Here is a 115,343-nt window from a genome sequence, read left to right on the forward strand (position 1 = left end):
CGGCGTAGTCGCTGTTGAGCGAGCGCGCGGTCTGCGCGGCCGGGGCGTAGAGCTCGCGGACGTAGTCGCGGACCTGGCGGGTGGCGAGCACCTTGGGGCCGAGCGACTTCAGCGTGTGGCGGACCATCTCGAGCCAGCGCGGCGGCACACCCTCGTCGTTGAGCTCGTAGAAGCGCGGCACGACGTCGGTCTCGAGCAGGTCGTAGAGCGCGTTGGCCTCGAGGTCGTCACGACGGTCGGCGTCGTCGATGCCGTCGGCCGACGGGATCGCCCAGCCGTTGTTGCCGTCGTACCACTCGTCCCACCAGCCGTCGAGGATCGACAGGTTGAGGCCACCGTTGAGCGCGGCCTTCATGCCGGACGTGCCGCACGCCTCGTAGGGGCGCAGCGGGTTGTTCAGCCACACGTCGCAGCCGGGGTAGAGCGGCTGCGCCATGGCGATGTCGTAGTTGGGCAGGAACGCGATGCGGTGCCGGACCTCGGGGTCGTCGGCGAAGCGCACCATCTCCTGGATCAGCCGCTTGCCGGTCTCGTCGGCCGGGTGCGCCTTGCCCGCGATGACCAGCTGCACCGGGCGCTCGGGGTCGAGCAGCAGCGCCTTGAGGCGGGCCGGGTCGCGGAGCATCAGCGTGAGCCGCTTGTACGTCGGCACGCGACGCGCGAAGCCGATGGTCAGGACGTCGGGGTCGAGGGCGGTGTCGACCCAGGTGGTCTCGGCAGGGGCGAAGCCGCGCTTGGCCGCCGACTTCTTCATCCGGTCGCGGGCGTCCTCGATGAAGCGGGTGCGCAGCGTGCGCTTGAGGTCCCAGATCTCCTTGTCGCTGAACTGGTCGACCATCGGCCACAGCGCGTCGGTGTCGTCGCCGTCGATGTCGGCGCCGCGGCTCGCGGCGAGCTCGATGACCTCGCGGGCGATCCAGGTCGGGCCGTGCACGCCGTTGGTGATCGACGTGATGGGCACCTCGGCCTCGTCGAAGGCCGGCCAGAGGCCGTTGAACATCCCGCGCGACACGTGGCCGTGCAGCTGCGAGACGCCGTTGGCGCGCTGGGCGAGGCGGAAGCCCATCACGGCCATGTTGAAGACCCCGGCGTCGCCGCCGTCGTAGTCCTCGGCGCCGAGGGCGAGGATCCGGTCCACGGGCACGCCCGGGGTCGGGCTGTTGCCACCGAAGTACTGCGAGACCAGCTCGCGCGGGAAGCGGTCGATGCCCGCCGGGACCGGCGTGTGGGTGGTGAAGACGGTGCCGGCGCGCGAGACCTCGAGCGCGGTGTCGAAGTCGAGGTGCGGACCACCCTCGTCGACGGTGAGCTCGCGGATCCGCTCGATGCCGAGGAAGCCGGCGTGTCCCTCGTTGGCGTGGAAGACCTCGGGGGCCGGGGCGCCCGTGATGCGCGACCACACCCGCAGCGCGCGGACGCCGCCCACGCCGAGGAGCAGCTCCTGGCGCAGCCGGTGCTCGGAGTTGCCGCCGTAGAGGCGGTCGGTGACGTCGCGGTAGTGGGCGCTGTTCTCCTCGATGTCGGTGTCGAGCAGCAGCAGCGGCACCCGGCCGACGTGGGCGACGAGGATCCGGGCGACCAGGTCAGGACCGTCGGGGAGCGCGATCGACACGGTCGCGCGGGTGCCGTCGGCCTCACGGAGCACCGTCAGCGGCAGCTCGTCGGGGTCGAGCACCGGGTAGGACTCCAGCTGCCAGCCGTCGCGGTCGAGCGCCTGCTTGAAGTAGCCGTGGCGGTAGAACAGGCCGATGCCGACGAGCGGGATGCCGAGGTCGGAGGACGCCTTGAGGTGGTCGCCGGCGAGGATGCCGAGACCACCGGAGTACTGCGGGAGCACCGAGGTGATGCCGTACTCGGACGAGAAGTACGCGACGGCGCGGGGCGCGTCCGCGCCGGCCTTGCGGGCGTACCAGCGGTCCTCGCTGAGGTAACGCTGGAGGTCGTCGTGGGCCGCGTCGAGACGGGCCCGGAAGTCGCCATCGTCGACGAGCTGGTCGAGCCGCTCCCGACCGACCGCGCCGAGGAACCGCACGGGGTCGCGCTTGACCTCGCGCCACAGGTCGGCGTCGATGGCCTCGAAGACGTCCTGGGTCGGTGGGTGCCACGACCAGCGCAGGTTGCCCGCAAGCACGGACAGGGCGCCGAGGGGCTCGGGCAGGACAGGACGGACGGTGAATCGTCGGAACGCGCGCACGATCGAGCACGCTAGGGCATTTCTTGGAACGATCCAAGCGCTCGCCACCGACTGGTCAGTAACCTGCGACGCCCTTCGGCAGTTGTCGCGGGCATGACCCCTCGCCGCCGAATCGGCCGCACCTCGCTCGCGGTCGCAGCGCTCCTCGCGATCTCCACCCTCACCACGGTCGCCTCGCCGGCCACCGCCGAGCCGGAGAGCCCCGGGCTCGCCCCGGACGCGATCCGCACCTTCGGCGACGCCGTCGCCGGTCTCCCCGACCGCGACGTCCGCGCCTCCGTCGCACCGCTGGCAGGTCAGCTGGCCGCAGCGAAGACCCTCGGCGCCGACGTGCGCTGGAACGCGTTCGGCACGCCTGCGTCGATCCTTCCCGACGACGGGAGCCTGGGCAGCGCGACCGGTGACGCGGCCACCAGCGCCCGGTCCTGGCTGGGCGACCACGCGGCCACGTTCGGCCTCACGCGCGCAGCGGTGGACGCACTCGAGCTGGTGAACGTGCAGCGCATGGCCCGCACGGACGGCGTCGCCGTGCTGCTCCGCCAGCGCTTCGGCGGACTCCCGGCCGCCGCCGGCGGGCTCGTCACCGTCGGGATCGCCCGCGGCGAGGTCGCCTTCGTCTCGTCCTCCCTCACGCGCACCCCCGCGGACGCGTCGCCTGCTGCGGCCACCCTCACTCCCGTCCAGGCGTGGGCCAGGGCCGCGACCGACGCCGGTGAGGCGGTCGGCGCCCTCGCGGAGGTGCTGAGCTCCCGCTCCGGCGGCTGGACCCGCCTCGAGGTCCCGGGCTTCGCGCAGGAGCAGCAGGTGCGCCTGCGGGCGCTCGCCCTCACTGACGGGTCCGTGCGGCCGGTCTTCGAGGCCAACGTCGTGCAGGTCGCCGGCGCCGAGGCCAAGGCGTACACCTCCTTCGTGGACGCGGTGAGCGGCGAGATCCTCGTGCGGCGCAACCAGCAGGACCACGCCGAGGTCCAGAAGCTGTTCACGGGCTCGTTCCCGCCGGGGTCGACCACCTGCGGCATCAAGCACCCGTTCGAGCTCGACGACGACGCGACGCGCCAGGTCCTCGCGGTCGCCGTCGGACTGCCCACCGACGACCTCGTCGTCAAGCTCTGGCGCGGTGACGAGCTGCTCGCGTCGGGCGACCTGGCCACCAACCCCGAGCTGCTGACGTACGCCGCAGAGGCCATCCCCGCCGGTACGTACTCCGTGCAGGTCTGCCCCTTCGACGCCTCCACCCTGCTGGGTCAGTACTCCGTGACCGTCCGCACGAGCGACACCGCTCCCCCGGCGCCCGGCGGCCTGCCCGTGGCGCAGTGGCGCTGGTTCCTCGCCAATCCCGAGCTCAACGGTCCCGAGGCCGTCTCCGACAACTCGTCGGTCGGCTGCTGGACCCTGGGCGGCGAGGACTGCACGGTCCCGCCCGGCGCGCTCGCGAACCCGTCGTCGGTCGGGGCGTGGGACACCGTGGGCGGGAAGCCCACCCTCACCTCGATCGGCAACAACGCGAACACGCACGAGGCGTGGCTGAGCCCGCTGACCCCGGGCGGGCTGTTCCAGGCGCCGTACTCGCCGACCCGCGACTACACTCAGGACTTCACCGACGCCTGGAACGACTCCGGGTGCGACCCGACCGAGCTCGTGCCCGGCGGCAACGACGTCGTGGCGTCGGTCACCAACCTGTTCGCGGCACACAACCGCATGCACGACTACAGCTACTACCTCGGTTTCACCGAGGCGAACTACAACATGCAGGTCGACAACTTCGACCGCGGCGGCGTCGGGGGTGACCCCGAGGTCGGCAACGCCCAGGCCGGCGCCATCGGCGGCCTGCAGAGCGGGCTGGGACGCGACAACGCCAACCAGATCACCCTGCAGGACGGCACCCCCGGCATCACCAACCAGTACCTCTTCCAGCCCATCGCGGGCGCCTTCTACGCGCCCTGCACCGACGGCGGCCTCGACATGGGGATCGTCGGCCACGAGTACACGCACGCCATCACCAACCGCATGGTCGGCGGCCCCGACGAGGGCCTGACGTCCGAGCAGGGCGGCGCGATGGGCGAGTCGTGGGGCGACCTGGTCGCCGGTGAGTACCAGTTCAGCCACGGCTACGACAACGGCGGCAACATCTGGGCCGTCGGTGCCTACGCCACCGGCAACCTCACCACCGCCATCCGTGACTACGCCATCAACCGCAACCCGCTGAACTTCTCCAACTACGGGTTCGACAGCACCGGCCCCGAGGTGCACTCGGACGGCGAGATCTGGAACGGGACGATGTGGGAGGTGCGCCAGGCGCTGGTCGAGAAGTACGACGCCCAGTTCCCGTACGCCGACCGGGCCCTGCAGGTCGCCTGTGCGCAGGCGACCCCGTCGAGCACGCCACGACCCGTCGACCAGTGCCCCGGCAATCGCCGCTGGGTCCAGCTGATGTTCGACTCCTACCTCCTGCAGCAGGGAGCGACGTCGATGGTCGACGCCCGCAACGCCCTGATCGCAGCGGACGAGATGCGCTTCGGTGGCGCCAACCGCGCCGAGATCTGGAACGCGTTCGCGCGGCGCGGCCTCGGCGCCACCGCGTCGACCCCCGACGCCGATGCCCACGAGGTCGTGCCCAGCTTCGCCTCACCGGTCACGCCGAACCAGCAGGTCACCTTTGCCGCTCCGGCGGGGACCAAGATCTACGTCGGCGACTACGAGGCCCGGGTGACGCCGGTGGCCGACACGGTCGCGCAGAGCGAGCTGCCGGCGACGGCCGACTTCACCGCCGGCCGCTACCGGATGGTCGCGGTCTCGCCCGACCGGGGCGCCGTCCGCTTCGACATGGACGTGCCCGCGGGTGGGGGCAGCCGGACGGTGACCGTTCCTGACAACGGCACCAACCTCGCCGGGGCCGCCGCTGGAGGCAGCGTGCTCGGGTCGAGCCCCGGCTCGCGCAACTCGGACTTCCTCATCGACGGCACGGAGGAGACCAACTGGGCCGGCGTCGTCGCGGACCCGACGAGCGTGGACGAGGCCCCGCCGACGGTGTCGGTCGACCTCGCCGGCGGCACCCACACCGTGCGGCGGGTGGCGGTGAGCGCGATGCTCACGCCTGCGCCTGCCTCGGACGACCCGGTCCCGCTGCTCGCCGACGCCGACGAGGACCCGGACTCCGGGTCGCGCTTCACCGCGCTGCGGCAGTTCGCCCTCGAGGCGTGCACCGCCGACTGCGGCGCGCCGGGTGCCACGTGGACGCGGTTCTACACCTCGCCCGACGACGCCTTCCCGGCCCAGCGACCGCGCCCGGTGGCCCCCGACCTGACCCTGCGGTCGTTCGACGTGCCCGACACCGACGCCGCGGCAGTGCGCCTGGTCGCGCTGGAGAACCAGTGCAGCGGCTTCGCCGGGTACGCCGGTGAGCAGGACGAGGACCCGCTGAACGACACGGACTGCAAGGCCGCGTCCGACCGCGACAGCATCGTGCACGCCAGCGAGCTGCAGGTGTTCGCCACCGAGCTCCCCGCCGGCAGCCAGCCGACGCCGAGCACGGGCGTCGGCACCGGGCAGGGCACGGGGTCGACGTCGGGCACCACCGGCACCGGCACCGGCACCGGCACCGGGCCCGGCACCGGCACGACCACGGGGGCCGCGGCCACCCGCATCCGGATGATCGTCAAGCGGGCCTTCCAGACCGCGAAGAAGCCGGCTCCGGTGCTGTTCCTGACGATCCGCTCCGGGGTCGAGAAGGAGGCGGGGAAGTTCGTCGTCCGCATCAACACGAAGAAGTACCGGGTGGTCCGGACCGCCGATGGGACGGCTCGCATCAAGGTGAAGAAGTCCCGCCTCCGCCCGGGTCGCAACACCGTGCGCGTCCGGTTCGTGCCCACGGACGCGACGGCGTTCACCTCCTCGAAGACGCGGCTGCGTCGGATCACCGTCGCGAAGAGCGGCTGACCACGACACAGCACACGAGACAACCGTCCGACCGACCGCGGCCGGGGCCGTCCCAAGGGGTGGCACCGGCCGCGGTCGGCTTGCGTCGGGGCACCGGGTTCGCAAGTGTGGGGGCATGGTCGGACGCATACCCGTGATGGATGTTTCACCCGTCGTCGACCTCGGTCGACTGTCGGCGAAGGCCACCGTCGGAGAGCCGATGCCAGTGCGCGCCGCGGTCTTCCGCGAGGGCCACGACCAGCTGGCGGCCGAGGTGGTGGCGATCGACCCGAAGGGCGTACGACGTGAGCCCGTCCGCATGGTCGCCGACGGTGAGCAGCCCAACCGCTACGTCGCCCACGTCACGCCCGACGTCGAGGGTGAGTGGACCTTCGAGATCCACTCCTGGTCCGACCCGATCGGGACCTGGCAGCACGACGCCGGCATCAAGATCCCGGCCGGCGTCGACGTCGAGCTGATGTTCACCGAGGCCCGGCTGCTGCTGGAGCGCGTCGCGGCGGGTGAGAAGCCCCTCGACCAGCAGTCCGCGGCCCTCGTCAAGGGCGCCATCGCTGCCGCGTCCGACACCGAGCGCCCGGCCGGAGCGCGCCTCGCCGCGCTCCAGGACCCCGAGCTGGGCGCCGTCCTGCTCGCCCACCCGCTGCGCGAGCTGACCTCGATCAGCGGTCCCTACCGCTTCCGCGCCGACCGCACGCGTGCGCTCTTCGGCAGCTGGTACGAGTTCTTCCCACGCTCCGAGGGCGCGACCCGCGACGAGAAGACCGGCAAGGTCACCTCCGGCACGTTCGTCACCGCCACCGAGCGGCTGGACCGGGTGGCGGAGATGGGCTTCGACGTCCTCTACCTGCCGCCGATCCACCCCATCGGCGAGCTGAACCGCAAGGGCCCCAACAACACGCTGACCCCCGGCCCCGACGACCCCGGCTCGCCGTGGGCGATCGGCAGCAAGGACGGCGGGCACGACGCGATCCACCCCGAGCTCGGCACGTTCGAGGACTTCGACGCGTTCGTCGCGCGCGCCCACGAGCTGGGCCTCGAGGTCGCCCTCGACCTCGCGCTCCAGTGCGCACCCGACCACCCCTGGGTGACCACGCACCCGCAGTTCTTCACCACGCGCGCCGACGGCACCATCGCGTACGCCGAGAACCCGCCGAAGAAGTACCAGGACATCTACCCGATGAACTTCGACAACGACCCCGCGGGTGTGTGCCGCGAGGTGCTGCGGGTCGTGAAGCTCTGGATGTCCCACGGCGTGCGGATCTTCCGTGTCGACAACCCCCACACCAAGCCCCTCGCCTTCTGGGAGTGGCTGCTGGCGGAGGTGCGGCGCACGGACCCCGACGTGCTCTTCCTCTCGGAGGCCTTCACCAAGCCCGCGATGATGCACGGGCTCGGTGCGGTGGGCTACCACCAGAGCTACACCTACTTCACCTGGCGCACCGGCAAGCGCGAGATCGAGGACTACCTCGTCGAGGTGTCGCGCGAGTCCGACCACCTGATGCGGCCGAACTTCTTCGTCAACACCCCCGACATCCTCCACGCCTACCTGCAGTACGGCGGTCCGGCGGCGTTCAAGGTGCGCGCCGCCCTCGCGGCCACGGGATCGCCCAGCTGGGGGGTGTACGCCGGCTACGAGCTGTTCGAGCACGTCGCGGTCAAGCCCGGCTCGGAGGAGTACCTGGACTCGGAGAAGTACCAGGTCCGGATCCGCGACTGGAAGAAGCACGACGCCGAGGGCACCACGCTCGCGCCGTACATCACGCGGCTCAACGAGATCCGCCGTCAGCACCCGGCGCTCCAGCTGCTGCGCAACGTGACGATCCACCACTCCGACGACGACCAGGTGCTGGTCTTCAGCAAGAAGCACGAGGGGGATGTCGTCATCACGGTGATCAACCTCGACCCGCACGGCACCCGCGAGACGATGATCCACCTCGACATGCCCGCGCTGGGCCTCAGCTGGCACGACTCGTTCGTCGCCCACGACGAGATCACCGGCGAGGACTGGAGCTGGCACCAGCACAACTACGTCCGTCTCGACCCCGGCCACGAGCCTGCCCACGTCATCAGTGTCAGGAGCCCCCGTTGACCGAGCACCCCACGTCCGCCCATCACCCCTCGTCGGCACAGATGCCAACCGATGCCGGAGCAGCGACCGCGGTGCTGAACGCCGAGCCCGACTGGTTCCGCACGGCGGTGTTCTACGAGGTCCTGGTCCGGTCGTTCCGCGACTCCAACGGCGACGGGACCGGCGACTTCAAGGGCCTCATCGAGAAGCTCGACTACCTCGAGTGGCTCGGTGTCGACTGCCTGTGGGTCCCGCCGTTCTTCACCTCGCCGCTGCGCGACGGTGGCTACGACGTCGCCGACTACAACAACATCCTCCCCGAGTGCGGCAGCGTCGAGGACTTCCACGAGTTCATCGACGCCTGCCACCAGCGCGGCATCCGGGTGATCATCGACTTCGTCATGAACCACACGAGTGACGCCCACGAGTGGTTCCAGCAGAGCCGCAGCGACCCCGAGGGTCCCTACGGCGACTTCTACGTCTGGTCCGACACCGACGAGCTCTACCAGGACGCCCGGGTGATCTTCGTCGACACCGAGCCGTCCAACTGGACGTGGGACCCGGTGCGCCAGCAGTACTTCTGGCACCGGTTCTTCCACCACCAGCCGGACCTCAACTTCGACAACCCCAAGGTCCACGACGCGATGCTCGAGTCGATGGCCTTCTGGCTCGACATGGGCCTCGACGGCTTCCGCCTCGACGCCGTGCCGTACCTCTACGAGCGGCCCGGCACCAACGGCGAGAACCTGCCCGAGACCCACGAGTTCCTCAAGAAGTGCCGCCGCTTCGTCGACGAGAACTACCCCGGTCGGGTGCTGCTCTGCGAGGCCAACCAGTGGCCGGCCGACGTGGTCGAGTACTTCGGGCCGGAGCAGACGGAGGACGGTCGCTGGATCGGCACGGAGTGCCACATGGCGTTCCACTTCCCCGTGATGCCACGCATCTTCATGGCCGTGCGGCGCGAGTCGCGCTTCCCGATCTCGGAGATCCTCGAGCAGACGCCGTCGATCCCCGACGGGTGCCAGTGGGGCATCTTCCTGCGCAACCACGACGAGCTCACCCTCGAGATGGTCACCGACGAGGACCGCGACTACATGTGGTCGGAGTACGCCCACGACCCTCGGATGAAGGCCAACATCGGCATCCGCCGCCGCCTCGCCCCGCTGCTCGACAACGACGTCAACCGGATGGAGCTCTTCACCGCGCTCCTGCTCTCGCTGCCCGGCTCCCCCGTCCTCTACTACGGCGACGAGATCGGGATGGGTGACAACATCTGGCTCGGCGACCGCGACGGGGTGCGTACGCCGATGCAGTGGACGCCCGACCGCAACGCGGGGTTCTCCTCCGCCACCCCCGGCAAGCTCCACCTGCCGGCGGTCCAGGACCCGATCTACGGCTACCAGTCGGTCAACGTCGAGGCGCAGCTGGAGAACAGCTCGTCGCTGCTGCACTGGACACGCCGCCTCGTGCACGCACGCCGCCGGCACCCCGCCTTCGGCCTCGGCGACTTCGTCGACCTGGGCGGGTCCAACCCGAGCGTGCTGTCGTACATCCGCGAGCACTCGCCTGAGGGGTCGGAGGCGGACGGGCGCGACGTGATCCTCTGCGTCAACAACCTGTCGCGCTTCCCGCAGCCGGTCGAGCTCGACCTGCGCCACTGGGAGGGCATGGTGCCCGTCGAGCTGCTGGGCGGCGTGCCGTTCCCGGCCATCGGCGAGCTGCCCTACCTGCTGACCCTCGGGGGCTACGGCTTCCTCTGGTTGCGGCTCACTGATCCCAACCAGGGGGTGGAGGGATGACCATCCCCCACGACCAGCTCCGTGGCCTGATCGACCACGCGCGGTGGTTCGGCGGCAAGGGTCGCGAGTGGACGCTGGCCGGCGTGCGACGCGTGGGCGAGCTGCCCGACGCGCCCGACGGCCTCCACGTGACGATCGACCTGGCCGAGATCGCCTACGACGACGGGACGACGGACTACTACCAGCTGCCGCTCGCCCTCTACGCCGAGCCCCAGGACCGCCTCTCGCACGCGCTCGTCGGCGAGTGGGACGACGAGGACCACGGCTACGCCTACGTCTACGACGCGCTCCACGACCGCGAGTCGATGGCCTTGTGGCTGGCGGCGTTCGCCGCGCACGGCGTCGACCCCGCGCGTCACCACGACGTGCGCGGGGAGCTGATGTTCCACCGGCTCCCGGGTCACGACCTCGACATCGAGGCCCACTCCACGCTCTTCTCCGGCGAGCAGTCCAACTCCTCGGTCGCCTTCGGCGAGGACGCGCTGATGAAGGTGTTCCGCAAGGTGACGCCGGGCGTGAACCCCGACATCGCGATCCACCAGGTGCTCACCGAGGCCGGCTCCACCCACGTCGCCGCTCTCTACGGCTGGCTCGACCTCGTCGACGACGACGCCGACGGGACGAACTCGACCATCCAGCTGGCGATGCTCCAGCAGTTCCTCCGCACCGCGAGCGACGGCTGGGACCTGGCCCTCGCCAGCGTGCGCAACCTGTTCGCCGAGGCCGACCTGCACGCCGACGAGGTCGGCGGCGACTTCGCCGGCGAGGCCGCCCGGCTGGGCACCGCGCTCGCCGAGGTGCACGCCGACCTGGCCGAGCACTTCCCGGTCGAGCAGCGCGGCGCCGACGCGGCGTCCGCCCTGGCCGACGCGATGGCGGGCCGGCTCGACGCCGCGCTCGACGTCGTACCCGACCTGGCGCCGTACGCCGACTCCCTGCGCGCGACCTTCGGACGACTGCGCGAGCTCGACGGGATCGACGTCCAGCAGGTGCACGGCGACCTGCACCTCGGCCAGACCCTGCGCACGGTCAAGGGCTGGAAGATCGTCGACTTCGAGGGCGAGCCCGCCAAGCCGCTCGCCGAGCGCCTGCTGCCCGACTCGGTGTGGCGCGACGTGGCCGGGATGATCCGCTCGTTCGACTACGCGCCCCGCGTGGTGGCGATGACCGCCGGAGGCGTGGACATCGGCGGGGAGGCCGAGCAGCGCGCCTACCGGGCCTCGGAGTGGGCCGCACGCAACCGTGCCGCCTTCCTCGAGGCCTACACCGCCGCGCTGGGTACTGCACTGGACGGCGCGGCCGGCACCCTGCTGGATGCCTACCTCGCCGACAAGGTGGTCTACGAGGCGGTCTACGAAGCACGCAACCGCCCCGGATGGCTGTCCATCCCCCTGGCTGCACTCGAGGAGAGCTCATGACCGACCCGACCAGCACCGACACGTACGCACCCGGCGAGCTCGACCTGCACCTGATCGGCGAGGGCCGGCACGAGGAGCTCTGGACCGTCCTCGGCGCCCAGGTCACCGACGCCGGCACGTCCTTCCGCGTCTGGGCGCCCAACGCGCTCGAGGTCCAGGTCGCCGGCGAGTGGGCCGGCTGGGACGGCTCGCAGCACCCGATGACCCGTCTCGACGGATCGGGCGTCTGGCACGTCCACGTCGACGGCGCCGGCGTCGGTGCGCAGTACAAGTACCGCCTGCGCGGAGCCGACGGCCAGTGGGCCGACCGCGCCGACCCGATGGCCCAGTACGCCGAGAAGGCGCCGAGCTCCGCCTCGCGGGTCTGGAGGTCCGAGCACCAGTGGGGCGACGACGCCTGGCTCGAGAAGCGGCGCACGAGCCAGCCGGTCGACGAGGCGATGTCGACCTACGAGGTCCACCTGGCCTCGTGGAAGAAGCACTACTCCGGCGAGCTCTACTCCTGGGACGAGATCGCCGACGCACTCGTGCCCTACGTCTCCGACCTCGGCTTCACCCACGTGGAGCTCATGCCGGTCATGCAGCACCCGTTCGGCGGCTCGTGGGGCTACCACGTCACCTCCTACTTCGCCGCGGACGCGCGGTTCGGCGACCCCGACGGCCTCAAGCGGCTGATCGACCGGCTCCACCAGGCCGGGGTCGGCGTGATCCTGGACTGGGTGCCCGGCCACTTCGCCACCGACGAGTGGGCACTGGCCAACTTCGACGGCACCCCGCTCTACGAGGACCCCAACCCGCAGCGCGGGTGGCACAAGGAGTGGGGCTCCCACATCTTCAACTTCGGCCGCAACGAGGTGCGCAACTTCCTCTACGCCAACGCGGTCTTCTGGCTCGAGGAGTTCCACGCCGACGGGCTGCGGGTCGACGGCGTCGCCTCGATGCTCTACCTCGACTACGCCCGCGAGCACGGCGAGTGGTCGCCGAACAAGGACGGCGGCCGGGAGAACCTCGAGGCCGTGCAGTTCCTGCAGGAGATGAACGCCACCGTCTACAAGCGCGTCCCCGGGATCGTCACGATCGCCGAGGAGTCGACCGCGTGGCCGGGCGTCACCGGGCCGACCAGCGAGGGCGGGCTGGGCTTCGGCTTCAAGTGGAACATGGGCTGGATGCACGACTCGCTCAACTACGTCGCCAAGGACCCGCTCTACCGCAGCCACCACCACGGCCAGATGACGTTCTCGCTCGTCTACGCGTTCGCGGAGAACTACGTCCTGCCCATCAGCCACGACGAGGTCGTGCACGGCAAGGGCTCGCTGCTGCGCAAGATGCCGGGCGACCGGTGGCAGCAGCTGGCCAACCTGCGCGCCTACCTGGCCTTCATGTGGGCCCACCCCGGCAAGCAGCTGCTCTTCATGGGCTGCGAGTTCGGCCAGGAGTCCGAGTGGGCCGAGAGCCGCGAGCTCGACTGGTGGCTGCTCGAGCACCCGGAGCACTCCGGCGTGCACGCGATGGTCCGCGACATGAACGCGGTCTACCGGGGCTCCGGCGCCCTGTGGGGCCGTGACAACGACCCGTCGGGCTTCCAGTGGGTCGACGCCAACGATGCCGGCCGCAACACGTTCTCGTTCGTGCGCCGCGCGCCGGGGCAGCCTGACGTGGTGTGCGTCGCGAACTTCGCCGGCACCCCCCACGAGGGCTACCGGCTCGGCCTGCCGTCGGATGGCACGTGGTCGGAGATGCTCAACACCGACGCGGCGTCGTACTCCGGGTCGGGCGTGGGCAACCTCGGGTCGGTCACCGCCACCAAGGGCGACCACCACGGCCAGCCGGCGTACGCCGACATCGTGGTGCCGCCCCTGGCGACGGTGTGGTTCCGCAAGGAGTCGTGACCGGGCCCTGAGCGTCAGGTCAGGTGGATCATCTCCAGCATCCCCATCAGTGAGTGCGGCATGCCGCCCATCTGGGGGTCGGGGAAGAAGCACATGACGACGTACTGGCCTGCGGGCAGGTCGTAGTCCACCGTCATGCTCTTCCCGGGGCTGATCGACCCGGTCTCCATCCCGGCCGGCAGGCCCCACGGGGGGTTCCCCTCGTCACCGCTCTGCAAGAACTCGAGCACCTGGTCGGTGGTCGTGCCCTCGGCGACCTGCTGGAGGACCACGAAGTGCGGGACACCGGTGGTGGCCTTGTTCTTGAACAGGAAGCTGCCCTTCGCCGGGAGCGTCGAGGAGCCTCCCCACGACGGGCCCGTCTTCGCGAGGATCCGGCCGTCGGTGCTGGGCGCCGACGACGATCGCTTGGCCCCACGGACCATGAACGGCTCACCCATCACGACGCCCCGCTGCCCGATGGAGAACGGGGTGTACGAGCCGGCCCGCGGGAGCACGACCGTGCCTGATCCGCCACCGGCGAACCCCCCGAGGATCTGGGTGTTGGCCAGGGCGCGCTTGAGCGCCTTGATGTCGTTCTTCGCACCGAACTTGTTGACGTCGGCGGCGAAGTCCTCGCCGTCGTAGCCGCGCTTGAACATCGCCAGCTCGACGATGCCGTTGCCCTTGACGCTGAGCATCACGCGGCCCGGTCGCAGGCCGTCAGCACCCTTCAGGTTGATGCCCCTCTTGGTGAGCGTGGCGGAGATGTGGGGCATCGCTGCCCGTGAGGTGGCCGCAGGCGATGCGTTCGCTGTGGTCGGAGCCAGCAGCAGGGGTGTCCCTGCCAGCGCAGTGGCACACACGGCAGCGAGCACCGCGCGCCGTTTCTTGTGTACGTGCATGAGTGAACCAACCCTTCTCGGTGAGCCATGTCGGCCTCCGTCGGCACAGCACTCCAGTTCTGGCACGTTCTCGTCGCGACGTCATCCGCAAAACTGTCGATGTCCAGACCACCGCACAAAGCGGGTGGACTCTGCCACGAGGAGGAGCACACACTCGATCGGATGTGGGGACAGTCGGTCCGACGGGGGCCGGGACGGATCTGGGTCGGGACCGCGGCGGTCGCGCTGGCCACCGCCACCTTCGTGGCGTACGACGTCGGCGGTGCACCCGACCCCCCGCGGGCAGCGGCGTTCGCCGAGCCGGTGCGCAACGCCACCGTCGTGATCGAGGAAGGTGGCGCGCGCACGGGATTCTCCACGCCGACCGTCACGATGTCAGGCGGCGGCGCGGTGACGGTGGTCAACCTCGACTCGATGGACCACACCGTGACCTCGGTGGCCAAGGGTGCGGACGGCCTGCCGCTCTTCGACGTACGCGTCGCTGCCGGCACGACGGCGACGGTCCCCGGCGTCGACTCGCTCGCGGCCGGCGAGTTCGCCTTCTACTGCAAGTTCCACCCGGGCATGCGCGGGGTGCTGACCGTCACCGGGGCCGGCGGCGGCGTCGAGCCCGAGCGGCCCACCTTCGACCAGCCGCTGGTGGTGCCGCCGACCGAGCGCGGCGCCGACATCCGCCTGGTGATGAAGCGCGCCCGGGTCCGGACGTTGCCGGAGGGACGGCGTACGTCCATGTGGACCTTCGACGGCACCTACCCCGGGCCCACCATCCGGCGGCGCGGCGGTCAGGGCACCCGCGTGACCGTGGTCAACCACCTGCCGAAGGGCGCCGGCTCGACCTCGACCCACCTCCACGGCGACCACCACGCGGCCAAGGACGACGGCCAGCCGACCACGCAGCTGGTCCGCCGCGGCGACAGTCGCACCTACGACTACCCCCTGACGGTCGACGGCCGCGCGACTCCGGGCTCCTTCTTCTGGTACCACGACCACCGGATGGACCGCACGGCCCGCAACAACTGGCGTGGCCTCCAGGGCATGTTCATCGTCACCGACCCACCCATGCCCGGCGTGCGCCTGCCTTCAGGCTCGCGCGACGTGCCGCTGATGATCTCCGAGCGTTCGTTCACGTCGGGCAACCAGCTCACCGACCCCTTCGCCGACGGACCGGAGATGGTGCACGGCGCCGGGCACGACGAGATGTCGTGGTCCGGCGACCTCGCACCGCCGAACGACGCCACCGTCGGTGACACCGTGCTCGTCAACGGCCGGGCAGCGCCGTACCTCGACGTCTCCGCCACGCGCTACCGGCTCCGGCTGCTGAACTCCTCACCGTTCTCCAGCTACAATCTCACCCTCTCCGACGGCCGCCCCATCCTGCAGATCGGCACCGGCAGCGGCCTGCTGCCCCGCGCGGTCGTCCGCTCGTCGATCCTGCTCGGCCCGGCGCAGCGCGCGGACGTGATCGTCGACTTCAGCGGCGCCACCGGCAAGCGGATCGTGCTCGAGTCGGTGCCCGCTGCGATCGGCAGCACCGGCGACGACGCCCGCCAGACCGCGGTGATGGAGCTCCGCGTCGGCGCCCGGGCGAGCGACCCGTCACGCCTCCCCTCGCGCCTCCCCTCCCCCGGGCTCGTCTCGCCCGTGCCCACCGAGGTCGCGAAGACCTGGACCTTCGGCCTCGACGACGGGGGCGACCACGGCAGCGCGTGGACCATCAACGGCGACCCCTTCGACCCGACCCGCGTCGACCACCGGGCCAGGCTCGGCGCCGTCGAGCGGTGGCGCTTCCGCAACACCAGCGACGTCACCCACTACGTCCACATCCACGCCGAGCAGTGGCGCACCCTCCTGCGCGACGGCAAGGCGCCACCGCCGTGGGAGCGTGGCCTCGAGGACACCTGGCGGCTCGAACCGGGCGAGGTGGTCGAGGTGGCCGCCCGCTTCACCGACTACACCGGCCCCTTCATGATCCACTGCCACATGCTCGACCACGAGGACCACGGGATGATGTCGCGCTTCGACGTCGTCCCCTGACCTGCCCCTCGTTAGGGTGGTCGGGTGCCCAGCCCGATCTCCGTGACCTCCGGCGACGGGGTCGCCCGACTCCAGTGGGAGGGCGAGGTCAGCACCGACGAGCTCCGGCGCGAGGTCGCGGAGGCGCTGACCGGGCACACGCGGGTGGAGGCCTGGGTCGGGAGCACCGACACCGCGGGCCAGCGCGCCGCGACGTGGACCGGCATGCACCGCGAGGGCGTACGACGCGGGCTGGGGCCGGACGGCGAGCCCGAGGACCGGATCGTCTACGCGCGCCTGGTGACGGACGCTCCCGTCAACGAGCCCGGCGGCTTCCGGTCGCTCCTCAACTCCTTCCTCCCCCGCAAGCGGGCGATCTCGCAGATGCTGGTGCGCGACCCCGAGGGGCGCGTGCTGCTGTGCCAGCTGACCTACAAGCGCGACTGGGACCTGCCCGGCGGGGTGGTCGAGGTCGGCGAGTCGCCGCGCCTCGCCGTACGCCGTGAGGTCGAGGAGGAGCTGGGCCTCGAGGTCGAGCCGCGTGGGCTCCTCCTCACCGACTGGCTGCCGCCGTGGGGCGGCTGGGACGACGCGGTGTGCCTGGTCTTCGACGGCGGCACGCTCCCCGCAGGCGTCCTCGACGAGGTGGTGAAGCAGGAACGCGAGATCCGCGACGTGCGCTTCTGCACCCTCGAAGAGGTGGACGAGCTCGCGGCCGACTTCACCGCCCGCCGCGTGCGAGCCGCGGTGGCGGGCCTGCAGCCATATACGGAGTCCGGCCGCTGAGGCAGGATGCCTCCATGGCGTGGGTCTACGAATTCTCAGAAGGCAACAAGGACCAGAAGGACCTCCTCGGCGGCAAGGGTGCGAACCTCGCCGAGATGACGACACTGGGCCTCCCGGTGCCGCCGGGGTTCACCATCTCGACCGAGACCTGCCGGGCCTACCTCGCCCTCCAGGAGTCGGGCGAGGGCGGCCTGCCGGACGGCCTCGACGAGGAGGTCACCGAGCACCTGGAGGCCCTCGAGGCCGCGATGGACAAGCGGCTCGGCGACGCGACCGACCCGCTGCTGGTCTCCGTGCGCTCCGGTGCGAAGTTCTCGATGCCCGGGATGATGGAGACGGTGCTCAACGTCGGCCTCAACGACACCTCCGTCGGCGGGCTGGCGGCCCGCAGCGAGGACGAGCGGTTCGCTCTGGACTCCTACCGCCGGCTGCTCCAGATGTTCGGCGGCACCGTCCTGCACGTCGACTCCGAGCTGTTCTCGGAGGCGCTCGACGAGGCCAAGAAGGCCAAGGGCACGGAGTCCGACCTCGACCTCGACGCCGACGACCTGCGCGCGGTCGTGGAGACCTTCAAGCAGATCATCAAGGACCAGACCGGGCGCGACTTCCCGCAGGACCCGCGCGAGCAGATGGACCTCGCGATCCGCGCGGTCTTCGACTCGTGGAACACCGACCGCGCCCGTCTCTACCGCCGCCAGGAGCGGATCCCCGAGGACCTCGGCACCGCCGTCAACGTGCAGGCGATGGTCTTCGGCAACTTCGGCATGGACTCCGGTTCGGGCGTCGCGTTCACCCGCGACCCCGCCAGCGGCGCCCAGGGCGAGTACGGCGACTACCTCCAGAACGCGCAGGGCGAGGACGTCGTCGCAGGCATCCGCAACACCGTCAGCCTCGCCGACATGGCCGACATCGACCAGAAGTCGCACGACGACCTGATGGCCATCATGACCCGCCTCGAGCGGCACTACCGCGACATGTGCGACATCGAGTTCACGGTGGAGCGCGGCAAGCTGTGGATGCTCCAGACCCGCGTCGGCAAGCGGACCCCCGAGGCGGCGTTCCGGATCGCGGTCCACATGGTCGACGAGGGCCTGATCCAGATGGACGAGGCGGTGCTGCGGGTCACCGGCGACCAGCTCGCCCAGCTGATGTTCCCCCGCTTCGACGAGAAGGCCGAGCGCACCCTCCTCGCCAAGGGCATGAACGCCTCACCCGGCGCGGCCGTCGGCAAGGTCGTCTTCGACTCCGACACCGCCGTCGAGTGGGCCGAGCGCGGGGAGGACGTGATCCTGGTCCGCAAGGAGACCAACCCCGACGACCTGCGCGGCATGGTCGCGGCCCGCGGCATCCTCACCAGCCGCGGCGGCAAGACGTCGCACGCCGCCGTCGTGGCTCGCGGCATGGGCCGCACGTGCGTGTGCGGCGCCGAGTCGCTCGACGTCGACACCAAGGCGAAGCAGTTCCACGTGCGCGACGGCGAGACGGTCAGCGAGGGTGACGTCATCTCGATCGACGGCACCACGGGCGAGGTGTTCGCCGGAGCCGTCCCGGTGGCCGACTCCGTCGTCGTACGCCACTTCGAGGGCGAGAAGCTGGACGACGACCTGGCCCACGCCGTGTCCCGCATCATGGCCCACGCCGACGGCGCCCGCCGACTGCGCGTGCGCACCAACGCCGACACCCCCGAGGACGCGGCGCGTGCCCGCCGCTTCGGCGCCCAGGGCATCGGGCTGTGCCGCACCGAGCACATGTTCCTCGGCGAGCGACGCGAGCTGGTCGAGAAGCTCATCGTCGCCGAGGACGAGGCCGGCACCGAGGCGGCCCTCGACGCGCTGCTCCCGCTGCAGCGCCAGGACTTCACCGAGATCCTCGAGGCGATGGACGGGCTCCCGGTCACGATCCGGCTGCTCGACCCGCCCCTGCACGAGTTCCTGCCCGACCTCACCGAGCTCAGCGTGAAGGTGGCCGTCGCCGAGGAGCGCGGCGAGGTCGACGAGCACGACGCCACCCTGCTCACCCACGTGCGCCGGCTGCACGAGTCGAACCCGATGCTGGGCCTGCGCGGCGTCCGGCTGGGGATCCAGATCCCCGGCCTGTTCCGGATGCAGGCCCGCGCGATCGCCGAGGCCGCCGCCGACCGCACCGACGCGCACGGCACGCCGCGCGCGGAGATCATGGTCCCGCTGGTCGCGAGCGTGCGCGAGCTGGAGATCGTCCGGGCAGTGCTCGAGAAGGAGATCGCGGAAGTGCAGGAGTCCCGCGGGGTCACCCTCGACATCTCCATCGGCACCATGATCGAGCTGCCCCGCGCCGCGTTCCTCGCCGACCGGATCGCGATGGCCGCTGACTTCTTCTCCTTCGGCACCAACGACCTCACGCAGATGGGCTGGGGCTTCTCGCGCGACGACGTCGAGGCGGCGTTCTTCTCCCGCTACTTCGAGCACGCCATCTTCGACGTGTCCCCCTTCGAGACCCTCGACCAGCTCGGGTCGGCGGGATGGTCGAGATGGGGACGACGAAGGGCCGCGAGACCAAGCCGGACCTCAAGGTCGGCGTGTGCGGAGAGCACGGCGGCGACCCGCGGTCGGTGCACTTCTTCGACCGGATCGGCCTCGACTACGTCTCGTGCTCCCCGTTCCGCGTGCCGGTCGCCCGGCTCGAGGCCGGACGCTCAGTCCTGGAGCACCGCGGCGAACACCACTGATCAGAAGAGCGCCGACGCCAGGTTGCGACGACCCGCCAGCACCCGCGGGTCGTCGTTGCCGACGGCGGCGAACAGTCCGAGCAGGTGGTCGCGCGCCTTCGTACGGTCGGCATCGGTGGTGCGGGCGACCAGGTTCACCAGCCGGGTGAAGGCGTCCTCGACGTGGCCGCCGAGCATGTCGAGGTCGGCGACCATCGTCTGCGCGTCGACGTCGTCGGGCTGCTCGGCCGCCGCGGCGCGCGCCGCGGCCAGGTCGACACCCTGGGTGCGCTGCATGACCTTGGCCATCGCGAGCCCGCCCGCGGCCTCGACGTCGGCCGGGTTGGCGTCCAGCAGCTTCTGGTACTCCCGCACGGCACCGTCGATGTCACCGGCGACCAGCGCGTCCTGGGCCGGGGCGTAGCGCGGGTCGATGGTCTCCTCCTCGCCCTCGGCCGCCGGCGCGGCGCTCGAGCGCGGCTGGTGCCGCCCGGCGATGCCCTGGGCGGTGAGCTGCTGGCCGACCTGGTTCAGCGCGGTGCGCAGCTCGTCGATCGGCAGCGGGTCCTGCAGGAGCGGCATCGGCCGGCCGTCGACCACCGCGACGACCAGCGGGATCGACGGGATCTGCATGGCCTGGGCGATCTGCGGGGCCGCGTCGATGTCGACGAGGCCGAGCAGGAAGCGCCCCTCGTGCTCGTCGACCACGGTCACCAGGTCGTCGGCGAGCTGGCCGCTTTCGGGCATCCGGGTGCGCGAGTAGAAGGCGAGCAGCACCGGAGCCGTCATCGACTGCTCGAGCAGGCCCTGGAAGCTCTGCTCGTCCACCTGCACGCTGTACGACGACCCGGCGGGCGCCGGCGTGCTGCTCGGCGCGGCGCCACCGGGACGGGCCGGTGCGCCCGCCCGGGGGGCGGGCTGTCCCAGCCCGGAGAGGTCGATGGCACCGGGACGGCTGAAGGGCTGCTGCGTCATGGGGTCAATCCTAGGGAGAGTGCCCACGCGCGTACGCCGGGGTGGGTAGCCTCGGCCGCATGGCATCGCGGGGCAGCGCGCTCTACGTGCGCCACCGGCGGAATCTCGGCCTGTTGGCGCGCTTCGGCGTGGTCGGAGGCTCCGGTGTCATCGTCAACCTGATCACGCTGGTTGTCCTGCGCCGGTTCGGACCGCACTTCGACGACGCGGTCGTCGGGCTCGGCAGCTCCGGCTTCAACCTGCGCTGGTACCACGTCTTCTCCACGATCGCGTTCCTCGTGGCGAACCTGTCCAACTTCCAGCTCAACCGCTCGTGGACCTTCCGCAGCAGCCGCGTGTCGGGCTGGTGGCACGAGTACTGGCCGTTCCTGGCGGTCGGCTTCGGCGGCCAGGTGGTGGGCCTGGCGATGCTCACCCTGCTCATGCACCCGCACTCGCCCGTCAGCCTGCCGACCGACGTGTTCGACGACTCCAGCGGGCTGCGCAACCGCCTCTACTGGTCCCAGCTGATCGTCATCGCGCTGGTCATGCCGGTGTCGTTCGTCTTCAACAAGCTGTGGACCTTCGCGGCCGTCCGGACCGGTCGACTCGACCTGGCGGACCCCCTGTTCGAGGAAGACCTCCGAGTGGGACCTCACCCCTAGGCGTGGTAGAACACCTGATCGGGGCAGGCCACGTCGACGGGAGGCGAAGCCATGACATCGGGGTCCTACGACTTCGCCGGTTACCAGGTGCTGGTGGTGGGCGGCACCCGCGGTGAGGGACACACCATCGCGACCGCCTTCGCCGAGGCCGGCGCCTCCGTGACCGTCACCGGCACGATGATGCTCCGCGAGCTCTACGACACCGACCTCTCGCCCTTCGACTACGAGTCGGTCAACCTCGCCCGCCAGGACTCGATCGACCACCTCGCGGCGATGGTCGACCACCTCGACGTGCTGGTCCTCGCCGCCTCGGCCAACCTCCCCTACGCCCTGCCGCCCGACGAGCACGCGTTCATCGCCCAGGCGGCCCGCTCCGGCCTGCTGGGGCCGACGTTCCTCACCACGCGGCTGCGCCTCAAGCTCAGCCAGAGCCCCGCCCTCGGTGGCGGCTGCGTGGTCAACACCGGCGCCGTACGCACGTGGCTGGAGCTGTCGAGCACGGCCGACGAGGCGCAGGCGCAGGTCATCGAGTCCACCGCTCGCGCCGGCGAGCAGTGGGCCGGTCTCGGCGTCCGGGTCAACTCGGTGCTTCAGACGACCCGCCCGGTGCTTCCGCGGCAGTACGCCCCACGCGCCGGCAGCCGGGTGGCCGGCACCACGCTCGTGCGCGAGCAGGGCACGCGGGCCGGGGAGTCGGTGGCCGCCTCGGCCCTGTTCCTCGCGAGCAGTGCGGCCTCGCGGATCACCGGGCAGACGCTCCGCCTGGGCTGACACCCACGCGGAGTACTAGCCCAAGTGGGTGGTTCTGGAGTCGGCGCGTCGAAGTTGCCGCCCGACGAGCTGCGACCCGGTTACGGTTCGTCCACAAAAGCAACACATTCGACACATCTCGAGGCGTGGGGCCTCAGTCGGTTGCTTGTGACGGTGAAGGACGTGCTGGTGACTGCTCAAGGAATCACAGCGCAATCGCGGCGGCAAGCATCAGCGTGGCGGGGCCGGGCCTCCGACCATCGACGTGAGCAGGTGAGAGCCCGCGGCCCGATGCCGGTCCCGCCCACTCCGACGGGTCCCCTCGACGCGGGCATGGCCCCCGCGTCGAGCCTGGCGAAGGCCCTCCCCTCCATCGATGCGCAGTGGGCTTCGCTCGTCGACGTCCTCGATGCCGTGGACGCCCCGGCCTACGCCCTGCTGTCGACCGAGTCCGGCTTCCCGCTCAAGGCCCACGGCTACGGCGTGCGCGACCTGGTGACGGCGGTCCGTGCAGCCGCCGGGACCTTCGAGGCGCGACGCGCCGAGATCGTGGTCGCCGACGACGTGGCGACCCTCGAGCTCGACTCGGGCACGACCCAGACCGTCATCGCAGCCATCTCGTCGAGGCGCGGCCAGCACCTGCTCTCGGTGACCGCGGAAGGGGTCAGCATGCCGGTGCTGCGTGCCTGGACCCACCACACGGCCACGAAGTTCGGCGCCCTGCTCGATCGGCCCTAGGAGCGCGGAGGGCAAAACTTCGAGAAACATCCTCAGATTGGTAACAGATTCCCCTCTTGACGGTTACGTTTTACACACGTCGGACACAGACCCCTCGTGAGAGGTTCGGCAATTCCCCACCCTGGACCCCGCTCACGAGCCGTAACCCCACAGCATCAGGCGGCTCGTGGGCGGGGGGTCCGAGCTTCGTCTCAGGTCCCGGCAACGATCTCGTCGGCCGCGGCGTAGGGGTCGACGTCCCCCCGGGCGACACGCTCGGCCAGGGCATGGAGGTCGGAGCCGCCGGCCCGCTCCCAGCGCTCGCGCACCGCGGCGAGGGCGATCGCCTCGACCTCGCTCCGCGCCCGGTCCGTACGTCGTCGCGCGAGCTCGCCCGACTCGGCGAGCCACGCGGCATGGCGGTCGACCTCGGCGAGCAGACCGTCGATCCCCTCCCCCGTGCTGGCCACCGTCTGCACGACCGGCGGTCGCCAGGCGCCCTCGGGGCGCTCGGCCATCGACAGCATCGTGCGCAGCTCGCGGCGGGTGCGGTCGGCGCCCTCGCGGTCGGCCTTGTTGACGGCGTACACGTCACCGATCTCGAGGATCCCGGCCTTGGCGGCCTGGATGCCGTCGCCCATGCCCGGCGCGAGCAGCACCAGCGTGGTGTCGGCGAGGCCGGCCACCTCCACCTCGCTCTGCCCGACGCCGACGGTCTCCACGACCACGACGTCGCAGCCTGCGGCGTCGAGCACCCGCACCGCCTGCGGCGTCGACCGCGCCAGGCCGCCGAGATGACCACGCGCGCCCATCGAGCGGATGTAGACCTCGGGGTCGAGCGCGTGGTCGCCCATCCGCACCCGGTCACCGAGCAGCGCGCCGCCGGAGAACGGTGAGGACGGGTCGATCGCCAGCACGCCGACGCGCCGGCCGTCGGCACGCAGGGCAGCGACCAACGCATTGGTCGACGTCGACTTGCCGACGCCGGGGGCACCGGTGATGCCCAGCACGTGGGCGCGCCCGGTGTGGGCGCGCAGTGCTGCCATCACCTCGCGCAGGACCGGCGAGTCGGTCTCGACGAGGGTGATCAGGCGGGCGACCGCTGCGGCCTCGCCGTCGCGAGCGCGCGCGACGAGGTCGGGGACCGACGACGCGCCCCTCCGGGTCACGCCAGCCTCAGGACGCGGGCACGCGGACGATCAGGGCGTCGCCCTGCCCACCGCCACCGCAGAGCGCGGCCGCGCCGACGCCGCCGCCGCGGCGCTGGAGCTCGAGGGCCAGGTGGAGCACGATGCGAGCGCCGGACATCCCGACCGGGTGGCCGAGGGCGATCGCGCCGCCGTTGACGTTGACCTTGTCCTGGTCGACGCCGAGCTGGCGCGCCGACTCGATGCCGACGGCCGCGAAGGCCTCGTTGAGCTCGAAGAGGTCGATGTCGGACACCGCGATGCCCTCCTTCTCAGCCGCCTTCGCGATCGCGTTGGCCGGCTGGAGCTGCAGCGAGGAGTCGGGCCCGGCGACCTGTCCCGAGGCGCCGATCTCGGCGAGCCAGGTCAGGCCGAGCTCCTCGGCCTTGGCCTTGCTCATCACGACCACGGCGCACGCGCCGTCGGAGATCTGCGAGGCGGAGCCGGCGGTGATGCTGCCGCCCTTGGCCACCGGGCGCAGGCCGGAGAGCGACTCGACGGTGGTGTCGCCGCGGATGCCCTCGTCCTCGGCGACGGTGATGTCGCCCTTCCGGCTCGGGATCGTGACCGGGACTACCTCGTCGTCGAAGACGCCGTTCTTCCAGGCGACGGCCGCGCGCTGGTGGGACTGGGCGGCGAAGGCGTCCTGCTCCTCGCGGGTCAGGTTGGCGCCCGCCGCGTTGCAGCCGTCGGTGAGGCTGATCATCGCCTGGTCGGTGAACTGGTCGTAGAGCGCGTCGTAGGCCATCGAGTCGACGAGCGTCGTGTCGCCGTACTTGAAGCCGTCACGGCTCTTCGGCAGCAGGTGCGGCGCCTGGGTCATCGACTCCATGCCGCCGGCGACAATGATCTCGTGCTCGCCGGCGCGGATCAGCTGGTCGGCCATCGCGATCGCGTTGATGCCCGACAGGCACACCTTGTTGATGGTGATCGACGGGACGCTCATCGGGATGCCGCCCTTGACCGCGGCCTGGCGGGCGGTGATCTGCCCGGCGCCGGCCTGGATGACCTGGCCCATGATCACGTAGTCGACCTGCTCGCCGGTGACGCCGGCCTTCTCGAGGGCGCCCTTGATGGCGACTCCACCGAGGTCGGCGGCCGACTGGTCCTTGAGGCCACCCAGCAGGCGGCCGATCGGGGTGCGGGCTCCGGCGACGATCACTGATCCAGTCATGGGGCCGACGATACCCACCGGCGTACGTCCCGCGGCAGGGTCTGTGACGCCCCCGCCGTGAGGCACACGTCACACCCCCTCGCGCCCCCGGCCCCCGGAGTGCACGATGTGGCCCATGAGCGCCGCGACCGACCTCCCCGACGACGTCCGCCACCTGTTCACCGCCATCGACCACGTCGGGATCGCGGTGCCGGACCTCGACGAGGCGATGGCCTTCTACCGCGACGCCTACGGCATGCAGGTCCTCCACGAGGAGGTCAACGAGGAACAGGGCGTCCGCGAGGCGATGGTCGGAGTGGGCGACTCGGGCTCGTGCATCCAGCTCCTCGCCCCGCTCACGCCCGAGTCGACCATCGCGAAGTTCCTCGACCGCAACGGCCAGGGCATCCAGCAGCTCGCGTTCCGCGTCGACGACGTCGAGCACGTCGCCGAGGTGCTGCGCGAGCGCGGCCTGCGCCTGCTGTACGACGCCCCGCGCCGCGGCACCTCGGCCAGCCGGGTCAACTTCATCCACCCCAAGGACGCCGGTGGCGTGCTGGTCGAGCTGGTCGAGCCGGCCCCCGCGGGCCGGCCTGCCGACCACTGAGCGACGTACCTCACACCACTCCCCACACGAGGTTACTCACCGGTACGTTGAGCCCGATCGCGACACCGATGCCTCATCGCCACTGCCCCACAGCCAGCAGGAGACACCCGTGCACCACATCCTCGAAGCCATTCAGTCCGACAGCGCCACCGCGGAGGACTTCGCCTCCCTGGAGCTCCCGGAGTCCTACCGCGCCGCCTTCGTGAAGAAGGAGGAGGTGGACATGTTCGAGGGCCTCACCGCCAAGGAGAAGGACCCGCGCAAGTCACTCCACGTCGAGGACGTGCCGCTGCCCGAGCTCGGTCCCGGCGAGGCGTTCGTGGCCGTGATGGCCTCCGCCATCAACTACAACACCGTGTGGACCTCGATCTTCGAGCCCGTCTCCACCTTCGGCTTCCTCGAGCGCTACGGCCGCAACAGCGAGCTCACCAAGCGCCACGACCTGCCCTACCACGTGGTCGGCTCCGACCTGGCCGGCGTCGTGCTCAAGACCGGCCCCGGCGTCACCAAGTGGAAGCCTGGCGACCGCGTCGTGGCGCACTGCCTCTCGGTCGAGCTCGAGGGCCCCGACGGCCACAACGACACGATGCTCGACACCGAGCAGCGGATCTGGGGCTTCGAGACCAACTTCGGCGGCCTCGCCGACGTCGCGATGGTCAAGGCCAACCAGCTGATGCCCAAGCCCGAGCACCTCACCTGGGAGGAGGCCGCCTCCCCCGGCCTCGTCAACTGCACGGCCTACCGCCAGCTGGTCAGCAAGAACGGCGGCGACATGAAGCAGGGCGACAACGTCCTCATCTGGGGCGCGTCCGGCGGCCTCGGCGGCTTCGCGACGCAGTACGCCCTCAACGGCGGCGCCACCCCGGTCTGCGTGGTCTCCAACGAGGAGAAGGCCGCCATCGCCCGCAGCATGGGCGCCGAGCTGATCATCAACCGCTCGGAGGAGGGCTACAAGTTCTGGAACGACGAGAACACCCAGCAGGACCCGAAGGAGTGGAAGCGCTTCGGTGCGCGCATCCGTGAGCTCACCGGCGGCGAGGACATCGACATCGTCTTCGAGCACCCGGGCCGCGAGACCTTCGGCGCATCGGTCTTCGTCACCCGCAAGGGCGGGACGATCACCACGTGCGCCTCGACCTCGGGCTACATGCACGAGTACGACAACCGCTACCTGTGGATGAACCTCAAGCGGATCATCTCGAGCCACTTCGCCAACTACCGCGAGTCGTGGGAGGCCAACCGCCTCATCGCGAAGGGGAAGATCCACCCGACACTGTCGCGGACCTACACGCTCGAGGAGGTCGGCCAGGCCTCGCTCGACGTCCACCAGAACGCCCACCAGGGCAAGGTCGGCGTGCTCTGCCTGTCCCCCGAGGAGGGCCTCGGCGTGCGCGACCACGAGATGCGCGCCCAGCACGAGACCGCGATCAACCGCTTCCGCGGCGTCTGACCCCACCCCTCCGGCGGTGAGCCGGAGATTCCTCACACCCCGGCCGGGCAATTGTCCCGCGAGCCGGGGTGTGATGTTTCCGGGGCATCGGCAAGACTGGGGCCGTTCCGCCGAAAGCGCCGTACAACGTGAGAGTGGGTGTCGCTGCATGAGCTCCGACCAGGGCCTGTCCATCTTCGACGACGAGCCGGAGTCCGGCGACGACGCGGGTGAGGAGACCCAGGTCATGCCGGTGACGCCGAAGGAGCAATCCGCGGCGAAGGCGCCTGCCACCGCGCCGACGCAGGCCGAGAAGAAGGCCGAGCCGACGTCGAAGGTCGAGCCCACGAACGAGCCGACACCCGAGCCGGCCGCCACGGAGCCCGTGCGGCCCCCTGCCCCGGCGAAGCCGTCCGTCGACGACCAGCCCACCCTGCGGGCGCCCGTGGTCCCGCCCGCAGCCGCACCTCGTCCGGCAGCCCAGGCCCCCGCGACCCGCCCGCCCGTGGTGCCGGCCGCAGCCCCGCTCCCGGTCGTCCGCCGCGGCGGCTACGACAAGACCGCCGTCGACCAGCGCGTCGGCCAGCTCCAGACCGAGAAGTCCGGTCTCGCCACCAGCCTCGCCAGCAGCGAGGAGCGGGTGATCGAGCTCGAGCGCGAGCTCGACCGGCTCCGCACGGAGCTCGAGGAGAACACGAACCCGACCTACGCCGGCCTCGGTGGCCGCGCCACGTCGATGCTCAAGCTGGCCGAGGAAGAGGCCGGCGACGTGCGCGACGCCGCCCGCCGCGACGCCGACGACATCCGGGCCCAGGCCGAGCGCGACGCGAAGAGCATCCGCGCCGACGCCGCTCGCGAGGCAGACGACATGCGCCTGGTGCAGCTCAAGGAGCTCGACGAGATGCGGGCGCGGATCACGGCCGACGCCGAGACCGAGCGCAGCCTCGCCAAGGCCGAGGCCGAGGACCTCGTGGCGGCCGCCCGCCGCGAGTCCGACCAGCTGCGGCTGGCCGCCCAGCAGGAGACCAACGAGGTGCGGGTGACCGCCACCCGGGAGGCCGAGCAGGCACGCGCGGCGGCGGACCGCGAGGTCCAGGAGGCACGCCGCACGCTCGCGGTGGAGAAGGAGCGCCTCACGCGCGAGGCCGCCGAGCACCACAGCAACGCGACCGCGGAGACCCAGCGGCTCGTCGCCGAGGCCGAGCAGCGGGCGACGGCGGCCGAGCAGCGGGCCCGCGAGGCCACCGCGCAGGCCAACACCCACCGCCAGCAGGCGCAGAGCGAGGCCGAGGGCCTGCTCTCGCGCGCCCGGCGCGAGGCCGAGCAGGTCGTCGCCTCCGCCCGCACCCAGGCCGACTCGATCGGCGCGACCCGTGCCGCGGAGGCCGAGCGCGAGCTCGCCAACATCCAGGCCGAGGTCGACCGCATCACCAAGCGCCGCGACGCGATCACCGCCCAGCTCGGTGCCCTGCGTGACGTGGTCGCCGGCTTCGCCGAGGACAAGCCCTGAGCTGGCGCGACCGGCTCCGGGAGGCCACCGCCTCCCGCGACACCGCGTCCGACACGAGCAGCGAATCCGTACGAGAAGCCGTCCGCAACGCCGACCTCACCGACCCCGTCGAGGCCCCCGAGGTGCTCGAGGCGGTGGTCGAGCAGGTCAGCGACGACGCCGACCGGGCCGAGGCGGCGGCAGAGTCCGCCGAGGAGTCGGCCAGGACGGCGGCCGAGATCGCCGACAAGATCGACGACTCGACCGACCTGGTGGTCGACGAGTCGACGCCCGCCCCCTACGTCCCGGCGGAGCCGGAGACCTCTCCCCCGCTCCTGCTGCGGCACTCACCCTTCAAGATCGGGTTCTTCGGTGCGCTCGGCGCCGTGATCGCCATCTTCCTCACCGAGCAGGTGCTCAGCATCTCCTCGGTGCTGATCCTGCTCGTGATGTCGATGTTCCTCGCGATCGGGCTCAACCCGGTCGTGGAGTTCTTCATGCGACGCGGTGTCCGCCGCGGGCTGTCGGTGCTGCTCGTGCTCGTCGCGGTCATCGGGGTGCTGACGCTCTTCGTCGTCGCCATCGTGCCCGTCATCAGCGACCAGATCGCTCAGATCACCCGCAACGCACCCGGGTGGCTCGACGACCTGCAGGCCAACGGGCAGGTCCAGAAGCTCGACGACCAGTTCGACGTCATCGCCAAGGCGCAGGAGTACATCCAGAACGGCGACTTCGGCCAGAAGGTCTTCGGCGGCGCCCTCGGCGTCGGCCTGCGCGTGCTCTCGGCCGTGACCAACAGCCTCATCGTCATCGTCCTGATGATCTACTTCCTCGCCTCGCTGCCCAGCATCAAGCACGCGGGGTACTCCCTCGCACCGGCCTCCAAGCGCCCGCGCGTGAGCGAGCTCGGTGACCGGATCATCCGGGCGACGGGCGCCTACGTCGCCGGCGCCTTCCTCGTCGCCCTCTGCGCGGGACTGAGCACGTTGGTCTTCTCGTTCGTCATCGGTCTGGGCGACTACGCCTTCGCCCTGGCCTTCGTCGTCGGGCTCTTCTCGCTGATCCCGATCGTCGGTGCCGTGGTCTCCGGGGTGATCATGACGCTGCTGGCGCTGACGATCTCGCCGACCGTCGCGCTCGTGGCCCTCGTCTACTACCTCGCCTACCAGCAGTTCGAGTCCTACGTGATCTACCCGCGGATCATGAAGAAGTCGGTCGACCTGCCGGGCTCGGTGACCGTGGTGGCCGCTCTCGTCGGCGGATCGCTGATGGGTGTCATCGGCGCCCTGCTCGCGGTGCCCGTCGCGGCCGCTCTCCTGCTGCTGCACCGCGACGTCTTCCTCAAGCGGCAGGACGCTCGCTGACGGGCTCCGGGTCGGGCAGCGGCTCCGCGAGCAGCGGCGCCCGCCCCTCTCCCAGCTTGACCACCACGACGCCCGCGAGCACCAGCACGCCACCGGCCAGCTGGATGCCGCGTGGCAGCTCGTCGAGCAGCAGCCACGCCCACAGCACCGCGGCCAGGACCTCGCCGAGGGCGACGAACGAGGCCAGCCGGCTGCCGAGCCTGCGGCCGGCCGCGATGCCGGTGACGTAGGAGAAGGCGGCGGTCACCAGGCCCAGCGCGACGACCGGGATCCACCAGGCGACGGTGCGTCCGTCGTAGACCGCGTCGGCGGTCGACGCGTGGAACGGCAGCACTCCCGACGCACCGGCCACGAGCAGGACGAGGCCGCCCACGAGCAGTCCGCCGGCAGCCAGGGTGATGCCGGGCAGCCCGTTGTCCTCGTCGGCGGAGATGATGAAGTACGTCGCCGCGCCGACCATCGCACCCAGCGCCCACAGCACGCCGACCGTGCTCAGCTCCGCCCCGGAGACCACGTCGAGCACGAGGACGAGCCCGGCGGCGGCGATGGCAGCACCGAGCAGCGTGACGCCCGACGGGCGGTGCCCGTGGCGCAGCCACAGCCAGACGACGACGGCGACGGGCGCGGTGTACTCCAGCAGCAGGGCGACGCTCACCTGCATGTAGGAGACGGCGTAGAAGTAGCAGAGCTGCGCTCCGGCGACGGCCGCGATGCCGTAGACCGCGATCAGCCCGGCGTTGGTCCGGACGAGGTGCCACCGACCGCGCAGGGCCAGTGCTCCGGGCACCACCAGCACGGCGGCCGCGATCGCGATGCGCAGCGCGACCGTCGCGCCCGCGCTCCATCCGGTGTCGAGCAGCCCGCGCGCGAGCACCCCGGAGAGGCCGAACGACGCGGCAGAGGCGACGGCAAGCAGGAGCCCCGTCGTCGTCCGGGAGGTTGCCGTGTCATGTGTCAAAGCCGTCACGGTCATGACACTAGGAGGGGCTCAGGTAATGTGTCAACATGCTTTTCACGGATGACACGGACGCCGCCCTCCAGGCCGCGGTCGCCCTCGTCAACTCCTCCGACGAGCCCGGCGACCCCCTCGGCTCGGTCGACGACCTGTCCGCCTTCCTCGCCTCCTGGCCCTACACCGGCCGGCTCGACGCGACCGAGGCCGAGCTCGACGCCGTACGCCGTCTCCGTCCCGCACTCAGGGCCCTCCTCCTCGCCGAACGCGACGAGGCCGCGGAGATCGTCAACGGGATGCTCGCGAAGGCGAGTGCCCTCCCCCAGCTCCAGCGCCACGACCACTGGGACTGGCACGTCCACGCCGTCGCCCCCGACCGTCCGCTGGAGGAGCGTGTGGTCGTCGAGACGGCGATGGCGATGATCGACGTGATCCGGGCCGACGAGATGTCGCGGCTCGACCGCTGCGCCGCCGACGACTGCGACGACGTCGTGCTCGACCTCTCCCGCAACCGCTCGCGCCGCTACTGCTCGACGACGTGCGGCAACCGGGAGGCCGTCGCGGCCTACCGCGCCCGCCAGAGGGCCTAGGCGCCGGCCGCGGCCCCAGGTGGGGAGGGCAGGAAGCGCCGCAGCACCTCGAGGAAGATCGCAGGCTGCTCGGAGTGCACCCAGTGCCCGGCGCCCTTCACCAGCACCCGTCGGTTGCGCGGGAACCTGCGGTCCATCTCGGGCGAGTGCGCGTCGTCGATGTAGTCGGAGTCGGCACCGCCCACCCACAGCACAGGGCCGTCGTACGTCGCCTCGCCCAGCTGGTCGGCCGGCCAGCCCGTCAGGCCGTCCATCGACGCGCCGAGCAGGTCGAGGTTGACCTGCCAGTGCCAGCCGTCGTCGGTGCGGCGGAGGTTCTGCAGGAGGAAGCTGCGCACGACCGGGTTCGGCACCGGCTCGCGCAGCGCCTCGTCGGCCTGGTCGCGGCGCTCGAGCGACGTCAGGTCGAGCCCGCGCATGGTCTCGATGTAGCCGACGAACTCGCGCCCGCTCGGGTACGCGACCGGCGCGACGTCGACGACGACGAGCCGCTCGACGAGCTCGGGGTGCCGCAGCGCGAGGCACATGGCGATCTTGCCGCCCATCGAGTGCCCGACGAGCGCGACGGGCTCCTGCGCCGACCACTGGCGCAGCTCGGCCGCGACGAGGTCCGCCAGCTCGACGTAGTCGAAGGTCTCGGTCCAAGACGACCGGCCGTGGTTGGGCATGTCGAGCAGCAGCACCCGGTGGTCGGCGCTGAGCGCCTTGGCGGCCTGCGTCCAGTTCTTGCCCTGCCCGAAGAGGCCGTGGCAGAAGACGATGCGCGACCCGGACGTGCCGAGCTCGGTGCGGTGCAGGCTCACCGGGTCATCCTCCCGCACCGGTGACGGCGATCCGACGTCAGGTTGCGACGACCTTCCCGTCGTCCGTGGTGTGGACCATCCCGTCGCTGGCGGCCAGGGCGAGCGCGCGGTCGAACCTGTTCTCCTCCCACCAGCGTCCACCGACCACGTCGCGCAGTTCGTCGGGCGTGATCGGTCCGTGCGCCTCGAGCGCGCGGACGATCTGGCCGATCTCGTGGAAGACCTGCCGGTCGCGTGGACCCTCCGTGGACGGCTTGGGCGGCGGCATCGGGGTCATGGTCGTCTCCTCTCGTGTCGTGACGGAAGTCAGGCGTGCGCGGGTTGGTCCTCGGCGGTCAGCGGCTGGGCGATGTCCTCGAGCGACTGCCCCTCCGCCTTGATCCCGAGGACGATCTCGGCGATGCCGCCGGCGATCATGAGGGCGGCGCCGATGAAGTAGCCGATCGCGATACCGGTGATGTCCTTGGCCTCGCTGGCATTCTCGATGAGGCGACCGAAGAGCAACGGGCCGGTGATGCCGCCGACCGCGGTGCCGATGGCGTAGAAGAACGCGATGCACAGCGCCCGCGTCTCCATCGGGAAGATCTCCGAGGCGGTGAGGTACGCCGCGCTCGCGCCGGCCGAGGCGAAGAAGAAGATGACCGCTCCGAAGATCGTCAGCGTCACGGCCGTCAGGCTGTCGAGCATCGTGCCGGCGATCGCGAGCAGCACGCCGGACAGGATGTAGGTGCCGGCGATCATCTTGACCCGGCCCACCGTGTCGAACAGCCCGCTGAGCAGCAACGCCCCCGCGAAGTTGCTGGCAGCGAAGATCGCCAGGAACCACCCGGTCTGCGTCACGTCGAGGAACGTGGTGAGGGTGTCGCCGTAGGTGAAGAAGAACGCGTTGTAGAGGAACGCCTGGCCCACGAAGAGCGCGAAGCAGAGTGCCGCGCGGCGCGGGTACAGCGTGAAGACGGTCTTGGCGATCAGCGGGAGGCTGATCGTCTTGCGCTGGCGGATCGTGATCGTCTGGTCGACACCGTGGAGGCTCTTGCCCGTCTCCTCCTCGACGGTGTGCTCGATGTCCTTGACGATGCGCTCGGCCTCGTCCTCACGCTCGTGGATGAAGAGCCAGCGCGGGCTCTCCGGCACGTGGCGGCGGACGATGAGGATGCCCACCGCGAGGATCGCTCCCAGGCCGAAGGCGATCCGCCAGCCCCAGGCCGGGTCGACGAGCTGGGGGTCGAGCAGCGGGATGGTCAGCAGCGAGCCGAGCGCAGCACCGACCCAGAAGGAGCCGTTGATCGCGACGTCGACACGACCGCGGTACTTCGCCGGGATGAGCTCGTCGATCGCGGAGTTGATGGCGGCGTACTCCCCGCCGATGCCGGTGCCGGTGAGGAAGCGGCAGGCGAAGTACCACGCGGGGTTCATCGAGAAGGCCGTGAGCACGGTGGCGACGGTGTACACGGCGAGGGTGATGAGGAAGAGCTTCTTCCGGCCGAACCGGTCGGTCAGCTGGCCGAAGAACAGCGCGCCGATGCACGCACCGGCGACGTACATCGCACCGGCCAGGCCGACGTCGGCGCTGGAGAGCCCCAACCCGGTGCCCTCGGGCTTCAGCGCCGCGGACATCGACCCGACGATGGTGACCTCGAGGCCATCCAGGATCCAGACGGTGCCGAGGCCGATGACGACCATCCAGTGCCATCGGGCCCACGGCAGTCGGTCCATCCGGGCGGGGATGTCAGTGGTGATCGTGCCTGTTTCGACTCCGGCCATGTCTCGCGACGCTAGACCCGCCGCTCAGAGCCCTCCACACCCCTGTGGGCGAAGGTCCCTCGCAGGGGTGAGGGCTCAGAAGTCGAAGCCGTCGAACAGGCCGCCGATGCCGTCGCCGATGCCGCCGAACATGTCGCCCAGGCCCTCGCCGATCGCCCCGATGCCTTCTCCGATGCCGTCGAACCCGCCACCGAAGAGCATGCCCATGAACACCCAGTCCATCGGTCCGAAGCCGCCGAAGTAGCCCTGGGCGTAGGGCTGGTAGGCCCGGCCGCCCTGCCAGTAGGGCACGCGCTTCGAACCGACCATCACCTTGCGGATGTCGGGCTCGGCGCCCGCACGGACCCGCTCGACGTCGAGCGCACAGGCCGGCACGTCACGCGACGCACCGCCCGGCGGGGTCCACGGCACGTCGGCGACGGACATGCCGTGGCGGGGGTCGAAGAAGCAGGGCGGGCGGCGCTGCGGCAGGGGCTCGCCGGCCACGCGGGCGCGGACGCACGCCATCGCGTAGCGACCGTCCTCGAGGATCTCCGTCACGTGTCGTACGTCGTCGGGGCGGGTGAGCGCCGCGGCTGCCGTCTTCGCCGACTCGTAGGCGTCGAGCGCCCGCTGGTAGTCGGCGTTGGCGCCGGGGTCGAGCTCCTGGCCGGCGAGGTCGATGTCGAGGTCCTGGAGCTCGACGCCGAGGGCGGTGACGTCCTCCTCGGCGAGCCGCTTGACCGGCTCGACCTCGGCCTCGGCGCGGGCCAGCTCACGCCTCTTGCCCGTCTTGCCGGCGACCACCGCGACCGCGGTGAGCCCGCCGAGGACGACCAGCACGAGCACGAGTTCCATGGCCACAGCGTACGCAGCGGCGGCAAGGCACCGCCGTCCCGGACGCGGCGACGCGGGCGCTGCCCGCACACACGAACAGGCCGCGCATCGACCCCCGACGATGCACGGCCTGTTCGGAGAAGCGGCCGGTGGTCGCGGGACCCTCCCCTGTGCGGTCCCGCCACCTCGCGGCGTGGGACAAGACTCCCCCGGACGGGTGTTGCCCGGCATCCGTAGTCCTACCTAACTCATTCTCCGACTCATCGGCGCATCAGCGATAGGTTCGTCCCGTGCTCTCTCCGTGCCTGGGTCGTGACGACGTCCAGCGCGCGCTGAGGGAGGCGCTCGACGAGTCGCGGTGGGTGACGGTCGTCGGCCCTCCCGGCAGCGGCAAGACGTTGATCGTGCGCCACGTCGCGGCCGGGTCGCAGACGTCGTGGGTCGACGCGCGCAACCTGCGTACGCTCGACGACCTCCTCGTCGCGGCGCTCGAGAGCCTCGACTCGGAGACCGCCCCCGGCGACTCGCTCACCGGTGCCCTGGGCCGCGCCGTCGACGGCCGCGACTGCCTGCTGGTCCTCGACGGGCTCGACCTCGACGCGACCGAGGCCGGCCCCATGCTCCAGAGCATGCTGGACGGCACGACCGACGCTCGCGTCGTGGTGACCGCGCTGACCACGGCCGACCAGCCCGACGAGTCGATCGTGCGGGTCGGCCCGCTCCCCGTGCCCTCGCACCACTCGCCGCTCGAGGGCCCCGCCGTCGAGCTGTTCCTGCGCCGCATCCGGTCCGCGGGCGGCCAGCCGGTCGACCTCGCCCAGCAGGACCGGGAAGTACGTCGCCTGCTGCGGGCCACCGGTGGACTGCCGCTCCTCATCGAGCAGGTCGCCGTGCAGTCGGCCCTCGTGGGGCTGGGCAACGCGATGTCCACCGTCAGCCTCGACCAGGCCGTCGACTCCGCCCACGACCTGCTCGACGACGGCAGCGCCACCGCCCTGCGCCGGATCGGACTGCTCGGCTTCCCCATCGGGCTCGGCGTGCTCGCCCGCGTGCTCGACCAGCCCGCGCATCGCGCCGCCGAGGTCGCGGGCAACCTCGTGCGCCGCAGCCTCGTCGAGGTCGACGCCGACGGCCGCTTCGACATGCTCTCCCCCATCCGCGGGCGCGCCCGCGCCCTTGCGCGGCCCGAGGACGTCGCGGCCGTCGAGGCCGGCCTGCTCGCGTGGGCCGACGACCACGCGCCCGAGCACGACAACTACGGGGCCGCCGACGCCGACTGGCTCACGGACCTGCCGGCGATGCGGCACGCCGTGCTCACCGCGTGCGCGAAGCCGGAGACGCGCGACGAGGGCTACTCGGTCGCCAACCGGATCTTCTCCTCGCTCTACACCTCGATGCGCGCGCGTGAGGCCGTCGAGATCCTCGAGGCAGCCGTGGCGAGCGGCGACGGTCCGCCGGCGATCGGCGCGCAGATCGCTCGGCGCGCCGGGATCGCCGCCTCCGAGATGCGCGGCACCTACGAGGGACTCTGGTTGCTGGACCGCGCCGACGAGCACGCGTCGTCGGCTCCGAGGCCGGAGGAGCAGCTGGCGAAGACCGCCTCCATCCGGGCCGAGATGCACCTCGACGCCGGTGAGATGGAGCTCGCCGAGCGCGAGGCGCGGCGTGCGCTCGACCTCGACCCCGAGGGCTCGATCCGGCGACAGGCCACCCGCACCCTCGCCGACGTCTTCACCTCCCAGGGCCGGTTCGCCGAGGCCGCTCAGGCGGCCGGCGACGCCCTCCCGGCGCGGATGAGCCGCGACGAGCGCTGGATCGACCTCTCCGCCCGCACCCTCCTGGCCCGCATCGCGCTGGAGCAGGGCCGCATCGCGGAGGCGGTGGCGGGCACCCGTGCGGTGGTGATCGAGGCCCGCGAGCTCGCCGAGGACCGGGTCGGCCTGCTGGCCGAGACCCTCCTGCGCGGTCTCGACCCCACGTGGCAGGCGACCGAGGTCGACCGGCAGAGCCTGCCGTGGGCCGTACGGCTCCCGGTCCTCGCTCAGGACGGACGCGACCTGCTCAACCGCGGCGAGCTGCGCCAGGCCGCGGGCCTGGCCGCCGACGTGGTGGCGCTGGCCGACTCCGCCCGCCTTGGGCGAGACAGCGTCGAGGCCCGACTGCTCCTCGGTCGGGCGCTGGTCGGCCTCGGTGACCTCGACCAGGCCACGACGACGTACCTCACCGCTCTCGAGCACTGCCGCACGATGCGGCTCCCGCTGCGCGCCGCCGACGTCCTCGACGGCCTGGCCGGCGTCGCCCGTGAGCGCGAGCTCCCCGAGGCGCGGGGACTCGCCGCCGCTGCGTTCGCGCTGCGCACGCCGCGGATGGCGGTGCGGTGGGGCTACTCGGCCGACTACGACGTCGTGCCGGCGGGCAGGACGCCCGCGGGGTGGATCGACGGCGACGACCTGTCCGCCGAGTCGGTCACCCTGATCACCGCCGTGTTCAACCGACCCGCTTCGGCACCTCCGTCGGTGCTCGACCAGCTGACGGCCGCCGAGCGCCAGGTCGCCGAACGGGTCGCCCACGGCCTGACCAGCCGGGCGATCGCCGAGGAGCTCTTCGTCTCCCCGCGCACGGTCGACGCCCACCTGACCCACATCTACCGCAAGCTCGACATCAACACGAGGGCGCGGCTCGCCGGCCTGGTGACCGAGCAGTCCCACCTGCGCGCCAACGCCTGAGTCCGTACGTCGCCGGGTCCGGCGGGAGCCCGCTGTCGGTGGGTCGCGGCAGGATGCTCGGCATGAGCCGGACGATCCAGGTGACCTTCGACGCCCACGACCCCGAGACGCTGTCCCGCTTCTGGGCGGCCGCACTGGGCTACGTCAACCCACCCCCGCCGGGACGGGAGGTCGCGCCCGGGCAGGACGTCTTCGCCGCGTGGCACGACTTCCTCCGCGAGGTCGGGGTGCCCGAGTCGCAGTGGAACTCCTCGTCCGCCGCGCAGGACCCCGACGGCGACGGGCCGCGGCTCTTCTTCCAGCGGGTGCCCGAGGACAAGGCCGCGAAGAACCGGGTGCACCTCGACCTCCGCGCCGCTCCCGGGCTGGAGGGCGACGAGCGGATGGCGGCCCTCGAGGTCGAGTGCGAGCGGCTGGTCGGGCTCGGGGCCACCCGGGTCGAGCGGCACGAGCCCGCCCCGCCGATGTCGGGCGGTCACATCGTCATGACCGACCCCGAGGGCAACGAGTTCTGCTTGGACTGATGGGTCAGCGGGCGCTGTAGTCGCGGAAGCCGCGCCCGGCCTTGCGACCGAGGTAGCCGGCCGTGACGAGGTGCTCCAGCAGCGGCGCCGGGGAGAAGCCCGGCTCGCGGAACTCGAGGTAGAGCTCCTTCTGGATCGCCAGCGACACGTCGTTGCCGACGACGTCGAGCAGCTCGAACGGACCCATCGGCAGCGCACAGCCGAGCTTCATCGCGAGGTCGATGTCGTCAGCGGTGGCGTAGTGCGCCTCGAGCATCTTCACCGCGTCGTTGAGGTAGGGGAACAGCAGCGCGTTCACGATGAAGCCGGAGCGGTCGCCGCAGCGCACGGCGACCTTGCCCACCTTGTCGCACAGGGCCAGCACGGTCTCGGTGACCTTCTCGTCGGTCGCCACCGTGGAGACCACCTCGACCAGCTTCATGATCGCGGCCGGGTTGAAGAAGTGCATGCCGATGACGTCCTGCGGCCGCTTGGTCACCTTGGCCATCGCGATGATCGGCAGCGACGAGGTGGTGGTCGCGAGGATCGCACCCGGCTTGCAGATCTCGTCGAGGTTCTCGAAGAGGGTCGTCTTGATCGCCAGGTCCTCGGCGATGGCCTCCACGACCAGGTCGACGTCGCGGAGGTCGTCGAGCGAGGTGGTGCCGCGCACGCGACCGAGCACCTCGGTCTTCTGCTCCTCCGTGGCGCGCCCGCGCTGGATCTGCTTGTCGAAGTTCTTGGTGATGGTCGCGACGACTCCGTCGACCTTGTCCTGGCCGCGGCCGGTGAACAGCACGTCGTAGCCCGCCTTGGCGAACACCTCGACGATGCCCGCGGCCATCGTGCCGGTGCCGACGACTCCGACGGAGCGGATGTCGTGGTGCAGGCGCGGCTTGTCGTCCTCGCTCGGCGTCTGGGCGTCGTCGACGACGACGGGGCTGTCGGGGGCCTCGTAGGTGTAGAAGCCGCGGCCCGACTTGCGACCGAGCAGGCCGGCGGTGACGTACTGCTTGAGGATCGGCGCGGGCGCGTGCAGCCGGTCGCGTCCCTGCTTGTACATCGTGTCGAGGATCTCGTAGGCGGTGTCGAGCCCGATCAGGTCGAGCAGCGCGAGCGGACCCATCGGGTAGCCGCAGCCGAAGCGCATGGCGGCGTCGATGTCCTCGCGCGAGGCGTACTTCCCCTCGTACATCGCCACGGCGTGGTTGAGGTAGCCGAAGAGCAGGGTGTTGGCGATGAAGCCGGCCTTGTCGCCGCAGACGACCGGGTTCTTGCCGAGGTCGCGCAGCACGCCCTGCACCTGCTCGAGCACGGCCGGCTCGGTGACGACGGTGCGGATGATCTCCACGAGGTTCTGCACGGGCGCCGGGTTGAAGAAGTGGACGCCGATGACGCGGCCGGGCTTGGAGTTGGCCGTCGAGATCTCGGTGACGCTCAGCGAGGAGGTGTTGGTCGCGAGGATCGCGTCGTCACGGACGATGCCGTCGAGCGAGGCAAAGATCGACTTCTTGATCGCCAGCGACTCGACCACGGCCTCGACGACGAGGTCCGCAGCGGACAACGCCGTCATGTCGGTCGTGAGGGTGATCCGGCCGAGCAGCTCGGACTGCTGGTCCTCGGTCATCTTCTCGCGCTTCACCGCGCGGCCCGTGGAGTGCTCGAGGTGCTGGCGACCGCGCTCGACACCGCCGTCGTTGACCTCGACCCCGATCACGCTGTAGCCGTTGCGCGCGAAGACCTCGGCGATGCCGGCGCCCATCGTGCCGAGGCCGATCACGCCGACGGTGGAGAACTCGCGAGTAGCCGTGTCAGTCATGGACGCATGCTCCCACGACCACCTGCGGCCCGGGGTGTGGGAACCGTCACTCCGCCGCGTGGTCGGAAGGGGGTGCGGGAGGGCGTACGACGACCACCTCGTCGCCCGGCCGGACCGTCCCGGGGCGCACCACCTTGGCGCACAGCCCGCGGAGCCGGCGCGGCTTGCCCTCGGGGCCGTTCACGAAGGTCATCGCGTCCTTGCCGAAGCGCGCGATGAACTTCCCGCAGCCGTTGTGCGGCACCTCCGTGACGACGATGACCGCGCCGTCCGGGCCGCCGATGTGCAGCTCGCTCCACGCGGGGAGGTTGTCGTGGGACAGGTCGAGGTCGACGTACATCTGGTCGCCGGCGAGCTCGTCGCGCTCGGGGTCCTGGGCCAGGAACTGCACGAGCCCGTGGTGCATGACGTTGAGCTGCATGTCCGGGTCGGGCGCGCCGTCCGGCATGTGCCGGGTCGCGCGGGTCGACCAGCTGTCGCCGACCAGGCCCTCGGTGACATCGAGGTGACCGACGTGGAGGACCTCGCGCTGGCCGGGCACGGGCCGGCGGATCACCGCCTTCACCGTGCCGACGTCACGCGGCGCGTCGAGCGTCGCGACCCAGGCGTCGAGCTCGGCGGCCGTGCGGTGCGCGCGCAGCACCCGGCGGACCAGCACCCGGCCGGGCTGGTCGGCCACCCCGAGCAGCGGGCGCGGGACCGGCTCGCCCTCGGGGATCTCCGTGAAGCCGAGGTCGGCGTACGTCGCCGCCTCCGCACCGGCGTACGGCGCTGCGGTGAGCTGGCCGAGCCCGCGGGCCGAGAGCCGCTCACAGACCGCCTCCACGAGCGCGCGGGTGTTCGTGCCGCCGAGGTCGGCGCCGACGACGATCGAGTCGAGGTGCGCGAAGCCGTCGAGCAGGTCCACGCGGATGTGCCCGACCGGCGGGTCGCCGATGACCATCACCAGGCCGGGACGCGACGCCTCGTGGGTCAGGTCGAGCTGGGCGAGGTCGCGGCGCAGCGCGGGGCGCACGTGGTCGGTCACGGGGTCACTGTAGATTCGCCCGTCGTGAGGCTGCATTCATGAGGTTGGTCGTGGCGCGCTGTCAGGTGGACTATGCCGGGCGGTTGACCGCCCACCTCCCGCTCGCGACGCGCGTGCTGATGCTGAAGTCGGACGGGTCGGTGCTGATCCACTCCGACGGCGGCTCCTACAAGCCGCTCAACTGGATGTCGCCTCCCTGCACGGTCAAGGAGGGCGTCGACGAGGACGGCCGCCCCGAGTGGGTCGTGACCGCCGGCAAGACGGACGACACGCTGCGCATCCTCATCGACGAAGTCCTCCACGACACCTCCCACGACCTCGGCGTGGACCCCGGCCTGCAGAAGGACGGCGTCGAGAAGCACCTCCAGGAGCTGCTCGCCGAGCACCCCGCCACCCTCGCGGACGGCCTCACGCTCGTGCGCCGTGAGTACATGACGGCCATCGGCCCGGTCGACCTGATGTGCCGTGACGCCGACGGCCTCTCCGTCGCGGTCGAGATCAAGCGCCGCGGCGAGATCGACGGCGTCGAGCAGCTCACCCGCTACCTCGACCTGCTCAACCGGGACCCCGCCCTGACCCGCAAGGGGGCCGTGCGCGGCATCTTCGCCGCGCAGGAGATCAAGCCCCAGGCCCGCGTCCTGGCCACCGACCGCGGCATCGCCTGCGCCCTGGTGGACTACGACGCGCTCCGCGGGATGGACGACGGCGCGGAGCACCGGCTCTTCTGAGCGACCTGCCATGACGAGGTCGATCTGGCCGAACACGCCGGGGTGGACGGTGCTCGGCGGGAGGGCCGAGGGCGACGCCGTCCCGGACCTGCCACTCGACCTCTGGGACGTCGCATGGCGGACGACCGACCAGTCGATCCTGGTCTCCGACCCGATCTACGGGCGCCGGCTCGCGCTGTCAGTGTGCGAGCACGAGTCCGACGGTCGCGTGACGCGGTTCGCAGTACGCGAGGTGTCCAACGGGATGTACCTCTTCGCCATCCCCTCGGCCGGATGATCGTGGAGGATCCGCGCCACCTGATGACTCGGGTCCTCCACGATCCCGGTCGGCCCTCCTCGGCGGCACGACCGCACTGGGTGGCGGCACATGACATCGCGCTCCTGGCGGCATAAGACACTGCCCGGCCGTCCGGGTGGCGGCGTACGACATGCCGGACGCCGCCGCGGATGTCGTACGCCGCCACCCAGTCCGCGGCGCATGGTGTAAGGGTGGCGGCACATCGCAGCCAAGGCCCCCTACCCCTCGCAACCTGCCGCCACCGCCAGTACTCAGGCCGAGAAGGTGGCGGCACATCGCAGCCAGACCCCCGGACCTAACGCAATCTGCCGCCACCCCGGCGGGGGGTGGCACGCGTCAGCCGCGCGCCTGCCCCCGCCGCATGACCTCGACGAGCAGGTTGGCGTAGCCGCGGGCGTCGTCGATGGCGCGGTGGGTGTGCTCGACGTCGCCGAACCACTCGCTGGGCAGGTCGTGGACCGAGAAGGTGGCCCAGTCGCCGCCGGTGACACCGCAGGCGAGGCTCTTGAGGCACAGGCCGGGACCGTGGAAGAGCGGGTCCTCGTCGTAGAGCGCCGGGCAGACGGAGTACGTCGTGAAGCGGCGCAGGTAGTGGTCGACGTACGGCCCGTCGAAGCCGAGCGGGGAGGCGACGAGCTCACGCTCCGGACCAAGCCCCTGCACCCACGCCACGAAGGCGGCCATCACCTCCGGCACCGGCTGCGGGTCGGCCGTCGCCGCCGCGAGCACCTCCGGCGGCTGCGACTGCCACCACGACCAGGTCTCCGGATGGGGCTGCGCGCCGGGGAGCGGCTCGAGCACCGCCTCGAACTCCCCGACCTGCTCCCCCGCCGCGGTCACCGCGACCGATCCGAAGGACAGCATGGAGTTCGCCCCCGGCGTGAAGCCGTCGACCTCGATGTCCGTCACGACGTACACGCGCTCAGCGTTCGTCGACCCCGTCATGTCGTTACCCTCGCACGGTGACCGACCCGGCCCCCGACCGCATCTTCCACATCGCCACCGCGGCCGACTGGCGCCGGACCCTGGGGACTGGGACCTACACGACCTCCACCGTCGGCCGGACGCTCGACGAGGAGGGCTTCATCCACGCGAGCCGGCGCGACCAGGTGCAGGGCGTGTTCGACCGCTACTACGCCGGTCTGGGCGAGGACCTGGTGCTCCTCACCATCGACCCGGCGCGACTGGTGGAGGCCGAGGTGCGGGTCGAGGCCGTCGGCGACGACACCTACCCCCACGTCTACGGACCCATCAACCGCGCCGCGGTCATCGACGTCGTGCCGCTTGACCGGAGCGGCGGCGCGGAGACGCTGCTGTCGCTGTGGCTCAAGGGGATGGCCGTACGCATGGGCATCGCGATCGCGGTGATGGTCGCGATCGCCGTGGTGGTGCTCGCCCTCCAGCAGATGTGAGGTCAGGCGGCCTTCGTGCCGGCCTTCTTCGCCTTCTTGGGCCGGGCGACCTCGACCTTCACCAGCTTGCGCTTCTTGACCGTGTAGCCGGACGGGAGCGTGCCCTCCTGCAGCATCCGCAGCGGGCAGCGGTTGCACTTGGGGGTGTCGACGCAGCACTTCTTCTTGGGCAGCTTGGCGACCTTGCCGGCCTTCGCGGCCTTGCCTGCCTTCTTCGAAGCGCTCTTGGAACCCACGCGCGCAGCGTACAGGAAGACTTAGGCAAGGCTAACCTCGTCCCACGTCAGGTCAGTGGGGTGTCGGCCCAGCTCCGGCAGGCCCAGCCGTCCGCGTCGGCCTCCATCGCGACCACGCCGCAGTGGGGCATCGGCTTCTCGTGACCGTGGGTCGGCGGGAGGTTCGTCGCGAGCGCGGGCAGCGCCAGGCACATCACCCCGCCGTGGCTGATCACGAGCACGGACTCGCCACGGTGCTCGTCGGAGACCTCGTCGAGGACACCCGTGTAGCGCTCGACCACCTCGTCACCCGTCTCGCCCCCGGGGATCCGCGCGGCCAGGTCGCCGGCGAGCCACGACGCGAAGGTCTCGGCGAAGGGATCGGGCACCCCGGTCGTCCCGGCTGCGTCGCCGACGCCGAACTCCCGGAGCCCCTTCCGCACGACCACGTCGACGCCGAGGATGCCCGCCACGATCTCTGCCGTCTGCACGGCACGCGCCATGTCGCTGGCCCAGACGCGGGAGATCCGCTCGGGGGCCAGGGTCGCTGCCAGGTCCTTGGCCTGCTGCCGCCCGAGCGGGCTGAGCCAGCCGCCCGCGTCGCTCAGCAGCTCGCTCTCGTAGAGGGCCTCGCCGTGGCGGGCCACGAACACCCGGGCGGCGCACTGGAGGTCAGTCACCGGCCAACCCCACCACGTCGTCCGCGCAGCCCCACGACAGGGTCACTCCGGCCCCGCCGTGGCCGTAGCAGTGGATCACCGCGCCGACCCGCTCGAGGCGCACCTCGGGCCGGGCCGGGCGCAGGCCCACCTTGTGCCGGACCACGCGGGCGCCCTCGAGCTCCGGCACGAGCACCCGGGCGCGGTGCAGGACCTGCTCGGCGACCTCCGGGTCGGGCGTACGACTCCACTCCCCCTCGACGTCCGTGCCGCCCAGCACGATCTCGGCAGCCCTCGGTACGACATAGGTCAGGCCGCCTCCGTCGAGGGTCCACCGGTCCAGGCCCACCTGCTCCACCACCACGACCTGGCCGCGCACGGGCGTCACCGACGGATCGGCGCCGAAGTGGCGTGCTCCGAGGCCGGTCGCGTTGACGACGAGGCTGCCGTCGTCCGGGAGCGCGGACAGGTTCATCCGCGTGAGCGTGCCGCCGAGCTCCTCGATCCTCGAGACCAGCCACCTGAGGTGCACGGGCATGTCGATCACGGGCGCGACGAAGGTCCAGCCGTCGGCGTAGCCCGGCGGCAGCGCCGTCTCGCGGTCCAGCGCGGGGACGGCCGTCCGCCACCACGGGTCCGGGTGCGGCGTACGCAGCACCTCGGTGCCGGTGAGCATCCGCACGCCGGTGCGCTCATCGGCGGCGAGCCCCTCGAAGACGGCGTACGACGTCGCGGACCAGGCGGTCACACGGTCCTGCGGCAGCGCGCGGTAGGGGTACCAGAGGGCGGCCGCGACGGCCGAGGTCGTCTCGAGCGGGAGGTCGCGCGCCACGACGTCCACCCGGTGTCCCGCCTCGAGCAGACGGACGGCGCAGGACAGCCCGACCACACCGGCCCCGACCACGATCACGCGTCGCATGACGCGGAGTCTGCCAGCCGGGCGGCCGGTGGGTCAGTCGAGACCGTTGGCCTTGCGGATCACGTCGACGATGCCGCCCATGATCTCGGTGAGTCCGTAGTCCTTGGGCGTGTAGACCGCCGCGACCCCGAGCTCGCGCAGCCGGCGGCCGTCGGAGTCGGGGATGATCCCTCCGACGATGACGGGGATGTCGGACAGCCCCGCCCGCTCGAGGCCGTCGAGCACGTCGGGCACGAGCTCCATGTGCGACCCGGACAGGATCGACAGGCCGATGCAGTGCACGTCCTCGGCGACGGCCGCGGCGACGATCTGGTCGGGCGTCAGCCGGATGCCCTGGTAGATCACCTCGAAGCCGGCGTCCCGGGCGCGCACGGCGACCTGCTCGGCCCCGTTGGAGTGGCCGTCCAGGCCGGGCTTCCCGACCAGCAGCCGGAGCCGACCGCCCAGCTCCTCGCCGGTGGCCCTGACCCGCTCGCGCACGGCGGTCAGCTCGGCACCGGACTCAGCGACCGCGGCCCCGCCGACCCCGGTCGGGCCGCGGTACTCGCCGAAGACCCCGCGCAGCGTGGCCGCCCACTCCCCCGTCGTCGCACCGGCACGGGCCGCGACGAGGGTCGGCACCATCAGGTTGTCCGTGCCCGTCGCGGCCTCTGCGAGGGCTGCCAGCGCCTGCTCGACCTCGATCTCGTCGCGCTCGGCCTTCCACGCCTCGACGCTCGCGCGGGCGGTCTGCTCGGCCTCGGGGTCGGCCGCCATGATCGCGCCATCGAGGTCCGCGGTCAGCGGGGACGGCTCGGTGGACTCGTACTTGTTGACGCCGACGATGACCTCCTCGCCCGACTCGATCCGCGCGCGCCGGGCGGCGTGGGAGGAGACCAGCTCGGACTTCATGTAGTCGACGGCGGCAATCGCGCCACCCATCTCCTGCACCCGGTCGATCTCGGCCCTGGCGCCCTCGACGAGCTCGGCCACCTTGGCCGCGATCACGTGCGAGCCGTCGAAGATGTCGTCGTACTCCAGCAGGTCGGACTCGAAGGCCAGCACCTGCTGGAGCCGCAGCGACCACTGCTGGTCCCAGGGGCGCGGCAGGCCGAGCGCCTCGTTCCACGCCGGCAGCTGCAGGGCGCGAGCGCGGGCGTTCTTGGACAGGGTGACGCCGAGCATCTCGAGGACGATGCGCTGGACGTTGTTCTCCGGTTGCGCCTCGGTGAGCCCGAGCGAGTTGACCTGTACGCCGTAGCGGAAGCGCCGCATCTTCGCGTCGGTGACGCCGTAGCGCTCGCGCGTGATCTCGTCCCACAGCTGCACGAAGGCCCGCATCTTGCAGGTCTCCTCGACGAACCGGACGCCCGCGTTGACGAAGAACGAGATGCGGCCGACGACCTTCTCGAAGTCGTCGTCGGAGACCTGCCCCGCACCCTTCACCTCGTCGAGGACGGCGATCGCGGTGCTCAGCGCGTAGGCCAGCTCCTGCACGGGCGTCGCGCCGGCCTCCTGCAGGTGGTAGCTGCAGATGTTGATCGGGTTCCACTGCGGGATCTGGTGGACGGTGTAGGCGATCATGTCGGCGATCAGCCGCATGGACGCCTCGGGCGGGAAGGCGTACGTCCCGCGCGAGAGGTACTCCTTGATGATGTCGTTCTGGGTCGTGCCGGCCAGCTGGGCGGCCACGTCCTCCGGCGACATGTCCGGGTTCTGCTCCTCGGCGACCACCTGGTACATCGCGAGCATCCACATCGCCACGGCGTTGATCGTCATCGAGGTGTTCATCTCGGTGAGCGGGATGTCGGTGAAGAGCTTGCGCATCTCGCCGAGGTGCGGGACCGGTACGCCGACCTTTCCGACCTCGCCGCGGCTGAGCGGGCTGTCGGGGTCGTAGCCGGTCTGCGTCGGCAGGTCGAACGCGACGCTCAGGCCGGTCTGCCCCTTGGCCAGGTTGGTCCGGTAGAGCGCGTTGGACGCCTCGGCGGTGGAGTGCCCGGCATAGGTGCGCATCACCCAGGGGCGGTCCTTGGCGGGCCGCGCGCTGCTGTCGCTCATGGCGACAGGGTAGGGCGGTGGTTACCCGCGAGTCACCGGTGTGGACGTGTGACAGATGCCTCAGGCGCCGGATCAGGCAGTGGCGGCGGCCCGCTCGACCTCGAGAGCGTGGGCCAGCCGGGCCAGGTGCGCCATCCGGCGCACGGCAGGGCCGGGGTTGCGGATCATGAGGTGGTGGCCGTTGAGCCAGGCGTGGCGGGTGGCCACGGCGAGGAGCCGTAGGGCGGTAACGTCGATGGTGGTCACGTGCGTCATGTCGATGACGACCTCGTCGTCGGGCCCATCGAGGACCTCGTAGATCGCGGCGCGCACCTCCCACGTGCTGCGCACGTCGAAGGCACCGTGCAGGACCAGCGTGGGTCCGTCCGAGATGATCTCCATCGGGTGCTCCTCCCGACGTCCCCCGGACGTCGCTGCGTGACCTGTGTCACTCCTATGACGCCGTTGTACCCCCTCAGGTTGCATCCATGCCGGATCTCGTCGGCGAGTTGACCCCACCAGTCCCACGAGTCCCATCGCGTGACGCCCCACTAGGCTCCGCCCCATGGTCAACCTGACGCGCATCTACACCCGCACCGGCGACGCCGGACGCACCCGGCTCGGCGACATGAGCGAGACCTCGAAGAACGACCTGCGCCTCGAGGCCTACGCCAGCGTCGACGAGGGCAACGCGCACATCGGGGTCGCGCTCGCGCAGGGCGACCTGTCGGACGACGTCGTCGCCGTGCTCACCCACGTGCAGAACGACCTCTTCGACGTGGGCGCCGACTTCTGCACCCCCGTGGTCGCCGACCCGGAGTACCCGCCGCTGCGGATCGAGCAGGACTACGTCGACCGCCTCGAGGCGTGGTGCGACCACTACAACGAGGAGCTGCCGGCCCTGCGGTCCTTCATCCTCAACGGCGGCACCCTCGGCGCCGCCCACCTCCATGTCGCGCGCACGGTCGTACGCCGAGCGGAACGGGCCGGCTGGGCGGCCTGGGCCGAGCACGAGGAGTCGATGAACCTGCTGGCGATCACCTACCTCAACCGGCTCTCCGACCTGCTCTTCATCCTCGCCCGCCACGCGAACAAGGAGAACGGCGACGTGCTCTGGGTGCCCGGCGGCGAGCGCGGCGAGAAGACGACCGACGCCTGACGGCATCTGTGGATGACGGCCTCACGATGTCGGCCGACGGTGCGACGATGACGGCGCCATGGACATCCGCGACGCGCTGAACGACGCCTACCTCGCCCAGTTCTACGACGCGGGCACGATGGCGCGAGCCGCCGGCATCCTCGGCGACGTCCACCGGCTCGAGGTCGTCCACGAGTCCTCGAGCAGCCTGACCGTGACGGCCCAGGTCATCGGGTCGGCCCCGACGCCGTACGACGTGCAGTTCCATGCCGAGGTCAACGAGACGTCCGACTGGGTCTTCAGCGCCTGCTCGTGCCCCGTCGCCCGGCTGTGCAAGCACGGCGCTGCGGTGGCGCTCCGTCTGCGCGGGGCATCGCGTCCCGCCGCGGATCCCGTGTGGCGCCAGCGCCTGGCCCGGCTCAACGACGACCTGGCCCGGCGCGCCCACTCGACCTTGACGGGTACGCGCCTCGGGCTGGAGATCTCACGGCGTCCGGCCACCCGGTGGTCACGTGGCACACCCGGCGACTTCTCCATGCGCCCGATGAGACCGGGCGTCCGTGCGGGCTGGGTGCGCAGCGGCGCCGAGTGGACCGACCTGTCCGGCCCGGTGGCCCGCAGCCGCTTCGTCCCGGCGCAGGCCGACGCGCTTCAGGCCCTCCACCGCGGACTCATCGGCCTCCACACCTATCTGGCTGCCGGGGCTGCCCCGATGCTCGACGACTACGGCGACCGGCTCGTCCCGTCGCTGCGCGCGGCTGTCAGCACCGGAGTCACCCTTCTCCCCGGAGCGGGTGTGGGGTCCCTCGCTCTGACCGACGAGCCGGCGCAGGTCACCGCCGACCTGACCCGCCGGGACGAGGAGTCCGTGCTCGAGGTCCACGTCGAGGTGGGTGGGCGACGCTGGCGCGGCCACCAGGTCATGCCCGTGGGTCGTCCGACCACGACGCTGGTCCTCGTCGAAGGCGACGACGTACTGCTCACCGACCTCGTCGAGCCGTTGGACGAGGGCATCCTCGACCTCCTGCTCGGTCCTCCCGTCGTCGTCGACGCCGAGGACCTCGACCCGTTCCTCGACGCCCTCGGGCCGCTGAGCCGGCGCCTGCCGATCGGCTCGTCGGACGGGTCGCTCGAGGTGCCCGCACCCCCGCGTCCCCGTCTCCGCCTCATGGCGACCTGGCACTCCCCCACAAGCACCACCCTCGCCTGGGAGTGGGCCTACGGTGAAGCGACCTGCTCCACTGCGTCCGCGGACCCGCTCGGCGGCGTCCGCGAACTTGCGCTCGAGCACGAGATCCTCGCGACGGTTCCAGCCCACCTGTTCGCCGCCACCGCGGTCCGCGACGGCGACGCCCTGGTCCTCGCCCTCCACGACCTGCCGCACCTGCGCACCCTGACGGACGTCGACGTCGTCGAGGAGGAGCGCCCCGACTTCCGCGAGTCCACTGCGGCACCGCAGATCGCGTTCACCCTCGCCGAGGAGCAGCCCGACCACACCGACTGGCTCGACCTCGAGGTCCAGGTGAGCATCGACGGCGAGCTCGTCCCGCTGCCCGACGTGCTGGCCGCCCTGACCCGCCAGGACGAGTTCCTCGTCCTGCCCAGCGGCCTCTACGTCGCCGTCGACCGACCCGAGTTCGACCGCCTGCACGAGGTCGTCGCGCTGGCCGCCCAGCTGCGCGACGGCGAACCCGGTCGGGTGAGCGTGGGCGCCAGCGACCTCACCGTGTGGGCCGAGCTGGCCGAGCTGGGGGTGGTCGACGCGCAGGCTGCGGCCTGGGTCGAGCGGGCCACCGCGCTGCGCGACCTGGCCGAGATCCCCCAGCCCGACCCGGTCGGACTGACGACGCAGCTCCGCCCCTATCAGCTGGAGGGCTTCTGGTGGCTCGCGTTCCTGCACCAGCACGGACTGGGCGGGATCCTGGCCGACGACATGGGTCTCGGCAAGACGCTGCAGGTGCTCGCCCTGGTGCAGCACGCCGTGGTCGGAGGTGCGAGCGACCCCTTCCTCGTCGTCGCACCCACGAGCGTGGTGACCGCGTGGCGCCAGCAGGCGACCACGCACGCACCCGGGTTGCGGGTCGGCGTCGTGAGCCGGCGCACCCACGACGTCGCGGCGATCGCGCGCGACCACGACGTGGTGGTGACGACGTACGCGCTGCTGCGGCTCGAGCGCGAGCAGTTCGCTGCCCTGCACTGGGACGGGCTCGTGCTCGACGAGGCCCAGCAGGTCAAGAACCACCAGAGCAAGGCGTACGCCGCCGTCCGCACGCTCGACGCGGACTTCCGCCTGGTCGTCACCGGCACGCCCTTCGAGAACCGGCTGATGGAGCTGTGGTCGCTGCTCTCCATCGCCGCGCCGGGGCTCTACCCCGCCCCACGACGGTTCCGTGACGTGGTCGTGGGACCGGTCGAGAAGGATGGCGACGCAGCGGCGCTGGACCGGTTCCGCCGACGGATCCGACCGTTCATGTTGCGCCGCACCAAGGACCTGGTCGCCGCCGACCTGCCGCCCAAGCAGGAGCAGGTGCTCGAGATCGAGCTCGCTCCGCGGCACCGCAAGATCTACGACACCCACCTGGCCAAGGAGCGCCAGAAGATCCTCGGCCTCGTCGAGGACTTCGACCGCAACCGGGTGGCCATCTTCAGCGCGCTCACCAAGCTCCGCCAGCTGGCCCTCGACCCGGCCCTCGTCGATGCCGAGCACGACCGGGTGGGGTCGGCCAAGCTCGACCTGCTGGCCGACCAGCTCACGGAGGTCACGGCGGAGGGCCACCAGGCGCTTGTGTTCAGCACCTTCACGTCGTTCCTGCGCCGCGTACGTGAGCGACTCACGGCAGAGGGCATCGCGGCGGTCTACCTCGACGGCAGCACCCGTGACCGGGAGGCAGTGATCGAGGCCTTCCGCCGGGGCGACGCACTGGTGTTCCTGATCAGCCTCAAGGCCGGCGGCGTCGGTCTCACGCTGACCGAGGCCGACTACGTCTACGTCCTCGACCCGTGGTGGAACCCCGCCGCCGAGGCTCAGGCCGTGGACCGAGCGCACCGCATCGGCCAGGACAAGCACGTCAACGTCTACCGACTCGTCGCGACCGACACGATCGAGGAGAAGGTGATGGCGCTGAAGGCCCGCAAGGCCGAACTGTTCGCCAAGGTCATGGACGGTGGCGGGACCGCCGGCACCGGCATCACCGCCACGGACATCCGCGCGCTCTTCGACTGAGCCTGCGAGCCGTCACTCCTGACGTATCGGCGCGGCCCTCTGCTCGCGGGCCGCCGGCACGACGAGTGCCGCCGGCATCAGGAGCACCGCGACGACGAGCAGCGCCTTGAGGGTGCCGACCTCGTCGCCGACGAAGCCGAGGAACGGCGGACCGGCCAGGAAGGCGGCGTAGCCGATCGTCGAGACGACACTGACCCGTGACGCCGCGCGCCGGGGGTCGTCGGCGGCGGCGCTCATCCCGACCGGGAAGCCGAGCGAGGCGCCGACGCCCCACAGCACGATGCCCACGACGACCAGGACGGGGTTGTCGGCGAAGACGATCAGCAGCACCCCGACCCCGGCCAGCACCATGGTCCCCCAGAGCACGACGACCCGGCCGAAGCGGTCGATGAGGCCGGTGCCGGCGAACCGGCCGGCGGTCATCGCGAGCACGAAGACCGCGAAGCCGGCGACGCCGGTCGCGTGGGAGACGTCCTTGCCGTCGACGAGCGCGACGGCGAGCCAGTCGTTGGCGGTGCCCTCGGTCATCGCGAGCGCGAGCACCATCACGCCGATGAGCAGCGTGCGCGGCTCCAGCCACGCCCGCGCCGCCGACGTACGCTCCTCGTCCTCGTGGCGCTCGGGCACCGGCAGGAACGCCGGCGAGGTGCGCCAGACGAGCACGATCGACAGCACCACCACGCCGACCAGGTGCGCGACGGCGGGCACGCCGAGCTCGATCAGCAGGACGCCCAGCAGCGCACCGACGACCGTGCCGCCGCTGAATCCGGCGTGGAAGCGCGGCATGATCGTGCGGTTGAGCCCGCGCTCGACCTCGGCGCCCTCGACGTTCATCGCCACGTCCCAGACACCGATGCCGAGGCCGTAGACGAAGAGGCCGGCGACGGTGAGGGCGAGGACGTGCCCGAGGCCGAGGGCGGCGGCGAGCATCCCGACGGTCGCGGCGGCCGCGCCGATGCGGACGACCCGGACGGTGCCGAGGCGGTCGATGGTCGCGCCGGTGGTCGGCAGCGCGAGCACCGAGCCGAGCGCGATCGCGAGCAGCACCAGGCCCAGCTGGCCGTTGGTGAGGTCGAAGCTCGACCTCACCTCGGGGATGCGCGAGACCCAGCTGGAGAACACCAGTCCGTTGAGGAAGAAGGTGATCCCGACGGCGTTGCGGGCGGCGGTCAGCTCCGGCACGGCTCTCCTGGGTTCGTGTGGCGAATCGTTTCGATCGAATCGATTCGATGCTAACGTCCGTGCCGTGTCCGGATCAACTCGCAGCCCGACCCTGGCCGACGTCGCCGAGGCCGCCGGAGTGTCCCTGTCCACGGCCTCCCTGTCCTTCTCGGGCAACAAGCCGGTGTCCGAGGCGACGCGTGCCCGGGTGCTGGCCGCGGCTGCGAGGCTCGGCTACGCCGGCCCCAACCCGCTCGCCCGCAACCTGCGCCAGGGCCGCAGCGGCGTCGTCGGCATCGCGGTCGGCCCGCTCAGCACCGCGTTCCGCGACCCCGCTGCGCTGCCGATGCTCGACGCGGTCTCCGAGGTGCTCGGCGCCGCGGGCCTCGGGCTGCTCCTGATGGGCGACGACCACGCCCGGCTCCCCCTCGACGCCGTCATCTACGACATCTGCGGCCGTGAGACGTGGGCGGCGTACGACGACCTCGCCGCGCGCGAGGTGCCCCTGGTCGTCGTCGAGGGACCGGACTGGCCCGGCACGACCTTCGTCGACATCGACCACCGGGCCGGGTGCGCGGCGCTCGCGGCCCACCTGCACGAGCTCGGACACCGGCGGGTCGCCCTCCTCACCCTCGAGCCCTCCCACCCGCAGCGCGAGCGCGAGGCAGGCGTGCGCGACGTGTTCCCCGACGCCCACGTCATCGGGGCGTGCGCCAGCGACCTGGCGGCCGCCCAGGACCTCGTGGCGGCCTACCTCGCCACGGGCCCGGACGTCACCGCGGTCGTGTGCCAGAGCGACGTCCAGGCCGCCGCCGTGGTGATCGAGGCGCGGCGCCTCGGTCTGGCGGTGCCGGACGACCTCAGTGTCGCCGGGTTCGACGGTGTGGCCACGCCCTGGCTCGACGTCGAGCTCACGACCGTCGTCCAGCCCCTGGCCGCCAAGGGGCGAGCCGTCGCCGACGCAGTGCTCCGCCGCATCGACGGCGAGGACGTTGACGACGTCGTGCTCCCCGTCGAGCTCAGGATCGGCGACTCGACCGGCCCCGCCGTCGAACCCGCCTGAGGCGAGCCACCGGTCAGCGTCGGTTCCAGTCGGTGCCGGGTGGTCCGGACTCCAGCCAGGACTGGAAGCCCGTGAGCGAGGCCTCGCTCATCGCGATCTCGAGGGCCTCGCCGCCGTAGTGGCAGGAGGCGACGACGTGGCCGTCGTAGAGGGACATCTCCTCCGTGCCCGCGGGTGCGCGGCGACCGGAGTACTCGAGCAGCTCACGCGCCCACACCCGCTTGGGGCGGGGCGAGAGCGAGAAGATCCGGAACCACTCGAGCGACTGCCCGGAGTAGCGCCCGATGCCGAGCAGCCAGCCGCGACCGGGGTGCTCGGAACGCACGCGATAGCTCAGCTCGAAGGTGCCGCCGTGGCGGGCGAGGAATCGTCGGCGGACGATCAGGGAGATGCCGTAGAGCAGGGCAAGGAGGAGGACGGCCCCGACGATGTCGAGCGCCCATTCCCAGGCCGGCATCCAGACTCCCTCGACCCCACGAAACAGATGAACGCACGAACCAGACGGTTCGTGCGCTCACCCTAGCGCTCGCGTGGAGACGCTCGTCAGGAAGCCCGCTCCGCGGCACGGATGCGTGCCTCGGCCCGGCGTACGGCCTCCGCGGCGGCGTCGTCGTTCTCGCCCGAGCTCTGGGCCCGCTCGAGGTCCTGGCGTGCCTTCTCCAGGTCGATCTCGTGCGACATCTCGGCCCGCTCCGACAGGATCGAGACGCGGTTGTCGGCCACCGACAGGAAGCCGGCGTCGACGGCCGCGATCCAGGTCTCGCCGTCGGTCGTCTGCACGTCCACGACACCCTCGATGATCGAGGACAGCAGAGGAGCGTGGTTGGGCAGGATGCCGACGTCGCCCTCGGTCGTGCGGGCGATGACCATGGTGGCCTGGCCCGACCAGACGAGCCGGTCGGCAGCAACCAGCTCGACCTGGAGGACCTTGTCGGTCTTCAGGTCAGCCATCAGAGGCTCTTCTGGATCTCGGCCCACTTCTGCTCGACGTCGTCCAGACCGCCGCACATGAAGAAGGCCTGCTCGGCCACGTGGTCGTACTCACCGTCGGCGATCTTGTTGAACGCCTCGATGGTGTCGGCCACCGGGACGGTCGAACCCTCGATGCCGGTGAACTGCTTGGCGACGTAGGTGTTCTGCGACAGGAAGCGCTGGATGCGGCGGGCCCGCGACACGATCACGCGGTCCTCCTCCGAGAGCTCGTCGACACCGAGGATCGCGATGATGTCCTGGAGCTCCTTGTTGCGCTGGAGGATCTGCTTGACCCGCACCGCGCAGCGGTAGTGCTCGTCGCCGATGTACTGCGGGTCGAGGATGCGCGAGGTCGACGTCAGCGGGTCCACGGCCGGGTAGATGCCGAGCGAGGCGATCTCGCGCGACAGCTCGGTCGTCGCGTCCAGGTGGGCGAACGTCGTGGCCGGGGCCGGGTCGGTGTAGTCGTCGGCGGGGACGTAGATCGCCTGCAGCGACGTGATCGAGTGACCACGCGTGGAGGTGATGCGCTCCTGCAGCTGACCCATCTCGTCGGCCAGGTTGGGCTGGTAGCCCACCGCGGACGGCATGCGGCCGAGCAGCGTGGAGACCTCGGAGCCGGCCTGCGTGAAGCGGAAGATGTTGTCGATGAAGAGCAGCACGTCCTGCTTCTGCACGTCGCGGAAGTACTCCGCCATCGTCAGGGCCGACAGCGCGACGCGCAGGCGCGTGCCCGGCGGCTCGTCCATCTGGCCGAAGACGAGGGCGGTCTGGCCGAGGACGCCGGCCTCCTCCATCTCGACGATGAGGTCGTTGCCCTCACGGGTGCGCTCGCCGACACCGGCGAACACCGACACACCACCGTGGTCCTTGGCGACACGCGCGATCATCTCCTGGATGAGCACGGTCTTGCCGACGCCGGCACCACCGAACAGGCCGATCTTGCCGCCCTGCACGTAGGGGGTGAGCAGGTCGATGACCTTGATGCCGGTCTCGAACATCTGGGTCTTGGACTCCAGCTGGTCGAACGCCGGCGCCTTGCGGTGGATGCCCCAGCGCTCGGCGGGCTCGAAGGTCTCGCCCTCGGCGAGGTTGAGCACGTCGCCGGTGGTGTTGAACACCTTGCCGAGCGTCGCGTCGCCGACGGGGACGGTGATCGACGCACCGGTGTCGATGACCTGGCCGCCGCGCACGAGGCCGTCGGTCGGCTTCATCGAGATGGCGCGGACCATGCCGTCACCGATGTGCTGGGCGACCTCGAGGATGATCGAGTGGGTCTCGCCGCTCAGCTCGAAGTCGCACGTCAGCGCGTTGTAGAGCGGGGGCATGGCGTCGGACGGGAACTCGATGTCCACGACCGGGCCGATGACACGGGCGATGCGGCCCACGCCGCCGGCCGTGGTGGTGTCGGCGGACTCGTTGATGGTGGCAGTCATGTCTCATTCACTCCCGGCTTGTGCGTCGGCAAGCGCGTTGACGCCACCGACGATCTCGCTGATTTCCTGTGTGATGCCAGCCTGGCGAGCCTGGTTGGCGATGCGCTTGTACTTCTTGATGAGCTCGTCCGCGTTGTCGGTGGCCGACTTCATCGCCTTCTGGCGGGCGGCCAGCTCGGAGGCGGCCGCCTGCAGCAGGGCGAAGAAGATCCGGCTCTGGACGTAGCGCGGCAGCAACGAGTCGAGCACGTCGCTGGGCGAGGGCTCGAACTCGTAGAGCGGCAGCAGGTCGTCCTTCTCCGGCGCCTCGGTGCCCTCCACGACCTCCAGCGGAAGGAGGCGTACGGCGGTGGGCTCCTGGCTCAGCATCGACCGGAAGCGCGTGTAGACCACGTGCACCTCGTCGGCGCCCTCCTCGTCGAGGAAGGTCTCGATGAGCGTGGCGCCGATCTCGGCCGCCACGTCGTAGGTCGGCTGGTCGGAGTGGCCTGTCCACGCCCGCGCGATGGCGCGCTGGCGGAACTTGAAGTAGGCCTCGCCCTTGCGCGCCGAGATGTAGATGTCGACGTCCTTGCCCTCGCCCTTGAGCTTCTCGATGAGACGCTCGGCCTCCTTGAGCACGCTCGAGGAGTAGGCACCGGCCAGACCGCGGTCGGAGGTGACGATCAGGATCGCCGCCCGCTTGGGGTCCTCCGGCTCGAGGGTCAGCGCGTGGTCGACGTTGGAGAACGTCGCCACGGCCGACACCGCGCGGGTCAGCTCACGGGCGTACGGCGCTGCGGCCTGGGCCCGCTGCTGCGCCTTGATGATCCGGGACGCAGCGATGAGCTCCATGGCACGCGTGATCTTCTTCATCGACTCCGTCGACTTGATCCGCGCGCGGTACTCGCGTACCGAGAGAGCCATGGGTCAGCCCCGCTTCTGCTTGACGATCTGCTCCTGCTCGACGTCCTCGTCCTCGAGGGCGACGTGCTCTTCCTTGCCGGCCTTGACGCTCTGGCCGTCGGAGGTCTCGAACTGGTCGAGGAAGGAGTCGTAGGCGGACGCGAGCTGGTCCTCGGTCGAGTCCTCGAACTTCGAGGTCTCGCGGATGCCCGCGAGGATGCCCTCGTGGCTGCGCCGCAGGTAGTCGAGGAACTCGTTCTCGAAGCGCAGGACGTCGTCGGTCGGGACCCTGTCGAGACGGCCCGACGTGCCGGTCCACAGGGAGACGGTCATCTCCTCGACCGGGTACGGCGAGTACTGCGGCTGCTTGAGCAGTGCCATCAGGCGCTGGCCGCGGTCGAGCTGCTGGCGCGAGGCGGCGTCGAGGTCGGAGGCGAACATCGCGAAGGCCTCCATGGCGCGGAACTGCGCCAGGTCGACCTTGAGCGAGCCCGTGACGGTCTTCATCGCCTTCGTCATCGCCGAGCCACCCACGCGCGAGACCGAGACACCCACGTCGATCGCCGGGCGCTGGTTGGCCGCGAACAGGTCCGACTGCAGGAAGATCTGACCGTCGGTGATCGAGATGACGTTGGTCGGGATGAACGCCGAGACGTCGTTGGCCTTGGTCTCGATGATCGGCAGGCCCGTCATCGAGCCCTTGCCCATCTCGTCGGAGAGCTTCGCGCAGCGCTCGAGGAGCCGGCTGTGCAGGTAGAAGACGTCACCGGGGTAGGCCTCGCGGCCCGGCGGACGACGCAGCAGCAGCGACACGGCGCGGTAGGCCTCGGCCTGCTTGGTGAGGTCGTCGAACACGATGAGGACGTGCTTGCCGTCGTACATCCAGTGCTGGCCGATGGCCGAGCCGGTGTAGGGGGCGAGGTACTTGAAGCCCGCGGAGTCGGACGCCGGGGAGGCGACGATGGTGGTGTACTCCAGCGCGCCGGCCTCCTCGAGGGCGCCACGCACGGCGGCGATGGTCGAGCCCTTCTGGCCGATGGCGACGTAGATGCAGCGCACCTGCTTGTCCGGGTCGCCGGACTCCCAGTTGGCCTTCTGGTTGATGATCGTGTCGATGGCGATCGTGGTCTTGCCGGTCGAGCGGTCACCGATGATCAGCTGGCGCTGGCCGCGGCCGATGGGCGTCAGGGCGTCGATCGCCTTGATGCCGGTGGCGAGCGGCTCGTGCACCGACTTGCGCACCATCACGCCGGGAGCCTGGAGCTCCAGCGCGCGGCGGCTCTCGAGGCCGGCGATCTCACCGAGACCGTCGATCGCGGTGCCGAGCGGGTCGACCACGCGGCCGAGGTAGCCGTCACCGACGGGGACCGAGAGGATCTCGCCCGTGCGACGCACGGTCTGGCCCTCCTCGATCTTGTCGAAGTCACCCAGGACCACGACACCGACCTCGCGGGTGTCGAGGTTCAGCGCGATGCCGAGCGTGCCGTCCTCGAACTCGAGCAGCTCGTTGGCCATGACCGAGGGCAGGCCGCTGACGCGGGCGATGCCGTCGGCAGCCTCCGCGACCGTGCCGACCTCTTCCTTGGCCGCCGAGTCGGGCTCGTAGTCCGACACGAAGCGCTGAAGCGCGTCCCGGATCTCGTCCGGACGGATGGACAGCTCCGTCATTTCATTCACCTGTTCTCTGGGTCTGCTGGAGAAGTTCTTGGATGTGTGGGGCGTCAGCCGGCGAGCCGGCGACCGGCATCGTCGAGGCGGCTGGCGACCGTCCCGTCGATGACGTCGTCACCGATCTCGACGCGGATGCCGCCGATGACCTCGGGGTCCACGATGACATTGAGGTGCACGTCGCGGCCGTAGCTGCGCGCGAGCGCAGCCGCCAGCCGGTCACGTTCGGCATCGGCGAGCGGGCGCGCGACGCGGACCGTCGCCACTCCCTCGCCGCGGACCTCGGCCGCCACCTTCTGGTAGGCCGCGAGTGCCACCGCGACCGTCCGGTGACTGCCGGACAGCGACTGCTGCACGAGGGACACCGTGGCGGGCAGGACCTTGTCGCCGAGCAGGCCGGCGACCAGCGCCGTCTTGTCGGCACGGCTGCGGGCCGGGTCGGAGAGCGCGTCGCGCAGCTCCGGGTTGGCCTGCACGAGCCGCCCCACCGCGAAGACCTCGTCCTCGAGGCGGGTGGCGTCGCTCCCGGCGGAGCGCACCGTGGCGACCACGCCGAGCTGCTCGAGCGCGTCGCTCAGGTCGCGCCCGTAGGTCCACCGCTGCGCGACCGCCGTGGCGACGACGTCCATGGCCTCCGAGGAGATCTTGTCGCCCAGGACGCCGCGGAGCAGGTCGCCCTTGGCCTCCCCGCGCAGTGCTGCATCGGACGCGACGCGGCGCAGACCGGGCTCGGAGCGGAGGAGGTCCGCCGTCCCGAACAGGTCCTGGCCCACCCGGCCCAGGTCGCCGGTGCCCGGGAGGACAGCGGCGGCCGCGGCGTAGGCGTCTGCGGACGCACCTCGCATCATCAGTTGACGCTCCCCGAGGTCGTGCCGTTGGACGCCTCCAGGTCAGCGAGAAAGCGCTCGACGACGCGGCTCTGGCGAGCGTCGTCCTCGAGGCTCTCGCCGACGATGCGTCCGGCCAGGCCGGTCGCCAGGGCCCCGACCTCGGCCCGGAGCGAGGTGACCGCCTGCTGGCGCTCGGCCTCGATCTGGGCCTTGCCGTGCTCGACGATGCGGCTGGACTCGGCCTGCGCCGACTCCCGCATCTCGGCCACGATCGCCGCACCCTGCTCGCGTGCCTCCTCGCGGATGCGCGCGGCCTCGTGCCGGGCGTCGGCGAGCTGCTTCTCGAGCTCGGCGAGCTTGGCGTCGGCCTCGGCCTGCTTGGACTCGGCAGCGCTGAGCCCACCCTCGATCGCTTGGGTGCGCTCGGCGAAGGTCTTCTCGAAGTTGGGCACGACGAACTTGCGCAACAGCACGAAGAGGATCGCGAACACGATCAGCGCGAGGATGACCTCTGACCAGACCGGCAGCACCGGGCTGTGGGTCTCGCCCTCCGCCGCCGCCAGGACGATGTGGTCCATGAGTCGAACTCCTACGGTCTAGAGCTGGGTGCGACGGTCGTCAGAGTGGCAGGACGAACGCGAGCGCGACGGTGATGATGAAGAGCGCCTCGGCGAGAACGAAGCCAAGAATGGCGATCGACTGCAGACGGCTCTGGGCCTCGGGCTGGCGCGCGACACCGGAGATGAACGCAGCGAAGATCAGGCCGATACCGACACCGGGACCGATGGCGGACAGGCCGAGACCGACCAGGTTGATGGAGCCTTCCACGGCTTTTCCTTTCGTCGGCGACGCGTCTCTCGCGCCGCTGTTTGGCGAAACTTGTGGGGTGGTGCGGATCAGTGCTCGTCGGCGAGGGCTTCGCCGATGTACATCGAGCTCAGGAGCGTGAAGACGTAGGCCTGGAGGAACATGACCAGCATCTCGAGGAAGCTGACGCCGATGCCGAGCCCGAAGGACAGCACGCCGACGGCGCCGTAGAGGATGTTGCCGCTCGCGAGGAGCGCGGCTCCACCGGTGGCGAACAGGATCAGGAGCAGGTGGCCGGCGAACATGTTGCCGAACAGACGCAGCGTCAGCGTGACCGGCCGGATGATGATGTTGGAGAAGAACTCCAGCGGGACCAGCAGCAGCAGGATCGGGCCCTTGACGCCGCCCGGCATGGTCGCGTGCTTGAGGTAGCCCAGCGGCCCGTGCTTCCAGACGCCGGCCCCGACGTAGATGCCCCAGCTCAGCAGGGCCAGCGGGACGATGAAGCCGATGCGCGAGAAGCTCGGGAACTGCAGGAACGGGATCACGCCGTAGTAGTTGTTCACCAGGATGAAGGTGAAGAGCGTGAAGAGGTAGGGCACGAACTTCATGTAGTGCTCGGAGCCGATGTTGTCGCGCGCCATGTTGTTGCGGACGAAGCCGTAGACCATCTCGCCGGCGAACTGGAGGCGGTTCGGGACCAGCGAGGCGTTGCGCGAGGCGGCGTAGAAGAAGCCGAACACCAGCACGGCCGAGAACGCCAGCAGGACCATCGGCTTGGTGACGTCGCCGAAGATCGGAGGCAGCTCGAAGCTTCCCGGGCCGGGGGCCTGGAAGCCCGATCCGCCCTCTGCCGCCACAGGCTGGGTGATGCTCACTCCGACTCCTCGTCGCTCGTGTTGTCAGTCCGGGTGGTGCTCTGCTCGTCCGACGTGAGCCGGTTCATGTACAGGATCATCATGTAGGTGCCGAGACCGGCGCCCAGCAGGATGCCCACCGGCGCCAGGTAGCGCGTGCCCAGCCATCGGTCCAGGAGCCAGCCGACCGCGCCGTAGAACAGCACACCCGCCACCAGGTAGCTGGGGGCACTGCTGCTGCGCGGTTGGGGGGAAGAGGCACTGGAACCGGCCATCGCGTCCCGAACGTTAGCAGTCGTCGCGCTCATGCTTCACCCCCGGTCGGGAGGTCGAAGTAGGGCACTCGCTCACGCGCGGTGAGGACCAGGTGGGACACCGTCCAGACGAGCGTCGCGAGCACCATCGAGCCCGCCAACCACGCCCGCTCCTGGGTGGAGGAGAACAGGTCGCCGCGCGTGATGGCGAGGAACACCATGAGCACGATCGCCAGCTGCGTCACATAGGTGAGGAGGGCGACCAGGAGCGAGGCGGTCGGCATCGCGCTGGCGACGACGTGCATCGACAGGGTGCCGAAGGAGACCACGAGGGCGACCAGCCCGGCTCCCACGGCGGCCGCACCGGCCGCGGTCGGGCCGTGGACGAGAGCGGCGACGACCGTCGCGGCCGCACCGGCGAGGACCGTCAGCGCGCCTGCACGGACCACGATCCGCAGACCGCGCGCGAGGCTGTTGCGGCGGATGGTCACGCTGCCCTCGGTCGTCATGTCGGTGGCCTGTCTGCTGTCGGTCATCGGCTTGGGATCGCTCGTGAAAACTATCACAAAGTCCTCGCCCGCCTCCAACCGGGGCTGCGGACGCCCCCGCTCAGGCCCCCGGGAAGCCCCGCACCGTGCGGTCGTCCGGTTCCTCCATGGGCTCCAGCAGCGGGTCCTCGTCGTCCTCGGACCAGCCCTCGACCTCCGCGTTCTCGGGCAGTCCGGTGTTGCCCAGCCCGGTCTTGCGCGGACGCTGCACCCGGGGCAGGACGAACGTCAGCACGATGGTCAGGGCGAGCATCGAGCCCAGGCTCCACCAGACCCACGACCCCTCGTAGAGGCTCACGATCACGGCACCCGAGGCGAGCGTGAACGCCCACATCCACATGATCAGGACCGCGCGCCGCTGGGAGTGGCCGATCTCGAGCAGGCGGTGGTGGAGGTGCTGCTTGTCGGCGCTCATCGGGGATCGGCCGGCGCGCGTGCGTCGTACGATCGCGAGGATCATGTCGACGATCGGCACCATCAGGAGCGAGATCGGCAGCAGCACCGGGAGCACGGTCACGAAGAGGCTGTTGCCCGCCGACGTGGGCATCCCGAAGAACTGGCCCGTCAGGGTCAGCGCGCTGGCCGACAGCACGAGGCCGATGAGCATCGACCCGGAGTCGCCCATGAAGAGACGGGCCGGGTGGAAGTTGTGGGGAAGGAAGCCCGCGCAGGCGCCGGCGAGGGCGGCGCTGAGCAGGGCGCCCGTCGTGGCCAGCGTGAGGTTGTTGGTGTCGGAGAGCTGGTAGCAGTAGAGGAAGAACGCGGCGGCGCCGATGCCCACCACGCCGGCCGCCAGCCCGTCGAGGCCGTCGACGAAGTTGACCGCGTTCATCGTTCCGATGACCACGACCAGCGTGATGATCGCCCCCTGGGCGTCACCGAGGGCGATCTGGGTGCCGTCGGGGCTGGGGAAGTAGTAGAAGCGCACCCCCAGCGCGACCAGCAGGGACGCGGCGAGCACCTGGCCGCCGAGCTTGGTGAGCGCGTCCAGCTCGAAGATGTCGTCGAGGACACCGACGGCGCAGACCAGGGCACCTGCGCCGAGGACGATGCCGGCGTCGCGGAAGACGAAGTCGTCGCTGGTGGAGAGGAACGGCAGCTCGCGGGCGACGGCGTAGGCCGCGACGAGGCCGCCCAGCATCGCCAGCCCGCCGAGGTAGGGGATCGGGACGGCGTGCACGTCGCGGTCGCGCACGGCCGCGACGGCCCCGGTGCGCAGGGCGATCTCGCGGGCCACGACCGTGAGGAGGTAGGTCACCGACAGGGAGACCAGGAAGACGAGGAGGTACTCCCGCACCGTCAGCCCTCGTCCGTGAGCACGACCCCGTGCTCCTCGATCGCGGCGTTGAGCTGATCGAGCGAGAGTGCCCCGAGGCGGAGGACCCGGCCCTCGGGGATCGTGACGTCGACGATCGTGGACGCCTCGCCGCCCGGCGAGGCGCCGCCGTCGACGATCACCGCGACGGCGTCGGCGAGCATCTCCTCCGCCGCGTCGGCGTCGGTGGCGGCGGGCCGCCCGGTGAGGTTGGCCGAGGAGACGGCGAGCGGACCCGTGCGCTCCAGGACGGCGAGGGCGACCTCGTCGTCGGGCATGCGTACGGCGACCGTGCCGCGCGTCTCGCCCAGGTCCCACACGAGGGAGGCCTGCTGGTGGCACACGAGCGTCAGCGGGCCGGGCCAGAACGTCTCGACCAGGGTCCGTGCCCACGGGGGCACGCCCTCGGCGAGCGCGTCGAGCGTCGTGGCGGCGGAGACCAGCACCGGCGGGGGCATGTCGCGCCCCCGGCCCTTGGCGTCCAGCAGGCGCTGCACCGCCTGGTGGTTGAAGGCGTCGGCGGCGATGCCGTAGACGGTGTCGGTGGGGATGACGACGAGGTCGCCGCGGCGTACGGCACCGGCAGCGGCGGTCACCGCCGCCTCGCGCTCCTCGTCGGTCGAGGTGTCGAACCTGTCCACGCTGCTCATCGTGCCAGTCGTGCGGTCACGTAGCGCGGCCGACCCGCGAGGTCGCGGTGGTCGGTCACGTCGGTCCAACGGGCCGTGGCGGTGAAGACGCCGGGAGCGGACTCCCCCTGCACGTCGGCGTGCTCGGCACCCACCACTCCCCCGGGCCGCAGCAGCTGCGCGGCACGGCGCTCGAGCACACGGATCGCGTCGAGCCCGTCCTGGCCGGAGAAGAGGGCGAGGTGGGGGTCGTGGTCGCGCGCCTCGGCGGCGACGGACTCCCAGGCCTCGAGCGGGATGTAGGGCGGGTTGCAGACGACCACGTCGACGGTGCTGAGCAGGTCGTCGAAGGCGGTGGCGAGGTCGCCGTGGCGCAGGTCGACACCGGTGCCGGCGAGGTTGCGCTCGGCCCACGCCAGGGCACCCTCGTCGAGCTCGACGGCGTGGACGTCGGCACCCGGGACCTCGTCGGCGATCGCTCGCGCGATGGCGCCGGAGCCGGTGCAGAGGTCGACGACCACGGGTCGCTCGAGCGTGAGGAGGTGGTCGATCGCCCAGCCGGCCAGCAGCTCGGTCTCGGGGCGTGGCACGAAGACGCCCGGCCCGACGGCCAGCTCGACGTGGCGGAACGCAGCGGTGCCGGTCAGGTGCTGGAGCGGCTCGCGGGCAGCGCGACGCGCCACGAGGGCGTCGTACGCCTCCTGCTCAGGGCTCCCGAGGTCGTCGACGAGCGGCAGCCGACCGAGGGCGACGTCGAGGACGTGGGCCAGCAGCAGGTCGGCGTCGCGCTCGGGCGAGGCGACGCCGGCGTCGCGCAGCCGAGCCGCAGCGTCGCGCCGCGCGGTGCTCGCCCGCACTCAGGACTCCAGCTCTGCCAGCCGGGCGGCCATGTCGGTCTCGACGCACGAGTCGAGCACGGGCTGCAGGTCGCCGTCGAGCACCTGGTCGAGGTTGTAGGACTTGTAGCCGGTGCGGTGGTCGGAGATCCGGTTCTCCGGGTAGTTGTAGGTGCGGATGCGCTCGGAGCGGTCCACCGTGCGCACCTGCGAGCGGCGTGCCTCGCTCGCCTCGGCGTCGCGGGCGTCCTGGGCGACCTGCAGGAGCCGGGCGCGCAGGATGCGCATCGCGGACTCCTTGTTCTGCAGCTGGCTCTTCTCGTTCTGGCAGCTCGCCACGATGCCGGTCGGCACGTGCGTGATCCGGACGGCCGAGTCGGTCGTGTTGACGCTCTGGCCGCCGGGACCGCTCGAGCGGTAGACGTCGATCCGCAGGTCGTTGTCGTTGATCTCGACGTCGACGTGCTCGGCATCGGGCATGACCAGGACGCCCGCGGCGGACGTGTGCACGCGCCCCTGGGACTCGGTGACCGGCACCCGCTGCACGCGGTGGACGCCGCCCTCGAACTTCAGCAGGGCGTACGGCGCCTGGCCCGGCTCGACCGTGCCCTTCGCCTTGACCGCGGCGGTGACCGACTTGAAGCCGCCCAGGTCGGACTCCGCGGAGTCGAGCAGCTCGACGCTCCACCCGCGCGACTCGGCGTAGCGGGAGTACATCCGGAGCAGGTCGCCGGCGAACAGCGCCGACTCCTCACCGCCCTCGCCGGACTTGATCTCGAGCAGCGCGTCCTTGCCGTCGGCGGCGTCGCGGGGCACCAGGAGCCGGCGCAACCGCTCGCTCGCCACCTCGCGACGTACGGCGAGCTCGTCGGCCTCCTGCGCGAAGGCCGGGTCCTCGGAGGCGAGCTCGCGCGCGGCCTCGATGTCGTCGCCCAGCTGGAGCCAGTCCTCCCAGGTCGTCACGACCGCCGTCAGCTCGGCGTAGCGCTGGTTGAGCTGCTTGGCGAGGCGCTGGTCGGCGTGGGTCTCGGGGAGCGCGAGGCGACCCTCGAGCTCGGCATGCTCCTGGCGCATGCCCTCGACGGCCTCGAACACGGCGCTCCTCCTGCTGCTGGTGGGTGGACAGACGACAAGGCGCCGGCCACCCGCACAGAGCGGGCGACCGGCGCCTGACGTGGACTACTTGCTGTCAGCCGTCTCGGGCTGTGCAGCAGCCTTCTTGCCGTAGCGGGACTCGAACCGGGCGACGCGGCCGCCGGTGTCGAGGATCTTCTGCTTGCCGGTGTAGAACGGGTGGCACTGCGAGCAGACATCGGCGTGGATCGAGCCGGAGGTCGCGGTGCTGCGGGTGGTGAACGACGCGCCGCAGGTGCAGGTGACGGCGGTCTCGACGTAGTCGGGGTGCGTGTCCTTCTTCATGGTGTCCTCTCAGTTGCTCCGGGTCGTCCGCGTGGATCGCTGGTGACGTGAACCGGAACCGACGCACAAGTGTGCCACCGCTCTCAACAGCGGCGCCAATCCAGCCATTCCCGGCCCAGCCGGGGCCTCAGCGGTGGCCTCAGCGGTGGCCGATGACCTTGCCGACGGCGGCCGGGGTCTCGGCGGCGGCGAGCTGCTTGCGCAGGTCACCGACGACCGCTCCCTCGGCCGGCGCGAGCAGCTTCTCCTCGTGGCGGGTGCCCGACGCTGCGACGTCGACTGCGGGCACGATTCCCTTCGCCGCGCGGTCCGCGCTGAGCACCAGCTCGAGGTTGGCGGTGCCCGCCAGCTCCTCGAGGAAGAACTCGTCGGTGGCCGAGCCGGTGCCCACGCTGACGGTCGCGAGGATCGTCAGCGAGCCGGCGTCCTCGATCTTGCGGGCCGCGCCGAAGAACTCCTTGGTCGGGTGCACCGCCGAGGCGTCCACCAGTCCACCCAGCACGCGACCGTTCGCGGGGGCCGCGAGGTTGTAGGCGCGGCCCAGGCGGGTCAGGGAGTCGAGCAGCACGACGACGTCGTGGCCGAGCTCGACGAGCCGCTTGGCCCGCTCGATGGCCAGCTCGGCGACGAGGGTGTGGTCGCCCGGCTGCCGATCGAAGGTCGACGCGACGACCTCGCCCTTGACGGCGCGCTGGTAGTCGGTGACCTCCTCCGGGCGCGTGTCGACCAGCACCACCATGACGTGGCACTCGGGGTTGTTCGTGGTCACCGACTGGGCGATCGATCGCAGCAGGGTCGTGGTGCCCGTGCGCGGCGGGGTGAGCAGGAGGCCACGCTGGCCCTTGCCGATCGGCGCGGCGATGTCGACCACCTTGCCGATCACGTTGGTCTCGTCGGTGGCGAGCCGCAGGCGCTGGTGCGGGTGCACCGGGACCGAGTCGGCGAAGTCGGGACGCTCCTTGGCGCCCTCGGCCTCGGTGCCGTTGATGCTGTCGATGCGGACCATCGGGTTGAACTTCTCCCGACGCTCCCCCTCGCGCGGCTGGCGCACCTGACCGACGACCGCGTCACCGCGGCGGAGGTGGTACTTCCGCACCATCGACAGCGAGAGGTAGACGTCCTCGGGGCCGGGGAGGTAGCCCGACGTGCGCACGAACGCGCAGTTGTCGAGCACGTCGAGGATGCCCGCGGCCGGCACCAGGACGTCGTCCTCGAGGATCGTGGTGTCGGGCTCGTTGCGCCCGCCGCCGCCCGCACGCACCGTGGTGCGGTCGCGACCGCGGCGTCGACGGTTGCGGCGGCTGCCGCCCTCGCCGTCCTCGTCGTCGTCCTGCTGCTGGTTCTGCTGGTTCTGCTGCTGGGCCTGCTGCTGCTGGGCGTGCTGCGCCTGCTGCTGGGCCTGCTGGTTCTGCTGCTTGCCCTGGCCCTGCTTCTGGCCCTGCTTCGGCTCGTTCTGCCGGTCCTGCTTGTCCTGCCGGTCCTGCTTGTCCTGCCGGTCCTGCTTGTCCCGCTTCTGCTCGTTCTGGGTGTCCTGCTGCTTGTCCTGCTGCCGGTCGGCCTGCTCGTCCTGCCGGTCGGACTGCTGCTTCTGCTTGGCCTGCCGCGGCTGCTCGTCCTGCCGCGAGTCCTGCTTCTGCTCCTGGCGCGACTCCTGCTTCTCGGCCTGCTCGACCTGGCGCTGCTTGCGGGTGCGCGTGCGCACGGTCGTCTGGGGAGCGGGCTCGTCGGCCGCCGGGTCGGCACGCGGTGCTTCCTGAGCCGCCTCCTGCGGTGCCTCGGCCCGGGGCGCCTCGGCCCTGGGCGACTCCGCCTTCGGCGTACCTGCGGCCTTGATGGCGTCGACGAGCTGGGCCTTCTTCATCGAGCCGGCGCCGGAGATGCCCAGGCCGACGGCCATGGACTTGAGGTCGGCGAGCAGCATCGAGTTGAGGCCACCCGACTTGGCGGCAGCCTTCTTGGCCGGCTTCTTCGCCGCAGCGGTCTCGGCAGTCTCGACAGAGGGGGTCTCGGTCACGTGGGTCCTTCGCACGTTGCGTCGCCCTCACACGGCCGGGAAGGCCCGCGGGGCGGATGGTGGTCGCCCGGACACGCAGTCAGATGGACCGGGTCGGGCGGGTACGCCGAACGGCGCACGCTCAGGCTAGCAGCACGGCACCGTCGGACTCGATCGTCAGGTCGTGGCGCGCCCAGCCGTCGGGACAGCGGTCGGCCAGGTCGGTGCCGGTGGCCACGAAGGCCAGCACCGTCGGTCCCGCACCCGACACGACAGCCGGTACGCCGTCCGCGCGGAGCCGGTGGACCAGCGCGAGCGTCTCCGGCATGGCGGGCTCGCGCTGCTCCTGGTGCAGCCAGTCGCGGGTCGCGGCGAGCAGGTGCTCGGGCTGCCCGCCCAGGGCCGCGACGAGCAGCGCGGTGCGCCCGGAGTTGGCCGCGGCATCCGCGTGCGGGACCGTCTCGGGCAGCAGCCCGCGGGCGACCTTCGTCTCCACGCCGGTCGGCGGCACGAAGGCGACCGCGGTGATCCGCGGGTCGACGCCGGCGCCGACGGCGTACCACCGGTCGTCCTCACGCCCGGAGATGACGAAGCCGCCGAGGAAGGCGGGTGCCACGTTGTCGGGGTGGCCCTCGAGGTCGGCGGCGAGGTCGAGGAGGGCCTCGTCGGAGGCGAGCAGCTGGCCACCCGCGACCAGCGCTCGGGCGAGCACGACCCCGGCGACGATCGCCGCCGACGACGAGCCGAGGCCTCGCGCGTGCGGGATCACGTTGCGGCACGACAACCGCAGGCCCGGGGGCTGCTCCCCCATCAGCGCGAACGCCGCCCGCATCGAGCGGACGACGAGGTGCGACTCGTCGCGAGGTACGTCGTCAGCGCCGGCTCCCTCGACCTCCACGACCAGGCCCTCGGGCAGCACCTCCGCCTCGAGCTCGTCGCGCAGCGACAGCGCGAGGCCGAGCGAGTCGAAGCCGGGGCCGAGGTTGGCCGACGTCGCCGGGACGGTGACCCGCACCGGCCCGTCGATGAACTGGGGCATCAGGCGAGCCCGGCGGCGGCGGCCGCGGCGTGCACGTCGGCGTCGACGACCGTGTCGACGATGTCGGAGTGGCTCTCGAGCGCGGTCGCGGTGTCCTTGAGCCCGTGTCCGGTCACGGTGATGACGACGGACTTACCGGCGTAGGACTCGCCCGACGCCAGCTCGGCCAGCATCCCGGCCACGCCGGCGGCCGACGCGGGCTCGACGAAGACGCCGTCGCGACGGGCCAGCTCGGCCTGCGCGGCGAGGATCTGCGCGTCGCTGAGCGCGGCGAACCGACCCTCGGACTCCTTCGCAGCCATCTCGGCCAGGTGCCACGACGCCGGGTTGCCGACGCGGATCGCGGTGGCCTTGGTCTCGGGGTCGGGGAACGGCTCCCCCGTCACGAGGGGCGCCGCGCCCTCGGCCTGGAAGCCGCGCATCACCGGTAGCCGCGACGCGCGGCCGAGCTCGGCGTACTGCTGGTAGCCGAGCCAGTAGGCGGCGATGTTGCCGGCGTTGCCCACGGGCAGGAGGTGGTAGTCGGGGGCGTCACCGAGGAAGTCGCACACCTCGAAGGACGCGGTCTTCTGGCCCTGGAGGCGGACCGGGTTGACCGAGTTGACCAGCGCCACCGGGTAGTCGCGGGCCAGGCCGCGGGCGAGGTCGAGGCAGTGGTCGAAGTTGCCGCGGACCATGATGATCCGGGCGCCGTGCACGACGGCCTGCGCCATCTTGCCGGCAGCGATCTTGCCCTCCGGGATCAGCACCAACGGCTGGAGGCCCGCCTTCGCGGCGTAGGCCGCCATCGAGGCCGACGTGTTGCCGGTCGACGCGCAGACGACGGCCTCGGCGCCCTCGTGCTTGGCGACCGAGATGGCCGCGGTCATGCCGCGGTCCTTGAACGAGCCGGTCGGGTTGTTGGCCTCGACCTTCAGCCAGACCTCGCCGCCGGTGAGGCCGGAGAGCCACTCGGAGTGCACGAGCGGGGTGCCGCCCTCGCGGAGGGTGACCGCGACCAGGCCCTCCGGGAGGTCGAGCAGCTCGCGGTACTCCTCGATGACGCCCAACCACTGACCGTGTGCCACTACTCGTCCCCGCCTTCCACACGCATCACCGAGGTGACCTCGCGGACGATGTCCATGCTCCGGAGCTGCTCGACCGTCGCGGCCAGGGCGGCGTCGGGAGCGGCGTGGGAGACGACGACGAGCTGGGCGTCGGCCCCACGACCCTCCTGCCGCACGGTCTGGATCGACACGTCGTGGTCGGCGAACGCGTTCGCCACCGCGGCGAGAACGCCGGCGCGGTCATCGACGTCGATCGCCACGTGGTAGCGGGTGCGGGTCTCCCCCATCGGCTGCACCGCGCGGTCGGCGTAGGCCGACTCACCCATGCCACGGGTGCCGGCGAGCCGGTTGCGGGCGACCGTGACGAGGTCGCCGAGGACGGCGCTCGCGGTCGGCGCACCGCCCGCGCCGGGGCCGTAGAACATCAGCTGGCCCGCGGCCTCGGACTCGACGAAGACGGCGTTGAAGGCCTCGCGCACGCTGGCGAGCGGGTGGGTGCGCGGGATCATCGCCGGGTGCACGCGCGCGGCGACCTGGTCGCCGTTGGGTCCGGGCCGGAGCTCGCAGATCGCGAGCAGCTTCACGACCGAGCCCATGTCGCGGGCGCTCGCGACGTCGGCGGCGGTGACATCGGAGATGCCTTCGCGGTAGACGTCGGCGGCGGTCACCCGGGAGTGGAAGGCGAGGCTGGCGAGGATCGCGGCCTTGGCGGCGGCGTCGAAGCCCTCGACGTCGGCGGTCGGGTCGGCCTCGGCGTAGCCCAGCTCCTGGGCCTCCTCGAGGGCCTCGGAGAAGCCGGCGCCGGAGCTGTCCATCTTGTCGAGGATGAAGTTGGTGGTGCCGTTGACGATGCCGAGCACCCGGGTGACCTTGTCACCGGCGAGCGACTCGCGCAGCGGCCGCAGGATCGGGATCGCCCCGGCCACGGCTGCCTCGTAGTAGAGGTCGCGCTCGGCCTTCTCCGCCGCCTCGAACAGGGTCGGGCCGTCCTCCGCGAGCAGCGCCTTGTTGGCGGTCACGACGCTGGCGCCGTTGTCGAGCGCGGAGAGGATCAGCGTCCGGGCCGGCTCGATGCCGCCGATCACCTCGACCACCAGGTCGACGTCGGCACGGGCGACCAGTCCCGCGACGTCGGTCGTCAGCAGGCCGTCGGGCAGGTCGACGTCGCGCGGCGCGTCGAGACGGCGTACGCCGACCCCGACCAGCTCGACCGGCACACCCACCCGCGCCGTGAGGTCGTCGCTCTGCTCGGTCAGCAGCCGGACCACCTGGGACCCGACCGCGCCGCAGCCGAGCACCGCCACCTTCAAGGTGCGCTTGTCGCTCATGAGATCCCTACGTCGGTCGCCAACAGGTCGGCCTCAGTCTCTCGTCGCAGCACGGTGAAAGTCTTCCCGTCCCGAACTCCGATCACCGGAGGACGCAGGGCGTGGTTGTAGTTCGAGGCCATGGATCTGCAGTAGGCGCCCGTGCCGGGCACTGCGACGAGGTCGCCGGGACGTACGTCGCCGGGCAGGAACTCGTCCTTGACGACGATGTCACCGGCCTCGCAGTGCTTGCCGACCACGCGGGCCAGCGCAGCGGGCGACGTGGACGCCCGGGAGGCGAGGGTCGCGGAGTAGTCGGCGTCGTAGAGGGCGGTGCGGATGTTGTCGCTCATCCCGCCGTCGACCGAGACGTAGGAGCGGCGCGCACCGCCGTCGAGGGCGACCTCCTTGACCGTGCCGACCTCGTAGACGGTGCACATCGACGGGCCGACGATCGCCCGGCCGGGCTCGATCGACAGCCGGGGGCGGTCGATGCCGAGCGCCCGGCACTCGTGCTCGACGATCTCCGACATGCCCGTCGCGAGCGTCTCGGGGTCCGACGGGTCGTCCTGGGTCGTGTAGGCGATGCCGAAGCCGCCGCCGAGGTCCATCTCGGGCATCACGACGTCGAGCTCGGTCGCGATCCGCGCGTGCAGTGCGAGCACCCGGCGGGCCGCTACCTCGAAGCCGGAGGTGTCGAAGATCTGGCTGCCGATGTGGGAGTGGAGGCCGAGCAGCCGGAGGCCCGGCGCGGCCAGCACCCGGCGTGCGGCCTCGAGCGCGTCGCCGCCGGCGATCGAGAAGCCGAACTTCTGGTCCTCGTGGGCGGTGGCGATGTACTCGTGGGTGTGCGCCTCGACGCCCGCCGTGACCCGGACGAGCACGCCCGTGGTCCGGCCGAGCTCCGTCGTCACCGCGGCCAGCCGCTCGATCTCGTCGAACGAGTCGACGATGACGCGGCCCACGCCGAGCTCGACGGCCCGCTCGAGCTCGCCCAGCGTCTTGTTGTTGCCGTGGAAGCCGACCCGCTCCATCGGGAAGCCCGCGCGCTCCGCGACGGCCAGCTCGCCGCCGGAGCAGACGTCGAGCGAGAGCCCGTCCTCGGCCAGCCAGCGCGCCACGGTCGTGCAGAGGAACGCCTTGCCGGCGTAGTACACGTCGTAGTCGGAGAAGGCGTCGCGGAAGGCGCGGGCGCGGGCACGGAAGTCAGCCTCGTCGAGGACGTACGCCGGGGAGCCGTGCTCGCGCACGAGCTCGGGCAGCGGCACACCCCCGACCGCCAGCACGCCGTCGGTCTTGGTCGCCGTCCGCGACCAGAGGTGGTCGACGAGCGCGTTGGGGTCGGCCGGCTCACGGAGCCAGTGCGGACCTCCCGGCCTGTTCGAACGCAGGGCGCCGTCGGCGTGCGCCCAGCCGGACGGGTGTGCGGTGGGCACGCCCGCTCACATCCGCTCGGGAGCGGAGACGCCGAGGAGGAACAGGCCGTTGGCGAGCACCACCCGGGTCGCGTCGACCAGCATCAGCCGTGCCCGGTGGAGATCACCCGTCTCCTCGTCGCCGCGCGGGAGCACCCGGCAGGCGTCGTAGAAGCGGTGATAGGTGCCGGCGAGCTCCTCGAGATAGCGCGCCACCCGGTGCGGCTCGCGCAGCTCGGCGGCCGCCTTGACCACCCGCGGGAACTCGGCGAGCGCGCGCAGCAGCTCGCCCTCCTTCTCGTGGGTCAGCAGCTCGGGGTGCGACTCCGCGACGACGCCCAGGTCGGCCGCGTTGCGCATCAGGCTGGCGACGCGGGCGTGGGCGTACTGCACGGTGAAGACCGGGTTGTCATTCGTCGCCTTCGCCCAGAGGTCGAGGTCGATGTCGATGGGTGAGTCGGAGTGGTAGCGGGCGAGCGCGTAGCGGCTCGCGTCGACCCCGATCGCGTCGACGAGGTCGTCGATCGACACGACCGTGCCGTTGCGCTTCGACATCCGCATCGGCTGGCCGTCCTTGAGCAGGTTGACCATCTGGCCGATGAGGATCTCGAGGTTCTTGCCCGGCTCGTCGCCGAAGGCGCTGCACATCGCGTTCATCCGGCCGACGTAGCCGTGGTGGTCGGCGCCGAGCATGATGAAGCAGCGGTCGAAGCCCCGCTCGCGCTTGTCGAGGTAGTAGCCGAGGTCGCCGGAGATGTAGGCAGTCGTGCCGTTGGACCGGATGATCACGCGGTCCTTGTCGTCGCCGAACTGCTCGGTGCGCAGCCAGAGCGCGCCGTCCTCGGTGTAGGTGTTGCCCATCTCGGTGAGCCGTTCGATGGCGCGCTCGACCGCGCCGGAGTCGTGGAGCGACTTCTCGTGGAAGTAGACGTCGAAGTCGACCCCGAAGTCCTGCAACGACTTCTTGATCTCGGCGAACATCATGTCGACACCGACCTGGCGGAAGACCTCCTGCGCGGCCTCGTCGTCGAGGTCCTTGACGTCGGGGCGCTCCTGCACGATCGCGGCGGCGATGTCGTGGATGTACTGACCGCCGTAGCCGTCCTCCGGGGCCGGGCGGCCCTGGGCGCTCGCGAGAAGCGAGGAGCTGAAGCGGTCGATCTGGGCGCCGTGGTCGTTGAAGTAGTACTCCCGGGTGACGTCGGCGCCGGTCTTCTCGAAGATCCGGCCGAGCGCGTCGCCGACCGCGGCCCAGCGGACCCCGCCGAGGTGGAGCGGGCCGGTCGGGTTGGCGGAGACGAACTCGAGGTTGATCTTCTCGCCCGCGAACGCGTCGGAGGAGCCGTACGCCTCACCTGCCGCGACGACGTCGGCCGCGACCTGGCCCTGGGCACCCGCCTCGACGGTGATGTTGAGGAAGCCCGGCCCGGCGACCTCGACGTCGCTCACGCCGTCGGAGGCCCGGAGCTGGTCGGCGACGAGGTCGGCGAAGGCGCGGGGATTCGTGCCAGCCTTCTTGGCGAGCTGGAGCGCGACGTTGGTGGCGTAGTCGCCGTGACCCTTCTGCCGGGGTCGCTCCACCGTGACCTCGGTCGGCACGCCGTCAGGGAGCGTGATCGCGCCGTCGGCCACGAGGGCCGCCAGCGCATCGACGATGGTCGCGGAGAGCTGCTCTGGGTTCACCCACCAAGCCTATCGGCGGCCCACCCGTGCGACCGAACCGATATCGAGCGGTGACCACTAGGGTTCCCCTCTGTGACGACGCACCCGACCTACGACCAGCTGATCGACCTCCCGGCCTACGTGGAGCAGCCGGTGCCGATGCCCTTCGAGGACATCAACGGCCACCTCAACGTCCGCCACTACATCGGCATCGCCAGCGAGGGCCTCGACGAGTCGCTCGTCGAGGTCGGGATCCCGACGATGTGGCCGCTGACCCACGGGCAGGCGTGCTTCACCGCCGAGCACCACGTGACCTACCTCAACGAGCTGCGCACCGGGGACGAGATGTCGGCCCGTGTCCGCCTGCTCGGGCGCTCCGAGCGCGCCGGCCACGCGCTGGTCTACCTGCTCGACCACACCCACCAGCAGGTGGCGTGCGTGGTCGAGGAGGTCTTCCTCCACATCGACCTCGAGACCCGTCGTACGGCGCCGTGGCCGCAGGAGATCGCGGACGCGATGGACGCCCGGGTCGCCGAGCACGCCGCGCTCGCCTTCGAGTCCCCCACCTCGGGATCGCTCGGCCTGCGCTGAGGTTCCAGCCGGTTGGGTGACCACGTCGGACGACCGGTAGTCTTCAGCGCGCATCGGCTCAGGCCGGTGCGGGCCTCCGTAGCTCAGGGGATAGAGCACTGGTTTCCGGTACCAGGTGCCGCAGGTTCGAATCCTGCCGGAGGCGCCCAGATTCTTCAGCAGTGCCGCAACGCAGCGTCGGTGCGCGCCTCGCGGCCGAGCCGCCGGGCCTGGGCGACATCGGGGAAGACCACGCTCGCGGCGCCGACGAACCCGATCCGGCCGCGGACCACGCAGGTGGTGATCTTGCGGGGGTCGACCTGGGCGACGGCCTGCGCGAGCTCGAAGAGCTCGGCGGGCGAGGCGTTGGTCGCCATGTGCTCCAGGACTGTCATCACGCCGCGCTCGATGAAGCCGGGCCTCGATGCCTGCGAGCGGATCCGGGCGTGGATGCCGCGCAGCGTGCGCTGCTGGTTCGCCGAGCGGTCGAAGTCGCCCCCGGCCAGGCCGTAGCGGATGCGGGAGAAGGCCATCGAGTTGTAGCCGTCGAGGTGGATCCGGCCCTTCGCGAACCCCTCCTTCTTGAGGTTGGGGTCGGAGAACCGGCGCGGGTTGGTGACGGTGATGCCGCCGATGTCGTCGACCATGTCCTCGAAGAACGGGAAGCGCGTCACCATCACGTAGTCGGGCTCGATGCCGATGAGGTTGCGCATCGCGCCCGCCATGCCCTGCGGGCCGGCGAAGTAGAGGGCGGCGTTGATCTTCTCGCGACCGTGGCCGGGGATGCTGACCCACGAGTCGCGGGGCACGCCGATCGCCGTGGCCGACCCGGTGCGGGTGTTGATGCCGACCAGCTGGAGTGCGTCGCCGCGTGCGCGCCGCATGTCCTGACCGGGACGCGCGTCCGAGCCGATGGCGAGGATCCAGACGACGTCCGATCCCCCGACCGCGACGCCCTGGGCGTGCCGGATCTTGACCAGGCTGACGTCGGTCGGCTGCACGGTCGACTGGGGTACGACGACCGCGGTGACCGCCAGGACGGCGGCCAGGGCGAGTGCCCGGAGACCCTTCACTTCGATCCCTTCGCGACGTCGTAGCCGAAGATCCGCCAGGCGCCCCGCTTGCGGATGAGGAACAGGCGGCCGCGGACGGTCGTGGTCGCGGCCCTGTCCCCGCTGCTGTCGAACCGCAGGACGACGTGGGCCGTCACGGTGCGCGCCTGCTTGCCGGTGGCGAGGATGTCGAGCGACACCACCTTGCGGGTCGCGCTCACGGAGTCGATGTGCGGGCCCCGGGTCTGGTTGGTCAGGAGTGCCTTGTCGCTGCGAGCGCGCTTCTCGGCACCGGCGGTGAAGCCGGGGAACGCGGACGGGAAGGAGCTGCGGGGGTAGGTGCCCCCGAGGTAGGCGGCGTCCCACCAGCGGTCGACGACCTTGCCCACCTGCAGGCGCACGGCCTTGCGACGCGCGTCGGGCAGCCGGCCGTGGACCCGGTGGATCCTGGCCGTCGTCGGCACCGGCGGGTGCGCGGCGAGACTGGCCTGCGCGTCGTTGCGGCTGATCCGCTCGGGCGAGGCCGACGGGTCCGAGCCGGACGTGCAGGCAGTGCCGGTGAGGGCGAGGACGACAGCGAGCGCGAGGCCCGCACAGCGGCGTGGCATGGGAACTCCGGGGCCAAATACGACAATGACTAGTGGTGTGGTCGACACCATGCCTCACGAGGCGAGCCCGGCCCTGCATTTGCGTGCGTGTGCGACTAGCCTTGTCGACGAGTTGTCCATCACTCGCGCGAAGAGATCTGGAAGAGGCGAAAGAAGCGTGGCGCAGTCCCCGAACGGGCAGTCCGGCAACCAGTCCTCGGTTGCACCGTCATCTGACCTGGGAGCCAACGAGTGGCTCGTGGAGGAGATGAAGGAGCAGTACGACAAGGACCCCGCGAGCGTGGGCCCGGAGTGGGCGACCTACTTCGGCAACGGGAGCGCTCCGGCGCCCGCCGCGCAGAAGGCACCCGCGCAGGCAGCCGCGAAGGCACCCCAGAAGGCACCTGAGAAGGCTGCCGTCGCCGCCGCGCCGAAGCAGGAGACGAAGCCCGCCGCGAAGCCCGCCGAGCAGGCAGCCGAGAAGCCCGCCGAGGGCTCCGCCCCCAAGTCGAACGCGAAGTCCACGCCGCGCCCGGCCGCCGCAGCCGACGAGCCCGCCAAGGGCACCAGCACCCCGGTCGCCAAGGACCCCAAGCCCACCACCCCCGCGCAGTCGAGCGACGCCCCGACCTACACGGTCCTGCGCGGCGCGCCCGCCCGCACCGCCGCCAACATGGACGCCTCGCTGTCGGTGCCGACCGCCACCTCGGTGCGCTCGGTGCCGGTGAAGCTGCTGTGGGACAACCGCACGGTGATCAACAACCACCTCGCCCGCGCCCGCGGCGGCAAGGTGTCCTTCACGCACCTCATCGGCTACGCCCTCGTCAAGGCGCTGCGCTCGATGCCGGAGATGAACGTCGGCTACGAGGTCGTGGACGGCAAGCCCAACCTCGTCATCCCGGCCCACATCAACCTCGGCCTCGCGATCGACATGAAGAAGCCCGACGGCACCCGCCAGCTGCTGGTGCCGAGCATCAAGGGCGCCGAGGCGATGGACTTCGCCGCGTTCTGGACGGCCTACGAAGACGTGGTCCGCAAGGCCCGCGACAACAAGCTCACCGTCGCCGACTTCCAGGGCACCACGATCTCGCTGACCAACCCCGGCGGCATCGGCACCGTGCACTCGGTGCCGCGCCTGATGGCGGGCCAGGGCGCGATCATCGGCGTCGGCGCGATGGAGTACCCGCCGGAGTGGCAGGGCGCCTCCGACGAGGCGATCAACCGCAACGCCATCAGCAAGGCGATGACGCTCACCTCGACCTACGACCACCGCGTCATCCAGGGCGCTCAGTCGGGTGAGTTCCTCAAGCGCGTCCACGGCCTGCTGCTCGGCGAGAACGAGTTCTACGACGAGATCTTCCGCTCGCTGCGGATCCCCTACGAGCCGATCCGCTGGTCGCGCGACGTGGTCGCCAGCCACGACGACGACATCGTCAAGCAGGCGCGCATCCTCGAGCTGATCCACGCCTACCGGGTCCGCGGCCACCTGATGGCCGACACCGACCCGCTGGAGTACCGCCAGCGCAGCCACCCCGACCTCGAGGTGGAGTCGCACGGCCTGACGCTGTGGGACCTCGACCGCGAGTTCGCGACCGGCTCGTTCGGCGGCGAGGGCCGGCGCTTCATGAAGCTGCGCAACATCCTCGGCATCCTGCGCGACTCCTACTGCCGCACCACCGGCATCGAGTACATGCACATCATGGATCCCGAGCAGCGCAAGTGGATCCAGGAGCGGGTCGAGCAGCCGCACGTGAAGCCGCCCCGCGAGGAGCAGCTGCGCATCCTGCTCAAGCTCAACCAGGCCGAGGCGTTCGAGACGTTCCTCCAGACGAAGTTCGTCGGGCAGAAGCGCTTCAGCCTCGAGGGTGGCGAGACGACCATCCCGCTGGTCGACGAGATCTGCGAGGCCGCCGCCGAGGCGGGCCTCGACGAGGTCACGATCGGGATGGCCCACCGCGGCCGGCTCAACATGCTCGCCAACATCGTCGGCAAGAAGTACAGCCAGATCTTCCGCGAGTTCGAGGGCAACATCGACCCGCGTACGGTCCAGGGCTCGGGCGACGTGAAGTACCACCTCGGCGCCGAGGGCGAGTTCGTGGCTGGCTCGGGCGACAAGATCAAGGTGTCGGTCGCGGCGAACCCCTCGCACCTCGAGGCGGTCAACCCGGTGCTCGAGGGCATCGCGCGCGCCAAGCAGGACATCCTCAACAGGGGCGCCGAGTACCCCGTCCTGCCGCTGCTCGTGCACGGCGACGCGGCCTTCGCCGGCCAGGGCGTGGTGGCCGAGACGCTCAACCTGTCGCAGCTGCGCGGCTACCGCACCGGCGGCACCGTGCACGTCGTCATCAACAACCAGGTCGGGTTCACCACCTCGCCCGGCTCGTCGCGCTCCTCGCTCTACGCCACCGACGTGGCGCGGATGGTGCAGGCGCCGATCTTCCACGTCAACGGCGACGACCCCGAGGCCTGCATCCGCGTGGCCCGGCTGGCCTTCGACTACCGCCAGGCGTTCAACAAGGACGTCGTCATCGACCTCGTCTGCTACCGCCGCCGCGGCCACAACGAGGGCGACGACCCGTCGTACACCCAGCCGCTGATGTATGACCTGATCGAGCAGAAGCGCTCGGTGCGCAAGCTCTACACCGAGTCGCTCATCGGTCGTGGCGACATCACGATCGAGGAGGCCGAGCAGGTCCTCAAGGACTACCAGCTGCAGCTCGAGCGGGTGTTCACCGAGGTCCGCGAGGCCAGCTCCGAGGCCCCGACCGAGTGGACGACGGTCCCGGACTACCCGGACAAGCCGGCCGGCGACTTCTCGACCGCGGTGACCCCGGAGGTCCTGAAGCGGATCGCGGACAGCTACGTCACCCCGCCGGACGACTTCACGGTCCACCCCAAGGTGATGCCGCAGCTGCAGCGCCGCTCGGCCGCGATCACCGAGGGACCGATCGACTGGGGCACCGGCGAGATCCTCGCCTTCGGCTCGCTGCTCATGGACGGTCGCCCGGTGCGGCTGGCCGGTCAGGACTCGCGCCGCGGCACGTTCGTCTCGCGGTTCGCCACGATCATCGACCGGGTCAACGCCGACGAGTGGACGCCGCTGACGAACCTCACCGAGGACCAGGCGAAGTTCCACGTCTACGACTCGCTGCTCTCGGAGTACGCCGCTCTCGGGTTCGAGTACGGCTACTCCGTCGCGCGGCCCGAGGCGCTCGTCCTCTGGGAGGCGCAGTTCGGCGACTTCGTCAACGGCGCGCAGACCGTCATCGACGAGTTCATCTCCGCGGGCGAGACCAAGTGGCGCCAGCAGTCCGGTGTCGTCCTGCTCCTCCCCCACGGCTACGAGGGCCAGGGTCCCGACCACAGCTCGGCGCGCATCGAGCGGTTCCTGACGATGTCGGCCGAGGACGCGATGGTCGTCGCGCAGCCCTCGACGCCGGCGTCGTACTTCCACCTGCTGCGTCGTCACTCGCTCGGCGAGGAGCACCGCCCCCTCATCGTCTTCACGCCGAAGTCGATGCTCAAGCGCAAGGAGGCGGCCTCCCAGCCGGCCGACTTCGTCGGGGACACCACGTTCCGCCCGTTCATCGGCGACGCCGACGCGGACGCCTCGCAGATCGAGACGCTGATCATGTGCTCGGGCCGCGTGACGTGGGACCTGATGGTCGACCGGGCCAAGCGCGACAACGGCGCGAAGTTCGCGATCGCCCGCATCGAGCGGCTCTACCCGAACCCGGTCGACGAGATCAAGGCCGAGGTCGCGAAGTACCCGAACCTCAAGGCGATCCGCTGGGTGCAGGACGAGCCGCGCAACATGGGCCCGTGGCCGCACTTCCAGCTCAACGTGTGGCCGCAGCTCGACCTCACGGTCGAGCCGGTCACCCGGATCGCGTCCGCCGCCCCGTCCGTCGGCACGGTGAAGCGCCACGTGGAGGAGCAGAAGGCGCTCCTCGACGCGGCGTTCGAGTCGCCGCGCGGTCGCGGCGACGACTACTGAGCCGAGGCTGCGGTGTACTTCACCGATCGGGGCATCGAGGAGCTCGAGCGACGCCGGGGTGACGAGGAGGTCACCCTGGCGTGGCTCGCCGAGCAGCTCCAGGCGTTCGTCGACGCCCACCCGGACTTCGAGATCCCGGTCGAGCGGCTGGCCACCTGGCTGGCCCGCCTCGACGACCCCGAGGACTAGGCCGCGAGCGGCTCCTGGGCCACGGCCTCGGCAGCAGGCGACGTACGCCGGTCCGGCAGGGCGAGGCGGCAGATCTTCCTCGCCACGCTGGCGAGCTGCTTGCGCAGCGGACCGGTCGTGTAGGCGATCCCGTAGCGCTCGCAGATCTCCTGCACCTCGGTCGCGATCATCGGGTAGCGCCGCGCCGGCAGGTCCGGGAAGAGGTGGTGCTCGATCTGGTGGCTGAGGTTGCCCGACAGGACGTGGAACAGCGGACCGCCGGAGATGTTGGCCGAGCCGAGCACCTGGCGGTAGTACCAGTGGCCGCGGGTCTCGGTGCCGTCCGGACCGTCCGCGCACTCCTCGGTGCTGAACGTCTCCGCGCCGGCCGGGAAGTGGCCGCAGAAGATGATGTTGAACGCCCAGACGTTGCGGATGAGGTTGGCGGCCGCGTTGCCGGCGAGGGTCAGCGGGAAGAACGGGCCGGTGAGCGCCGGGAACAGGACGTAGTCCTTGAGCGCCTGGCGGCGCACCTTGCGCATGATCCCGGCGTGGAGGGCCTTGTTCTCCTCGAGCTTGCGGGTGCCCTTGACGATGTTCTCGACCTCGAGGTCGTGCATCGCGACGCCCCACTCGAAGAACACCATCAGCAGGAACGCGTACACCGGGTTGCCGAGGTAGTAGGGGTGCCACTTCTGGTCCTCGTCCATCCGGAGGATGCCGTAGCCGATGTCACGGTCCTTGCCGAGGATGTTGGTGAACGTGTGGTGGATGTAGTTGTGGGAGTACTTCCACTGCTCGCCCGGGCACACGTTGTCCCAGTCGTAGATGCGCGAGTTGAGGTGCGGGTCGCCCATCCAGTCGTACTGGCCGTGCATCACGTTGTGGCCGATCTCCATGTTCTCGATGATCTTGGAGAGCGACAGCGCGGCGACGGCGAGCGGCCAGGCCGGCGGCAGGTAGAACAGCGCACGGCCGAGCACCTCGAGCTGCTGCTGGCGCTTGACGACGTCGCGGATGTAGGCCGCGTCGTCCTCGCCCAGGTCGGCGAGGATCCGCTGGCGCAGGTCGTCCATCTCGCGGCCGAAGGCCTCGAGCTGCTCGGGGGTCAGTCGGGCGTGGTGGGTCTTGGTGGTCATGGGAGGTCCTTCCTCACAGGTCGACGACGCAGTCGCCGACGGGGGCGGAGACACAGATCTGGATGTCCTCGTCGGGGAGCGAGGACTCGGTGCCGGTGAGCACGTTGCGCACGGTGCCCTCGGTCTTGCGTGCGGTGCAGGAGAAGCAGATGCCCATCCGGCAGCCGAAGACGGGCGTGAGGCCCGCCTCCTCGGCCTGCTCGAGGATCGAGGCACCGGAGTTGGCGACCTGCCGGTCGGTGTCGGCGAAGGTCAGGTCACCCTCGGCCGCACCGCTGGAGGTGGTCGGCGGCTTGAAGAGCTCGAGCCGCAGCCGCGGGTTGTCGACGTACGCCGCCCGCACGAGCTCGAGCATCCCGGCCGGGCCGCAGGCCCAGGTGTCGATGTCGCGATAGCCGGGGACGAGGCGACGGAGCTCGAGCTCGTTGAAGACGGCGTCGCCGTGCCGCAGGTGGACGGTCACGCCGTTGTCGTCGGCGGCGATCCGCTCCAGCTCCTCGGCGAAGATCTGGTCCTCGGGCGAGCGGGCGTAGTGGAGGAACGTGACGGGGCGCCCGGCGCGGCCGTCGTAGCCGTCACGAAGCAAGGTGCGCACCATCGACATCGCCGGCGTGATGCCCGAGCCGCCGGTGATGAACAGCAGCGGGTCGATGCCCGGTGTGGCCGGGCTGACCGGCAGGGTGAAGTCGCCCTGTGCCTGCGACAGGTGGAGCAGCTGGCCCGGCTCTGCGTCGACGAGGTACTTGCTGACCTGGCCCTCGGCGTGCGAGCGGATGGTCAGGGTGAACTCCTCCCCCGCGCCCGAGGCTGCCGACGAGATCGAGAAGCAGCGTGTCATCCGGCGGGCCGAGCCCGGCAGGTCGAGCCCGACCTGGACGTACTGGCCGGCGCGGTGGCCGCGCCAGGTCGCGGTGGGCTGGACGGTGAGCGTGGCGACGGGGGCGCCGGCGGTCTCGGTCTCGCGGTGCACGGCGACGACGCGGCCGCGCACGTCGTGCGCCGCCCACATCGGGTTCACCCGTGAGAGGTAGTGGTCGACACCGTGCGGCGACGTGAGCGCGGCGACGGTGCGTGAGCGGGCGATCGTCGAGAGGACGGTCATGCCGACTCCTTTCAGTGAACGTCTGTTCACTCAAGTGTTGCGGAGCCTCTCTGGGCCGTCAACGCACCTGCCGGGTGATCCCGCCCACTCGGCCGCACTACGATCACGCCATGGCGGACGGCCCGGCAGACGCGAGCGAGTCGCGCGCGGAGCGCAAGGAGCGCACGCGCCGGGCCATTCTCGACGCCGCGCTCGCCCTGGCTGCGGACTCCAACCTCGCGGCGATCTCGCTCCGCCAGGTCGCCAAGCAGGTCGGCGTCGTGCCGACCGCGTTCTACCGCCACTTCGGATCGCTCGAGCTCCTCGGCCTGGCCCTGGTCGACGAGAGCTTCCGGTCGCTGCGGCTGATGCTGCTCGACGTGTGGCGGCACGCGCCGGAGTACCGCGACTTCATCGACGGCTCGCTGCCGATCGTGGCTCAGCACGTGCGGGAGAACCGCTCCCACTACGCCTTCATCGCCCGCGAACGGACCGCCGGGCCGCCCCGCGTGCGCGAGGCGATCCACCACGAGATCGCCCTCATCACCCGCGAGCTCTCGACCGACATCGCGCGCACCGGCGCCGCCGAGCAGTACTCCACCCACGACATCGGCCTCCTCTCCGACCTGATCGTCTCCTTCGTCGTGACGATGGCCGAGCGGCTCGTGGAGGACCCCGACTCCGAGGAGCGCACGCTTGCCGAGGCGCGCACCCAGCTCCGGATGCTGCTGGTCGGCGCGCTCAACTGGCGCTCGCGCGAGCCCGGAGGCGGGGCATGACCGGCCTGGCCGCCGACCTCGGATACAGCCACCACTCTGCCAACCCGCTGCACCGGTTGGTCCGGTGGGGAGCCGGCACCCGTCCGGGCGGCTGGCTCTTCTCGCACTCGCTGCGCCGGATGGACGACGTCGTGGGCCGGCTGACGAAGGGCCGCCACAGCGCGCCCAGCCTGCTGGCCGGGCTGGCGGTCGTCGACGTGACGACGACCGGGCGCAAGTCTGGCCAACGACGCACGAGCCACCTGATTGCGACGCCGTACGCCGGCACGCTCGCCCTGCTCGGCACCAACTTCGGCCAGCCCGCCACCCCTGCCTGGGTGCTCAACCTCGAGGCCGACCCGCGCGCGACGGTGACCTATCGCGGCACCTCGCGCGAGGTGACGGCCCGTCCGGCGACACCGAGCGAGACCGACGAGGTGTTCGCGCTGGCGGGCGAGTTCTACCCCGGCTACCTCAACTACCGCGAGCGCGTCGGCGAGAGCCGGCGGATCCGGGCGTTCGTGCTCGAACCGGTCTAGGCGCCCGGCCCCGGTCGCACCCTGACGTCCGGGATCGTCGCGTCGGCCGGCAGGTCGAGGACGTGCAGGATCGTGCCGGCGACGGTCTCGGCAGTGGCCCACTGCGAGGCGTCGTAGTCCCGCCCCTCCTGCTCGTGCACCTTCTGCTGCATCGGGGTGGCCGTGCGGCCGGGGTAGATGCTGGTGACCCGCACACCGTGGTCGGCCTCCTCCTCGCGCAGCGCGTCGGCGAAGGCCTTCAGTCCGTGCTTCGAGGCGGCGTACGCCGACCACTCGGCGTTGGCGGTGAGACCGGCCGACGAGTTCACGAGCACCACCGTCCCGCGTCCCTGCCGCAGGTGCGGGAGCAGCTCGCGGGTGAGCACGGCGGGTGCCACCAGGTTGACGGCGAGCTGCTCGTCCCAGTCGGCGAGCCGCAGCCGGTCGACCCGACCGAGCTCGATGGCCCCCGCGACGTGGACGAGGGAGTCGACCGGGCCGTCGACCTGACGGCCGATCCCGTTGAGCGTGCCCGGGTCGGCGAGGTCCGCCACCAGCACCTGCGCGCCGGCGAAGGTGTCCGCGAGCTCGCCGGCGCGAGCCTCGCTGCGCGCCAGCAGGACGAGCTCGTCGCCGCGGTCCGCCAGGTGGCGCGCCAGGGCGAGCCCGATGCCCGAGCCCGCACCGGTGACGACGTGCTTCACCGGCTGGTGCGTCATCGTGTGAAGACGATCTTGCCGAACACGTCGCCCTCGGCCATCGCGGCGAACCCGTCCTTCGCCCGGTCCATCGGGATCGCGCGGTCGACGAGCGGCCGGGCACCGGTGGCGTCGAGGAACTTCACGAGGGCGTCGAGCTCCCCGCGGGTGCCCATCGTCGAGCCGATGATCGAGAGCTGCTTGAAGAACACGTGGGTCAGGCCCGCGTCGGCGACGTCGGGACCCGACGTCGTACCGCTGATGACGATGCGGCCGCCCGGCCGCAGCGAGCGGATCGAGTGGGTCCAGGTCGCCTTGCCGACGGTCTCCATCACCGCGTCGACCCTGACCGGCAGCCGGGCGCCGGACTCGAAGACGTCGTGGGCGCCGAGCTCGCGGGCGCGGTCGCGCTTGGCCTCGTCACGGCTGGTGGCGAGCACGGTGAGGCCGGCAGCCCGGCCGAGGGTGATGAGCGCGGTCGCGACGCCACCCCCCGCGCCCTGGACGAGGATCGTCTCGCCCGGCTTGCAGGCTCCCTGCACGAAGAGCATCCGGTAGGCCGTCAGCCACGCAGTGGGCAGGCACGCCGCCTCCTCGAAGGACAGCGACGCGGGCTTCGGCACCAGGTTGCGGCGCGGCACGATGACCTGGTCGGCGAAGGTGCCCTGATGGCGCTCGGAGAGCAGCGAGCGACCGGGGTCGTCGGCCTCGTCGCCGGTCCAGTGCGGGTCGCCGATCACGCCGTGCACGACGACCTCGTTGCCGTCCTCGTCGAGGCCCGCGGCGTCGCACCCGAGGATCATCGGCAGCGACTCCTCGCGCAGCCCGACACCGCGCAACGACCAGAGGTCGTGGTGGTTGAGGCTGGCCGCCTTCACCGTGACGGTCGCCCACCCGTCGGGGGCCTCCGGAGCGGGCCGCTCGCCCACCACCAGGCCGCTCAGCGGGTCGTCGAAGGAGAAGGTCTCGGCGTAGACGGCGAACATGCCTCGACCCTAGCGAGTGCCCGTTCTCAGCCGGACAGCCATCCGGCGAGGCTCATCAGCACGAGGGCCACACCGCACGCGGTGCCGATGACGAAGATCGCCAGCTCCCCCGCCAGGGGCGTCACCACCTCACTCCTCGCGGGCTCGTCTGAGGCGTAGCGGATCTGCAGCTTGCTCTTGCGCTTCGGCTTGCCGAACCACGGCGAATCGACTCCCATGTGCTGCTGTCCGTGCGCGTCGGTGTAGTGGTAGTTGACGAAGGTGCCACCACCCGTGCCCGTGGCCGAGGCCTGCCGCGTCTGGACCTTGCCGACGGTGGCCTCGGTGACGACCCACGTCCGGCGATTCCGGAAGACCAGCAGCAGGTACTTGAACATGAAGGCGATGAGGAGGACGCCGCACACTGCGGTGACCCATCCCCATCCGATGTCAGCGAGCGGTTCCGGCACGGCGTCACCCTAGATCGCCGCCCGCATGACACGGCCGGTCGAAACGCCGTTGCCATCGCTCGAGGAGAACTGTTGGGTTGCCGGATGAGCATCGACGTACGTCCCTCGGAGGACGCCGACAAGTACCTCGCGACCGACCAGCTCGTCTGGTTCGGCGAGGTCACCGACGCCGACGCCCACCACCTGCGGCTCGGGTTGCCCGAGGACCAGCGGTTCGTGGTCGACCTGCCCGACGGTCCGGAGGACCACCACGCCGGCATCTACGGCGTACGTCCGATGGAGATGTCGCTGCCCGGCGGCGCCGTCGTCCCGATCGCCGGCCTGACGTGGGTCGGGGTGCATCCCGACTCGCGGCGACGTGGCGTGCTGTCCGCGATGATGACCGACCACCTCACCCGCACCCGCGAGGCCGGGACGGCGATCTCGGCGCTGCACGCCAGCGAGGCCGCGATCTACGGCCGCTACGGCTACGGCATGGCGGTGCTGACCCACCAGGTCGACCTCGGCCGCGGCACCACCTTCACCGCGCCGCACCTCGAGGACGAGGTCGCCGGCATCACGACCCACCTCGTCACGATGTCCGATGCCGGCGTGGCCGAGCGGATGCGCGCCTGCCAGGTCGCTCACGCGGGCGACTTCCCCGGCACGATCATCGGCTCTCCCGACTTCTTCTCGCTCCTCACCCTCGAGATCCCCGAGAACCTGCGCGACAAGGAGCGGCGACGCGTCATCTTCGCCCGCCGCGGCGGGGAGGACGTCGGCTTCACCGGCCTGCGCCGCGAGCACAAGTGGGAGAGCGCCCGTCCGTCGGGCACCGTCGTGGTCGGCACCTTCACCGGCGGACCCGCAGCCCGCCTGGCCCTGGCCCGCCGCGTCGTCGACCTCGACCTGATGGGCACCACCAAGCTGGAGAACATCGGCGCCGACGACCCGCTGCTCGGCTGGGTCGGCGGCCCGCGCGGCACCGGCGACATCAAGACGTGGGACAGCACCTGGGTCCGCCTCGTCGACCTGGAGGCCGCCTGGCCGCTGCGCACCTACGAGACCGACTGCGACGTCGTGGTCGAGGTCGAGGACCGCTACGCACCGTGGAACGCCGGTCGCTGGCGACTGACCGCCACCTCCGGGGCCGGGCAGGCAGCACGCACCGACGCGGAGCCCGACGTCACCCTCGACGTCGCCGTCCTGGGCGCGGGCCACCTCGGCCACTCGACCGGCGGCCTGCTCCGTGCCGGCCTGGTCCGCGAGCACCGCGCGGGTGTGTACGCCGAGCTCGCGCGCGCCATGCGCACGACGTTGGAGCCGGAGCCGTCGATCGGCTTCTGAGCAGGTCCGTTGACGGCGGGTCCGCTGCTGGACAGGCTGACCCCCATGACCTGGACCAACTGGGTGGGCAACCAGAGCTTCTCGCCCGCCACGACCGCCACTCCCCGCGACGAGGACGAGGTCGTCGCCCTCGTGAAGGAGGCGGCCGGCCGCGGGCAGGGAGTACGAGTCGCCGGCGCCGGGCACTCGTTCACGCCGGTCGTCCAGACCGACGGGCTGCTGCTCGACGTGTCCGCGATGCGTGGCGTCGTCGGCACGGACCGAGCGGCGAAGCGGGCGACCGCGCTGCCCGGGACGCTGATCCGCGACTTCTACGAGCCGTTGTGGGCCGACGGGCTGGCGCTGCGCAACCAGGGCGACATCGACACCCAGCAGATCGCGGGCGCGGTGGCGACGGGCACGCACGGCTCCGGCACCGGCTACACCAGCCTGTCCGGCGTCGTGCGCGGCGTACGCCTCGTGACCGGGACCGGCGAGGTCCGCGAGATCGGCGAGGACGAGCCCGACCTCCTCCACGCCGCCCAGGTCTCGGTCGGGATGCTCGGCGTCGTCACGCAGCTCGAGCTCGAGGTCACCGACGCCTACCGGCTGCGCGAGCACGTCAGCCTCCGGTCGTGGGACGACGTGATGGGCGACTGGGACCGGCTCGTCGCGGAACACCGGCACTTCGGGATGTTCTGGCTGCCGACCGAGGAGTCGGGCGCGCTCTACAACCTCGACGGGCACGGCGAGCGGCTCCAGGACCAGTGCTACGTCAAGGTCTACGACGAGGTCGGGCCGGAGGTGCCGGACGACGACACCGCCGGGCGCCGCGTGGACCGGTGCTACCGGATCTTCCCGATGGTCTACGACCCCAACTTCCACGAGCTGGAGTACTTCATCGCGCTCGACCGGGCCCCCGAGGCCCTGACCGCGATGCGCGAGCTCATGCTCCGCAGCCTCCCCGACTCGATCTACCCGCTCGAGGTGCGCACGGTCGGTCCCGACGAGGCCTTCCTCTCCTCGCAGTACCGCACCCCCACGGTCGTCATCTCGGTCTCCGGCACCCCCGGCACCGACTACTGGGCCTACCTGCGCGCGGTCGACGACCTCCTCGCCGGGTTCGACGCCCGGGTGCACTGGGGCAAGCTCCACTTCCTGACACCCGAGCGCCTCCACGCGCACTACCCCCGCGCCGACGACTTCATCGCCATCCGCCGCGAGCTCGACCCGCAGGGCATGTTCCTCAACGACCACCTGCGTCCCCTCTTCGAGTAGGCGCATACTCGGGTCATGCGCAGGTCGCGGGCGGCACTGGTGGTGGGTGTCCTCGTCGTGCTCGTGGCCTTCGCCTACGGCGTCGAGAACCGGGCCTCCACCACGGTCGCGGGCCAGCGGGTCGACTGCGGGTCCGCCATCTCCGCGTCATGGCTCGTTTCCGGGACCGACTCGACGCGCATCGCCGTGCCGGTGACGGCCTCCGAGAGCGACGTGATGGCTGCCTGCGACACGGTGGTCCAACGAGCCCGGATCGGCGTCCTGTCGACGATGACCGCCGGCGCCCTGCTCGCACTCGTCGGGTGGACCGCGATGCGCGAGGGGCGCGGCCCCCGGCGCGCCGGACGACCCGAAGTCCGTTCTGCCTGAGGCTCAGACGAGCTCGAGCACTCCGTAGCCGAACCCCTCGACGCGTACGCCGGACCCGGACACGACGACGCCACGTCCCAGCAGCAACCGGGCACCTGCGAGCCCGGGCACGTCTGCCGTGGCCGGCTCGCGCCTCGGGTTGACCACCACGACGTGGGAGTCGCCGCGACGCCACGTGAACGGGTAGCCCTCGTGCAGGACGGTCGTCGGCGCGCGGCCGCCGAGTGCCGGCGTCGAGCGGCGCAGCGCGACCAGTCGTCTCACCAGGTGCAGCGTCGAGGCGGGATCCTCCTCCTGGGCCTTCACGGTCGGCCGGTCGGGCGACGGGTCGATCGGCAGGTAGAGGTCACTCGCCGCGGCCGTGGAGAAGCCGGCGTTGGGCGAGTCGTCCCACTGCATCGGCGTACGGCACCCCGACCTGTTGTAGAGCGGGTTGCAGATCGATCCCTCGACGTCCGGCAGGCCCGGCAGGTAGCGCATGCCGATCTCGTCGCCGTAGTAGAGCGAGGGCACCGTGCCCCACGTGAAGAGGAAGGTGAGCGCGGCGCCGAGCTCCTCGGGCGTGCGCGGATCTGTGCGCAGCCGGCTGAAGTCGTGGTCGGCGGTGCCGAGCAGCACCGGACGACTCGGGTCCCCGGCCTTCGCTGCCGCCCACCCGTCGAGGAACGTGCGGGTGCTGCCGAGGCCGTCGGCGTGGAAGAAGGCGTGCCCCGAGGGTTGGAACGGCAGGATGCCCGCGCCGCCGTTGTCGAAGAGACTGGCGTGCTCGGCGTGGATGACGAGCATGAAGTCGGCGTCGAACCCCAAGGCCGCGCCGGTGCGCGGCTCCTTGCCCTCCGGGATCAGCACGGCGTCGGGATGGGCGCTCGCCAGCCAGCCCTGGAGGTCGCGCCACACCTGCGTCGCGGCCACCGCCCCGGCGTTCTTGCCTCGGTCGTCCTTCACCAGGGAGAACGCCATGTCGACCCGGAAGCCCGCGACGCCACGGCTCAACCAGAAGTCCAGCACCTCGCGCAGCATCAGCTTGTTGCGGGTCGGGCCGGGGTCGTCGACGGCATCGCGCCACGGCTCGTCGTCGGGGGTGGCGGTCCAGCCGAAGTTGAGCGCAGGCTGCTCGTCGTAGAAGTTCTTGAGGTACCACCCCGGACGAGGTCCCGGCGACCGGACCCACGCCGGCGTGCCCGGGACGTCCGAGTCCCACGCCCACGCCGGGAGGTCCTCGCACCAGACGTAGCGGTCGCCCTCGGGGCTCGGGCCGTCCGCGTGCAGCTCGGCCTGGAACCACGGGTGCTCGATCGACGTGTGACCGGCCACCAGGTCGAGCAGCACCCGGATGCCGCGCTCACGCGCCGCCTCGACCAGCTCGACGAGGCCCGCGTTGGTCCCGTAGCGCGGGGCGACCTGCAGGTAGTCCGACACGTCGTAGCCCGCGTCCACGAAGGGCGAGGCGAAGCACGGGTTGAACCACAGGGTGTCGACACCCAGCGACTCGATGTGGTCGAGCCGGTCGATGACTCCTCGCAGGTCGCCGATCCCGTCGCCGTCCGAGTCTGCGAAGGACTGCGGGTAGATCTCGTAGACGACCGCGTCGGCCAGCCAGTCCCCGGCCATCAGCGGCGGGCGACCCCGTCGGCCCGGGCCGCAGCGGCGACGGCCTCGCGGACGGCACCCGGGACGCGGGGGTCGAACGGCGAGGGGATGACGAGGTCCTCGCGCAGGTCGTCGCCGACGAGCTCGGCGAGGGCGGTGGCCGCGGCGACCTTCATCCCCTCGGTGATCGCGGTGGCGTGGACGTCGAAGGCGCCGCGGAAGATGCCCGGGAAGGCGAGCACGTTGTTGATCTGGTTGGGGTAGTCGGAGCGGCCGGTGGCCACGACGCGGGCGTACTTGTGGGCGAGGTCGGGGTGCACCTCGGGCGTCGGGTTGGCCAGGCCGAAGATGATCGCCTCCGGCGCCATCGAGGCCACGATCTCCTCGGGCACCTGCCCGCCGGAGACGCCGATGTAGACGTCGGCGCCGGCCATCACGTCGGCCAGGGTCCCGCTGCGGCCGACGACGTCGGCAGTGTCACGGGCGAGCGCCGCCTTGACCGGCGTCAGGTCCGAGCGCGTCGAGCTCAGCACGCCCTGCCGGTCGAGCACGGCGATGTCGCGCACGCCGGCCTCGAGCAGGATGCGGGCCACGGCGACACCTGCGGCGCCGGCGCCCTGCACCACGACGCGTACGGTCGCCGCGTCCCGACCGGTCAGGCGCAGCGAGTTGGTGAGCGCCGCGAGCGCCACGACCGCGGTGCCGTGCTGGTCGTCGTGGAAGACGGGGATGTCGAGGCGCTCCTTGAGCCGCGCCTCGATCTCGAAGCAGCGCGGTGCGGAGATGTCCTCGAGGTTGATGCCACCGAAGCTCGGCGCCAGTCGCACGACGGTCTCGATGATCTCCTCGACATCGGTCGTGTCGAGGCACAGCGGCACCGCGTCCACCCCGCCGAACTGCTTGAAGAGCACGGCCTTGCCCTCCATCACCGGCATCGCGGCGGCCGGCCCGATGTCACCGAGCCCGAGCACCGCCGTGCCGTCGGTGACGATGGCGACGGTGTTGGGCACCCACGTGTAGTGCTGGGTCATCGACGGGTCGGCGGCGATCGCCTCGCAGACCCGGGCCACGCCCGGGGTGTAGGCGAGCGACAGCTCCTCCGGCCCGGTGAGCGCCACGGTCGACACCGTCTCCATCTTGCCGCCGACGTGGAGGTCGAAGACGGGGTCGCCGGCGTGCGGGTGCGGTGTGGCCATGGCCGCGATACTGGCACAGCTCAGGGGCGCAAGAGCCTGCGTCCCAGACGTGGGGAAGGCCACACCCGCAGCCGTACGACGCCCAGGACCTGGTCCTCGGCGACCGGTCCGCGGTGCCGCGAGTCGATGCCCTCGCCGGGGTTGTCGCTCACCAGCCACCAGCCCGCCCCGCCCGTGCGCGTACGCCGCTCCTCCCCCGCTCGCTTGACCGCCAGCGTCCCGTCCGGGAACCGCGCCACGACCAGGTCGCCGGGCCGGACGCGAGCGCCGTACGTCACGAGCAGCCGGTCACCGTCGCGGAGCGTGGGGAGCATCGAGCGCCCACCCACCCGGGCGAGACCCCACTGACCCGCTCGTTCCACGCGGAGTAGTGTCGCAGGAGAGCAATTCGCCGACGTTCGAGAGGTTGCACATGCTTCGCACTTTCTTCGCCCCGACCATCGAGGTCTCCGCCCACTGCGACCTGCCCTGTGGTGTCTACGACCCCGCCCAGGCCCGCATCGAGGCCGAGTCGATCAAGGCGATCATCGCCAAGGTCGCCGACAACGACGACCCCGACTTCCGCACCCGCGCGATCCTCATCAAGGAGCAGCGCTCGGAGCTCGTCAAGCACCACCTGTGGGTGCTGTGGACCGACTACTTCAAGCCCCCGCACTTCGAGAAGTACCCGCAGCTCCACACCCTCGTGAACGAGGCCACCAAGCTGGCCGGTGCCTCCGGCACCAAGGGCGAGCTCGACGCCGGCAAGGCCGACGAGCTGCTCGCCAAGATCGACGAGATCGCCGAGATCTTCTGGGAGACCAAGAAGGCTTGAGCCCTTCTTGCTCCATCGGACCCGGTTGCCCCCGCGGCAGCCGGGTCCGCCCCATTTCCCGACCTTCCCCACCGGAGCACCCATGACCCGCATCACCACCCCCTTCGACGCCACGAGCACGGCTGCGGACGTGGTTGCCGGCCTCGACCTGTCCGGCCGCCACGCCCTGGTCACGGGGGGCGCCGCCGGCATCGGGCTGGAGACCGCTCGCGCGCTGGCCGGGGCGGGCTCCGCGGTCACGCTGGCCGTGCGCGACACCGGCGCGGGTCGTACGGCTGCGCGCTACATCGCGGAGAGCACGGGCAACGACAGGGTGCAGGTCCGCGAGCTCGACCTGGCCGACCTCAGGTCCGTGCGGGCCCTCGTCGCCAGGTGGGACGAGCCGCTCCACGTCCTGGTGAACAACGCCGGGATCATGGCCAGCCCCGAGGCGTACACCGCGCAGGGCTGGGAGCTCCAGCTCGCCACCAACCACCTCGGGCACTTCGCGCTGGCGCTCGGTCTCCACGACGCGCTCGCGGCCGCGGACGACGCCCGCGTGGTGGCGGTGAGCTCGAGCGGCCACGGCAACGCGCCCGTCGACTTCGACGATCTCTTCTTCGACCGACGGCCCTACGACGCGGGCATCGCCTACGGCCAGTCGAAGACCGCCAACGTGCTGTTCGCCGTCGAGGCCCACCGTCGCTGGGCCGGGGACGGCATCACCACCAACGCGCTGATGCCCGGCGGGGTCTGGACCGGCCTCCAGCAGCACTGGGACGCCGCGACCCTCGAGGCCACGAAGGCGCAGGTCCCCGCGACCGACGCCTCCGGCATGGGCGTGAAGACTCCCGAGCAGGGCGCCGCCACGTCGGTGCTCCTCGCCACCTGGCCCGGACTCAGGGGGATGGGCGGGCGCTACTTCGAGGACTGCCACGAGGCGGAGGTCGTCGACCAGGTGCGCGACGGCCTGCACGGCGTGTGCGGCTACGCCCTGGACCCCGAGGCGGCCGAGCGCCTCTGGGCGGTGTCGACCTCATTGGTGACCGACGCCGACTAAGGTGTCGGCCAGCACATCAGCCGAGGACGGGACGCAGACGCAGATGTCAGAGAACACCGGGGACCATCGCGCCGACGTCGAGCTCCGCCTGCCCGCCGAGGGCGCCTACGCCACCGTCGTACGCACCACTGCCGCCGGCCTCGCCGCGCGCCTCGACTTCACGATCGACGACATCGAGGACCTGCGCATCGCGATCGGCGAGGCCACGGCACTCGCGATCCCGGCCGCCGACCCGGGCACCGACCTCGTCGCCTGCTTCTTCTTCGGCCGGGGCTCGATGAGGGTCACCCTCGAGGTGGAGGCGATGGAAGACCCGCCTCTCGACACCGAGAGCTTCGCCTGGCAGGTGCTCGACACGATGGCGCAGGACGCGAGAGCCGGATCGGAGGCGGGGCGCTTCACGGTGGGATTCACGGTGGCGTCCCAGGTCACGGAGGGAACGGGTGCCGGGTCGCTGACATGAGCGCACTCACGGGGGAAGGGGCGGCGGGGGCCGCCGAGCACCGCACGATCGACGAGGTCGCGACGGGCGGGGTGGATCTGCTGCGCGCCCGCAGCGCGGAGCTCTTCACGGTCCTGCGCGACGACGACACGTCCACGGCCGAGCGGTCGGTGGCTCGCGACGACCTGGTGCACCTGCACATGTCGCTCGTCGAGCACTGCGCGCGCCGCTTCCGCAACCGGGGCGAGCCGTTCGAGGACCTGGTCCAGGTCGGCACGATCGGGCTGATCAAGGCCGTCGACCGTTTCGAGACCGACCGCGGCGTGGAGTTCTCGACCTATGCCACGCCGACGGTCATCGGGGAGATCAAGCGACACTTCCGCGACAAGGGGTGGGCGATCCGGGTCCCGCGGCGCCTGCAGGAGCTGCGGATGCAGATCGGCGGCGCGACCGGCGAGCTCACCCAGAAGCTGGGCCGATCCCCCACGCCCCGCGAGCTCGCCGAGGTCATCGGCTGCACGGTGGAGGAGATCATGGAGGGCATCGAGTCCTCCCACGCCTACGCCACGCTGTCGCTCGACGCCTCCGACGACAACGACGACGGGCCCCCGGCGATGCTCGCCACGCTCGGCATCGAGGACGCCAACATCGAGCACGTCGAGGTCCGCGAGTCCATCAAGCCACTGCTCGAGGGCCTCGGCGAGCGCGAGAAGCGCATCCTGCTGCTGCGCTTCTTCAAGAACATGACGCAGTCGCAGATCGCCGAGGAGATCGGCGTCTCGCAGATGCACGTGTCCCGCCTGCTGACCCGCACGCTCGCCCAGCTGCGTACGTCGCTGGAAGCCGACTAGCGGCGGACTAGACGTCCTCGAGGACCTGCGTGGTGGCGGGGTGCAGCAGCCCGGCGATCACGACCAGGGCGACGAGCGCGAGCGACACCGGGAGCACGATGGTCGAGACGTCCCGGAAGTTCCACGCGAGGCCCAGCACGATCAGCTGGGCCATCACCACGGGGCTGCGCGCCCAGCGGCGTACACGCCACAGCGCCCACGCGCACCACGCGAGCGCGGCGGCCGCGCCAAGGAAGAAGGCGGAGGTCGTGACACCCATCGTCAGCCTCCCGGAGTTGAGGTTGACGACCTCCAGGAGGCCCAGCCCGACGAGCACGACTGCCTCGACCGCGGTGAGCGACGCGGCCACGACGAGGGGCGGCGGTGGGGTAACAGGCACCGCCCAACAGTAGTTGTGACGGACACGACCTGTGTGGGGGGTTGTGTGAACGTTCAAAGGTTGCGAGTCTTGTCGCTGCGCCCCTCGCTCTGCTGAGGCGCGCCCGGGCACGCTGAACGTCCGACAACAGCACCATTGCCTGTGACAGAAAGAGGGATTTCCCCACTCATGGATTGGCGCAGCCGCTCTGCATGCCTCGACGAGGACCCTGAGCTGTTCTTCCCGATCGGCAACACCGGTCCCGCGATCCTCCAGATCGAGGAGGCGAAGCAGGTGTGCCGTCGCTGTGAGGTGCGCGAGCAGTGCCTTGCCTGGGCCCTCGAGGCCGGGCAGGACCACGGAGTGTGGGGTGGCCTCAGCGAGGACGAGCGTCGCGCGCTGAAGCGCCGCAACGCCCGCGCCCGGATCCGCACGGCCTGATCCGCGAGTCTGCATCGGGCCGCTCAGTCGACCGGCAGGTCCGCCTGCACCCGCGTGCCCCGGGTGCCGGGGCCGATCTCGAGCACGCCGCCGAGCTCTGACTCGACGAGCGTGCGCACGATCGACAGCCCGAGCTGGGTCGAGGCGTCGAGGTCGAAATCCTCGGGCAGTCCGCGCCCGTCGTCCTCGACGACCACGTGCAGTCGCCCGACGATCCGTCGCGCAGTGATCACCACGCGACCGCCGGTGCGCTCGGGCTGGTCGGCGTAGCCGTGCTCGACGGCGTTCTGCAGCACCTCGGTGAGCACCATCGCCAGGGGCGTCGCCGCCTCGGAGGGCAGCTTGCCGAAGGACCCCTCGCGCACCACGCGGACCGGCACCTCGACCCCGCTGACGTCGACGACCATCGCGCCGAGCCGGTCGGCGATCTCGTCGAAGTCGACGGTCTCCTCCACCGCGTGGCTGAGCGTCTCGTGCACGATCGCGATCGACCCCACCCGGCGCACCGCCTCCTCGAGGGCCGCCTTGGCGTCCTCGGCCTGCGTACGCCGGGCCTGCAGGCGCAGCAGCGCGGCGACCGTCTGGAGGTTGTTCTTCACCCGGTGGTGGATCTCGCGGATCGTGACGTCCTTGGTGACCAGCTCGCGGTCGCGGCTGCGCAGCTCGGTGACGTCACGCACCAGCAGCAGCGCACCGCTGGGGTCGCCCTGCGGACGCAGCGGGATGCTGCGCACGATCAGGGTCACCTCGTCGGTGCCGACCTCGGTCGCGCGGCCGTCACGGCCGCCCAGGACGGCACTGAGCGTCTCCTCGTCGGGACGCCTCCGCGCCGGCACCAGCTCGCGGGTCAGGTCGGTCAGCACCAGCCCGGCGAGGTCGCCCTGGAGCCCGAGCCGGCGGTAGGCGGATAGGCCGTTGGGGCTGGCGTAGACGACCCGGCCGGCGGGGTCGAGCCGCACGAACCCGTCCCCCACCCGCGGTGAGTCGGCGTGGTCGCTGCGCTGCCCCGGCAGCGGGAAGTGCCCCGACGCGATCATCTGGGTCAGCTCGGCGGCGGTCTGGAGATAGCTCAGCTCGAGCCGGCTGGGAGTGCGTACGCCGAGCAGGTTGGTGTTGCGGGCGATCAGGGCGATCACGCGACCTGCCCGCCGCACGGGGATGACCTCGACCCGCACCGGCACGTCGTCGCGCCACTCGGGGTCGCCCTCGCGCACCAGCCGGCCGGTCCCGTGCGCCTCGTCGAGCATCCGGCGGCGCCCGGTGGGGATGAAGGTGCCGAGCACGTCGTCGACGAGCGCGGTCGGGCCGGTCGTCGGGCGCATCTGGCCGCCGGCCCAGTAGCCCTTGCCCTCGCGGTCGGGCAGCCACAGCACGAGGTCGGCGAAGGAGAGGTCGGCCAGGATCTGCCAGTCGGCCATGAGCAGCTGGAGCCACGCCACGTCGTCCTCGACGAGCTCGGTGTGGGCTCGCACGAGCTCGTGGAGGGAGGGCATTTGGCCAGCCTAGGGCTAGTTCGGGGTGGTGCTCGGCGCCCGCCTCGGGCACCCGCACGACCCGCGGACGACCAGCCGTGTCGGCAGCACCTGCGGGTGCACGTCGTGCGTGCGGCCCTCGATCCGCTCGTGGAGGCGGATGGCCGCCCAGCGCCCCACGGAGTACGTCGGTTGCAGCACCGTCGTCAGCCCGGGCGCCACGTAGCGCGAGGTCATGATGTCGTCGAAGCCGACGACGGCCAGGTCGTCGGGCACCTTCACGCCCCGGTCCGCGAGGATCGCCATCACCGCGACGGCGAGCTCGTCGTTGGCGCAGACGATGGCGTCGGCGGGCTCCGACATGCCGAGGAGCGCGTCGACGACCGCGGGGGCACTCCCCTCGACCAGCGGCACGAGCAGCGGGAGCGATGCCTCGACGGCCTGCTTCGAGCGCGCGAGTGCAGCCCGGAATCCGGTGTAGCGCTCGGTGACGTCGTGGGAGCCGGCCGGGTCGCCCACGAACACCAACCGTCGCCGACCGTGCTTGAGCAGGTGGTCGGTGAGCTCCTGGGCGGCGTGCAGGTTCTCCACCAGCACCGCGTCGCACCCGTCGACGGGCTCGCGCGCCAGCAGCACCGTCGGCGTGGACTTGCAGACCTGCCGGACGAAGGAGTCCGAGACGGTGTCGTTGGCGAGGACCAGTCCGTCGACGCGCGGCAGCACCTGGCGTACGGACTCCTCGAGGTCGACCGACGGGTGCGCGAGCCGGAGCACGACCGACTGGCCGTAGCGGGCGGCCGCCGCCTCGAACCCGATCAGCAGCTCCGAGTAGTAGGGACCCACCACGCCGGGGAGGACCAGACCGTGGGTCTGGTGGCGCGGCACCTCGACCTGGCGGGCCGCTCGCAGCGGGATGTAGTCGAGCTCCTGCACGGCCTGGAGGACCTTGCGGCGCGTCACGGGGGACGTCGGCGCGGTGCCGCGCAGCACCCGGGAGACCGTCGCGATCGAGACGCCGGCGCGGTCCGCCACGGTGTAGATCGTGACCGGGCGGTCCGCAGCGTCTGAGCTCACGGGCACAGCCTCGCAGAGCCGATCCAGCGGATCCCGGCAGATCGTGCCTAGAACGGGTTGGGAACTGCGTCCAGGAGCGTGCGCGTGTAGTCGTCCTGCGGGTCGCGGATCACCTGCAGCGCCGGTCCCTGCTCGACCACGCGCCCCTCGTTGAGCACGATCACGTCGTCGGCGAGCATCCGCGCACTGAGCAGGTCGTGGGTGATGTAGAGGATGCCGACGTCGTGGTCCTGCACCAGGTCGTTGAGCAGCTCGAGGATCTCCGCGCGGATCGAGACGTCGAGGCTCGAGATCGGCTCGTCGGCCACGATGACCTCGGGCAGCACGGCGAGCGCCCGCGCGATCACGACGCGTTGCCGCTGGCCGCCGGAGAGCTCGTAGGCGTAGCGATTGACGAACCGGTCGGCCGGGGTGAGGGCGACCGTCCCCAGCAGCTCCTCGACGTGCGCGCGGAGGGCGTCGCCCTTGAGGCCTTGGTAGTTGATCAGCGGCCGCTCGAGGATCTGGCCGAGGCGCTTGGTCGGGTTGAGCGCCGAGTAGGGATCCTGGAAGACCATCTGGACGTGGCTGCGGTAGTTGCGCAGTGCGCGGCCCCGGTAGGACGAGACCTCCTGGTCACCGTCGGGTGCGTGGAAGACGATGCGTCCCTCCGTCGGGCTGTCGATGCCGGTGATCATCCGCGCGAGCGTCGACTTGCCGCTGCCGCTCTGGCCGACGAGCGCGGTCACGGCGCCCTTGCGGAGCACGAAACTGGTGTCGGCGACCGCGACAGTGCGATCGACCTTGAGCCCGCGTCGCTTCTCGAACACCTTGGTCACGTTGTCGACGGTGAGCACGATGTCGCGCTCGCGGGCCTGCGCCGACTCGTCGGCCGTCTTGACGAACTCGGGGCCGACGAAGCGCCGGGTGCGCTCGGGCAGCTCGACGCCGTCCGCGCCGCCGAGCCGGTGCAGGGCAGCGACGTGGCAGGCGACCTCGCCCGACTCGATGGGGAGCAGCTCGGGGTAGTCGGTCAGGCAGCGGTCGATCTTCTCCGGGCAGCGCGGCGCGAAGCTGCAGCCCTCGGACACCAGGCTGAGGTCCGGCGGCCGGCCCGGGATGTAGGTGATCCGCACCGTCTCGGCGCGCGGGTCGCCGTAGGAGCCCAGCAGCCCCTTCGTGTACGGGTGCAGCGGCTCGCGCAGCAGCTCCTGGGCCGTCTGCGACTCCACGATCCGCCCGGCGTACATCACCAGGATGCGGTCGGAGAGGTCGAGGACGGTCCCGATGTCGTGGCTGATGAAGAGGACCGCGAAGCCCTTCTCCTCCTGCAGCTTCCGCACGTTCTGCAGGATCGAGTGCTGCACCACGACGTCGAGGCCCGTGGTGGGCTCGTCGAGCAGGACCAGCTTGGGGTCGAGCGCCAGCGCCAGTGCGAGGTTGACGCGCTGCTTCATGCCGCCGGAGAGCTCGTGCGGGAACGCCGTGATGAACCGGTGGTCGATGAAGACCATGTCGAAGAGCTCGCGCACGCGCGCGGAGACGTCGTCACCGCGCAGGTCGGAGTGCTGCTCGATCGCGTCGCGGAACTGCGGCTCGATCCGGACCACCGGGTTGAGCGAGTTCATGCTGCTCTGGAAGACCGTGGACAGGTCGCGCCACCGGATCTCGCGCAGCTCGTCCTGGTCGAGGTGGGTGATGTCGGTGCCGTCGAAGGTGATGGTGCCGTTGCTGATCCGACCGGGCTTCTCCAGCAGCCGCAGGAGCGCGGTGGCGAGAGTGGTCTTGCCGGACCCCGACTCGCCGATCAGGCCGACGAACTCCCCCGGCTTGATGTCGAAGCTGACGTCCTGCACGGCGGTCATCGAGCGACTCGCCTTCGGCTCGTAGCGCACCTCGAGGTTGCGGACCTCCAGCAGCGCGGTGCCCTCGGTGGGTCTGGCCATGGTCAGTCCTCCCTGAGGTGGGGGTTGCTCAGCAGGTCGACGCCGAAGTTGATGAGGCTCATGGCGGTGATGAGGATCGCGAGCGCGAGGCCCGGGGCGAAGATCCAGGTGAGCAGGCCCTGCTGGATCGCGCCCTGCGCGTCGGCCTGGTAGAGCATCGTGCCCCAGGAGACGGAGCGGGTGTCGCCCAGGCCGAGGACGGCGAGGCCGGCCTCCGCACCCACGGCGCCGGTGGCCGCGCCGACGAAGCCCGCGACCACGAGCGAGCTCATGTTGGGCATGATCTCGGAGAAGATGATCCGGGCCGAGCCCTCGCCGGAGAACTTGGCGGACGTGACGAAGTCGCGGTTGCGCAGCGTGATGATCTGCGCCCGCTTCGAGCGGGCGGCACCGGCCCACGACGTCAGGGCGATGATGCCGACGATCAGCCACACGCCGCGGGTGTCGGAGTAGGCAACCAACGTGATGATGAGCGGCAGTGCCGGGATCACCAGTGCGACGTTGGTGACGAAGCTCAGCACGTCGTCGACGATCGTGCCCTCGGTGTAGCCGGACACCATCCCGACGACGAGGGCGATCGCCGTGGCGAGCGCACCACCGAACAGCCCGACCAGGAGCGAGACCCGGCTGCCGTAGATCAGCTGCGAGGCGATGTCGCGGCCGTTGGTGTTGGTGCCGAGCCAGTGCTCCCCCGACGGCTGGAGCAGTGGGGTGAAGCCGCCGTCCAGCGGGTCGTGGGGAGCGATCAGCGGCGCGAAGACCGCCATCAGGACGTAGAGGGCCAGGACGACGAGGCCGACACGCGCCTTCTTGCTCGACCACACCACCTGCCACCAGCGGTCGGGGGTCGTCGAGCCCCCGACCTGTTCCAAGGACTGCGCCTGGCCGGGATCGCCCTCTGCCATGAAGTCGTTCGGCGTGGTGGTCATCCCTCAGCCCTCCGAGCCCTCGGGTCGAGCACGCCGTAGAGCAGGTCGGCGACCAGGTTGGCGATCAGGACGCCGGTGGTGGTCAGCAGCATCAGCGTCTGCAGCAGCGGGTAGTCCTTGTTCTGCACGGCCTCCCCCATCAGCCGGCCGAGGCCGGGGTAGTCGAAGACCGTCTCGACGAGGATCGTGCCGCCGAGCACGCTGCCGAGGGCGAGCGCGAAGCCGGTGACGCTCGGCAGCAGCGCGTTGCGGGCGGCGTACCTGAGGGCCACGGTGCGGTCGGGCAGTCCCTTGGCCTTGGCGAGCCGGATGTAGTCCTCGCCCAGGTTCATGATCATCGTGTTGCGCATCCCCAGGATCCAGCCGATCGGCGTCACGATGAGCAGCGCGACCGCCGGCAACGTCGAGTGCGAGAGCACCTCCTCGACGAAGAACATGTTCAGTCCCGGGATCGAGGCGGAGTAGCCGCCCGACGTCGGGAACCAGCCGAGCGTGTAGCCGAAGACGTAGAGCAGCACCAGTGCGATCCAGAACGGCTGCAGCGTGCCGAGGAAGGTCGACCCCAGCGTGATCACCGTGTCGAGCTTGCTGTTGCGTCGCCAGGCGGCGTACGCCCCGAGCACGATGCCGACGACGAACGAGATCACCTGCGTCACGAGGACGAGCCCGACGGTCCACCAGATCGCCTGCCCGATGACCTCGGCCACCGAGAACGGGTAGTAGGTGTAGGACACCCCGAAGTCCCCGCGCAGCAGGTCGGCCAGGTAGGCCCAGTACTGGGTCCACAGCGACCCGTCCGGCGCGCCCAGCATCGAGCGCATCGCCTCGACCTGGGCCGCGTCGAGCTGGCTGTCCTTGCCCTGGAGCCTGCGGACCATCAGCTCGGCGGGATCGCCCGGCTGCAGCCGCGGGATGAGGAAGTTCAGGGTGACGACGGCCCACAGGGTGCCGACGAAGAACCCGATCTTCCGGAGGAAGTACCGCACCGGCCCCCGCCTCAGCTCGGAGGCGTCAGGTTCGTCATCACCAGGAGCCGGTCGTCCGCACCGCTGGCGTAGGCGTTGTCCTCGGTGGGCCAGCCCTCCGCGTTCTCCGTGCGGTAGATCGTGCGCGAGGGGGCGTAGATCAGCGCGGTGACCGGGAACTCGGTCATCATCACGTCGACGAGCTCCCCGAGGTACGGCTTCTGCTCCTCGCGGTCGGTCGCCCCCGAGAGTCCCTGGATCGCCTCGTCGGTCGCCGGGTCGGAGTAGCGCCCGACGTTGGGGAAGATGTCCTGCTCGGTCGGGAACTGCTTGCTGTTGAGCTTGGACCCGAGGTTGCGGGCCAGCTCGCAGCCACCGTGCAAGTACTCCAGGACGGCGTTGAAGTCGCCCGTCTTCTTCTGCTCGTCCACCGACTCCGGCGCGGAGGCCGTCACCTTGGTGTCGACCCCGAGGTCGTTGAGGTTGTCGGCGATGACCTCGGCGATGGCCTCGTAGTCGATGAAGCCAGCCTGCACGGAGAAGTCGACGGACAGCGGGCTGCCGTCGGGCATCGTGCGCTTGCCGTCCGCACCCTCCTCGTAGCCGGCGGCGTCGAGCATCTCGGCCGCCTTGTCAGGGTCGTAGGGCAGCACGGTGTCCGCGCCCGCGTACTGCTCGGGGAGCAGGTCCTCCATGGCCGGGAGCTTGAGCCCGGTCTGGCTGGCCGGCGCCATGATCCCGTAGATGCCCTTGTCCGACATCGACTCCTTGTCCATGCCGTAGGAGATCGCCTCGCGGAACTTCGGGTCGTTCCACGGCTCCTGGGTCAGGTTGCCGGTCAGCACGGTCGTGCCGGCAGGTGAGTAGAAGTAGTGGTTGTTCTTCGGGTCCTTCTCGACGAGGGTCTTCTCCGGGTTGGGGATGTCGCCGTAGTAGGCGTCGATCTCGCCGTTCTCGAGCTTGAGCGCCGCCTGCGAGGAGTCGAAGATGCCCTCCTGGACGATCTTCTCGACCTTGATCTTCTCGGCCTGCCAGTAGTCGTCGCGCCGGGCGAGCGTGAGCCGGCGGCCGTTGTAGCTCGCGACCTCGAACGGGCCCGTGCCGACCGGCTCCTTGTCGACGTACGTCGTCGGGTCCTCGACCTGGGAGTAGACGTGCTCGGGGAGGATCTTGGTCGAGATGATGCCGTCGTACTTGGCGGCGGCGTTGCCCTCGAACTCGATGACGACCTGGTTGCCGTCGGCCGTGACGGACTTCGCCGGCGCGCCGAAGGTGTCGTTCCAGAGCCCGGCCTTGTCCATGCCGGGGAAGTCCTTCTGCAGGTTCATCGTGAAGGCGACGTCCTCGGCGGTGAAGTCCTCGCCGTCGCTCCACGTCACGCCCTCGCGGATGTCCAGGGTCAGCTTGTCGCCGCCGTCCCACGTCGCGCCCGTCGCCAGCCAGGGCGTCTCCTCGCACGTGAGGTTGTTGCGCACGATCAGCGGCTCGTAGAGCCACACGGCCGTGAGCGGCGTCGGCGAGTACGGGTTGTAGTTGCCGAGCCCGCCGACGGTCGCGTCGACCTCTGCGGGGAAGGTCAGCTGGGCGATCATGCCGTCGGCTGCCTCGCCCTCCTGGTCCTGCGCGCTGCCGGCGCAGCCGGTGGCGACGAGGCTCAGGGCGAGTCCGCCGACGAGCAACGAGGTGGTGTGGGACATACGCCGTGAGATGCGCAAGGGAGAGCCTCCTGTGGGCGAGCTAGGAGCCCAACGTGACCGTGGCCACAACCGCCCGTCAACCGCCCGGAGGCATGTAAGTACTTACATGACAGCCGCCACGCTCAACCGTTTTCTTACATCTACTTTCACGACGCCACGGGCCTGACTGGGGTGCCCACGGCTGATAGGGATGATCCCCATGCGGACCATCCAGCGGCCCGGCACCCGTCCACGCCACCGGCTCGAGACCCCGTCGGGAATGCACGTCGAGGCCAACGCCGATGGGGCTCTCGCCCGCTTCGGGGCGGGCGACCTCAGCCTCCTCCTCAACCCGGCGACGAGCATCGAGGCGGGCGCGGCCAACGTGCACCTGCGTGTCCTCGGCAAGGGGGGTGAGGTCGTCCATCGCACTCCCCTGCTCGGCCACGAGTCCCCGAGCTTCGTCGCGGTCGCCGACCGCGCCCTCGTGGCCGGTGGCACCTGGGCCGGGCTCGACTACGCCCTCGCCCTCACCCTCGGCGAGGACGACCTGACCTGGTCGTGGGACCTCGAGGTCGTCAACCGCGGCACGTCGCCCGTCCGGGTCGATGCCGTGCTGACCCTCGACCCGGCGCTGGCCCCGGAGGGTGCGGTCGCCAACAACCAGTACTACGTCAGCCAGTACCTCGACGTGACCCCGGTCGGGACGCCGGACCACGGCGTCGCGCTCGCCGTGCGGCAGAACATGCCCGGCGAGCGGGTGCCGTGGGTCGTCGTCGCGTCCTCCGGCCGCGGAGTGGGCTGGGCGACCGACGCGCACCAGCTCGTCTCCCGCAACACGACGGGGACCGAGTGGTCCGGCCTCGACCGCGACCTCCCGTCCGAGCGGCTCCAGCACGAGCACACGCTGGTCGCCCTGCAGGACGGGCCGGCCGACCTCGAGCCGGGCGGCAACCACCGCACCGGGTTCGTCGGCCGCGTGGTGGAGGACCACCCCGAGGCGACCGGCCCCGACGACGTGCACCATGTCGACACGGCCCTGGCACACGTACGAACGAGCACGCCCGACGCCTTCCTCGCCGACGTCGTCGACGAGCACCCCGTTGCCGGTCCGGCGTCCGCGCTGGCGACCGCACTCGTGCTGCCGTGCGTCCCCCTGACCGACACGGACCTCGCGCTGCTCGACCTCACCGCCGAACCGGGCTCGTCCGAGCACGACGCCGACGGGGTCGCGACGACCTGGCGCACGGCGCAGGGCGAGGTCGTCACCGCCGCGCGCGAGCTGTCCGTCCTCCGCCCGCACGGCCAGGTCCTGCGCACCGGCGACACGCTCGTCCCCGACGCCGGCAGCCTCACGACGACCGTCTGGATGGGCGGCACCTTCCACTCGCAGGTGACCGCGGGCCACGTCGGCCGCGACACGATGCTCACCGGCCGCCGCAGCTATCTCGGGCTGTTCCGGGGGCAGGGCGTACGGGTGCTGGTGCGCACCGTCGACGACACCGGCTGGGAGCTGCTCGACCTCCCCAGCGCCTGGTGCAACGGGCTCGACGCCTGCCACTGGTGGTACGCCACCACCGACGGCCGCCTCGTCGAGGTGGTCTCCCGAGCGCCGGCCGAGCGGCACGAGCTCAGCCTGGACGTGCGCGTGGTGCGTGGTCCGGCGACCCGCCTGCTCGTCACGCTCGACACCGGCAACGAAGGCGGGGAGACACCCGACCTCGACCTCGGCTGGTCCGGCGAGGTGGCGGCCGAGCGCGACGAGGACTGGCTCGTGCTCGACGTGGCCGCGACCGACGCCTGGCGCCTGACCCTGCGCTCGTCCGGCCCGACCGCCGCGCCCGACGGCGCCGGCGAGGAGTTCTGGCCCGAGGTCACCGGCTCCCTGCGGCTCGACCTGGCCGGCGACTCGGCCGAGGCCGGCGAGGTCGCGGCGATCACCGACGCCGTGCCGTGGTTCGCCCACGACGCCCTCATCCACTACCTCGCGCCCCGCGGCCTCGAGCAGTACTCCGGCGGCGGCTGGGGCACCCGAGACGTCTGCCAGGGCCCGGTCGGTCTCCTCACCGCGCTGGACCGGCACGACGAGGTGCACGACGTCCTGCTGCGGGTGATGCGCGCGCAGAACGCCCGCGGCGACTGGCCGCAGGCGTTCGAGTTCATGCCGCCGACCGCCGAGCACGGCCAGCAGGACTCGCACGGCGACGTCGTCTACTGGCCCGTCCTCGCGGCCGGCGAGCACCTGCTCGCCACCGGCGACCCCGCGATCCTCGCCGAGGAGGTGCCGTTCGTCGGCGACGACGGCGCCACCGAGCCCGCAACCATCGAGGAGCACCTGCGTCGGGCCGTGCGCCGGATCGAGGAGATGGCGGTGCCCGGCACCCCGCTCCCGGCCTACGGGCACGGCGACTGGAACGACTCCCTGCAACCCGCCGACCCCGACCTTGCACGCCGGATGGCGTCGACCTGGACCGCGGTCCTGCAGGTGCAGGCGCTCGACGCGCTCGTCGGCGGCCTCCGCGCCGTCGGCGCGGCGGCCGATCTCGCGGACGACGCCGAGGCGCTCGCTGCGCGGACGCGCGAGTCGATCGCGAGCGACATGGTGGTGGACGGTGTGATGCCCGGCTACCTGCTCTACGACCGGGCCGAGGCCGGCAGCGCGGCCACCCCCCTCGTCCATCCCGACGACACCCGCACTGGGCTGACCTACGGCATCCTCCCGTGGATCCACGCGATCACGTCCGACGTGCTCGACCCTGACGCCGCGCAGGCTCACCTGCGCCTCGTCGAGCACCACCTGCTCGGACCCGACGGTGCGCGGCTCTTCGACCGCCCGGTCGCCTACAGCGGCGGTCCGATGACGACGTTCCAGCGGGCCGAGGCGAGCACGTTCTGGGGCCGCGAGATCGGCCTGATGTACGTCCACGCGCACCTCAGGTACGCCGAGGCGCTGGCGCGTGTCGGCGACGGCGCGGGACTGCTGCGGGCCCTCTCCCTCGCCAGCCCCTGGGGCCTGACCGACCGGGTGCCGCAGGCGCGGCCCCGCCAGCGCAGTTGCTACTACTCCTCGTCCGACGGGGTCTTCGCCGACCGCGCCGACGCCTCCGAGCGCTACGCCGACCTGATGGCCGGCAACGTGCCGCTCGAGGGCGGCTGGCGGGTCTACTCCTCCGGGCCCGGCCTGGCGCTGCGGCTCGTGGTCGAGCGGCTGCTGGGCCTGCGCCGGCGCGGCGACCTCGTCGAGGTCGACCCCGTGCTCCCGCCCGGCGCGGACGGGCTGACCGCGACCGTGCGGCTCGCCGGCCGCACTGCCCGGGTGACCTACGTCGTGGGGCCGGAGGGAGTCGGCGTACGTCGGGTGACGGGCGAGCACGGCGACCTCGCCCTCACCGACCTGGCCAGTGCGAACCCGCACCGGCGTCCGGGCGCAGCGGTGCGCACCGACGACCTGCGTGCGGCGATCGATGCCTGCCCGACGATCCGAGTGGAGACCTTCTGATGACCACCACCCATGGGCCCGACACCCGCACCTGGCTCGATCCGGCCCTCGACACCGAGGCGCGGGTCGACGCGCTGCTGGCCGAGATGACCCTCGACGACAAGGTCGGCCAGCTGCACCAGGTCGCCAACATCAACCCGGGCGAGGACGCCGACGACCTGCGGGCAGGTCGGATCGGTTCGAGCCTCTACGCGTCAGGAGCGACTGCCGGCAACGAGCGCGACGAGGGCGTCCTGGCGGGAGTCATCGACGAGATCCAGGAGCTCGCCGTCGGCGGCAGTCGGCTCGGCATCCCGGTGCTCTTCGGGCGCGACGTGATCCACGGCCACCGATCGGTCGCGCCGATCCCGCTCGGGCTCGCGGCGTCGTTCGACCCCGAGCTGGTGCGACAGGCCGCCGAGACGGCCGCCCGCGAGGCGGTCGTCGACGGCATCGCGTGGACCTTCTCCCCCATGCTCGACATCTCCGAGGAGCCGCGGTGGGGCCGCGTGGCGGAGTCCTTCGGCGAGGCGCCCGTGCTGGCGTCCCGGCTCGCGGCCGCCGCGACCCAGGGCTTCCAGGGCGACGACCCGTCGCAGCCCGACCGGCTGGGCGCCTGCGCCAAGCACTTCGTCGGCTACGGCCTCTCGGCCGGCGGCCGTGACTACGACACGGTGTCGGTCGGCGAGAACACCCTGCGCAACCTGCACCTGCGCCCGTTCCGGGCCGCCGTCGAGTCCGGCGTGCTCAGCGTGATGGCCGCCTTCAACGACGTCGACGGCACTCCCATGCACGCCCACCAGCACCTGCTGCGCGACGTGCTCAAGGGCGAGTGGGGCTTCGACGGCGTCGTCGTCGCCGACTGGAACGGCATCGGCCAGATCGTCTTCGCCGGCGTCGCCGAGGACGACCGCGAGGCCGCCCGCCTCGCGATCGAGGCCGGCGTCGACCTCGACATGGTCAGCGGCGCCTACCTCGCCCACCTCGGCGACCTGGTCCGCGACGGCGAGGTCGACGAGGCGCTGGTGGACGACGCCTGCCGCCGCGTGCTCCGGATGAAGTTCCGCCTCGGCCTCTTCGACGGCGCCGCCGGACCGGACAGCCGCCCGGTGGGCAACGCACCGACCCCGGAGAGCCGGGCGCTGGCCCGCCGGGCGGGCGTCGCGTCGCACGTCCTCGTGAAGAACGACGGCGCCCTCCCGCTCGCGGACGACGCGTCCGTGCTCCTCACCGGCGGCTTCGTGCACGAGGGCGACGTGCTGCTCGGGACCTGGGTGCTGGATGGTCGCGCCGAGGAGGTCGTCACCCCGGCCGCCGGCCTGACCGAGCGCCTCGGCGACCGGGTGACCGTCGACGACGGCCGCTTCCCCGACCGCACCCTCCAGCTCGCACGGACCTCGGACGTCACCGTCGCGCTCGTCGGCGAGCACCCCAACCGCTCCGGCGAGGCCAACTCCGTCTCCGACCTGCGGCTGCCGCCGGGCCAGCTCGACCATCTGCGGATGCTCGCCGGACTGCGCAAGCCGCTCGTCGTGGTCGTCTACACCGGCCGTCCGCTCGACCTCACCGAGGTGCTCGACCTCGCCGACACGGTCATCGTGGCCTGGCACCCGGGCATCGAGGCCGGCTCCGCGCTGGCCGACGTGCTGAGCGGTGACGCGTCGCCGCACGGTCGGCTCCCGATGACGTTCCCCCTGTCGACCGGACACATCCCGACCAGCACCCACCAGCGGCCGACGGGACGGCTGATCCGCGCCGACGTCGACCACCGGGAGGGGCGCTACGTCGACGCACTGACGTACCCCCGCCTGCCGTTCGGGCACGGCCTCACCTACTCGACCGTGGACTACGGCGCACCCCGGGTCTCCGACGGCGAGCTCGGGCTCGAGTCGGCGACCACCCTGACGGTCACCGTCACCAACACCGGCGACCGCGCGTGCCGCGAGGTCGTCCAGGCCTACTTCCGCGACCCCGTCGCGCAGGTCACCCGGCCCCTGGTGGAGCTGCTCGACTGGAGGCTCGTCGACCTCGAGCCCGGCCAGAGCGAGGACGTCACCTTCGAGGTCTCCGCCACCGCGTTCTCCTACTTCGGGACCGCCCTGACCGAGCGCGTCGACGAGGGCGAGGTGCTGCTGCTGACCGGTCCCGACGCGGCGACCCTCCAGCAGGTCTCGCTGCGCGTGACGGCTGCGGAGGTGCGCCCGTGATCGAGGTCCGCGACAAGCAGATCGTCATCGACGGCGAGCCCCGTCTGGTGATGGCCGGCGAGGTCCACTACTTCCGCGTCGCCCGCGACGAGTGGGAGCAGCGTCTCGACCTGGTCGTCGAGGCCGGCTGCACGGCCGTGGCGTCGTACATCCCCTGGCTCTTCCACGAGCTCCCCGACGGCTCGATCGACGTCACCGGGGCCACGCGGCCCGAGCGCGACGTGGCGGCCTTCGTCGACCTGTGCGCCGAGCGCGGGCTGTGGTTCATCGCCCGCCCCGGGCCGTTCGTGATGGCCGAGCTGAAGAACGAGGGCATCCCCTACCGCGTCTACGACGAGCACCCGGAGGTCGTGCCGGTCGGCTGGGACGGGCGCGAGGCGCCGTCGCGGACGGTCGACTACCTGGCGCCGGCGTTCCTCGCCGAGACCGCGCGGTGGTACGACGCGATCCTTCCGGTGCTCGCGCCGCGGCTCCAGCCGCGCGGCGGCAACATCATCGGCGTCCAGCTCGACAACGAGGTGGGGATGCTCGCCTGGGTCACCAACAGCCCCGACCTGACCGACCACCTCCTCGCCGACCTCGGCCGCTGGGTGACCGAGCACCGCGGCACGGACCACTACCCGGTCGGACCCGACGACGCCGGCTGGGCCGACCTGGTCCGCTCCCCCGACGAGTCGGTCGCCGGCCGGCTGCGCGTCGACCTCGGGCTGTTCATGCGCGAGCGCTTCGCGGCGTACGTCGTCGCGCTGCGCGAGCTGTGCGAGGCGCGGGACGTGCGCGACGTGCCGTTCCTGGTCAACATCCACGGCACCGAGAGCGGCAGCGGCGCACCGTTCCCGATCGGCATCAGCCAGCTCGTGTCCACCTACTCCGGAGTCCCGGGGATGGTGTCGGGCTCCGACCACTACCTCGGCGCCGCGACCTCGGACACGCTCACCGACGTCTATGTGATGAACGCCTTCATGGACGCGGTCCACGACGAGCACCAGCCGCTCACGTCGCTGGAGTTCGAGGCGGGGACGGGCGACTACAGCGGCGGCATCGAGAGCCAGCACGACCCGTCCACGGTCGAGCTCAAGACTCGCCTGTGCGTCGCCCAGGGCAACCGGCTCGTCAACTACTACCTGCTCGCCGGCGGCATCAACCCGCCGCTCGAGGAGGCCGTGGGCGACGGCAACGACCGCCTCAGCTTCACCGGTGAGCGGCACGGCACCGCCGCGCCGATCGGGCCGGAGGGCCAGCGCGGCTTCGCGTACGACGCCACCGCCCGCACGGCCCGGGCGATGACCGCCCAGCAGGAGTGGCTGTCGCGGATGACCGAGGAGCACGACGACGTCGCGCTCGGCCTCGTCCTCGACGCGTACGCCACCGAGTACCACCACCCGGACTCGGACCTGATGACCGAGGTCGTCGACGACCTGGCCGGCCACCGGGGCGCCGGGCAGCGCCGCTTCCTGCCGCGCTCGCTGCTCCTGGCGGGTTTCCGCTTCGGCGCCGTGCACCTCGAGGAGCGCGACCCCGCGCCGGGATCGGTGCTGGCGCTCGCGACGGGGCGGTTCCTGTCCGCCGAGGTGCAGCAGCGGGTGCTCGACCACGTCCGCGCCGGCGGCGGCCTGCTCCTCCTCGGCCGGCTGCCCGAGCGCGACCTCGAGGGCGAGCCCTGCACGGTCCTCGCGGACGGCCTCGGCGTGCGCGGCGGCGGGTTCGTCCACGACAACCAGCACTTCTTCCCCTCCGTCGTCCGCCACGGGTGGGCCGCGCCGGGCCCGGAGGTCCGCGTCGGCTGGCGCCAGGAGATCGACGCACCGGACGGCGAGGTCGTGCTGACCGACGTCGACGGGGCCGTGTGCGGCGTCTCGGTGACGGCCGGGTCCGGCCGGGCCGTCCTGCTGACGGCGGGCCTGCCGTCCGACCCGACGCTGGTCGAGCGCGCGATGGCCCACCTCGGCACACGGGCCGCGGTCTACGTCGACGCCCCGTGGCCCGGCGTGCTGGCCACCACGACGGCCACCGCCGACGGCCAGCGAGCCGTCCACCTGATCAACCACTCGGCCGTCGACATGGACGTGACCCTCACGATCGACGGCGTCGACCTGCCCGACGGCGGCGCCCTGCGGCTGCCGGGGCGCAGCGGGCACGTGCTACCGCTCGGGCTCGACGTCGCCGGCCGCCGGGTGCTCTGGGCGAGCGCCGAGGTGACGGACCACTCCCCCGACCACCTCGACCTCGCGCCGGGGCTCGACCGGGAGGGCCGCACGACCGTGCTGCTGGCTGCCGGGACGCCCGTCGCCGAGCACCCGTCGTACGCCGTGGACGAGGGTCCGGGCGGCCGCGTGCGCGTGACCGGCGGGCCGGGAGCGCTGTCGCTCAGGTTCGGTTAGGGGGTCATCCCGAGGGGTGGCAGGATGGCCGACATGTCGACGGGGTACTGGGACCAGGTGCAGGCCGCCGACTTCGAGGTGCCTGCGGATCGTCCCCTCGACGACCTGACGGCCGAGCTCACCACGATGCTCGGGTCCACCCGGCCGGAGGTGCGCGACGGCACCGCCTACCCGGCGCTGGCCACCTGGATCGACCGAGGGGTCTACGACGACCTCCTCGTCGGCCTCGGCGACGGCATGGTCGCCGGGCTGTCGGTCGGGCTCGGTGAGGCCGGCACGGACACCGTGTTCCGGCGCAGCTTCAGCGCCCTGATCGTGGGCGAGTGCCTCGAGCGCGACAACGAGCAGCACCTCGTCCCTCCGGCGAAGATCCTCGACTGGGGCGACCGGATCGCGGTCTGGTTCCTCACCGAGCGCGATTCCCGAGGCTACGTCGCCGACAAGGGCTGGGCGCACGCCATCGCCCACGGCGCGGACGCCATCGGCGCGCTCGCCGAGTCTCCGCACATGTCGGCGGCCGAGCACCAGGCGCTCCTCGACGTGATCGCCGAGCGACTCGTCCAGCAGCCCGCCGACGAGCCGCTCGCCTCCGGCGAGCCGGACCGGATGGCCCACGCCGCGATGCGGATCCTGCGCCGAGGCACCCTCGGCACCGACGTCCTCGAGCCGTGGGTGCACCGCCTCGGCGGGGCCGGGAACCCCTTCCGCGGTCCGGTCGACTTCGACCCCTTCGCCCTCACGGCAGCTCCCCAGGCCTTCCTGCGCGCGCTGTTCGTGCACCTCTCCCTGGCGCCGCAGCCGCCCGAGATCCGTTCCGACCTGCTGCTCGTCGTCATCGAGGCGCTCCGCCTGACGAACGCACCCTTCCTACAGGTGCGTACCAGCGAGTAGCAGGCCGCTAGCCTCTGCTCCATGAGCGAGCAGAGCGAGACCAGCGAGATCTCCGGCCACAGCGGCGAGCTGGCCGTGCACGTCGCCCGCGCCCACGGCGTGGAGACGATGTTCACCCTCTCCGGGGCGCACGTCTTCCCGATGTACGACGGCGCGGTCAAGACGCAGCAGGAGGGCCAGGGCCCTTCGATGCGCCTCCTGGACGTCCGCCACGAGCAGACCGCCGCCTTCGCCGCCGAGGCCACCGGCAAGCTCACCCGCGTCCCCGGCCTCGCGGTCCTCACCGCCGGCCCGGGCGTCACCAACGGCATCAGCGCCATCGCCCAGGCCCAGTTCGCCGGCTCCCCGATGGTCGTCGTCGGCGGCCGCGCCCCGCAGAACCGCTGGGGCAGCGGCTCGCTGCAGGAGCTCGACCAGCCGCCGATCATCGCCCCGGTCGCCAAGGCCGCGAAGACGCTCATGACCGCCGGTGACGTCGCCGGCGGCATCGACGAGGCCTTCACCCTCGCCCGGTCGAGCCACCGCGGCCCGGTGTTCGTCGACGTGCCGATGGACGCCTTCTTCGACTCCTCGACCGGCACCGCCGGATCGGGCGAGGGCACCCGCATCGAGCCCGACCACGACGCGATCGCAGCCGTCGCCCGGCTGCTCGCCGACGCGAAGCGCCCCGTGCTCATCCTCGGCACCGACGTCTGGGCCGACCACGCCGAGGCAGCCGCCCTCCGTTTCGTCGAGGACCTCGGCATCCCCACCCTGACCAACGGCATGGGTCGCGGCCTGATCCCGGGCGGCCACCCCTCGCTCGTCACCAAGGCGCGCGGCGCCGCGCTCTCGGGCGCCGACCTCGTCGTGGTCGTCGGCACCCCGCTCGACTTCCGCCTCGGCTACGGCGCCTTCGGCGGGCCGGACAAGAACCCGGACGGTGCTTTCGCGAAGGTCGTCCACATCGCCGACTCCCCCGGCCAGGTCGCGGGCCATGCCGAGCTGGCGGGCTCGGTCTCCGGCGACCTGACGACGGTGCTCGACGGCCTCCAGACCGCGATCGAGCGCGGCGACAAGCCCGACTGGACCGACTGGGCCACCGGCCTGCGCGACCAGGTCAGGGCCGCGGCCGAGCGCGACGCCCAGCTGCTGACGGCCGAGGCCGACCCGATCCACCCGGCCCGCATCTACGGCGAGCTCGTCCCGCGCCTGGCCGACGACTCGGTCGTCATCGGCGACGGCGGCGACTTCGTCTCCTTCGCCGGGAAGTACGTCGAGCCCAAGCGTCCCGGCGGCTGGCTCGACCCCGGCCCCTACGGCTGCCTCGGCGCCGGCCTCGGTGCCGCGATCGCCGCGCGGATCGCCCGACCGAGCGCGCAGGTCACCCTGCTGCTCGGCGACGGTGCCGCCGGCTTCTCGCTGATGGACGTCGACACCCTCGTCCGCCACGACCTGCCGGTCGTGATGGTGATGGGCAACAACTCCGCGTGGGGGCTGGAGAAGGGCCCGATGCAGATGCTCTACGGCTACGACGTCGTCGCCGACCTCGCCCAGCGCACGCCGTACGACGACGTGGTCAAGGCGCTCGGCGGTGCCGGCGAGACCGTCACCGACCCGAAGCAGATCGGCCCCGCCCTCGACCGCGCGTACGCCGCCGACGTGCCCTACCTCGTCAACGTGATCACCGACGTCGAGGCCGCCTACCCGCGCAACACCTTCGGCATCTGAGGCTCACCAGGTGAGCAGGGTGGAGGTCCGCCGGATCCGGCCCGACGAGCACGAGCGCGCCGGCGACGTGTGCGTGGCGGCGTACGACCCGCTGCTCACCGGCGCCGAGGACGACTACCGCGAGCGGCTGCACGACGTCGCCACGCGTGACGCCCAGGCCGAGGTCTGGGTGGCGGTGGTGGACGACCGCGTCGTCGGGGTCGTGACCTAC

Annotated in this window: 100 protein-coding genes, 1 tRNA gene and 1 pseudogene (2 of these 102 only partly in view); 44 read left to right on the forward strand and 58 right to left on the reverse strand. The window is 71.2% G+C overall.

Annotated features, from left to right (window positions below; translation table 11 throughout):
* Positions 1-2,194: the 5' portion of an alpha-glucan family phosphorylase gene (glgP, locus tag EUA06_RS14005; RefSeq protein ID WP_129476860.1), read on the reverse strand. The gene continues 389 nt to the left of window position 1, outside the view; 2,194 of the gene's 2,583 nt are visible here — the first part of the coding sequence; it begins with the start codon at positions 2,192-2,194; its stop codon lies beyond the left edge, outside the window.
* 93 nt (positions 2,195-2,287) lie between these two features.
* Between glgP and EUA06_RS14010 the strand changes: the two genes are divergently transcribed.
* The 5 genes from EUA06_RS14010 to glgB all read left to right on the forward strand — a co-directional run bounded on the left by EUA06_RS14010 (position 2,288) and on the right by glgB (position 13,304).
* On the forward strand, positions 2,288-6,130 hold the full coding sequence (locus tag EUA06_RS14010) for a M36 family metallopeptidase (RefSeq protein WP_207208353.1): 3,843 nt from the start codon (positions 2,288-2,290) through the stop codon (positions 6,128-6,130).
* 115 nt (positions 6,131-6,245) lie between these two features.
* The gene (locus tag EUA06_RS14020) at positions 6,246-8,219 is read left to right on the forward strand and encodes an alpha-1,4-glucan--maltose-1-phosphate maltosyltransferase (RefSeq protein ID WP_129476862.1); all 1,974 of its coding nucleotides are present in this window, start codon (positions 6,246-6,248) and stop codon (positions 8,217-8,219) included.
* A gap of 41 nt (positions 8,220-8,260) precedes the next feature.
* Positions 8,261-9,997: a maltose alpha-D-glucosyltransferase gene (gene treS / locus EUA06_RS14025; protein ID WP_129477227.1), complete on the forward strand. Its 1,737-nt coding sequence runs from the start codon at positions 8,261-8,263 to the stop codon at positions 9,995-9,997.
* Complete coding sequence (locus EUA06_RS14030) at positions 9,994-11,415, forward strand: maltokinase N-terminal cap-like domain-containing protein (RefSeq protein ID WP_129476864.1); 1,422 nt, start codon at positions 9,994-9,996, stop codon at positions 11,413-11,415. Before treS ends, EUA06_RS14030 begins: the two co-directional genes overlap by 4 nt.
* On the forward strand, positions 11,412-13,304 hold the full coding sequence (gene glgB, locus EUA06_RS14035; protein WP_242498159.1) for a 1,4-alpha-glucan branching protein GlgB: 1,893 nt from the start codon (positions 11,412-11,414) through the stop codon (positions 13,302-13,304). The genes EUA06_RS14030 and glgB overlap by 4 nt, the downstream gene beginning before the upstream one ends.
* Positions 13,305-13,318: 14 nt before the next feature.
* Here the strand turns inward: glgB and EUA06_RS14040 are convergent, their stop codons facing one another.
* The gene (locus EUA06_RS14040) at positions 13,319-14,062 is read right to left on the reverse strand and encodes a hypothetical protein (protein ID WP_129476868.1); all 744 of its coding nucleotides are present in this window, start codon (positions 14,060-14,062) and stop codon (positions 13,319-13,321) included.
* Between the two features lie 288 nt (positions 14,063-14,350).
* Here EUA06_RS14040 and EUA06_RS14045 point away from each other — a divergent pair, with 288 nt between their 5' ends.
* From EUA06_RS14045 to ppdK, 3 genes and pseudogenes are all read left to right on the forward strand, one after another.
* Positions 14,351-16,222: a multicopper oxidase domain-containing protein gene (locus EUA06_RS14045; protein ID WP_129476870.1), complete on the forward strand. Its 1,872-nt coding sequence runs from the start codon at positions 14,351-14,353 to the stop codon at positions 16,220-16,222.
* A gap of 24 nt (positions 16,223-16,246) precedes the next feature.
* On the forward strand, positions 16,247-16,987 hold the full coding sequence (locus EUA06_RS14050; RefSeq protein WP_129476872.1) for an NUDIX domain-containing protein: 741 nt from the start codon (positions 16,247-16,249) through the stop codon (positions 16,985-16,987).
* A gap of 14 nt (positions 16,988-17,001) precedes the next feature.
* A pseudogene (ppdK, locus tag EUA06_RS14055) lies at positions 17,002-19,691 on the forward strand (pyruvate, phosphate dikinase).
* On the opposite strand, the gene EUA06_RS14060 reads toward ppdK, so the two are convergent.
* A complete protein-coding gene (locus tag EUA06_RS14060) occupies positions 19,692-20,645 on the reverse strand; it encodes a co-chaperone YbbN (protein ID WP_129476874.1) in 954 nt (317 codons plus the stop codon).
* Positions 20,646-20,704: 59 nt separating this feature from the next.
* On the opposite strand from EUA06_RS14060, the gene EUA06_RS14065 reads away from it, so the two are divergent.
* The 3 genes from EUA06_RS14065 (at position 20,705) to EUA06_RS14075 (ending at position 22,777) form a co-directional block, all read left to right on the forward strand.
* Positions 20,705-21,289, forward strand: a complete 585-nt coding sequence (locus tag EUA06_RS14065) for a GtrA family protein (protein ID WP_129476876.1) — start codon at positions 20,705-20,707, stop codon at positions 21,287-21,289.
* 51 nt (positions 21,290-21,340) lie between these two features.
* Positions 21,341-22,060, forward strand: coding sequence for an SDR family oxidoreductase (locus EUA06_RS14070; RefSeq protein ID WP_129476878.1), 720 nt, complete (start codon positions 21,341-21,343; stop codon positions 22,058-22,060).
* Positions 22,061-22,372: 312 nt separating this feature from the next.
* A complete protein-coding gene (locus EUA06_RS14075; protein WP_129476879.1) occupies positions 22,373-22,777 on the forward strand; it encodes a hypothetical protein in 405 nt (134 codons plus the stop codon).
* Positions 22,778-22,968: 191 nt separating this feature from the next.
* Here the strand turns inward: EUA06_RS14075 and meaB are convergent, their stop codons facing one another.
* The gene (meaB, locus tag EUA06_RS14080; RefSeq protein WP_129476881.1) at positions 22,969-23,925 is read right to left on the reverse strand and encodes a methylmalonyl Co-A mutase-associated GTPase MeaB; all 957 of its coding nucleotides are present in this window, start codon (positions 23,923-23,925) and stop codon (positions 22,969-22,971) included.
* A gap of 7 nt (positions 23,926-23,932) precedes the next feature.
* Positions 23,933-25,117, reverse strand: coding sequence for an acetyl-CoA C-acetyltransferase (locus tag EUA06_RS14085; protein ID WP_129476882.1), 1,185 nt, complete (start codon positions 25,115-25,117; stop codon positions 23,933-23,935).
* Positions 25,118-25,232: 115 nt separating this feature from the next.
* Here EUA06_RS14085 and mce point away from each other — a divergent pair, with 115 nt between their 5' ends.
* The 4 genes from mce (at position 25,233) to EUA06_RS14105 (ending at position 29,985) form a co-directional block, all read left to right on the forward strand.
* Positions 25,233-25,703 carry a methylmalonyl-CoA epimerase gene (gene mce / locus EUA06_RS14090; protein ID WP_129476884.1) on the forward strand — a complete coding sequence of 157 codons (471 nt, stop codon included), beginning with the start codon at positions 25,233-25,235 and terminating at the stop codon, positions 25,701-25,703.
* Positions 25,704-25,812: 109 nt separating this feature from the next.
* Complete coding sequence (ccrA, locus tag EUA06_RS14095) at positions 25,813-27,153, forward strand: crotonyl-CoA carboxylase/reductase (RefSeq protein ID WP_129476886.1); 1,341 nt, start codon at positions 25,813-25,815, stop codon at positions 27,151-27,153.
* Between the two features lie 148 nt (positions 27,154-27,301).
* Complete coding sequence (locus EUA06_RS14100; RefSeq protein WP_129476888.1) at positions 27,302-28,642, forward strand: coiled-coil domain-containing protein; 1,341 nt, start codon at positions 27,302-27,304, stop codon at positions 28,640-28,642.
* A gap of 122 nt (positions 28,643-28,764) precedes the next feature.
* Entirely contained in the window at positions 28,765-29,985 is a 1,221-nt protein-coding gene (locus EUA06_RS14105; protein ID WP_165354398.1) for an AI-2E family transporter, read from the forward strand.
* Here the strand turns inward: EUA06_RS14105 and EUA06_RS14110 are convergent.
* Positions 29,963-30,952, reverse strand: a complete 990-nt coding sequence (locus EUA06_RS14110; RefSeq protein WP_242498160.1) for an EamA family transporter — start codon at positions 30,950-30,952, stop codon at positions 29,963-29,965. The genes EUA06_RS14105 and EUA06_RS14110 overlap by 23 nt on opposite strands.
* Positions 30,953-30,990: 38 nt before the next feature.
* Here EUA06_RS14110 and EUA06_RS14115 point away from each other — a divergent pair, with 38 nt between their 5' ends.
* Positions 30,991-31,527: a CGNR zinc finger domain-containing protein gene (locus EUA06_RS14115; RefSeq protein WP_129476894.1), complete on the forward strand. Its 537-nt coding sequence runs from the start codon at positions 30,991-30,993 to the stop codon at positions 31,525-31,527.
* On the opposite strand, the gene EUA06_RS14120 is transcribed toward EUA06_RS14115, so the two are convergent.
* The 4 genes from EUA06_RS14120 to EUA06_RS14135 form a co-directional block, all read right to left on the reverse strand.
* Entirely contained in the window at positions 31,524-32,330 is an 807-nt protein-coding gene (locus tag EUA06_RS14120; RefSeq protein WP_129476896.1) for an alpha/beta fold hydrolase, read from the reverse strand. The genes EUA06_RS14115 and EUA06_RS14120 overlap by 4 nt on opposite strands.
* Before the next feature lie 37 nt (positions 32,331-32,367).
* A complete protein-coding gene (locus EUA06_RS14125; protein ID WP_129476898.1) occupies positions 32,368-32,607 on the reverse strand; it encodes a hypothetical protein in 240 nt (79 codons plus the stop codon).
* A 29-nt stretch (positions 32,608-32,636) separates the two neighbouring features.
* Positions 32,637-34,094, reverse strand: a complete 1,458-nt coding sequence (locus EUA06_RS14130) for an MFS transporter (RefSeq protein WP_129476900.1) — start codon at positions 34,092-34,094, stop codon at positions 32,637-32,639.
* Positions 34,095-34,169: 75 nt separating this feature from the next.
* On the reverse strand, positions 34,170-34,931 hold the full coding sequence (locus EUA06_RS14135; RefSeq protein WP_129476901.1) for a hypothetical protein: 762 nt from the start codon (positions 34,929-34,931) through the stop codon (positions 34,170-34,172).
* Between the two features lie 269 nt (positions 34,932-35,200).
* Between EUA06_RS14135 and EUA06_RS14140 the strand changes: the two genes are divergently transcribed.
* Positions 35,201-37,636 carry a LuxR family transcriptional regulator gene (locus EUA06_RS14140; protein ID WP_129476903.1) on the forward strand — a complete coding sequence of 812 codons (2,436 nt, stop codon included), beginning with the start codon at positions 35,201-35,203 and terminating at the stop codon, positions 37,634-37,636.
* A 62-nt stretch (positions 37,637-37,698) separates the two neighbouring features.
* A complete protein-coding gene (locus EUA06_RS14145; RefSeq protein WP_129476905.1) occupies positions 37,699-38,160 on the forward strand; it encodes a VOC family protein in 462 nt (153 codons plus the stop codon).
* Positions 38,161-38,164: 4 nt separating this feature from the next.
* Here the strand turns inward: EUA06_RS14145 and EUA06_RS14150 are convergent, their stop codons facing one another.
* The gene (locus EUA06_RS14150; protein WP_129476907.1) at positions 38,165-39,958 is read right to left on the reverse strand and encodes a 3-hydroxyacyl-CoA dehydrogenase family protein; all 1,794 of its coding nucleotides are present in this window, start codon (positions 39,956-39,958) and stop codon (positions 38,165-38,167) included.
* A 46-nt stretch (positions 39,959-40,004) separates the two neighbouring features.
* Complete coding sequence (locus EUA06_RS22755) at positions 40,005-40,985, reverse strand: hypothetical protein (RefSeq protein ID WP_207208354.1); 981 nt, start codon at positions 40,983-40,985, stop codon at positions 40,005-40,007.
* Positions 40,986-41,023: 38 nt separating this feature from the next.
* Between EUA06_RS22755 and nucS the strand changes: the two genes are divergently transcribed.
* Positions 41,024-41,713: an endonuclease NucS gene (nucS, locus tag EUA06_RS14160; protein WP_129476909.1), complete on the forward strand. Its 690-nt coding sequence runs from the start codon at positions 41,024-41,026 to the stop codon at positions 41,711-41,713.
* A 10-nt stretch (positions 41,714-41,723) separates the two neighbouring features.
* Positions 41,724-41,990 carry a hypothetical protein gene (locus EUA06_RS14165; protein WP_129476911.1) on the forward strand — a complete coding sequence of 89 codons (267 nt, stop codon included), beginning with the start codon at positions 41,724-41,726 and terminating at the stop codon, positions 41,988-41,990.
* A gap of 357 nt (positions 41,991-42,347) precedes the next feature.
* Here EUA06_RS14165 and EUA06_RS14170 read toward each other — a convergent pair whose 3' ends face one another.
* Positions 42,348-42,956 (reverse strand): 3'-5' exoribonuclease domain-containing protein, encoded by a 609-nt coding sequence (locus EUA06_RS14170; protein WP_129476913.1) that lies wholly within the window; start codon positions 42,954-42,956, stop codon positions 42,348-42,350.
* A 17-nt stretch (positions 42,957-42,973) separates the two neighbouring features.
* On the opposite strand from EUA06_RS14170, the gene EUA06_RS14175 reads away from it, so the two are divergent.
* Positions 42,974-43,423 carry a DUF952 domain-containing protein gene (locus EUA06_RS14175; protein WP_207208355.1) on the forward strand — a complete coding sequence of 150 codons (450 nt, stop codon included), beginning with the start codon at positions 42,974-42,976 and terminating at the stop codon, positions 43,421-43,423.
* Positions 43,424-43,425: 2 nt separating this feature from the next.
* Here the strand turns inward: EUA06_RS14175 and EUA06_RS14180 are convergent, their stop codons facing one another.
* The 5 genes from EUA06_RS14180 to EUA06_RS14200 form a co-directional block, all read right to left on the reverse strand.
* Positions 43,426-43,659 (reverse strand): hypothetical protein, encoded by a 234-nt coding sequence (locus EUA06_RS14180; RefSeq protein ID WP_129476915.1) that lies wholly within the window; start codon positions 43,657-43,659, stop codon positions 43,426-43,428.
* A 47-nt stretch (positions 43,660-43,706) separates the two neighbouring features.
* Positions 43,707-44,318: a histidine phosphatase family protein gene (locus EUA06_RS14185; RefSeq protein WP_129476917.1), complete on the reverse strand. Its 612-nt coding sequence runs from the start codon at positions 44,316-44,318 to the stop codon at positions 43,707-43,709.
* Complete coding sequence (locus tag EUA06_RS14190; protein WP_129476919.1) at positions 44,311-45,216, reverse strand: FAD-dependent oxidoreductase; 906 nt, start codon at positions 45,214-45,216, stop codon at positions 44,311-44,313. The genes EUA06_RS14185 and EUA06_RS14190 overlap by 8 nt, the downstream gene beginning before the upstream one ends.
* 33 nt (positions 45,217-45,249) lie before the next feature.
* Complete coding sequence (locus EUA06_RS14195; RefSeq protein WP_129476921.1) at positions 45,250-47,256, reverse strand: protein meaA; 2,007 nt, start codon at positions 47,254-47,256, stop codon at positions 45,250-45,252.
* Between the two features lie 72 nt (positions 47,257-47,328).
* A complete protein-coding gene (locus tag EUA06_RS14200) occupies positions 47,329-47,637 on the reverse strand; it encodes an STAS domain-containing protein (protein ID WP_129476923.1) in 309 nt (102 codons plus the stop codon).
* A gap of 163 nt (positions 47,638-47,800) precedes the next feature.
* Here EUA06_RS14200 and EUA06_RS14205 point away from each other — a divergent pair, with 163 nt between their 5' ends.
* Positions 47,801-48,394: a cob(I)yrinic acid a,c-diamide adenosyltransferase gene (locus EUA06_RS14205; protein WP_129476925.1), complete on the forward strand. Its 594-nt coding sequence runs from the start codon at positions 47,801-47,803 to the stop codon at positions 48,392-48,394.
* Between the two features lie 58 nt (positions 48,395-48,452).
* Positions 48,453-51,596: a DEAD/DEAH box helicase gene (locus EUA06_RS14210; protein WP_129476927.1), complete on the forward strand. Its 3,144-nt coding sequence runs from the start codon at positions 48,453-48,455 to the stop codon at positions 51,594-51,596.
* A 12-nt stretch (positions 51,597-51,608) separates the two neighbouring features.
* On the opposite strand, the gene EUA06_RS14215 is transcribed toward EUA06_RS14210, so the two are convergent.
* A complete protein-coding gene (locus EUA06_RS14215) occupies positions 51,609-52,778 on the reverse strand; it encodes an MFS transporter (RefSeq protein ID WP_129476929.1) in 1,170 nt (389 codons plus the stop codon).
* A gap of 64 nt (positions 52,779-52,842) precedes the next feature.
* Here EUA06_RS14215 and EUA06_RS14220 point away from each other — a divergent pair, with 64 nt between their 5' ends.
* Positions 52,843-53,820 (forward strand): LacI family DNA-binding transcriptional regulator, encoded by a 978-nt coding sequence (locus EUA06_RS14220; protein ID WP_207208356.1) that lies wholly within the window; start codon positions 52,843-52,845, stop codon positions 53,818-53,820.
* Positions 53,821-53,833: 13 nt separating this feature from the next.
* On the opposite strand, the gene EUA06_RS14225 is transcribed toward EUA06_RS14220, so the two are convergent.
* The 22 genes from EUA06_RS14225 to argS all read right to left on the reverse strand — a co-directional run bounded on the left by EUA06_RS14225 (position 53,834) and on the right by argS (position 74,759).
* Positions 53,834-54,277: a DUF2550 domain-containing protein gene (locus EUA06_RS14225; RefSeq protein WP_129476933.1), complete on the reverse strand. Its 444-nt coding sequence runs from the start codon at positions 54,275-54,277 to the stop codon at positions 53,834-53,836.
* A gap of 86 nt (positions 54,278-54,363) precedes the next feature.
* A complete protein-coding gene (locus tag EUA06_RS14230) occupies positions 54,364-54,771 on the reverse strand; it encodes a F0F1 ATP synthase subunit epsilon (RefSeq protein WP_129476935.1) in 408 nt (135 codons plus the stop codon).
* Complete coding sequence (gene atpD, locus EUA06_RS14235) at positions 54,771-56,228, reverse strand: F0F1 ATP synthase subunit beta (protein ID WP_129476937.1); 1,458 nt, start codon at positions 56,226-56,228, stop codon at positions 54,771-54,773. The genes EUA06_RS14230 and atpD overlap by 1 nt, the downstream gene beginning before the upstream one ends.
* Before the next feature lie 3 nt (positions 56,229-56,231).
* The gene (locus tag EUA06_RS14240) at positions 56,232-57,134 is read right to left on the reverse strand and encodes a F0F1 ATP synthase subunit gamma (protein ID WP_129476939.1); all 903 of its coding nucleotides are present in this window, start codon (positions 57,132-57,134) and stop codon (positions 56,232-56,234) included.
* 3 nt (positions 57,135-57,137) lie between these two features.
* A complete protein-coding gene (atpA, locus tag EUA06_RS14245) occupies positions 57,138-58,781 on the reverse strand; it encodes a F0F1 ATP synthase subunit alpha (RefSeq protein WP_129476941.1) in 1,644 nt (547 codons plus the stop codon).
* A 53-nt stretch (positions 58,782-58,834) separates the two neighbouring features.
* Positions 58,835-59,629, reverse strand: a complete 795-nt coding sequence (locus EUA06_RS14250; RefSeq protein WP_129476942.1) for a F0F1 ATP synthase subunit delta — start codon at positions 59,627-59,629, stop codon at positions 58,835-58,837.
* A complete protein-coding gene (locus EUA06_RS14255) occupies positions 59,629-60,189 on the reverse strand; it encodes a F0F1 ATP synthase subunit B (RefSeq protein WP_129476943.1) in 561 nt (186 codons plus the stop codon). The genes EUA06_RS14250 and EUA06_RS14255 overlap by 1 nt, the downstream gene beginning before the upstream one ends.
* Before the next feature lie 40 nt (positions 60,190-60,229).
* On the reverse strand, positions 60,230-60,439 hold the full coding sequence (gene atpE, locus EUA06_RS14260; protein ID WP_030482691.1) for an ATP synthase F0 subunit C: 210 nt from the start codon (positions 60,437-60,439) through the stop codon (positions 60,230-60,232).
* A gap of 68 nt (positions 60,440-60,507) precedes the next feature.
* Positions 60,508-61,296: a F0F1 ATP synthase subunit A gene (atpB, locus tag EUA06_RS14265; protein WP_242498161.1), complete on the reverse strand. Its 789-nt coding sequence runs from the start codon at positions 61,294-61,296 to the stop codon at positions 60,508-60,510.
* The gene (locus EUA06_RS14270) at positions 61,293-61,583 is read right to left on the reverse strand and encodes an AtpZ/AtpI family protein (RefSeq protein WP_242498162.1); all 291 of its coding nucleotides are present in this window, start codon (positions 61,581-61,583) and stop codon (positions 61,293-61,295) included. The genes atpB and EUA06_RS14270 overlap by 4 nt, the downstream gene beginning before the upstream one ends.
* The gene (locus tag EUA06_RS14275; RefSeq protein WP_129476945.1) at positions 61,580-62,065 is read right to left on the reverse strand and encodes a hypothetical protein; all 486 of its coding nucleotides are present in this window, start codon (positions 62,063-62,065) and stop codon (positions 61,580-61,582) included. Before EUA06_RS14275 ends, EUA06_RS14270 begins: the two co-directional genes overlap by 4 nt.
* A gap of 73 nt (positions 62,066-62,138) precedes the next feature.
* On the reverse strand, positions 62,139-63,374 hold the full coding sequence (locus EUA06_RS14280; RefSeq protein WP_129476947.1) for a glycosyltransferase family 4 protein: 1,236 nt from the start codon (positions 63,372-63,374) through the stop codon (positions 62,139-62,141).
* A gap of 2 nt (positions 63,375-63,376) precedes the next feature.
* The gene (locus tag EUA06_RS14285; RefSeq protein ID WP_422879758.1) at positions 63,377-64,033 is read right to left on the reverse strand and encodes an L-threonylcarbamoyladenylate synthase; all 657 of its coding nucleotides are present in this window, start codon (positions 64,031-64,033) and stop codon (positions 63,377-63,379) included.
* A gap of 5 nt (positions 64,034-64,038) precedes the next feature.
* Positions 64,039-64,878, reverse strand: a complete 840-nt coding sequence (prmC, locus tag EUA06_RS14290; RefSeq protein WP_129476951.1) for a peptide chain release factor N(5)-glutamine methyltransferase — start codon at positions 64,876-64,878, stop codon at positions 64,039-64,041.
* On the reverse strand, positions 64,879-65,952 hold the full coding sequence (gene prfA, locus EUA06_RS14295) for a peptide chain release factor 1 (RefSeq protein WP_129476953.1): 1,074 nt from the start codon (positions 65,950-65,952) through the stop codon (positions 64,879-64,881). It abuts the gene before it with no gap.
* Positions 65,953-66,036: 84 nt separating this feature from the next.
* A complete protein-coding gene (gene rpmE / locus EUA06_RS14300; protein WP_129476955.1) occupies positions 66,037-66,276 on the reverse strand; it encodes a 50S ribosomal protein L31 in 240 nt (79 codons plus the stop codon).
* A 139-nt stretch (positions 66,277-66,415) separates the two neighbouring features.
* Positions 66,416-68,290 (reverse strand): transcription termination factor Rho, encoded by a 1,875-nt coding sequence (rho, locus tag EUA06_RS14305; protein ID WP_165354399.1) that lies wholly within the window; start codon positions 68,288-68,290, stop codon positions 66,416-66,418.
* A 121-nt stretch (positions 68,291-68,411) separates the two neighbouring features.
* On the reverse strand, positions 68,412-69,308 hold the full coding sequence (thrB, locus tag EUA06_RS14310) for a homoserine kinase (RefSeq protein WP_129476959.1): 897 nt from the start codon (positions 69,306-69,308) through the stop codon (positions 68,412-68,414).
* Positions 69,308-70,357 (reverse strand): threonine synthase, encoded by a 1,050-nt coding sequence (gene thrC, locus EUA06_RS14315; protein WP_242498163.1) that lies wholly within the window; start codon positions 70,355-70,357, stop codon positions 69,308-69,310. Before thrC ends, thrB begins: the two co-directional genes overlap by 1 nt.
* Before the next feature lie 17 nt (positions 70,358-70,374).
* Complete coding sequence (locus tag EUA06_RS14320; protein ID WP_129476963.1) at positions 70,375-71,682, reverse strand: homoserine dehydrogenase; 1,308 nt, start codon at positions 71,680-71,682, stop codon at positions 70,375-70,377.
* Positions 71,679-73,097, reverse strand: a complete 1,419-nt coding sequence (gene lysA / locus EUA06_RS14325; RefSeq protein WP_165354400.1) for a diaminopimelate decarboxylase — start codon at positions 73,095-73,097, stop codon at positions 71,679-71,681. The genes EUA06_RS14320 and lysA overlap by 4 nt, the downstream gene beginning before the upstream one ends.
* Positions 73,098-73,103: 6 nt before the next feature.
* Entirely contained in the window at positions 73,104-74,759 is a 1,656-nt protein-coding gene (gene argS / locus EUA06_RS14330; RefSeq protein ID WP_129476965.1) for an arginine--tRNA ligase, read from the reverse strand.
* 72 nt (positions 74,760-74,831) lie between these two features.
* On the opposite strand from argS, the gene EUA06_RS14335 reads away from it, so the two are divergent.
* Positions 74,832-75,329 (forward strand): thioesterase family protein, encoded by a 498-nt coding sequence (locus EUA06_RS14335; RefSeq protein ID WP_129476967.1) that lies wholly within the window; start codon positions 74,832-74,834, stop codon positions 75,327-75,329.
* 72 nt (positions 75,330-75,401) lie between these two features.
* A tRNA-Arg gene (locus EUA06_RS14340) sits at positions 75,402-75,474 on the forward strand.
* A gap of 10 nt (positions 75,475-75,484) precedes the next feature.
* On the opposite strand, the gene EUA06_RS23065 is transcribed toward EUA06_RS14340, so the two are convergent.
* Positions 75,485-76,381, reverse strand: coding sequence for an LCP family protein (locus EUA06_RS23065; RefSeq protein ID WP_242498164.1), 897 nt, complete (start codon positions 76,379-76,381; stop codon positions 75,485-75,487).
* Complete coding sequence (locus EUA06_RS23070; RefSeq protein WP_165354401.1) at positions 76,378-76,968, reverse strand: hypothetical protein; 591 nt, start codon at positions 76,966-76,968, stop codon at positions 76,378-76,380. Before EUA06_RS23070 ends, EUA06_RS23065 begins: the two co-directional genes overlap by 4 nt.
* A 157-nt stretch (positions 76,969-77,125) precedes the next feature.
* On the opposite strand from EUA06_RS23070, the gene EUA06_RS14350 reads away from it, so the two are divergent.
* Together EUA06_RS14350 and EUA06_RS22490 are read left to right on the forward strand one after the other, a co-directional pair.
* On the forward strand, positions 77,126-80,944 hold the full coding sequence (locus tag EUA06_RS14350) for a multifunctional oxoglutarate decarboxylase/oxoglutarate dehydrogenase thiamine pyrophosphate-binding subunit/dihydrolipoyllysine-residue succinyltransferase subunit (protein ID WP_277985674.1): 3,819 nt from the start codon (positions 77,126-77,128) through the stop codon (positions 80,942-80,944).
* Between the two features lie 12 nt (positions 80,945-80,956).
* Complete coding sequence (locus EUA06_RS22490; RefSeq protein WP_165354402.1) at positions 80,957-81,133, forward strand: DUF6104 family protein; 177 nt, start codon at positions 80,957-80,959, stop codon at positions 81,131-81,133.
* On the opposite strand, the gene EUA06_RS14355 is transcribed toward EUA06_RS22490, so the two are convergent.
* Positions 81,130-82,251 (reverse strand): fatty acid desaturase family protein, encoded by a 1,122-nt coding sequence (locus EUA06_RS14355; RefSeq protein WP_129476971.1) that lies wholly within the window; start codon positions 82,249-82,251, stop codon positions 81,130-81,132. The two genes, EUA06_RS22490 and EUA06_RS14355, sit on opposite strands and share 4 nt — an antisense overlap.
* Before the next feature lie 13 nt (positions 82,252-82,264).
* Positions 82,265-83,353, reverse strand: a complete 1,089-nt coding sequence (locus EUA06_RS14360) for a ferredoxin reductase (RefSeq protein WP_129476973.1) — start codon at positions 83,351-83,353, stop codon at positions 82,265-82,267.
* 110 nt (positions 83,354-83,463) lie between these two features.
* Between EUA06_RS14360 and EUA06_RS14365 the strand changes: the two genes are divergently transcribed.
* Both EUA06_RS14365 and EUA06_RS14370 read left to right on the forward strand, forming a co-directional pair.
* Positions 83,464-84,111 (forward strand): TetR family transcriptional regulator, encoded by a 648-nt coding sequence (locus EUA06_RS14365; protein WP_129476975.1) that lies wholly within the window; start codon positions 83,464-83,466, stop codon positions 84,109-84,111.
* Positions 84,108-84,629: a nitroreductase family deazaflavin-dependent oxidoreductase gene (locus tag EUA06_RS14370; protein WP_129476977.1), complete on the forward strand. Its 522-nt coding sequence runs from the start codon at positions 84,108-84,110 to the stop codon at positions 84,627-84,629. Before EUA06_RS14365 ends, EUA06_RS14370 begins: the two co-directional genes overlap by 4 nt.
* On the opposite strand, the gene EUA06_RS14375 is transcribed toward EUA06_RS14370, so the two are convergent.
* Genes EUA06_RS14375 through EUA06_RS14385 form a run of 3 tightly spaced genes read right to left on the reverse strand, consistent with a single transcriptional unit; the run spans position 84,626 to position 86,741 of the window.
* Positions 84,626-85,327, reverse strand: coding sequence for an SDR family oxidoreductase (locus tag EUA06_RS14375; RefSeq protein WP_129476979.1), 702 nt, complete (start codon positions 85,325-85,327; stop codon positions 84,626-84,628). The two genes, EUA06_RS14370 and EUA06_RS14375, sit on opposite strands and share 4 nt — an antisense overlap.
* Entirely contained in the window at positions 85,324-86,292 is a 969-nt protein-coding gene (locus EUA06_RS14380) for a zinc-binding dehydrogenase (RefSeq protein WP_129476981.1), read from the reverse strand. The genes EUA06_RS14375 and EUA06_RS14380 overlap by 4 nt, the downstream gene beginning before the upstream one ends.
* A 26-nt stretch (positions 86,293-86,318) precedes the next feature.
* On the reverse strand, positions 86,319-86,741 hold the full coding sequence (locus EUA06_RS14385; RefSeq protein WP_129476983.1) for a DUF3592 domain-containing protein: 423 nt from the start codon (positions 86,739-86,741) through the stop codon (positions 86,319-86,321).
* Positions 86,742-86,825: 84 nt separating this feature from the next.
* Between EUA06_RS14385 and EUA06_RS14390 the strand changes: the two genes are divergently transcribed.
* The 3 genes from EUA06_RS14390 to EUA06_RS14400 are packed head-to-tail and all read left to right on the forward strand — an operon-like array spanning position 86,826 to position 89,693.
* Positions 86,826-88,067 (forward strand): GNAT family N-acetyltransferase, encoded by a 1,242-nt coding sequence (locus EUA06_RS14390; protein WP_129476985.1) that lies wholly within the window; start codon positions 86,826-86,828, stop codon positions 88,065-88,067.
* 45 nt (positions 88,068-88,112) lie between these two features.
* Positions 88,113-89,324: a D-arabinono-1,4-lactone oxidase gene (locus EUA06_RS14395; RefSeq protein ID WP_129476986.1), complete on the forward strand. Its 1,212-nt coding sequence runs from the start codon at positions 88,113-88,115 to the stop codon at positions 89,322-89,324.
* Between the two features lie 15 nt (positions 89,325-89,339).
* The gene (locus tag EUA06_RS14400) at positions 89,340-89,693 is read left to right on the forward strand and encodes a hypothetical protein (protein WP_129476988.1); all 354 of its coding nucleotides are present in this window, start codon (positions 89,340-89,342) and stop codon (positions 89,691-89,693) included.
* Between the two features lie 3 nt (positions 89,694-89,696).
* Here EUA06_RS14400 and EUA06_RS14405 read toward each other — a convergent pair whose 3' ends face one another.
* From EUA06_RS14405 to EUA06_RS14415, 3 genes are read right to left on the reverse strand one after another with little or no spacing between them, the layout of a single operon-like run.
* Positions 89,697-91,304 (reverse strand): alpha-amylase family glycosyl hydrolase, encoded by a 1,608-nt coding sequence (locus tag EUA06_RS14405; protein ID WP_129476990.1) that lies wholly within the window; start codon positions 91,302-91,304, stop codon positions 89,697-89,699.
* Complete coding sequence (locus EUA06_RS14410) at positions 91,304-92,479, reverse strand: NAD(P)-dependent malic enzyme (protein WP_129476992.1); 1,176 nt, start codon at positions 92,477-92,479, stop codon at positions 91,304-91,306. Before EUA06_RS14410 ends, EUA06_RS14405 begins: the two co-directional genes overlap by 1 nt.
* Before the next feature lie 20 nt (positions 92,480-92,499).
* Positions 92,500-92,841, reverse strand: coding sequence for a S24 family peptidase (locus EUA06_RS14415; protein WP_129476994.1), 342 nt, complete (start codon positions 92,839-92,841; stop codon positions 92,500-92,502).
* 50 nt (positions 92,842-92,891) lie between these two features.
* On the opposite strand from EUA06_RS14415, the gene sodN reads away from it, so the two are divergent.
* The 4 genes from sodN (at position 92,892) to EUA06_RS14435 (ending at position 95,625) form a co-directional block, all read left to right on the forward strand.
* A complete protein-coding gene (gene sodN / locus EUA06_RS14420) occupies positions 92,892-93,293 on the forward strand; it encodes a superoxide dismutase, Ni (protein WP_129476995.1) in 402 nt (133 codons plus the stop codon).
* 82 nt (positions 93,294-93,375) lie between these two features.
* Positions 93,376-94,332, forward strand: coding sequence for an SDR family NAD(P)-dependent oxidoreductase (locus EUA06_RS14425; RefSeq protein ID WP_129476997.1), 957 nt, complete (start codon positions 93,376-93,378; stop codon positions 94,330-94,332).
* Between the two features lie 43 nt (positions 94,333-94,375).
* Positions 94,376-94,795, forward strand: coding sequence for an ATP-binding protein (locus tag EUA06_RS14430; RefSeq protein WP_129476999.1), 420 nt, complete (start codon positions 94,376-94,378; stop codon positions 94,793-94,795).
* Positions 94,792-95,625: an RNA polymerase sigma factor SigF gene (locus EUA06_RS14435; protein WP_129477001.1), complete on the forward strand. Its 834-nt coding sequence runs from the start codon at positions 94,792-94,794 to the stop codon at positions 95,623-95,625. Before EUA06_RS14430 ends, EUA06_RS14435 begins: the two co-directional genes overlap by 4 nt.
* A gap of 7 nt (positions 95,626-95,632) precedes the next feature.
* Here EUA06_RS14435 and EUA06_RS14440 read toward each other — a convergent pair whose 3' ends face one another.
* Positions 95,633-96,004, reverse strand: a complete 372-nt coding sequence (locus EUA06_RS14440; RefSeq protein WP_129477003.1) for a hypothetical protein — start codon at positions 96,002-96,004, stop codon at positions 95,633-95,635.
* Between the two features lie 168 nt (positions 96,005-96,172).
* Between EUA06_RS14440 and EUA06_RS14445 the strand changes: the two genes are divergently transcribed.
* Positions 96,173-96,424 (forward strand): WhiB family transcriptional regulator, encoded by a 252-nt coding sequence (locus tag EUA06_RS14445; protein ID WP_056601527.1) that lies wholly within the window; start codon positions 96,173-96,175, stop codon positions 96,422-96,424.
* 23 nt (positions 96,425-96,447) lie between these two features.
* Here EUA06_RS14445 and EUA06_RS14450 read toward each other — a convergent pair whose 3' ends face one another.
* Genes EUA06_RS14450 through EUA06_RS14475 form a run of 6 tightly spaced genes read right to left on the reverse strand, consistent with a single transcriptional unit; the run spans position 96,448 to position 104,486 of the window.
* On the reverse strand, positions 96,448-97,917 hold the full coding sequence (locus EUA06_RS14450) for a sensor histidine kinase (RefSeq protein WP_129477005.1): 1,470 nt from the start codon (positions 97,915-97,917) through the stop codon (positions 96,448-96,450).
* 15 nt (positions 97,918-97,932) lie between these two features.
* The gene (locus EUA06_RS14455; RefSeq protein WP_129477007.1) at positions 97,933-98,970 is read right to left on the reverse strand and encodes a LacI family DNA-binding transcriptional regulator; all 1,038 of its coding nucleotides are present in this window, start codon (positions 98,968-98,970) and stop codon (positions 97,933-97,935) included.
* 47 nt (positions 98,971-99,017) lie between these two features.
* On the reverse strand, positions 99,018-100,895 hold the full coding sequence (locus EUA06_RS14460) for an ABC transporter ATP-binding protein (protein ID WP_129477009.1): 1,878 nt from the start codon (positions 100,893-100,895) through the stop codon (positions 99,018-99,020).
* A gap of 2 nt (positions 100,896-100,897) precedes the next feature.
* Positions 100,898-101,824, reverse strand: a complete 927-nt coding sequence (locus tag EUA06_RS14465; protein WP_207208358.1) for an ABC transporter permease — start codon at positions 101,822-101,824, stop codon at positions 100,898-100,900.
* On the reverse strand, positions 101,821-102,810 hold the full coding sequence (locus EUA06_RS14470) for an ABC transporter permease (protein WP_129477011.1): 990 nt from the start codon (positions 102,808-102,810) through the stop codon (positions 101,821-101,823). The genes EUA06_RS14465 and EUA06_RS14470 overlap by 4 nt, the downstream gene beginning before the upstream one ends.
* Positions 102,811-102,821: 11 nt before the next feature.
* On the reverse strand, positions 102,822-104,486 hold the full coding sequence (locus EUA06_RS14475; RefSeq protein WP_129477013.1) for an ABC transporter substrate-binding protein: 1,665 nt from the start codon (positions 104,484-104,486) through the stop codon (positions 102,822-102,824).
* Positions 104,487-104,685: 199 nt separating this feature from the next.
* Between EUA06_RS14475 and EUA06_RS14480 the strand changes: the two genes are divergently transcribed.
* The 6 genes in view from EUA06_RS14480 to EUA06_RS14505 are tightly spaced (at most 33 nt apart) and all read left to right on the forward strand, a layout consistent with a single transcriptional unit that may run on beyond the window.
* A complete protein-coding gene (locus tag EUA06_RS14480; protein WP_129477014.1) occupies positions 104,686-107,964 on the forward strand; it encodes a GH36-type glycosyl hydrolase domain-containing protein in 3,279 nt (1,092 codons plus the stop codon).
* Positions 107,964-110,150: a glycoside hydrolase family 3 N-terminal domain-containing protein gene (locus EUA06_RS14485; protein ID WP_129477016.1), complete on the forward strand. Its 2,187-nt coding sequence runs from the start codon at positions 107,964-107,966 to the stop codon at positions 110,148-110,150. The genes EUA06_RS14480 and EUA06_RS14485 overlap by 1 nt, the downstream gene beginning before the upstream one ends.
* Complete coding sequence (locus EUA06_RS14490; protein WP_129477017.1) at positions 110,147-112,531, forward strand: beta-galactosidase; 2,385 nt, start codon at positions 110,147-110,149, stop codon at positions 112,529-112,531. Before EUA06_RS14485 ends, EUA06_RS14490 begins: the two co-directional genes overlap by 4 nt.
* A gap of 33 nt (positions 112,532-112,564) precedes the next feature.
* Positions 112,565-113,422 (forward strand): DUF2785 domain-containing protein, encoded by an 858-nt coding sequence (locus EUA06_RS14495; protein ID WP_129477019.1) that lies wholly within the window; start codon positions 112,565-112,567, stop codon positions 113,420-113,422.
* A gap of 21 nt (positions 113,423-113,443) precedes the next feature.
* A complete protein-coding gene (locus tag EUA06_RS14500; protein ID WP_129477021.1) occupies positions 113,444-115,132 on the forward strand; it encodes an acetolactate synthase in 1,689 nt (562 codons plus the stop codon).
* Positions 115,133-115,142: 10 nt separating this feature from the next.
* On the forward strand, positions 115,143-115,343 hold the start of the coding sequence (locus EUA06_RS14505; RefSeq protein WP_207208359.1) for a GNAT family N-acetyltransferase. It continues 288 nt past the right edge of the window; only the first 201 of its 489 coding nucleotides appear in the window; the start codon lies at positions 115,143-115,145; the stop codon falls past the right edge of the window.

This window comes from Nocardioides glacieisoli (genome assembly GCF_004137245.1).
Classification (GTDB): domain Bacteria; phylum Actinomycetota; class Actinomycetes; order Propionibacteriales; family Nocardioidaceae; genus Nocardioides; species Nocardioides glacieisoli.

Bases quoted from the DNA above. Each gene is read 5' to 3' on its own strand.
- EUA06_RS14010 (WP_207208353.1), top strand. From the start codon at position 2,288: ATGACCCCTCGCCGCCGAATCGGCCGCACCTCGCTCGCGGTCGCAGCG.
- EUA06_RS14020 (WP_129476862.1), top strand. From the start codon at position 6,246: ATGGTCGGACGCATACCCGTGATGGATGTTTCACCCGTCGTCGACCTC.
- treS (WP_129477227.1), top strand. From the start codon at position 8,261: ATGCCAACCGATGCCGGAGCAGCGACCGCGGTGCTGAACGCCGAGCCC.
- EUA06_RS14030 (WP_129476864.1), top strand. From the start codon at position 9,994: ATGACCATCCCCCACGACCAGCTCCGTGGCCTGATCGACCACGCGCGG.
- glgB (WP_242498159.1), top strand. From the start codon at position 11,412: ATGACCGACCCGACCAGCACCGACACGTACGCACCCGGCGAGCTCGAC.
- EUA06_RS14040 (WP_129476868.1), bottom strand. From the start codon at position 14,062: ATGCCCCACATCTCCGCCACGCTCACCAAGAGGGGCATCAACCTGAAG.
- EUA06_RS14045 (WP_129476870.1), top strand. From the start codon at position 14,351: ATGTGGGGACAGTCGGTCCGACGGGGGCCGGGACGGATCTGGGTCGGG.
- EUA06_RS14060 (WP_129476874.1), bottom strand. From the start codon at position 20,645: ATGACGCAGCAGCCCTTCAGCCGTCCCGGTGCCATCGACCTCTCCGGG.
- EUA06_RS14065 (WP_129476876.1), top strand. From the start codon at position 20,705: ATGGCATCGCGGGGCAGCGCGCTCTACGTGCGCCACCGGCGGAATCTC.
- EUA06_RS14070 (WP_129476878.1), top strand. From the start codon at position 21,341: ATGACATCGGGGTCCTACGACTTCGCCGGTTACCAGGTGCTGGTGGTG.
- EUA06_RS14075 (WP_129476879.1), top strand. From the start codon at position 22,373: ATGGCCCCCGCGTCGAGCCTGGCGAAGGCCCTCCCCTCCATCGATGCG.
- EUA06_RS14085 (WP_129476882.1), bottom strand. From the start codon at position 25,117: ATGACTGGATCAGTGATCGTCGCCGGAGCCCGCACCCCGATCGGCCGC.
- mce (WP_129476884.1), top strand. From the start codon at position 25,233: ATGAGCGCCGCGACCGACCTCCCCGACGACGTCCGCCACCTGTTCACC.
- EUA06_RS14100 (WP_129476888.1), top strand. From the start codon at position 27,302: ATGAGCTCCGACCAGGGCCTGTCCATCTTCGACGACGAGCCGGAGTCC.
- EUA06_RS14115 (WP_129476894.1), top strand. From the start codon at position 30,991: ATGCTTTTCACGGATGACACGGACGCCGCCCTCCAGGCCGCGGTCGCC.
- EUA06_RS14125 (WP_129476898.1), bottom strand. From the start codon at position 32,607: ATGACCCCGATGCCGCCGCCCAAGCCGTCCACGGAGGGTCCACGCGAC.
- EUA06_RS14130 (WP_129476900.1), bottom strand. From the start codon at position 34,094: ATGGCCGGAGTCGAAACAGGCACGATCACCACTGACATCCCCGCCCGG.
- EUA06_RS14135 (WP_129476901.1), bottom strand. From the start codon at position 34,931: ATGGAACTCGTGCTCGTGCTGGTCGTCCTCGGCGGGCTCACCGCGGTC.
- EUA06_RS14145 (WP_129476905.1), top strand. From the start codon at position 37,699: ATGAGCCGGACGATCCAGGTGACCTTCGACGCCCACGACCCCGAGACG.
- EUA06_RS14150 (WP_129476907.1), bottom strand. From the start codon at position 39,958: ATGACTGACACGGCTACTCGCGAGTTCTCCACCGTCGGCGTGATCGGC.
- nucS (WP_129476909.1), top strand. From the start codon at position 41,024: ATGAGGTTGGTCGTGGCGCGCTGTCAGGTGGACTATGCCGGGCGGTTG.
- EUA06_RS14165 (WP_129476911.1), top strand. From the start codon at position 41,724: ATGACGAGGTCGATCTGGCCGAACACGCCGGGGTGGACGGTGCTCGGC.
- EUA06_RS14170 (WP_129476913.1), bottom strand. From the start codon at position 42,956: ATGACGGGGTCGACGAACGCTGAGCGCGTGTACGTCGTGACGGACATC.
- EUA06_RS14190 (WP_129476919.1), bottom strand. From the start codon at position 45,216: ATGCGACGCGTGATCGTGGTCGGGGCCGGTGTGGTCGGGCTGTCCTGC.
- EUA06_RS14195 (WP_129476921.1), bottom strand. From the start codon at position 47,256: ATGAGCGACAGCAGCGCGCGGCCCGCCAAGGACCGCCCCTGGGTGATG.
- EUA06_RS14200 (WP_129476923.1), bottom strand. From the start codon at position 47,637: ATGGAGATCATCTCGGACGGACCCACGCTGGTCCTGCACGGTGCCTTC.
- EUA06_RS14205 (WP_129476925.1), top strand. From the start codon at position 47,801: ATGGTCAACCTGACGCGCATCTACACCCGCACCGGCGACGCCGGACGC.
- EUA06_RS14210 (WP_129476927.1), top strand. From the start codon at position 48,453: ATGGACATCCGCGACGCGCTGAACGACGCCTACCTCGCCCAGTTCTAC.
- EUA06_RS14225 (WP_129476933.1), bottom strand. From the start codon at position 54,277: ATGCCGGCCTGGGAATGGGCGCTCGACATCGTCGGGGCCGTCCTCCTC.
- EUA06_RS14230 (WP_129476935.1), bottom strand. From the start codon at position 54,771: ATGGCTGACCTGAAGACCGACAAGGTCCTCCAGGTCGAGCTGGTTGCT.
- atpD (WP_129476937.1), bottom strand. From the start codon at position 56,228: ATGACTGCCACCATCAACGAGTCCGCCGACACCACCACGGCCGGCGGC.
- EUA06_RS14240 (WP_129476939.1), bottom strand. From the start codon at position 57,134: ATGGCTCTCTCGGTACGCGAGTACCGCGCGCGGATCAAGTCGACGGAG.
- atpA (WP_129476941.1), bottom strand. From the start codon at position 58,781: ATGACGGAGCTGTCCATCCGTCCGGACGAGATCCGGGACGCGCTTCAG.
- EUA06_RS14250 (WP_129476942.1), bottom strand. From the start codon at position 59,629: ATGATGCGAGGTGCGTCCGCAGACGCCTACGCCGCGGCCGCCGCTGTC.
- EUA06_RS14255 (WP_129476943.1), bottom strand. From the start codon at position 60,189: ATGGACCACATCGTCCTGGCGGCGGCGGAGGGCGAGACCCACAGCCCG.
- EUA06_RS14270 (WP_242498162.1), bottom strand. From the start codon at position 61,583: ATGAGCGCGACGACTGCTAACGTTCGGGACGCGATGGCCGGTTCCAGT.
- EUA06_RS14275 (WP_129476945.1), bottom strand. From the start codon at position 62,065: ATGACCGACAGCAGACAGGCCACCGACATGACGACCGAGGGCAGCGTG.
- rpmE (WP_129476955.1), bottom strand. From the start codon at position 66,276: ATGAAGAAGGACACGCACCCCGACTACGTCGAGACCGCCGTCACCTGC.
- thrB (WP_129476959.1), bottom strand. From the start codon at position 69,308: ATGCCCCAGTTCATCGACGGGCCGGTGCGGGTCACCGTCCCGGCGACG.
- EUA06_RS14320 (WP_129476963.1), bottom strand. From the start codon at position 71,682: ATGAGCGACAAGCGCACCTTGAAGGTGGCGGTGCTCGGCTGCGGCGCG.
- EUA06_RS23070 (WP_165354401.1), bottom strand. From the start codon at position 76,968: ATGCCACGCCGCTGTGCGGGCCTCGCGCTCGCTGTCGTCCTCGCCCTC.
- EUA06_RS14355 (WP_129476971.1), bottom strand. From the start codon at position 82,251: ATGACCACCAAGACCCACCACGCCCGACTGACCCCCGAGCAGCTCGAG.
- EUA06_RS14360 (WP_129476973.1), bottom strand. From the start codon at position 83,353: ATGACCGTCCTCTCGACGATCGCCCGCTCACGCACCGTCGCCGCGCTC.
- EUA06_RS14365 (WP_129476975.1), top strand. From the start codon at position 83,464: ATGGCGGACGGCCCGGCAGACGCGAGCGAGTCGCGCGCGGAGCGCAAG.
- EUA06_RS14370 (WP_129476977.1), top strand. From the start codon at position 84,108: ATGACCGGCCTGGCCGCCGACCTCGGATACAGCCACCACTCTGCCAAC.
- EUA06_RS14375 (WP_129476979.1), bottom strand. From the start codon at position 85,327: ATGACGCACCAGCCGGTGAAGCACGTCGTCACCGGTGCGGGCTCGGGC.
- EUA06_RS14380 (WP_129476981.1), bottom strand. From the start codon at position 86,292: ATGTTCGCCGTCTACGCCGAGACCTTCTCCTTCGACGACCCGCTGAGC.
- EUA06_RS14390 (WP_129476985.1), top strand. From the start codon at position 86,826: ATGAGCATCGACGTACGTCCCTCGGAGGACGCCGACAAGTACCTCGCG.
- EUA06_RS14395 (WP_129476986.1), top strand. From the start codon at position 88,113: ATGACCTGGACCAACTGGGTGGGCAACCAGAGCTTCTCGCCCGCCACG.
- EUA06_RS14400 (WP_129476988.1), top strand. From the start codon at position 89,340: ATGCGCAGGTCGCGGGCGGCACTGGTGGTGGGTGTCCTCGTCGTGCTC.
- EUA06_RS14405 (WP_129476990.1), bottom strand. From the start codon at position 91,304: ATGGCCGGGGACTGGCTGGCCGACGCGGTCGTCTACGAGATCTACCCG.
- EUA06_RS14410 (WP_129476992.1), bottom strand. From the start codon at position 92,479: ATGGCCACACCGCACCCGCACGCCGGCGACCCCGTCTTCGACCTCCAC.
- sodN (WP_129476995.1), top strand. From the start codon at position 92,892: ATGCTTCGCACTTTCTTCGCCCCGACCATCGAGGTCTCCGCCCACTGC.
- EUA06_RS14425 (WP_129476997.1), top strand. From the start codon at position 93,376: ATGACCCGCATCACCACCCCCTTCGACGCCACGAGCACGGCTGCGGAC.
- EUA06_RS14430 (WP_129476999.1), top strand. From the start codon at position 94,376: ATGTCAGAGAACACCGGGGACCATCGCGCCGACGTCGAGCTCCGCCTG.
- EUA06_RS14435 (WP_129477001.1), top strand. From the start codon at position 94,792: ATGAGCGCACTCACGGGGGAAGGGGCGGCGGGGGCCGCCGAGCACCGC.
- EUA06_RS14445 (WP_056601527.1), top strand. From the start codon at position 96,173: ATGGATTGGCGCAGCCGCTCTGCATGCCTCGACGAGGACCCTGAGCTG.
- EUA06_RS14450 (WP_129477005.1), bottom strand. From the start codon at position 97,917: ATGCCCTCCCTCCACGAGCTCGTGCGAGCCCACACCGAGCTCGTCGAG.
- EUA06_RS14460 (WP_129477009.1), bottom strand. From the start codon at position 100,895: ATGGCCAGACCCACCGAGGGCACCGCGCTGCTGGAGGTCCGCAACCTC.
- EUA06_RS14465 (WP_207208358.1), bottom strand. From the start codon at position 101,824: ATGACCACCACGCCGAACGACTTCATGGCAGAGGGCGATCCCGGCCAG.
- EUA06_RS14475 (WP_129477013.1), bottom strand. From the start codon at position 104,486: ATGTCCCACACCACCTCGTTGCTCGTCGGCGGACTCGCCCTGAGCCTC.
- EUA06_RS14480 (WP_129477014.1), top strand. From the start codon at position 104,686: ATGCGGACCATCCAGCGGCCCGGCACCCGTCCACGCCACCGGCTCGAG.
- EUA06_RS14485 (WP_129477016.1), top strand. From the start codon at position 107,964: ATGACCACCACCCATGGGCCCGACACCCGCACCTGGCTCGATCCGGCC.
- EUA06_RS14495 (WP_129477019.1), top strand. From the start codon at position 112,565: ATGTCGACGGGGTACTGGGACCAGGTGCAGGCCGCCGACTTCGAGGTG.
- EUA06_RS14500 (WP_129477021.1), top strand. From the start codon at position 113,444: ATGAGCGAGCAGAGCGAGACCAGCGAGATCTCCGGCCACAGCGGCGAG.